Below are 113,184 nucleotides of genomic sequence, written 5' to 3'. Positions count from 1 at the left end.
TCGCCCTGGCCGAGCACCTTGATATCGGGCGGTGAGAGGCCGCGATCGACCAGCGCCTTGCCGATGGCAGCAGGCTGGGCGCCGCCAGGCACGAAAATGTATACAGCTTCGGGATCAGCATCGGCCACGCGCTGCACATAGGCGGAGAAATCAGGGTTGGCGACCGGGGTGCGGTCGGCGCCGACAATGGTGCCGCCGGCTTCGGTGAAGCCCTTGGCGAAGGAGGTTTCGGCGTCGATGCCAGGGCCGTAATCGGCAACCAGCGTATAGGCCTCGCGCACGCCCTGTTCATAGGCCCAGGTGCCGAAGGCGTAGTTGACCTGGGGAATGGTGACCGAGGTGCGTACGATATAGGGCGACTGTTCGGTAATGACCGAGGTGGCGGCGTTCATCACCACCATCAGTTTCTGCGCTTCAGTGGCGATTTCGGCAGCGCCGAGAGCCTCGGGCGTCAGGGCGAAACCGGCGAGAATGTCGACATTGTCGCGCACCACCAGTTCCTGCGCCAGGCGCCGGGCAACGTCGGGCGCCGGGCCGCCGGTGTCGCGCTTGATGAGTTCGATCTTGCGGCCGGCAACCTCGTCGCCATGCTCGGCGATATAGAGATCAATGCCGGCCTGGAGCTGGTTGGCGGCGTCGGCGAAAGGCCCCGAATAGGGCAGGATGACGCCGATCTTGAGCGTTTCCTGCGCCACGGCGCCTGATGACCAGGCCACACCAAGCCCAAGCACCATGGCCAAAGCTGTCGTTTTCAACATGAAGTCCTCCCTCTGCGTTGACGTGATGGCGCCGGGTCTTTGCGACCTCGTTGGGTGCCAACGTGTCCGGGAACTGTATACACGATGCACGGTTTCGCCAAGGGGAGGCGTGGGACAAACGGCGCGCCACCCATGCCGGCCGGAGCGCAGCGGCAATAGGCCAGCGCGGCGCTAAGCCATTGAAAAGCAATGGCGCGCTGACATGGGTGAATCAGGTCGCTTTTCGAGTGTTCGCGCTTGCTTCCCCGTCTGCGCCCGCTAGACCCGTTCGAGCGCGACGGCGATGCCCTGGCCGACGCCGATGCACATGGTGGCCAAAGCACGCTTGCCGGTGCCCAAAGCCAGTTCCAGCGCTGCGGTGCCGGCGATGCGGGCACCGCTCATGCCGAGCGGATGGCCCAGCGCGATGGCGCCACCGTTGGGATTCACCTGTGCGGCGTCTTCGGGGATGCCGAGATCGCGCAACACCGCGATGCCCTGGCTGGCAAAGGCTTCGTTGAGCTCGATGACGTCGAAATCGGCGGGGGACAGGCCGAGCCGGGCACAGAGCTTCTTGGTGGCGGGAGCCGGCCCCATGCCCATGATGCGCGGCGGCACGCCAGCCGTCGCCCCGCCGAGGATGCGGGCGATGGGAGTGAGGCCATATTTCCTGGCAGCGGCTTCGCTGGCGACGATCAGCGCCGCGGCGCCGTCATTGACGCCGGAGGCATTGCCGGCGGTCACCGTGCCATTGGGGAAGAGCGGGCGGAGCTTGGCCAGGGTTTCCACCGTGGTGCCGGCGCGCGGATGCTCGTCGGTATCGACGACAACAGGATCGCCCTTTTTCTGCGGGATGGTGACGGGCACGATTTCCCTGGCGAGGCGTCCGCTCTGTTGGGCCGCCACGGCCTTGTCCTGGCTGCGTACGGCAAAGGCGTCCTGCGCTTCGCGGCTCACGCCGAAGTCCTGGGCCACATTCTCGCCGGTCTCGGGCATGGAATCGACGCCATATTGCGCCTTCATCAGCGGATTGACGAAGCGCCAGCCGATGGTGGTGTCGTAAATCTCGGCATTGCGCGAAAAGGCCGACGCGGCCTTGGGCAGCACGAAGGGGGCGCGGCTCATGGATTCGGTGCCGCCGGCGATGAGCAGTTCGGCTTCACCGGACTTGATGGCGCGGGCGGCCGTGATCAGCGCGTCCATGCCGGAGCCGCAGAGGCGGTTGATGGTGGTGCCGGGCACGCCGACCGGCAGACCGGCCAGCAGCAAGCTCATGCGGGCGACATTTCTGTTATCCTCGCCGGCCTGGTTGGCATTGCCGAAGATCACGTCATCGACTGCCTCCCAATCGACGCCGCCATGCGCTTCCATCAAGGCCTTGAGCGGAATGGCGCCGAGATCGTCGGGGCGGACGGCAGACAGCGAGCCGCCGAAACGGCCGATGGGGGTGCGCTTATAGGCGCAGATAAAGGCTTCCGTCATTATGAGACCTCCGGCGCGACGAGATCGGCGATAGGGCCGGGAACGAGCAGTTCGCCGCCGGTCACCGCCTGCAATTGTTCGATTGTGAGGCTGGGCAATTTTTCGCGTAGTACGAAGCGGCCATTCTCGATGTCGATGACGGCGAGGCTGGTATAGACGCGGGTGACGCAGCCGACCCCGGTCAGCGGCAGAGTGCAGCGCTTCACCAGCTTGGGGCGACCATCCTTGGTGACATGGTCGGTGATAACGGCGACGCGCTTGGCGCCATGTACCAGATCCATGGCGCCGCCCACAGCCGGCACGCCTTTGGGGCCGGTCGACCAATTGGCCAGATCGCCATTTTCGGCCACTTCATAGGCGCCCAGGATCGCCACATCCAGATGCCCGCCGCGCACCATGGCGAAGCTGTCGGCATGATGAAAGAAGGCCGCGCCGGGGCGCAGGGTGATCGCCTTCTTGCCGGCGTTGATGAGGTCCCAGTCCTCTTCGCCTTCGGCCGGCGCTTCGCCGAAATTCAGCACGCCGTTCTCGGTGTGGAAAATGGCCTGCTTGCCCGGCGGCTGGAACTTCGCGACCATTTCGGGGAAGCCGATGCCGAGATTGACATAGGCGCCGTCGTCGATGTCCTGCGCGGCGCGCCAGGCGATCTGGGCGTTGGAGAGCTTGGTCGTCATGCGTATGCAACTCCTTCACGCATCAGGGCCTCTTCCTGTTTCGCGTCGGCCACTTCCACCACGCGATTGACGAAAATGCCGGGCGTGACGACGTTTTCCGGATCGATCTCGCCGGGTTCGACGACTTTCGTCGCCTGCACGATGGTGAGCGTGGCAGCGGCAGCCATGAGCGGGGAAAAATTGCGGGCTGCCTTGCGATAAGTGCAATTGCCCAGCCGGTCGGCCAGTTCGGCCTTGATCAGGGCCGCGTCGGCCTTGAGCCAGCGTTCCTGCACGTAATGCTTGCCATCGAATTCGGCCACCGGCTTGCCCTTGGCGACATCGGTGCCGTAGCTGGCCGGTGTATAGAAGGCCGGTATCCCGGCGCCGCCAGCGCGGATGCGCTCGGCCAGGGTGCCCTGCGGCACGATTTCGAGGCCGATCTGGCCGGCCAGGTATTTTTCGGTGAAGGCGCGCGGATCGGCCGAGCGGGGGAAGGAACAGATCATCCTGGCCACCATGCCGGCATCGATCATGGCGGCGATGCCGATGCGGCCATTGCCGGCATTGTTGTTAACGATCGTGAGGTTGCCGGGGCTGCCGGTGGCCTTGTAGCGATCGATCAGAGCGTGGATCAGCTCGATCGGCGCACCGGAGCCGCCGAAACCGCCAATCATCAGCACCATGCCATCTTCGATACCAGCTACCGCGGTAGCAAGATCGGCGACCGTCTTGTCCATGGGCAATTCCTCAGGTGAGTGGTGGGCTGAAATACGCATCGGCGGACGAGGCTCGCAAGGCATTTGTGCGATATGTTGCATTTGTTCGAATATCGCACAAATATGAGGGTGATTACTGGGGAGTTCTGGCGTGGTTGAGGGGAGCGAGCGGGCGTGAGAGATGCGCGCGGGGGAACGCCACTCGCTCGACCTCGTGGTTCGACAGGCTCACCATGAGGTCTCTGGAGGTGTAGCGGTTGGTGGGGCGTTTGGTATGCATGGCGCGGCGCTGGAGGCGCTTGGGCGAGCGCCGCTTGTTCGACCTTGTGGTTCTACGGGCTCCCCTGAGGTCTCCGGGAGCAGGTGTTTTGGCGGTGTGCGCTAGCCTTCCAGCCGGTTGCGGAAGGCGGCGGGGGTCACGCCCAGCACGCGTTTCAGCACGCGGGTGAAATAGGCCGGGTCCTCATAGCCCAGCCCGGCGCCGATCTGCTTGATGGTGAGGGTGGAGAACAGCAATTGCCGCCGCGCCTCGAGGGCGATGCGGCGCTCGATGAGCGTGAGGGCCGAAATGCCGAGCTCCTGCCGGCACACGCGGTTGAGATGGGTCTGGCTGAGGCCCAGTTCGGCGGCGTAATCGGCAATGCGGCGCGTTTCGCGGAATTTGCGGTCGACCAACCCGCGAAAGGCATTGGCATGCAGGCGGGCGCGGGCGGCGCCCCGGCTGCGCGGGGCCGGCAGATTGCGGGCGCGATGCAGGGCCACCTGCAGCAGGGTGATATGGGCGCGCATCGCCAGATCGTGCCAGCCGCCCGGCCGGTCGGCTTCGGCCAAGAGGGTTTCGAGCACCGCGTTTACCTCGGCTGTGCCAATGCCGATCACCCCTGACGGCGGCGCCTCGAGCTCTTCGGCCAGGTCGCGCTCCAGCAAGGTCACCACCACGCCTTCGACATCCTGGCTGAACACGTAGCCATGCACGGTCAGCGCCGGCACCACGACGATGACCGGTGGTTTGAGATCGAAGCCGGTGCCATCGAGCGTTACATGGCCCCAGCCGCCGGTGAGGCTCAGGAGCTGGAAGAAGCGCTCATGCCGGTGCGGGGCGATGCGATATCCATGCAGGCGACTGCGTGACTGGATGGTTTCCCAATGCAGCCAATCCTGCTGGCGGCCGCCATCCGCCTCGCCGTAAAGCGCATATGTCGGAACCTCGTTCATGTTCGGATAGTGCAAGAGATTGCGCACCCTGTCCATTCACCAACCTACCCCGATCCGCGCATGCTGGTGCCAGGAATGGGAGAACCAGGTGCGCAGTCAGGTTGTCATTGTGGGGGCGGGTCCGGCGGGGCTCATGCTGGGGCGGCTGCTCGAACTGGCCGGGATCGATACGGTTATTCTCGAGCGCAAGAGCGCCGACTATGTGCTGGGGCGCATCCGCGCCGGGGTGCTCGAACAGGGCAGCATGGCGCTGATGGATCGGGCGCAGGCCGGCGCGCGCATGCATGAAGAAGGGCTGATTCACCAGGGGGGTCGAGCTCAGCTTCGATGGCGACAGCCAGCGCGTGGATTTCGAGGCGCTGATCGGCCGCCATGTCATGGTCTATGGCCAGACCGAGGTGACGCGCGACCTGATGGCGGCGCGGCAGGCCACGACCATCTACGAAGCGGGGGACGTCGCCCTGCACGATTTCGACGGCAAGCCCTATGTCACCTATGTCAAGGACGGGGTGACGCAACGGATCGATTGCGATTTCATCGCCGGCTGCGACGGCTATCACGGCGTGGCGCGGGCCAGCGTTCCGGCTGCGGCGCTGACCACGTTCGAGCGGATATATCCCTTTGGCTGGCTTGGCGTGTTGGTCGATCAACCACCGGTGGCGCATGAGCTGATCTATGCCCATCACGAACGGGGTTTTGCGCTCTGCTCGCAGCGTTCACCCAGCCGCAGCCGCTATTACGTGCAGGTGCCGACGGACGAGAAAGTGGAGAACTGGTCCGACACCCGCTTCTGGGACGAGTTGCGGGCGCGGCTCAGTCCGGCCGCGGCCGAGGCGCTCAAGACCGGGCCGTCCATCGAGAAATCCATCGCGCCCTTGCGCAGCTTCGTGGCGGAGCCGCTGCGGTTCGGCCGGCTGTTCCTGGCCGGAGACGCCGCCCATATCGTGCCGCCCACCGGGGCCAAGGGGCTGAACCTGGCGATGAGCGACGTGGCTGCTTTGGCCGATGCGCTGATCAAGCATTTCGGCGAACAGTCGGATGCCGGGATCGATGGCTATTCGAGCAAGGTGCTTGATCGTATCTGGAAGGCCGAACGCTTCAGTTGGTGGATGACCAGCCTGCTCCATACCTTCCCGGAAACCGGGGCCTTCGGCCGGCGTATCCAGAGGGCGGAGTTCGACTATCTGGCCGGCTCGGTCGCGGCACAGCAGAGCCTAGCGGAGAATTATACCGGGCTACCGTTTTAGAGCGGCTTGGACGCATGAGGCCGGTTACCCCTCTCCCCTTGTGGGAGAGGGTGGAAATCCGCGTTCAGCGGATTTCCGGGTGAGGGGGCCCGCGCCATCCCATGCGTTAATGTTTGTGGATCGCTTGGTGCCCCCTCATCCGCCCTTCGGGCACCTTCTCCCACGAGGGGAGAAGGGGGAAGCCCCAGCCTCCTGATCAAAATAAACGCACCTCCTCAAGGGGAGGTGAGCCGGCATCCTGCGAAGAGCTTTATCCTTCCAGCAGGCGTCGGGCGATATCGGCGCATTGTTTGCGGATATCGGGCACGGCCTCGATCTCGAAGAAGCGACCGCGGGTGAGCGGGCCGACGGCCAGCAGGTGGTCCGAGGTCTTGCCGTCGGCGGCAATGACGAAGCAGTTTTCGTCGACATCGAGACCGATATGCAGCGGATCGGGCCGACCATCGCCCCTGGCGATGAGGTCGCGGATGATGGGATTGGAGCTGGTTTCCACATCGACCGTGACGCCGCCGCAATCATAGACGCGGGCGACGTCCATCGGTTGGCGATCCTGCTGTCCGCGCGGCCGGATCGTGGCGCGGACGTCGGCGCCATGGCGCTCGATGCCGACGAATTCGGCGGCGATGAGTTCGACCTGTCCGCCGGCAATGGCCGCGCTCAGGCGCTCATGCTGTTCGGGCGGCAAGCGGTGGCGATGGATGTTCCACCAGGGGCGGAGATGACGCAAAGCCTGGCGCTTGGTGCGCTCGGTCCAGCTCTGCCAGATGCGCTGGTTGAAGGGGCGCAGCCCGTCGATGACGCTACGCCAGTCGCCACCCTTGGCCTCGGTATCGGCGACCAGCGTGCGGAACCAGGTGAGGAAATGCGGCAGGCTGGTGCCGAAAGGCACGTCGGCTTCGTCGATCGGCAGCGGCGGGACATCGCGGTGGCCCTTGGGCAGGAAGCCATTGCGCGAGACGACGAGGATGGGGCCGCGATGCTCGATCTGGGCGAGCGACAGCCAGGTATCGACCATGCTGAGGCCGGAGCCCAGAATCATGACCGGCGCATCTGGATCGAGCGGGGTATCTTCCGCCGAACCGATGCGCACGGCGATGCCGCGTCCGCGGGCCGGCTGAGTCTCGTGACCCACCGCCAGCACAGCATGGGTGCTGGTAATAGTGGTGCCGTTGGCGAGCACGGTTTCGACACCGGCCGCGCCTTGCCGCACCGCCACGGCCTCGTCGGCCTGGACGGTGAGACGGCCGGGACGCAAACGCGCGGCTTCGCCCAGCACATGTTCGAGATAGGTGCCGTAGAGCCGGCGCGGCACGAAGACCCAGGAGCCGGTGGGGCTGGGATAGTTCTGCGCCTGCAGCCAGCGCCAGAAATGGTCGGGATCGTCGGCAAAGGCGCTCATGCCGCGGGCGGGCACATTGACCTTGTGGTCGCGCTGACTGGCCGAATAGGCCACGCCCTGACCGAACTCGCCGCGCCGTTCCAGCAGGGTCACGGCGATGTCGGCGTCGGGATCACGCAGGAGATGCGCCGCCAGCAATACGCCGCTGGCACCACCGCCAATGATGGTTACGGAGGATCTGCCTTGATCGGTCACTTGCGTCTTCCGGTGGTTGCCGCGTCAGGCGGTGAACTGGTCGTCATATAGAATGTTCATAATGTCCACCGGCTGCGTAGACAATGCGCTTTGCGATGATTTTGCGTCTGTCGCCTGTTTTGTAGTTTCCGTTTGCGCCATGCCGCGCGTTCGAAGCAGAGGATTTCGGCGCTCCGACCCGACATATTGGCCATGGAAGGGCGCCCTCCCCTATGCTCTAGTGTTCGGAGCGCATCGAGGATCGGAACAGTGAGCGACAAGCAGCCCCGCTACAAGACCTATAATCACCCCGCCGGCGGCTGGGGTGCAGCGGCGGCGACGGCCAAGGTGCTGATGGAGCAGAGCGTGGTCGGCAAGGGCTCGCGGGCGCTGCTGACCATGAACCAGCCCGGCGGCTTCAAATGCCCGAGTTGCGCCTATCCCGACCCGGAATGCAAGAAGACGCTGGAATTCTGCGAGAACGGCGCCAAGGCGCTGGCGCATGAGGCGACCAAATTCCGGGTGACGCGGGAATTCTTCGAACAGCATTCCGTCAGCGAACTCATGGCGCAGTCCGACTATGAGCTGGAAATGCACGGACGGCTCACCGAGCCGATGCGCTATGACGCGGCGAGCGACCATTATGTGCCCTGTTCGTGGGACGAGGCCTTTGCGCTGGTCGGCCAGCATTTGCGAGCGCTCGAGAGTCCCCAAGAGGCAGAATTCTATACGTCGGGCCGCACGCCCAACGAGGCTGCCTTTCTCTATTCCATCTTCGTGCGCGAGTTCGGCACCAACAATTTCCCCGACTGCTCGAATATGTGCCACGAGCCGACCAGCCGCGGGCTACCGCACTCCATCGGAGTGGGCAAGGGCACGGTGGTGATCGAGGATTTCGAGCATACCGACGCGATCTTCATCATCGGGCAGAATACCGGCACCAATGCGCCGCGGATGATGACCAACCTGGTGGAAGCCCGCAAACGCGGCGTGCCCATCGTGGTGGTCAATCCCATGCCGGAGCGGGCGCTGATCCGCTTCACCGAGCCGCAGGACGTGGTGCAGATGGCCACGATGGGCTCGACACCCATTGCCAGCGAATTCGTGCATATCCGCATCGGCGGCGATCTGGCGCTGCTCAAGGGCATGATGAAAGTGATCTTCGAGCGCGAGGCGGCGGGCGAGGCCATCATCGATCGCGACTTCATCGCCGAGCATACGCTGGGATTCGAGGCCATCCGCGACGATGCCATGGCGCAGGACTGGGCGGAGATATCAGCGGTCTCGGGTATTTCGGAAGAACAGATCAGGCGCTGCGCCGAAATCTACATTCGCTCCAAGGCGACCATGATCTGCTACGGCATGGGCATAACCCAGCACCAGCAGGGATCGCGCATGGTGCAGCAGATTGCCAACCTGCTGATGCTGCGCGGCAATTTCGGCCGGCCCGGCGCTGGCATTTCGCCCATTCGCGGCCATTCCAACGTGCAGGGCGACCGCACGGTGGGGATCGACGAGAAGCCGAGCCAGGCCTATCTCGACCGGGTGCGTGACGTGTTCGGGTTCGAGCCACCGCGCGAGCATGGCCACCATACGGTGGAATCGGTCGAGGCGATGAGAAACGGCCAGGCCAAGGTGTTCATCGGGCTGGGCGGCAACTTCGTCCGCGCGGTGCCCGATACCGAGCAGGCCTATGCGGCGATGCAGAAGCTGGCGCTGACGGTGGGCATCGCCACCAAGCTCAATCGCGGGCATCTGGTGCATGGGCGCGATGCGCTGATCCTGCCAGTGGTGGCGCGCTCGGAATATATCCGGACCAAAGCCGGCGAGCAGTTCATCACCATCGAGGACTCGATGTCCAATGTGACGGCATCGCGTGGCGTGCTGGAGCCGGCAAGTCCCGATTGCATGCCGGAGGTGGAGATCGTCTGCCGCATGGCGATGGCCACACTGCCCGACAGCAAGGTGGATTGGGCCAGCTATATCGACGACTATGACGCCATTCGCGACAGGATCGCCGATGTCTATCCGCAAATCTATGCCGATTTCTCCGAGCGCATCAAAGCGCCTAGGGGCTTTCATCTCGACATTCCGCCGCGCCGGCGCGTCTGGCCGACGCCCAGCGGCAAGGCCAATTTCCTGCTGTTCGAGGGCCTGCATGTCGATGCGGTGATCGAGGATGACACTATGCTGCGCCTGGCCACAGTGCGCTCGCATGACCAGTTCAACACCACGATCTACAGCTATAATGACCGCTATCGCGGGGTCTATAATGACCGCATGGTGCTGTTCATGAATGAAGAGGACCGCAAGGCGCGTGGGCTGGAATCGGGCCAGAAGATTGCGCTCGAAACCATCGCCACCGATGGCGTCGAGCGGCGGATCGCTGGGCTGACCGTGCTCGACTATCCGATGCCGCGCGGCGCGGTGGCCGGCTACTACCCCGAGCTCAATCCACTGCTGCCGCTCGACTATTACGACCGCATCAGCGGCACGCCGGCGGCCAAATCGGTACCGGTGCGCGTGGTGCAGGGCGGCTGATGGACAGGCCGCTGGAGGCAGAGGGGCGGCGGGCGGTCGAGACCGCGCTGGATCGGCTCGGGCTGGGGCTTGGGCCGCAGGGCGATGCGAGGATCATCCGCAATGTGCCGGTCGAGGCGCCGGTGGCCTTCGATGTGTGCGGCATCGGCTATGCCGTCATGATGGCGACGCCGGCGGACCTGGTGGACTATGCCACCGGCTTTGCACTGAGCGAGGGACTTGCGACGGGGCCGGCGGATATTCTCGACGTGCAGGCCCATGCGGTGAAGGGCGGGTTCGTGGTACGGCTGAACCTGCCGCCTGATGGCGCGCAGAAAGCGATGGCGCGAGCGCGGACGCGGGTCACCGAAAGCAGTTGTGGGCTCTGCGGCATCGACAATATCGAACAGGTGTTGCGCCCCCTGCCCCCAGTCGCCGCCCGCATCAGCGTAGATCGGCAGGCTATCACGCGGGCGCTAGAGGGGTTGTCGGAGCACCAGCCGCTCAGCCGGGAAACCGGTGCGGTGCATGGGGCGGCGTTCTGCCTGCCCGATGGCAGCATCGTGATGGCGCGCGAGGATGTGGGCCGGCACAATGCGCTCGACAAGCTCATCGGCGCCTTGGCGTGGCAGGCGATCGATCCGGGGACGGGGTTTTTCCTGCTGACGGCGCGGTGCAGCTATGAACTGGTGGAAAAGACCGTGCGGGCGGGCTGCCCGATGCTGGTGACCATTTCGGCGCCGACTACACTGGCGGCCGAGCGGGCCGCAGCGGCGGGGCTGACGCTGGTGACGCTGGCGCGTGCCGATGCGGCGCTGGTGCTGAGTGGGCGGGATAATATCGTGACGGCGCCCTGAAGCGTTTCTGCGATCCTTAAGGCCACCCCCCTCCCTAGCTCTGCTACGGCCCTTCGGGCCTAGCGACGCTACCCTCCCCTCAAGGGGGAGGGTGGGCATGGGGCTAGATCGAAGCGATAGCGCTCACGGCCGCGCGCACGGATTGCGGTGTGTTGCCGGTGACGATGGCGCCCAGCAGGGGTGCAGCTATGCCGGCCTGGCGCAGCTTGGCTGCATCTGTTGGCGTGAGGTTGAGCTGGCTGGGGACGATGACGGGGATGTCCACCGCTTCGGCGATCTGGCGGTAGCGGGCGAGATCGGCATCGGTCATGGCGGTGCGATAGCGCTCGAAGGGCATGATCGAGGCTTCGATGATGCAGCCGCGAATGGCGGCGATGCGGGCAATATCTTCCGGCGTGCTGTCGGAGGACAAAGCCGGCATGGGGCGGAGCCGCGATTGCAGCAGGTGCGGTTGCAGGTGGTCGATATAGACGTTGAAGCCTTCGAAGCCGAGGGTGGCCAGAGCCTCCATCTCCTCGGGTGAAGGCACGGTTTCCTGGCCGGCCATGACGAGGAGCGTGCAGCCGAGTTTGGCCAACTGCTCGAAGAAGGGGCGTTCCTCGGCGAAGCTGCCAAAGGTCGTGCCGGTGGCGCGATGATAGGCGTTGAGATGGGTCTTGAGCGCGAAGGCGCCGCCATCCAGCGCCGCCTTGGCCAGATCCAGATCGTGGCGGGCCAGCGAGACGATGACGGGAAAGGCGCCGCCGGTCAGAGCGCGGTAGAGCTTGGTTTCGGGATACATCAGCCGATCCGTGCGCCGGTTTCGGTGTCGAAGAGGTGGATAGCGGCGAGATCGGGCCGGACATGGATGATTTCGCCGGGGCGGGCGGACAGCCGCTCGCGGAAGACGCCGATGATCCTGTGTTCGCCCAGGGTCATGGTGACCTGGGTTTCGGAGCCCATGGGTTCGACCAGGGTAACGGTGGCGGGCACGCCGTCATCGGCCAGAATAAGGTGTTCCGGGCGAATGCCATAGGTGGCCTTGCCCCTTGCGGCGGTGCCTGATGGCAGCGGCAGGGTTACCCCGGCTGCCACGAAGCCCTGTTCGGTGATTTCGCCGCCGATCAGGTTCATGGCGGGGGAGCCGATGAAGCCGGCGACGAAAAGGTTGGCCGGGCGGTCATAGAGGTCGAGCGGGGCGCCGATCTGCTCGACCCGGCCGGCATTCATCACCACGATGCGGTCGGCCATGGTCATGGCTTCCACCTGATCGTGGGTGACATAGACGGTAGTGACGCCGAGGCGCTGGTGCAGGCCCTTGATCTCGCCGCGCATCACGACGCGCAGCTTGGCGTCGAGATTGCTGAGGGGTTCGTCGAACAGGAAGACCTGCGGATTGCGCACGATGGCGCGGCCCATGGCGACGCGCTGGCGCTGGCCTCCGGAAAGCTGGCGGGGATAGCGATCGAGCAGGGGCACCAGGCCAAGGATTTCGGCGGCCCATTTGACGCGCTCTGCTATCTCGGCCTTGGAGGCACCGCGATGCTCGAGCGAGAAGCCCATATTGGTGGCGACCGTCATATGCGGATAGAGCGCATAGTTCTGGAACACCATGGCGATGTCGCGGTCCTTGGGTTCGAGGTCGTTGACCACGCGGCCGCCGATTTCGACCGCACCGTCGGTGATGACTTCGAGACCGGCAATCATGCGCAGCAGGGTGGATTTGCCGCAGCCCGATGGGCCGACCAGCACGATGAATTCGCCATCGGCAATGGCGATGTCGACGCCATGCAGCACCTTGGCATCGCCATAGGCCTTGCGAACGGATTTGAGGGTAACGGGAGCCATGGTCAGCCTTTCAGCCCGGTATGGGCGAGCCCTTCGACGAACTGCTTCTGTGCCACGATGAAGACCAGCAGGACCGGGATGGCGGTCATGGTCGCGGCGGCGAGCTGGATGTTCCACATGGCCCCGCCATAGGCATCGGTGAACTGGGTCAGCGCCTGGGGCAGGGTGAACATCTGCGTCGAGGAGAGGAATACGATCGGTTCGAGATAGAGGTTCCAGGAATGGAGGAAGGTGAAGATGGCCACCGCGCCGAGGGCGGGCTTGGCGAGCGGCAGGGCGATGGTCCAGAAGATCTTGAACCGGCCCAGGCCATCGACGCGGGCAGCCTCTTCCAGCTCGACCGGCAAAGCGATGAAGAACTGGCGCATGACGAAGGTGGCAAAGACCGAGGGCGCGCCGAAGATCGGCACCAGGATCAGCGGCCAATGGGTGTTGATCATGCCCCATTTGAGGAACATCTGGAACAACGGGACGATGGTGACCTCGCTGGGGATCAGCAGGCCCAGCAGGACCACCATGAAGATGGCATTGCTGAAGGGAAACTTGATCCGCGCGAAGGCATAGCCGGCCATGGACGAGATGAGCATCGTGCCTGCGGTGACCAAAGCGGCGATATAGGCCGAGTTCCAGTATTGCCGGGCAAAGGGCTGCAGTTCGAAGACCTGGGCATAGGTCGAGAAATCGAAGCGGCGAGGCCAGAGATCGGGCGGGAAGGCGAAGATGTCGCTGATCGGCTTGACCGACGAGGTGACCATCCACCAGGTCGGGAAGACGAACGGGATGAGCAGCACGCACATCAGCCCGTAAAGCGCCACTTTCATGCGGGGGGAGAGATCAGTTTTCATAGAAGACGATCCGCTTGCGGAGCTGCCACTGGGCGAAGGTGAGCGCGGCGACGATGACGAAGAGCAGGATCGACAGGGTCGAGCCATAGCCGAAGAAGTGGAACTGGAAGGCCTGCTGATAGAGGTAGTAGACCAGAACCGTGGTCGACATGCCCGGTCCGCCCTGGGTGAGGACGGCAATCTGGGCGAATACCTGGAGCGAGCCGACGACGGTGATGATCGAGGTCAGCAGGATGGTGGGGGAGATCAGCGGCAGGGTGATGCGGCGGAACTGCTTGAAGCGCCCTGCCCCATCGACCCGCGCGGCTTCGTAAAGCTCCTTGGGTACGCCCTGGAGCGCGGCAAGAAACAGGACCATGTTGAGACCGACATTCTTGAAGACCTGCACCACCACCACCGAGATCAGGGCCGTGGTGGGCGTGCGCAGCCAGTTAGGCCCTTCGATACCGAGCATGGCCAGCATGCCATTGATGCCGCCATTGTTCTGCAGCAGGAAGCTCCAGACGATGGTCCAGGCGACAAGCGACACCACGACGGGCGAGAAGAACAGGGTGCGGAAGACCACGAGACCCCTGAGCTTCTGGTCCAGCAGCACGGCCAGCAGCAAAGCCAGCGACATGTTGAGGATCACCAGCCCGACCGAGAAAATGGCCGAGGCCAGCAGAACCGATGGCAGGTTGGGATCGGCCAGCAGCATCTGGTAATTGGCCGCGCCAACATAGTTGAAGGTGGAGGCCAGCACATTCCATTCGTGCAGCGAATACCAGAAGACCAGGCCGAGCGGCACGAGGACGAAGGTGATGATGCCGACCAACTGGGGGGCGATGAAAACATAGCCCGCGGCCGCGTCGCGACGGGCCATGGTCCAGAAGGGGCGTTTTTGCTGCATGGGCTCTGCCGGCAAGCTCATAAGGGTGGTTCCTTCGTCTCCCTCCCCTTGTGGGAGGGATCAAGGGTGGGGGTGTCACGAGCATCGGACTCGCGGAAGCATACCCCCACCCTGCTCGATTCAACGGACTTAGCTGACGCTAAGCCCTATCTCGCTTCCAGCCATTCGAGCATAGCTCTCATGGCCTTCTCGCCTAAGATCGCTCCACCGGAGCGATCTTGCCCTGCGGGCCGGCTCGCAGCCCCACAAGGGGGAGGGAGGGGTTCAGTGCCTAACCTCGCCTTAGCGGGCCAGCAGCGGGCTGACGCTGGAGCACACATTGCCGAGCACGGCGGCGACATCGGCATCGGCCACCCAGAGGCTGTCCAGCGAGGCGCGGATGGTCTGCTGGATTTGGGCGAAGTTGGTGTGACCCGGCAGCACGACACCGTTGGAAATGCCGGAGATCACCACATTGTCGATCTGTTCAGCCGAAAGCAGCGGATTGGTGGCGGCCAGGGTTTCGGCATTGAGCAGGCTGGCGCGGGCCGGCGGGAAGAACTGGGCCAGCTTCTGGCTGTTTTCCGGGTTGGTCATGTAGGCCAGGAACTCCACCGCCGTATCGACATTGGCTCCGGCAGCGAAGGCGCCGACACCGGCCTGACCGACCACGGCATATTCCCCGACCGGACCAGCCGGCAGCGGCACCAGATCCCAATCGAAGGGATTTTCCGTGGGCAGCAGCGAAGCGCGGCTGATCTGGGTGATGGTCATGCCGGTTTCCCCGGCGAAGAAGTCGATATCCTCACCGGGGCCGGGCATGGCCTTGTCGGTGAAGATGGCCTTGTGGATGGCGGTCATGGCATCAACCATGGGCTGGTCGGCGAAGGTACAGGTCTTGCCATCGGCCGACCACGGCGTGGCGCCCCAGCCATTCCAGATCGAGGCCATGTTCTGCCAGACCTGATACTTGAAATCGCGGACGACGAGACCCGTCTTGCCGGATTGGCCGACGGTGGCCGCGGTGGCGAAGGCATTGTCCCAGTTCCATTCGCCCGCAGCGATCAATTCGGCCGGGGTCTTGGCGCCGGCAGCCTTGATGACGTCGTTGTTGGCGAAGATGGCGAAGGGCGAGGTGGAGAAGGGATAGGCGAAGAGCTGGCCATCCTTGGTCCAGAGCGCGGTCGCCTGCTCGGTGACATCGGCCAGGTCATAGCCTTCGGTGGCGGCAAAGGCGTCGGTCAGCGGGGCCAGGGCGCCGGAATTGACGAAGTCGGCAGCCGTGGTTTCGAGAATCCAGGCCAGGTCCGGCGGATTGCCGCCGGCGATCTGGGTGGTCAGGGTCGTGGTGTAGCTGTCGAAGGGCAGCGGTTCGAAACTGACCGTGACATTGGGGTGGGTTGCCTTGAAGCCCTCGGCAATCTCGTTGAACGTGGCCAGATGCGCTTCGTTGGCGCTCCAGATGGTCATGCGCAGGTTGACTGCGTCCTGTGCCCAGGCCGTACCTGTCGCAGCGAGCCCGAGAACGATGCCGGCGATGGCCGCCGATGCCTTCAGATGATTGGTTTTCATTGGTTCCTCCTTGTGGTCGTCAATAGCCACGCACATCCGGCCAGCGGATCTCGATCCCCTGGGTGTAGAGATGGGCCTGGAATTCGGTGAGCAGGCCGTCATCCGCCTGCACCTGGTGCGGCGTCAGCCCGTTATTGAGGCAATGGGCGGCCAAAAGGCCGGCCACTTCGCCCACATTCCACTCCACCGGATGCAGGCGGTAGCAGCCGTTGGTGATGTGGGTGGTGCCCAGATTCTTGCCACCGGGCAGCAGGTTCTTCACCCGGCGCGGCAGCAGCGCGCCGAGCGGAATCTCGAAAGGCGAGGATTCTACGTCGACATAGTTGTCGCCCCCGGTCGAGGGGTGCAGGTCTATGCGGTACATGCCGATGCCGACGCTGTCGCGATAGTGCCGGGAGAGGGCATTGCCATGCACGGCCATGGACACGTCCTGCTCGACGATGCGGGTAACCGGCAGGATGCGGCGGCTTTCTCTGACATAGGGGGCCATGGCCAGGCCATGGTCGGTGCCGGTGATATCGCCGCGCAGGCGCAGGCCGGGGAAACCCTGACCGCCATCGACGCGGGGCGCCTCGGTCTGCAACCAGTAGAACATGGAATGGGAAAGTTCGGCCGCCGCTTTGAGGTGAGCCGCCTTCTCTTCCTCGGAAACGTCGATGATGGTGCCGAGCATATAGTCGATCATCGGCCAGTTCACGAGGCAGATGTCGGAGCCATAGGCACCGGGCACGAAATTGCGGCGCGCGGCGATGCGGCGGAAGGTCCAGAGATTGCCGTCACCCGGATTGCGGCGCTGGTCGGCATCGACCAGTAGCGGATCGTCATCAGGATTGGGGGTGAAACTGCGCTCGGTGATTTCGAGCGTGCGCGGATGGGGTGCCTTGAAGCTGAGCAGCGGGCCGCCCCAGAAATCGGGCTGGTACTGGCGCCAGAAATCGTAGTTGGCCGGCTTGTCACCCACCTGGTTGCCATCGACATGATCGACGGCAAAACAGATCGAGACGGCCTGCACATTGTCCGGCTGAGCCTCGGCCGGTGCGCTGGGCTCGCCCGTATCGGACTGGGCCTCGAAGCCCTTGGCATATTCGGTGCCCGTGAGCGGCAGGAGATCGCCCAGCTCGGTGGCGTCCACGACATAGGGCGCCGAGACCACGATGCGCTCACCGCTGTCGCGGTGCTGCAGGGTGATGGCGCGAACGGTGTCGCCGTCGACATCGGCCGCGACGGGCCGCCAGGGCTGGAGCACGCGCAACTGCCCGCCGCCGCGCCAGGGCGCCAGCATGGCTTCGATGACGGCGACACCGACGCGCGGTTCGGCGCAGAGACGGCTGACCCAGCCGGCGCCGGGATTGAGATCGCCCCAGGCGCGGCTTTCCGCCGTCAGCGGATAGTGGTCGCGGTAATACTGGCGGATGCCGTTGCGCAATTGGCGATAGGAGCGGGTGATGCCGAACTGCTCGACCCAGGAATGTTCGTCCGGCGGCACGGCCTGGCTCGTGAGCTGGCCGCCCAGCCAGTCATATTCCTCGGTGAGGATGACGGTGCGCCCGGAGCGCAGCGCGCCAAGCGCGGCGGCGACGCCGCCAAGGCCACCACCGACAACGAGCAGATCGGCTGAATATTCTTTGGTCATCTGGTCTTCTTGGTCTTGGGAGAAAGCGGACCGAGGGTATCGCCCTCGACGGGTTCGCAGGGCAGCAGGAGCTGTTCGACCGGCGCATCGTTCTCGACGCGCCGCACCAGCATTTCGGTTGCGGCCTTGGCCATCGCCTCGCGGGGAATGGCGAAGGAGGTGAAGCGACGGCCGGGTTCATCGGCGCGGATGTGATTGCCGAGCACGACGATGGAAAGGTCGCCGGGCACCGACAGGCCCCGCTCGCGCGCCACCGCTTCCACGCGCATCGCGTCGGCCAGTTCGGTGAAGAACACGCAACTGGCGCCGGCGCTGACCAATATGTCGAGCGTTTCGGCGGGGGGGCGATCGACGGCAAAGATGCTGGCGACCAGTTCGGCGTCGCCGATGGCGCGGCTGAAGCCGTACCAACGGTCGATGGTGGATTCGGCGCCTTCATTGAGGCCGACATAGGCGATGCGGCGGTGCCCCAGCGCCCTGGCGCGTTCGACCAGCGCCGAGGTGGCCGGGGCGTAATCGCCGCCGACATAGGGCACGGGGCCGCCGGCATCGTCGCGGCGACCGACGGCCACGAAGGGGAAATCACCAGCCACCAGCCGCGCCAGTTCGGTATTGTCGAATTTGCGACCGAGAATGACGCAGCCATCGGCCAGGCGCAGACGGACATTCTCGGCGAAAATCTTGCGCTGGGTGCCGGCGCCCGTCAGCAGGAGCAGGTCGTAGCCCAAAGCCTGGGCCGCCTCTTCGATGCCGAAGAGGAAGGGCGTGAAAAAATCGGCCTGTTCGGACGGGAAAGCGGGCTCGTAGGTGAAGACGCCCAGGATGCGGTTGAGGCCCTTGACCATGCGCCGCGCCACCGGGTCGGCGACGTAGCCGGTTTCGCGGATGACCTTTTCGACCCGTTCGCGGGTTTCCGCCGGGATGCGCGCCTGGGTGGCGGGCGCGGCATTCAGCACCAGCGAGACAGTCGCCTGGCTGACCCCGGCCAGCTGCGCAATATCCTTCTGTCTCAACCGTTTGGCCATTGCCGCACGCCTCTTTTTGCTAATACGTATTAGCTAGATAATGCGTATTAGCAATGCGGCGGATATTCTGTCAAGGCCGGACGGCGGTGATGGGGAAAACTTGCAGGCTGAGTTGTCGGCCTAGGCCGACAGGACCGTATCGGTGCCCAGTGGAATGCAGAGGGGGCGGCCGTGCACGGGGTCGGTGATGACCATGGAGCGGACATCGAACACAGTGCGAATGCCGGCTTCGGTCATGAGCTCTTCCGGGGTGCCGGAGGCGGCAATAGCGCCATCCCTGAGGAAAACCAGCTGATCGGCATAGCGCGCCGCCAGGTTGAGGTCATGCAGCACCAGGACGATGGTGCGACCGAACTCCCGGTTCAGCCGTCGGACGAGGTCGAGGCAATCGAGCTGGTGGGCCATGTCGAGGTGATTGACCGGCTCGTCGAGGCAGACGACGTCGGTTTCCTGCGCCAGGACCATGGCGATCCAGACCCGCTGCAATTGGCCGCCCGACAGCGAGCCCAGCCGCCGGCTGCGCAGGTGGGTCACGCCGGTGCCGGACATGGCCTTTTCCAGCGCCGCGCTGTCGCCGGGGCTCCAGGGCTGGAGCATGGACTGATGCGGATAACGGCCCAGCCGCACCAGTTCCTCGACCGTCATGTCGCCGGGGGCAGACGGGCTCTGCGCCAAAAGGCCGATCTGGCGGGCCAGTTGCTTGTCGTTGAGCCGGGCGATATCGAGTTCTTCGAGAAAGATCGCACCGGCTGCCGGCTTGTGCAGCCGGCGGATGGCGCGCAGCAGGGTGGATTTGCCACAACCATTGGGGCCGGCCAATACGGTGATCTTGCCACGCGCGATGGGCAGCGACAGGGCCTTGAGCACATTGACATTGCCATAGTCGAGGCTGAGGTCGCGAACCTGGATGCGGCTGTCCGAAAGATTATCCGTCATGGCGTTGCTTGCCCATCAGCAGGAACAGGAAATAGGGAGCGCCGATGACGGCTGTCACCGTGCCGGCCGGCACTTCGATCGGGGTGAACAGCACCCGCACGATCAGGTCTGCGCCGATCAGCATGATGGCGCCCAAAAGGAAGCTGCCCAGGATGCCGGCATAGACATTGCGCCCCACCAGAAGCCGCGCCAGATGCGGCGCCATCAACCCGATGAAGCCGACACCGCCGACAAAGGCCACGGCCAGGGCGGTCAGCCCGGCCGCCAAAGCGAAGATCAGGATGCGGAAGAGCGGCAGGTCGAGCCCCACGCCGCGCGCGGAGACTTCGTCGAGATCAGCCGGGGGCAGCTTGCGGGCCGCCAGCAGTACCAGCAGCATGACCGGCACCATGGCAATGGCGGTGATCTGGATTTCGCCCCAGTTGACCTCGTTGACGGCACCGGCAATCCAGCGCGCCGCCTGGCTGGTCTGGTAGATCGGGCCGATCAGCATCATCACCATGGTCACGGCCTTGGCGACGGCCGCTACGGCAATGCCGAACAGCAGCAGACGGATGGCCGAGGATGCCTGGCGACCGGAGAGAACGAATACCAGGGTGATGGCGATGATGGCGCCGGCCATGGCAGCGACCGGCTGATAGGCGATGGAGGTGACCAGCGAATTGGATTCGTCGGACAATACGGCAAGGAAGATCACCACGCCCAAAGCCGCCCCATCGACCACGCCCAACACGCCGGGCGAAGCCAACGAATTGCGGGTGATCTTCTGCAGCAGGAAGCCGGCCACCGCCATGCCGCCACCGGCCAGAGCCGCAATCACCACGCGCGGCAGGCGCAGTTGCAGCACGATGATGTTCTGCGTCTTCTCGCCGAAACCGGCTAGGACGCCGGCCACCTGATCGAGCGGAATCCAGGTCGAGCCGAAAGCGACGCCCGACAGCGCCAGCAGCACGAAGGCGGCGCTCATGATGGCCAGCGCCAGCGGCGCCCGGGCCACGGTCAGGGTGGAAGGCAGGTCGCTCATGCCGCTCTCCGCTTCAGCAGGACCAGCAGCACGACGCCACCGACCACGGCCGTGATGGCGCCGACGGGGGCTTCCACCGGATAGATGACGAAACGGGCTGCGATGTCGGCCACGGTGGCATAGATGGCCCCGATCAGGGCGGCAGCGGGGATCAGCCGGTCATGCCGCAACCCGACCAGCCAGCGGGCGGCATGGGGCACGACGAGGCCAACAAAGCCCACCGGGCCGGCCATGGCTACCGAGGCTCCGGTCAACAGCGATACAGAGAGGAAGCTGGCGCCTCGCACCACGACCAGCGGCACGCCGATGCTGGTGGCGGTGACGTCGTCGGCCTGCAGCGCATCGAGTGTACGCGCCAGTAGCACGGCGATGATGGCCCCGGCCAGCAGGATGGGTCCGCCGGACTGGGCCAGCGCCATCGGCCGGTCGACAAAGGCGCCCGACAGCCAGAACAGCAATTGCTGCAATTGGGCCTCGTTGGTGGTCAGGATCACCTCCACCAGCGAATGACCCAGCCCGGCGATAGTCACCCCGATGAGCACGATGCGGATCGGCGACAGCCCGCCGGCGCTGGCGGCAATAGCGAAGACAAGGAAGCTGGTGAGCAGGGCTCCCAGAGCGGCTGCCATGGAGAGGCCCAGCAGCGAGCCGATGCCGAAGGCCGAGCTGGCCAGCACCACAGCAAGCGAGGCCCCGGCATTGAGGCCCAGCGTATCGGGCGAGGCGATGCGATTGCGCGACAGGGTCTGCACCAGCACGCCGGCAATGCCCAGCCCTGCCCCGACCATCGGCGCGATGACCGCGCGCGGCAGGCGCAGATTGGCGATGACGACGGCTGTTTCGGAATTGTCGAAGGCGAACAAAGCCTGCCAGACCTGGTCCAGCCCATAGAGCCGATAGCCCAGCGTCAGGCTGCCCAGCATGGCTGCGAATAAAAGCACGACCAGCCCGCCATAGATCAACGGCAGGCGCCTGGTGACACCGACAGACGGGGCGGCAGCGAGGGCAGCGGTGGACAGGGCAGGCCCCAGATAAGTTGATGTTGACAGTCACAATAAATTCTGACTGTTTGCCCAAACCATTTTCTGACCCTTCCTGTCAAGTTACGAGGTTGCAATGTCCACTTTTCGTCAGTTGGCCGCGATAGCCATCGGCGTTACTGCCATGGCTATCGCCCCCGCGGTCCTGGCCCGCGAGATTACCCATGCCATGGGCGTTACCGACGTACCTGATAATCCGCAGCGCATCATCGTGCTGACCAATGAGGGCACCGAGGCATTGCTGGCTGTGGGCATCACACCGGTCGGCGCCGTCAAGTCGTTCCTCGGCGATCCCTGGTATGACCATATCGCCGCCGAGATGGCCGATGTCACCGTGGTCGGCGAGGAATCGGCGCTCAACCTGGAAGCCATCGCCGCCCTGCAGCCCGACCTGATCATCGGCAACAAGACGCGCCAGGAAAAGGTCTATGAGCAGCTCTCCGCCATTGCCCCGACGGTGATGGCCGAGCGCCTGCGCGGCGACTGGAAGATCAATATGGCGCTCTATACCGACGCCGCCGGCAAGGGCGCGGAAGGGGCGGCAGCGCTCGCCGCCTTCGACGCCCGCGCCGTCAAGCTGGGCGAGGAAGCCGGCCCGCTGCTGGACGAGCAGATCTCGCTTGTCCGCTTCATGTCCGGCCTGACGCGCATCTATTACAACGACACCTTTGCCGGGCTGATCCTCAATCAGATCGGCTTCCATCGCCCGCCGGCGCAGGACAACCCGACCTTTGCCGATGATGTCGGCAAGGAGCGCATCCCGGACTTTGCCGGCGATCGGCTGTTCTACTTCGTCTACGAAACCGGGGACGGTGCCGGCGACAGCCAGGCTGCGGACTGGACGGCCGACCCGCTGTGGCAGAATCTCGACGTGGTCAAAGCCGGCAAGGCCTACATGGTCTCCGACGCCATCTGGAATACGGCCGGTGGCATCATCGCCGCCAACCTGATGCTCGACGACGTTGAACGCTTCTACGAGCTGCCCTCGACCCGCTGAGCCCATGCTTCGGCGCCCTTTCTCCCAAGGGCGCCGAATTTCCCTACCCTTCCCGACCGAGACCCACCATGTTCAGAACCCTCCTTGCCGCAGCCCTGCTGGCCTTGGGCCTCGCCGCCCCGACAGCCGCCCGCGAAATCACCCATGTGATGGGCGTTACCGAAGTGCCCGACGCGCCGCAGCGCGTTGTCATCCTGACCAATGAAGGCACCGAAGCGCTGCTGCATCTGGGCGTGGTGCCGGTCGGCGCCGCCCAATCCTGGGATGGCGATCCCTGGTATGACCATATTGCCGGCCCGCTGGCCGATACGGTGCCGCTGGGCACCGAAAGCGGTATCAACCTCGAAATCCTCGCCGCGCTGGAGCCCGACCTGATCATCGGCAACAAGGTGCGCCAGGAGAAGATCTACGACCAGCTCAGCGCCATCGCCCCCACGGTCTATGCCGAGGACCTTTCGGGGGACTGGCAGAAGAACTACCAGTTCTATGCCGATGTGCTGGGCCTGCACGAGCAGGGCGCCGCCAATCTCGCCGCTTTCAATACCCGCGCCGCCGCCATCGGTGCATCGCTGGGCGACAGCATCAATGAGACGATCTCGCTGGTGCGCTTCTCGCCCGGTCGCACCCGCATCTACTACAAGGACACCTTTGCCGGCGTCATCCTCGACAAGGTCGGCCTCAAGCGCCCGGCGCCACAGGATCGCCAGGAGTTTGCCGAGGAAGTGCAGAAGGAACGCATTCCGGACATGGATGGCGACCGCATCTTCTATTTCTCGGCCGATGCCGATCCGGAAGAAGCCGTGGCCAACCTGGCCGAATGGACCAATGATCCGCTGTGGCTGAACCTTGAAGGCGTCAAGGCCGGCAAGGCGCAGCGGGTGAGCGAGCTGGTGTGGAATACCGGCGGCGGCATCTATTGCGCGCATATGATGCTGGACGAACTGGCCGCGATCTATGGCGTCGATCCCCAGGCGGTGACGGATTGATGCGCCTTCGGAAGCACAGGCCATGAGCCACCGCTTCTGCACCGACCTTGCCATCGCGCGCGGCGAGCCCCTCGAGGGTACCGGCGCGATGGCCGAGCGCCATCTGTTCCTGGCCTGGCCGAAGGGCAAATGGCGGCGGCCGCGCTATCAATCGGTCGACATGGACGAGGCACTGCAGGCAGCCATGCAGGGCGCCACCGGAAACGGGCGCTATGTCGGGCTGATCGACCGTGGCGAGGAGACCGAATTCCGGCTCTGGTCCTTCCCCGACATGCGCAGCGTGGTGGCCTCGTCGCAGGCCGAAGCGGCGGCGCTGATCGCAGCATGGGGCGATGGCACGCCGCTTGATGGAGAGGCCCTGCCCCGGCGCGTCATCCTCTGCTGCACCGACGCCAAGATCGATTCCTGCTGCGCCCGCTATGGCTTTCCGCTCTACAAGGCGCTGCGGGCCCAGGCTGCTGCCCATGGCTTCGACGTGCTGCAATGCACCCATATTGGCGGCTGCCACTTTGCCCCATCCGTCATCGTCATGCCGCAACGCCATCGCTATGGACGGCTGACCCCCGCCGAGGTACCGGCGCTGCTGGAAACGTTGGCCGACAATCGCATCTATCTGTCGGCCTTCAAGGGACGGCCGGACCTGCAGCCGGACGGGCAACTCGCCGAAATCGCAGCCATGCGCTGGGCCGAGGCCCGGGGCGTATCGCAGGCGCAGGTGCGGATCGTGGAGACGCTGGCGGTCGAACCGGGGCGCTGTTCGGTGCGGCTCAGGGTCGGCGACAGTGACTTGCTGGTCAGGTTGCGGCAGCAAGCCTTCGAGGTCCATGGCAATTGCCGCGACCTCGATGCCGGACCCGGCAAGATGGTGGACCGCTGGCTGCTGGAGCAGGTGCAGGCTCCGGGCGAAAGCGGCTAGGCCGCAGCGTCGGTATCCGCAGTCAGCCCAAGGAAGGCATTGCCGAGATCGGCGGGTTGGCTGCGGGCGGCCAGTTCGGCGGGAACACCCTCGAAAACGACGTTACCCCGGTTCAGCACCACGATGCGATCGCCCATGGCGGCCTCGTCGACCAGATGGGTGGTCCACAATATCCCCATGCCGGAGGCGCGCAGCGACAGGATATGGGTGAGGATGTCGCGACGGCTGGCCGGATCGAGCCCTACCGTGGCTTCATCCATCACCAGCAGGCGCGGTTCATGCAGCAAGGCGCGGGCCAGCTCGACCCGGCGGCGATTGCCGCCCGACAGTTCGCGGGCGGGGGAGCGCAGGCGCTCGGTCAATCCGAAACGCTCGGCGGCGGCGGCGATACGCGTCCGGACCTGACTGCCGGGCAATCCGTGCAATTCGGCATGAAAACGCAGATTGGCCTCGACCGACAATTCAAGATCCAGGGTGGGTTGCTGGAACACAACGCCGAGCTGGGCAAGCGCCCGGACGATTCCCGAACGCAGGTCATGACCGCAAATCGCGATGCTACCGCGATCGGGCGTGAAAAGGCCGGTAATCAGTTGCAGCAGGGTGGATTTTCCCGCCCCGTTCGGCCCCAGCAGCACGACGAGTTCGCCGGGGCGGACGGTGATATCCACCCCATCCAGCGCCGGCTTGCCATCATAGGCCTTGGCGACGCCGGTAGCTTGCAGCAAAGGGACGGTGGCGGGGTCGAATGCGACTTTTGGGTGGGTCGATATGGACATAATCACGTTGACGGAACTGGTATGGATGTCACTATACACAGGTCGAACCGAACGACACCATATCGTTGAGAGGATACTTTAAATGTTTGCCGCCAGAGCTTTTTTTGCCGCTTCCGCCCTTTGCCTCACCCTGTCGGCGGCCCAGGCGGAGGGTAATTTCGCCTCCCAGCCGACCGAGCTCGAACCGCTGGTGATGAGCGGGGCGGACCTCACCTTTTCGGTGACCGAATACACGCTCGAAACCGGCAAATATTACAAGTGGCGCATCGAGAGCGACGGGCTGGAAGAGTTCCGCGTGAACGCGCCCGAACTGTGGCGCGCGTCGTGGATCAACCAGGTGGTGATCAACGATATCGAGGTGAAGCCGCTAGGCGCCATCTATGGCGTGGAATTCGACGACGAGGGCGGGGCCGACATCTTCTTCGTGCCGCTGCTGCCCGGCAATTACGAATTCAGCGCCCCCGGCTTCGAGAGCCGCGGCATGACCGGCACCTTCGTGGTCCGCTAGGCCAGCGCCATGACACATTTGCACAAAATAGTGCCGGCCCTGTTCGGGGCGATGCTGGGCATTGCCGGTATCCTGCCGGCAGCGGCGGTCGATACCGGGCTCGTCTTCGTCAGCAACGAGCGCTCCAACAATATCGCGGTCATCGACCCGGCCAAGGACAATACCATCGTCAAGCTCATCGCGACGGCCGGCCGGCCGCGCGACATGAGCTTCAACCAGGGCCATACGCTGCTCTATGTGGCGTGCGGCGATGACGACGTCATTCAGGTCATCGACGTGGCCAAACTCGAAGTGGTGGACAATATCCCGACCGGGCGGAGCCCGGAAATGTTCCGACTCAGCCACGATGACGCGCTGATCTATGTGTCCAACGAGGAAACCTCGACGGTGCAGGTCATCGACGTGGCCAGCAAGGCCATCATGTTCGAGGTCCCCACCGGGGCCGAGCCCGAGGGCATCGCGCTCAGCTCCGACGGCAAGACGCTCTATGCCACGTCCGAAGTGGCGGACATGGTGCATGTGATCGATGCCGAGGAAGGCGTGGTGATGGAGAACGTGCTGGTGGAAACCCGCCCGCGCCGCTTCATCCAGCCCAGCGACGCCGAGATCTGGGTCTCCAACGAATTGTCGGGCACGGTCTCGATCATCGACCTCACCACGTTCGAGGTTGCCGAGACGCTGGAATTCCTGCCTCCCGGCTTCCGCGCGGTCGACGTGACGCCGGTCGGCATGTCGATGACCCATGACGGCAAGACGGCCATTGTGGGACTGGGCCGCGCCAACCACGTGGCTTTCGTCGATATCGCGACGCGCGAAATCGAGACCTATGTGCTGGTGGGCAGCCGCGCCTGGGGCACCGACATTTCGCGCGACGACAAGGTGCTCTACGTCGCCAACGGCCTCAGCGACGACCTGTCCATCATCGACATGGAATCGCGGACCAATGTGCTGACCCTGCCGGTCGGTCGCATCCCGCATTCGGTGGTGATCGATGACTAGGACCCTGCGCAAGGCGCTTGCCGGCATCGCTATGGCGATGCTGGCAAGCGCCGCCATGCCGGTTGTAGCGCAGCCGGCCCCGGCTGCGCAGGCGGAAGCGGCCGAGCACGTGAAGATCGGCTATGTCGAGCTCGACAACGATCCGCGCTACGCGGCCGCGGGCGCCTTTGCGGGCATCCAGTTCTACACCCTGGCCCGGCCCTTTACCGGCGCCGAGGTAGGGCTGGATGATGCGCAGGATATCGGCCGCCTGCTCGGCATCGACTTCGCGCTGGAAAAGGCCAGTGCCGATTCGACGGCGGCATTGACCGAAACCATTGCCGGCTGGGTCGATGATGGTATCAGCTTCGTCGTGGCCGACCTGCCGGCCGATGCGCTGGTGGAGCTGGCCGATGCGCTGGCCGGCCAGCCGGTGATGCTGATCAACGTTTCGGCGCCCGACGATGCTTTGCGGGGCGAGCAGTGCCGCGCCAATGTGCTGCATACCTATCCCAGCCAGGCCATGCTGACAGATGCGCTGGGGCAGTATCTGGCGGTGAAGAACTGGCGCCGCGCGCTGGTGTTGCAGGGGCCGCAGCCGGATGATGCGCTGATGGTGGAGGCCTTCCGCCGTACGGCACAGAAATTCGGGCTGACCATCGTGGAGGAGCGGCAAGCGCTGCTCACCAACGACCCCAATGCCCGCGAGCAGAGCAATGTGGCCCTGATGACCGAGGGCGTCGACTATGATGTCGTCTTCGTCGCCGACCACGGCTTCGAGATCGGCCGCTATGTGCCCTACCAGACCAGCCTGCCCCGTCCGGTCGTGGGCAGCGCGGGCCTGGTTCCGGAAGCCTGGACCTGGAGCTGGGACCAGGATGCGGGGGCGCAATTGCAGCATCGCTACGAGGACAAGGCCCTGCCCTATCGCATGAATAGTGGTGGCTGGGCGGCCTGGGTGGCGGTGGAAGCCATCGGTTCGGCGGTGGTGCGCACCAAGAACGGCGATTTCGACGCGCTGCGGGACTATCTGCTGCGCGAACGGCTCAACCTCGACACGGTCAAGGGCAATCCCGGCAGCTTCCGCAGCTGGGACCATCAGTTGCGCCAGCCGCTGCTGCTGGCGACGCCCGATGCGGTGATCGCGCGGGCGCCGTTCACCGAATTCCTGCACGAGGTCAACGATCTCGATACACTGGGTGTCGACGCGCCCGAAACCCAGTGCAGCTTCTAGGAGAGCAGGTCATGGCCTCCGCATTGCCGGTCGATAGCCCAGCCAGGCTGGGACCGGCCATGCATGCCCTGGTGGCCCTCAAGGCCATCGTGGCGCGCGAGCTGACCAAGTTCGTGCGGCAGTGGAGCCGGCTGGTCTCGGCGCTAGTGCGGCCGGCGCTGTGGCTCATCGTGGTGGCGGCCGGCTTCCAGAATGTGCTGGGCGTTTCGATCATCGCGCCCTACCGCACCTACATCACCTACCAGGAATACATGCTGCCCGGCCTGCTTGGGATGATGCTGCTGTTCAACGGCATGCAATCGTCGCTGTCGCTAGTCTATGACCGCGAAATGGGCATGATGCGCCTGCTGCTGACCGCGCCAATGCCGCGCTGGTATGTGCTGTTCGCCAAGCTGCTGGCGGGCACACTGCTGTCGCTGGCGCAGGCCTATGCGTTCCTGTTGGTCGCCCGCCTGTTCAATGTGCAGATTCCACTCGGTGGATGGCTGACCGTGCTGCCGGCGCTGCTGGTGGCCGGACTGATGCTGGGATCGATCGGGCTGGTGCTGTCGGTCTATATAAGGCAGCTGGAAAACTTCGCAGGCACGATGAATTTCGTGATCTTTCCCATGTTCTTCTGCTCGAGCGCGCTCTATCCGTTGTGGAAGCTGCGCGAGAGCGGCGCCAGCTTTCTATGGTGGGTGGCACAGGCCAATCCCTTCACCCATGCCGTCGAGCTTATCCGCTTTGCTGCCTATGGCCAGTTCAACGCAGTCGCGCTGCTGGTGGTGCTAGGCGTGGGGATTGTGTCCTTCCTGCTGGCAGTGTTCGGCTATGATCCGCAGCGCGGACAGATGATGCGGAAGGGGCGCGAGTGATGGAGCGCGGCAATCAGCCGATCTGGCTTTACCGGGTGCTGGTGGTGGTGGCGCTCGTCATCGTGTGGTGGCTGGCCTCGCTGGTTGCCGGGCGCAACCTGATCCCGGCGCCGCCGGCGGTATTCGAAGCTGCGGTAAGGCTGTTCGGCGACGGCACCATTTATGAAGCCACGGCCAGTTCGCTCGGCATCTATGTGACCGGCCTGCTGCTGGCCATCGCCATCGGCCTGCCGATGGGGCTGATAGCGGGGGTGTACCGGTGGTGGGGCGCACGCTCGATCCATTCTTCAACGCGCTGATGGCGACACCCCGCGTGGCCTTCATTCCGCTCATCATCGTGCTATTGGGGCTGGGTTTCTGGGCCAAGATCACAGTGGTGGCGCTGGGTGCGGTCATGCCCATCCTGATCAATACCTATGCCGGGGTGCGCAACGGGGATGCCGAACTGGTGGAAATGGCCCGGTCGGCCGGGGCCAGGCCGGGGCAGGTTTTCAGCAAGATCCTGCTGCCGGGGGCGGCGCCCTTCATCATGGTGGGCCTGCGGCTTGGCGCGACGATCGGGCTGATCAATACCGTGGTCGCCGAGCTCTATACGGCCGTGCAGGGCCTGGGTGGCCTGCTGGCCATCTACGGAAATACATTCCGCATGGCGCCCTATTTCGTGGTGGTGCTGATCCTGGCATGCCTGGGCATTGCGGTTGCCGAATTGTTGCGGCTGGTGGAGCGGCGGCTCGACCGCTGGCGCATCGGCACTGGAGGTTGACGATGAAACATCTGCTGGCCCTCGCGGCCGTATTCTGTCTGGCAGGTTCGGTGCATGCCGCCGAGCCACGCGCCGAAATCTGGGACATTCCGCTGGGCACGCCGGTGGGCGAGATCAATGCGGATTTCGCCGACCTGGCCTGTGGCAGCAATGGCGGCCCGCCCTCGCGGCGGCTGGCCAGCTTTGCCGACTTCGCCACCTGCCGGCCGGAGAAAAGCGGGCTGCATGAGGTCTATTTCCGCTATGACGACGAACAGGAATATATTGCCCGCTCGCTGGAGCAGCGGCGCGATGTGCTGCGGTTCGGCGGTACGGTGGTATTCGGCTTTCCGGTGGTGGCCTCGCTGCTGATCGATGGCGAGGGGCTGGTCCAGGGCCGGCGCCTGGTGACCGATCCGCGGCCGGCCAACCAAACCAGCCGTCCGCGCTATGAGTTCTGGACATTGGGCAACCTGCTGCGCAACCATTTCGGCAGCGACTGGGCCTGCACCGATATCGAACCAGCCGCCGGAGAAAATCCGGTCGGGACTTATTTCGTCAAGTCCGACTGCGCGCTCGACAGCGAGGCGGGCCGTTTCAGCGTGGGCCAGCATTACCTGCAAAAGCGTGGCCAGAGCTTTATCGACCCGGTGACGACGCGCTTCCAGCCCGACGCTTTCGACAGCATGACGCGGTTCGAGCAATTGGCACCGGGCTTCGAAGCGGCGGTCAGCCCCGGTTGAAGAAGGGCGAATTGGGGTCCTCGGTGATGAGGGCCCGGATGATGCCGGTCAGTTCATTGCGCAAGGCGATGAAAGCGGGGCTGGTGCGCACCTCGTCGCGGCGCGGGCGCGGCAGGTCGATGGGCACGATGTGGCGCAGGGAATTGGGGGCGGCGCCCATGACCACGACGCGGTCGGCCAGCAGGATCGCCTCTTCCACGCTATGGGTGACGAAGAGTGCGGTCGCCCGCCTTTCGCTCCACAATTGCAACAATTCGAGCTGCATGATCTCGCGGGTCTGTGCATCGAGGCTGGCAAAGGGCTCGTCGAGCAGCAGGATCGACGGCTCGGTCGCCAGCGCGCGGGCTAAAGCCACGCGCTGCTTCATGCCGCCCGAGAGTTCTGCGGGATAGGCGCCGGCATAGCGGCTGAGCCCGACCCGATCGAGCAGGCGAGTCACGGTCTCCTGCCGACGCGCCGGTTCGACCCCGGCCAGTTCGAGCCCGAAGCCGACATTGCGTGCCGCCGTGGCCCAGGGGATCAACCGGAACGACTGGAAGACGAAGCCCATATCGGGGCCTGGAACGGGCGTGCGCTCGCCGACCGTTACGCTGCCGCCGTCGGGCTTGAGCAAGCCGTTGACCAGCCGCAGCAAGGTGGTCTTGCCGCAGCCCGACGGCCCCAGAATGGTGACGAATTCGCCTGGCGCGATGTCGAGCGAAAAGTCGGCCACCGCAGTGGTGACTGTTCCACCCGGTCGGCCGAAGCTCTTTTCGACATGCTTGAGGACGATGCCCGGCTGGCCAGGGTTCGCGATCACCGGTCGGCAGGGTCCAGATCGGGAGCGGTGCCGAGGGCAGCCAGTACCTCGTCGGCCACGGTGAAATCCACCCAGGCATCAAGACCAACAGGTTCAAGACCGGCGAAATCTTCGCCCTTGAAATTCCAGTCGGCCGTGAAGGCCAGTTCCCTGGCGCTCAACCCGCCATTGACGCTCCAGCTCCTGGCATAGGCGGCGGCAAGGCTTTCGAAGTCCGCCCGGGCTAGGTCCGGCCGGGCTGTGGCCATGGCGTCGACCCAGATGGCGGGATCGGCGGCGATATCGCGGGACAGCTTGACCAGCGCGGTCACGACAGCCACGACGTCGCTCCGGCGCTCGGCGAGGACCTGGGGCGTCACGACATTGACCTTGCTGACGACAGGCGCGGCGGCGAAATAGGCGTCCGGGTCCACGAGGATGTGCATGCCGGCCTGGTCCGGCAGGGTGGTCCAGGTGCCCAATGACATGGTAGTGGCGTCGATCTGCCCGGCAGCGAGCGCCTGGGCGCGGGCGGCGGGTTGGCCGAGGGCAACCTGGTCGAGCGCGGCCATATCGACGCCCTGGGCGGCCAGCACCTGCTCGCTCAGCCCTTGATCGACACTGCCGACCCGGCCGATGCCGAAGCTGTGGCCAGGGAGTGCCGCCACGTCGCCGATCGCATCCTGCGCGGCGATCATGAAGAATAGCGACTTGCTCGGCGAGGTTACGGCGCGCAGGTCGAGCTGGCCGCTGGCCACCAGTTGCAGCGCGGTATCGACACCGACATTGGCCATCTCGCCTTCACCGGCCTGCAAAGCAACGACGGCCAGCGGGGTCTGCTGTACGCGCACCAGTTCGACATCGACGCCTTCGCGCTCGAAATAGCCGAGCGACAAAGCCAGATCCATGACCGAATTGGGCACAAGCGGCGGCTCAAGATCGGTAACGATGAGCCGGAACGGCGCCGCGGCAGCCGGGGCCGTCAGGACGGCGGCAATGGCGAGGCTGGCAATGAATTTGAACATTCGAACGCACTCCCTGTTATTCCGAACAATATAGCCGCGGGGCAGCGGCAGGACACCGAAAAAAATTGCCTTTCGGGCAGGGATGTTTGCTGCAGTTGCCTTGCCCCAAAACATTCTGGCGGTTAGAGTTTTTCCTCAAATCACGCTGCACCGCAAATCGGTCAGGCGGAAGGAGAAGCCATGATCGGCAAGCTGCGGCGGGGCGTATTCGGCGGCCTTGCACTATCACTCCTGGCCACGATGATGGCCAGTGCCGCGCCCATCACCCCAGAGCGCCTGTTGGCTACGGGAGACGAGCCGCAGAACTGGTTGATGGGAACCGGCGATTATCGCGCCCAGCGCTATTCGGGGCTGGACGCGCTCAGCGCCGAGAACGCAGCGCGCCTCAAGCTGCTGTTCACCGTGTCGCTTGGCCCGATCTCGGTCGGCGAAGGGTTTGAGCATACGCGGCTGTCGGCGCCTCTGGTCGAGGACGGCATGGCCTATATGGTCGATCCGTTCGGCGTGGTCTATCGGATCGATGTCACCAGCGGCGTCAATGGCCACATCATGTGGACGTCGCCCCGGCTGGAGCAGGAGATGGACCCGTGGCTGATCGGCCAGTGGAGCCTGACCCTGCATGGCAACTCCGTCATCCTGGCGGCCGGTGATGGACGGCTGTTCTGGATCGACCGGGAATCCGGCGCGGTGACGCGCACGGCCACAGCGGCGGACCCGGCGACCGGCTATGTGCTGTCGGCCCCACCGGTGCTGGTCGGCGACACGCTGGTGATCGGCGGCGCCGGTGGCGACCGGGGCGCAAGGCCGCAACTGACGGGGCTCGATGCCAATGACGGTTCCGTCAAATGGCGCAGCTTCCTCACCGGAGAGGATTTCACCGCCGGCGCCTCGATCCTGCGGACGGGCGCCTATGACGCCGAGTCGGGACTGGTGCTGTGGAGCACTGATGGTCCCGCATCGGCTTATGGCGAGACGTTGCGCGGCGGCGACAATGCGACCAATACCTTGCTGGCCATAGATCCGGACAGCGGCACCATTGCCTGGCAGCGACCACTGCTGGCCAGCGATGTGCTGGGATTCAACGACGCGGCAACGCCCGTACTGCTGCCCGAAGGCAATGCGGTGCAGGCGGGTGACGATGGCTTCGTACGCCGGTTCGACGTGACCAGCGGCACGCTCGATTATGCCGAACCCTATGTGACCGGCCTCGACTGGTATGGCGAACGCGACGCGGTCGGCGCGCCCATTTCGACCGGCAACGCCGTGAGCCCCCCGGGTTGTCCCAATATCCTGGCGGAAGACCATATGCCGGCCAGCTACAGCACGCGCACGGCTCTGCTCTATGCCGCGCAGAACAATGGCTGTCGCGCCGATCTGAGCGATATCGGCAACCTGGCCGGTGAGGACGAGGGCGGGCTTTATGCCCATAGCACGAGCACGACCGGCGCCCTGGCGGCGATCGATCCGGCCAATGGCGCTGTGGTGGCCGAGCATCTGTTCGACTATCCGCTGCAAAGCGGGTTGCTGACCACCGCGGGCGGATTGGTGATCGCGATGACCGCAGACGGCTCGCTGCATCTGCTCGACGATACCACGCTCGATACGGTCTGGAGCCAGCATGTTTCCTCGTTCATGGCAGCGCCACCGATGAGCTACAGCGTGGATGGGCGGCAATATATCGGCATGATCGTGGGCGGCGGACCGCTTTACAGCGAGATTTCGTTCCGCTCGCGCGATATGGCCGGGGTGCGGCACCTGGCAGTGTTCGCGGTATTTGGAGTGGAGCCATGAGACGTCTTGCAGCGCTGGCCATTGGCCTATTGCTGACCGGAGGGGTGCAGGCCCAGCCGGCGGATGTGGCGGCATTCCTCGATGGAACGAGCATCGACTGCCCCGGCTGCGACCTTGCCGGAGCCGATCTCAAGGGGCGGCCTCTGGCGGGCGCGAACCTTGCCGGCGCAGTGCTGACCGGCGCCAACCTGCATGCGGCGCAATTGGGCAAGGCCAATCTCGATGGGGCCGACCTTGGTGGCGCCACGCTGACGCGTGCCGATTTCAAGGGCGCGAGCCTGGTGGCGGCAAATCTGGAGGCGGTGCTGGCTTTCGGCGCAGACTTCTCCACCGCCAATCTCGCCGACGTCAACCTTGCAGCGGGACGGTTCCAGCATAGTCGGTTCACGCAGGTGCAGGCGCCGGGAGCGCAGGCGGAAGGGGCCGATTTCAAGAGGGCCAGTATGGCCGGTGTCAACTTCAAGCGGGCCGACCTGACCGAAGCCAATCTCAGCAATACCGATTTGCAAGGCGCCAATCTCTATGGTGTCACGGCAGAGCGGGCCGGGTTCGTGCAGGCCAATATGGTCGATATCGACATGCGTTTCGCCAAGGGGCAGCAGGTCGATTTCTGGTCCGCCGACATGACGCGCGGCCGGTTTTCGGGCGCCGACCTGCGCGGGGCCAACATGAGTCGCGCGAATTTCCGCTACGGCTTCTTCGAGGGCACCAAGCTGGGGCCGTTGCCGCAATGAAAACGGGCGCCTGCGCGGCGCCCGTTTGAACTCGCGTCAGTCGATTGCGGTCGCTATTCGATGGTGAAGGCCACCAGGGCGTTGGACTGGATCACCGGCACGACGACGACATTGCCGACATTGTCCTGATCGGCAGCGCCGGGACCGGCATTGCCGACCGTTTCGCTGGTGCCATCGGCCGAGACCTTGATGAGGTCGCCGGTAAAGTTATCGGTCACCAGCACGGCGCCGTCCGGCAGGCTCGACAGGCCATCGAGATTGCCGAGGGGTTCAGCAGAACCGAAATCGGTGATTTCCTTGGTTTCGAGATTCACGGACTTGATGTTGCCAGGCTTGATATTTTCGAAGCCGCCGGAGAGATCGCCGATCGAGGCGACGAGCACCTGGCCATCCACCAGCAGCAGTCCGTTGGCACCGGTCAGGGCCGGATCGGCAAGCCACTGGCTGAATTCGCCATTGTCTATGGCGTAGATCGAGCCGCTCATGGTTTCGGTGACCAGCACCCGCCCGTCGGGCAGGGCGAGAACGTCGTTGAAGAGGCCGTTTTCGACGGCATGGCGCTCGAGCACTTCGCCGCTGGTGGCGTCGATCTCGAGAACCTCGCCGTTCGAGGCCACGTAGAGCCGGCCATTGGCCATATCGATACCGCGCGGCGCGTTGAGGCCGTCGGTGAACTTTTCGGTGGCGATGGAACCGTCCGGATTGGCCTTGGTCACATAGCCCTGGCCGTTGGAGGACTGGTCCGGGCTGTTGATGTTGGTGACATAGATGGCGCCACCAGCCTCGTCATAGACCACCGATTCCGGCATGGCGTAGCCCTCGGCGCGCCAAGCTTCGGCGAGTTGGGCATGAGCCGGGGTGGACAGGACCGCCAGGACGGCGGTGGAGGCAGCGAGCAACCAGTGCGACGTATGGCGCATGTCGGTCTCCTATCAATGACTTTGAACAAAAGTTGCGCCCGCAGGCGCCTAGGGGTGCAATGCACCGGAAAAGAACTCCCCGGGAACCGGTCCCGGGGAGCGATGCGCGTTATTCCGCCGAAGCGACGGCGCCGTCCTTGACTTCGAAGACCCAGACCACGCCGCCCTGCGGCACGTCCGAGCTGATACCGAAGTGTTCGGCAATCACGGTGTTGTTGAACACCGCATCAACGCCGTAGCCGGCCTGCACGGCGACATACTGCTTGCCATCGACTTCGAAGGTCGAGGGCGTGCCGATGACGCCGGAGTTGAGCTTCTGTTCCCACAGCACATCACCGTTTTCCGCGTCATAGGCGCGGAACATGCGGTCATTGGTGCCGCCCGAGAAGATCAGGCCGCCGCCGGTCGCCAGGATCGGACCCCAGTTACCCGAGCGCGGGAACTTGTGCTCCCACTTCATCTCGCCGGTGGCTACGTCCCAGGCCTGGACCGAGCCGATATATTCGGCATCGTCGGTCACCTGGAATTCGAGCGAGTCGAAACCGATGAAGGGCTGGCCGGCTTCGTATTCAACTTCGGCGCCGGTCAGTTCGGTGCACATGTTGGCGTTGGCCGGGATGTAGAGCAGCCCGGTATCGGGGCTATAGGCCGTGGACGGCCAATCGCGACCGCCATGGACCGACGGGCAATAGGTCTTGGTCGTACCCGTGGACGGCTTCTTGCTCTCGTCATAGCTGAGGCGGCCCGTTTCCGGATCGATGGCGGTGACCACGTCGCCCGGAACGTATTTCTCGCCCCAGATGAAGTTGATCGGGCCTTCGGAGGTGCGCTCCAGCGCCCAGAGGATGCCGCTGCGGGTCGGATTGACCAGGCCCTTGACGGTTTCGCCATCCTTGTTGGGAAGGTCCACCAGGATCGGGGCCGTGACCTCGTCCCAGTCGAACGATTCATTGTGGTTGTACTGGAAGTGGCCCTTGATCTCACCGGTCTCGACATCCAGAGCGATGGTCGAGGCTGTATAGAGGTTGTCACCAGGACGCTGGTCACCCATCCAGGGACCGGCATTGCCGACGCCCCAATAGACCAGCTTGCTCTCGGGGTCGTAATTGCCCGTCGACCAGGTCGAGCCAGCACCGGTCACATAGGCACCCTCCGGCCAGGTATCGCCACCCGGCTCATCGGGGGCCGGGATGGTATAGGTCTTCCAGGCTTCTTCGCCGGTCTCGGCATCGTAAGCGGCCACGAAGCCGCGGATACCGTATTCACCGCCCGAGACGCCGATCAGCACCTTGCCGTCGGCAACCAGCGGCGCCAGTGTCATGTAATAGGCTTCATCGACATTGGCGACTTCGGTGGACCAAACTTCTTCGCCGGTCTTGGCGTCGAGCGCTACCAGCGTCGCGTCATGAGCGGCATAGAACACCTTGTCACCCAGCACGGCCACGCCACGATTGGTGGGGTGGGACGGGTTGGTGTTCTCGGTGATGTCGGCCGTGTATTTCCAGTAGAGCTGGCCGGTGGCCGCATTGAGCGCGAACACATGGTGCTCGGGCGTGGTGACGAACATCACGCCATTGACCACGACCGGTGGGGATTCGTGGCCTTCCACGACGCCGGTCGAATAGGACCAGGCCGGAACGAGCTGGGCCACGTTATCCTTGTTGATCTGGTCGAGCGGGCTATAGCCCTGACCATCATAGGTCCGGCGATACATGGGCCAGTCGCCCGGCGCCGGATTGATCAACTGGTCATCAGTGACCGGGGGGTAGTCAGTGATTCCAAAGGAATCCTGCGCGTAAACAGCGCCCAGCATCAGCACGGATGCCAGAGCTACAAAACCAAGATGCTTGGCTTGCATAATATCCTCCAACTAATATTTTTTTACGATTGGGCGCCGACTTCGGCGTCAAATCCTTCCTTGATGACGATCTGGTCGTTTTCGACCGCGATCACCAGGCTGGCCAGCCGATGCTTGGCCGGGCCCTTTTCCACGACGCCATTATTGGCCGGATCGAATTCCGACCCATGGCACGGGCAACGCATGACACCCCTATCGGGGAGGAAGGACTTCACCTCGCACCCGGCATGGGTGCAGATGGCCGAATAGGCCATCAGGCCATCCACGCCCCGGCCCTCGGATTCGCTACCGATATTGGAGGCATCGACCTTGACCACGGCGATCTTGTTCTTGTTACCCTTCTTGACGTTGCCGTCAGCATCCTGGGCATAGGCGATCACGACGGTCTTGGCCGTGGGATCGATATCGGCTGGCGTCAGCACGGCGCCGCCCTTGGAATTGACCAGGATGTCGCCAGGTGCCGGGCCATCGTCTTCCTGGGCCTGAACCGCGGCCCCAGTGGCGGCCAGGACACCCATACCAGCGATGGCTGAAAACAAGGTACGGCGGTTGATGACATTGTCCTCCGCCACGCAAACATCATCATTCTCGCGCTCAACACGCGAGTTGGACTTAGGCATACAAAATTCTCCTCAACAGAATCTCGGGGACCAACGCCGCTTTCTGCGCGGGCATCGGCGTCAACCTACGACTAGATCGGTTGGTGGGCAAGTATCTTCTGGACGGTTTTTTCGATTCCCGGGAAAGAGACTTCCCCAAAATCCCACTTTGTTTTCCAGTATATCCAAATATCGAAACTTTATTTTCTGCCAATTTCCAGACTATATCGGTGTTATTTAAATATTTCAGCTTGCCCGGAGGTTCTTGCCAGAGCCCTTTAGCTGCCCGCCAGCAAAGGAAAACGATACAGGTCCTTCAGCGTCAATTGACGATACATCGCACATTACAGCTAATACACGGAAGGTCAGTACAGCATCGCAGGTTTAGAAATAGACATAGATACCAGTGGTTTAATACGACACTTTCGTAGCATACAATCTCCCCGAGCAGTGCGGCAGGCTCGGTTTCTCGGGTCGGCCATCAGGCGTAATCTCTCTCTTCCATACCAGAGACTGGGGGAATGGCAGTAAGCGCCGCCACGTCGGCAATGAACCAGTGACAGACGGGTGTAACGCATTGCTGCACATCAGATTCTTGTCGGATCGGCAATGGCTCAACGTCTATCCGGAACTATGCGCTCAAGATCAGGTCTGCGGCTTTTTCTGCGACCATCACAGTAGCGGCGTGGATATTGGTGGAGGGGATTATCGGCATGACCGAGGCGTCGCAGACGCGCAGGTCGCGGATGCCCTTGACGCGCAGGTCGGGTGTCAGGGCCGCGTCCCCGCCCTGCCCCATGCGCACCGTGCCACATGGGTGGAAGACGGTGGCGGCGGTTTCCCGGACATAAGCGGCGAGGTCGGCGTCACTATCGGCATTGATGGGGGCCACGCGGCGGGTGGTTATGGCCTGGAGCGCAGGTTGCTTTGACAGAGTCATGCAGAGCCGCAACCCAGCCAGGGTGGCGGACATATCGCGTTCGTCGACAAGATAGTTCGCCTGGATTGCCGGCGGCGCTGCGGGATCAGGGCTCGTGAGCCGGATGGTGCCGCGGCTATGGGGGCGGCAGACGCAGACGCTATAGACGAAGCCCTGTGTCGGGCCGAGGCCACGCTGGTAATCCTCGATCAGGAAATTGGCGAACTGGATCTGCACATCGGGCGCATGACCGGGAGCGACCGCTTCGACGCGCGGCAGGATATCGGCGAAAAGGCAGGCCTCGGTGGCGGCGATGGCGAGCGGGCCGCGGCGGGCGAAGGCATATTCGAGTCCGGCCGCGACCTGGCGCAGCGGATTTTTCATGACGCCATTGAGGGTGAGGACATCGCGGCTGTGATAACCGGTGCGCGCCAGGACATGGTCCTGCAGGCCATCGCCGACCGGCAGATCGACCAGCGGCGCGATGTTCATATCGCGCAGATGCCCGGCCGGGCCGATTCCGGACAGCATAAGCAGTTGCGGCGTGTTGGTGACGCCGGCGGCGAGGATGGTCTCGCGCCCGGCGCGGATGACATGCCGGCTGCCATCGGCCAGGCGCAGCCTGACGCCGGCCGCCCTGCCCTCTTCCATGATGAGCGAGGTAACCGTGGCGCCGAGCACGGAAAATATCTTCGCTTGCCGGCGCAAGGCGGGCCGCAGATAGGCATCGGCCATGGAGACGCGGCGGCCGCGCACGATATTGGTGGGGGCAAAACCCGCACCATGCAGGCGCGCACCGTTGAAATCGGGATTGGCTGAGTGGCCAGCCTCCTGCGCGGCAGCGACGAAAGCGCGCGCGGCAGCCGACGGCCTGCCGGTAGAGACGGGCACCGGGCCTTCATAGCCATGCAGCGCCGTATCCTCGGAGGGCGCCAGCATGCGTTCGGAGCGGCGGAAATAGGGGAGGACGTCTTCGAAAGACCAGCCGGATGCGCCTGCTTCGGCCCAGTCGTCGAAATCCTGGCGGGCGCCGCGCAGCCAGACGAGGCCATTGACGCTGCTGGAGCCGCCAAGCACGCGGCCGCGCGGGAAGCTCAACTGCCGGCCATCCAGGGCGGGTTCGGGCTGGGTGCGATAGTCCCACAACACGGACGGATTGCGGACCAGCTTGCCGAAACCGAGGGGCACGCGAATCCAGGGATTGGAATCGGGGCCGCCGGCCTCGACCAGGGCAACGGTGACGCCGGGTTTTTCGGTCAGCCGGGCTGCCAGCACGCAGCCCGCTGAGCCAGCTCCGACAATGACATAGTCGACCTGATCCGGCGCGTTCAATTCGGCCATGACACAAGCTCCGGCACAGGCATAGGAATGGGATTTCGGGCAGGGAAAGGCGCCCGGAGCGAGGCCCCGGGCGCCGGGATGGCGTCAGTCGAACTGCGCTTCGATGCGCTGCTGCATGGCGGCGGCGGCGTCCTCGGGGGACTTGAAGCCGAGCACGGCCGACTGGAACTCTTCCATGAAGATCTGGCCGGTTTCGGCCGCGGCATCATAGTGCGAGGGCAGCATGACGGCGTTGGCGATAGCTTCGGCTTCGGCCTGCCAATAGGGCAGCATCTGCTGGACGCGTTCGTCGTCATAAGCGGATGGGTGGATAGGCCCGTTGCCGTTGACCGCGGCGCGGATGGTGGCGTCGGGACCCGACAGGGTGCGGACGAAGTCCCAGGCGAGCTCCTTATGGGGAGAATTGGCCGGGATCACCATGGCCCAGATTTCCGTCATGGCGACGACAGCCGGTTCGGCCCCTTCCCGTGCAGGAATGGCGGCAACCAGTACCTGGCCCGGATATTTGGCGGCATCGGCACTGTTGAACGTGCCGTAGCGGGCGAAGGGGTCGAAAGCCAGGCCCGTGCGGCCCTGCTGGACCAGGGTGATGACCTCGTCGATGCTGAGCGTGGCGAGGTTGGGCGGCAGGACGCCCTCCTCGAACAGGGCACGCATCGTGGTCAGGGCTTCGATCATTTCAGGCGAATTGGCCGTGACGTTCATGTCCTGATCGAACAATTCGACGCCGAAGCCGGCAAAGAGCGACAGGATGGCGAAGGGGCCGGAACCGGCGGGAACCGTCAGGCCGTAGACCTGGTTGCCATCTTCATCCTTGCGGGTGAGCGCGCGGGCATATTCAACCACCTGCTCGATCGAGGTAGGCGGACCTTCAAGCCCGGCCGCTTCGATATTGGCCATGTTGTAGTGCATGCCGGTGGTGGCGTGGCGGAAGGGGATACCGAAGACATGACCGTCGAGGGTCAGGCCGGACAGGAGCTTTGCCGGAATGCCGTCGGCCTCCTCGATGGGCTGGTCGGCCAGGTAGGCATCGAGCGGCTCAAGCATGCGGGTGAGGCGGGGCGTAGCGTATTTGTTGATGATGAAGGCCACGTCGATCGAGCCCTGGGGCAGGGTCAGTTCGCGCAGCAGACGATCATGCAGCGGATCGATGTCGGCGGTGATCCAGTTGAGATTGACGTTATGCTCCTGGGCCCATTCGCCCATGATGTCGCCACCGCCCGAGCCGGCACCCAGGCCACGCGCCACGTTTTCGTGCACGCGGTGGGAAATGATGGTGAGCGTTGTGGCGTCCTGCGCGGCACTCGGCCCGATCAGGGCTATACCCGCAAGCGCCGTAGCGGCGATAAGTCTGGCAAGTTTCATCAGAGGTTTCCTCCCATTGGATTCAGAAAATGCTGGCGTGATCCCCGGCCGCTGCGGCTGGGAGATTGAGGAAGCAGGCACGCGTGAAGGCGCCCGCAATAAAGGGGTTTGGGGTCGTGTCGAGCTTCAGGTGCTCTGGCGCTCGATGATGGAGAAACCGGTATCGAGCGGAACGGGACGGGCGCCCTGCCCCTCGATCCGATCGAGAATCATCTGCGCAGCATGGCTGCCGATCTCGCGGGCACCCACCTGAACGGTGGTCAAGGCCGGCACGGTGACCTCCGAGATATCGAGGTTGGAAAAGCCCATCACGGCGACGTCGCCCGGCACAGCCAGGCCGCGGCGCTGACATTCGAACAGCGCGCCGGCCGCCAGCAGGTCGTTGGTGCAAAAGACCGCATCCACCTTCTGGTCCTGACGCAGCATCCGCTCCATGGCGGCGCCACCTTCCATGAAGGATGAAGGCGCCGGCGACTTGATGCTGATCACCTGCGGAGCGGCGAGGCCAGCCTCGCTTACCGCCGTGCCGAAGCCCTCGAGACGCTGCATCGAGCGGCGATCCGTACCACCGATGAAACCCAGCCGGCGATAGCCCCTGTCGATGAGAAAGCGCGCCGAAGCCGCCGCCGCGTCGGGATTGGAAAAGCCCACCGCCATGTCGATTGGCTCGGCGATGAGTTCCCAGGTTTCCACCACGGGCGTGCCGGCATTGAGCAGCAATTCGCGGCTGGGCGGCGTGATCACCGCACCGGCCACCACGATCGCATCGACGCGGCGACCGAGAAAGGCCTGCAGGATGGAGAGCTCCTGCTCCGGGTCGTAGCCGCTCTGGCTGAGCATCAGTTCGTAGCGCGCTTCCCGCAACACGCTCGACAGGCCGCTGATGGTTTCGGAGAAGATGGGACTGGCAATGGCGGGAACCAGCGCGCCGACGATGCGCGAGCGCTTGCCGGCCATGCTGCCCGCCATCAGGTTGGGCAGATAGCGCAGCCGCGCGGCAGCCTCGTGCACACGCTGTCTGGTCTCTTCCGACACCAGATCGGGCTGGCTGAAGACACGGGAAACCGTGGCCAGGGACACCTTGGCCTCGACTGCCACATCCTCCATGCGATGCGACTTTCCATCCCGCATGGACGGTGCCTTCGAGCCTGACTTCATTGAACACTTCAACCATGCGCGGGGCGCTTCCTCAACCCTTGACAGCCCAAGTCCTAACAGATATCGACGCAATATGTAAGCGCTTTCATCGCGTTTGCAAGGAAAGATTTAGCTCAACTCAGCAGGTGCAGGATGGAAGACGAAATGGAGCGAGCGTTTACGAGGGCGCTGCGCAGCAGCGATACGACCCTCAGCCGGTTCAATCCACTGTCACGAATCCTGTTCGTCAACGACTTCGACAACGGCACCAATGGCTGGTGCGAGTTGAGCGGAAATCATGACAACAACCTGGACAATCTGCGCACCAAGGCCCGCGACCTGCGCCCGCCCCAGCTCAGCTCGATGACCTTCTTCGATACGGGCACGCATGGCTCGATCGACGGCACCTATGCCATGAAGCTGGCGACCCGCCCGACGCCCGGCCATATGAGCCAGGCGATCAAGCGCTTCACCTATGCCAAGCGTGGCGCCGTACAGTTCGAGATGTATTTCACATTCAAGGCGGAGACGGTGCTGAAGCCCAGCGGCGCCGATACGGGCAGTTGGGACGGCAACCAGGATGTGTCGGCGTCATCGTTCGGCGACTTCACGCTCAGCAATGATGTTGGCGAGGGCGAGAATGGCGAGCGCTACCACTGTGCGCTGCGCTACATGAACTCGGATGATACCGGCAAGCTGGTGCAGAAGTGGTACTACAAGACCTCGGTGCAGCCCACGACCAAGATGGAGCGCAACGGCACCGCCGCCTCGCCGGTCGACTATCACGTGATCAATCCGGAGGACTGGGAAGAGGTGCCAGGCGGCCACCAGCCGCTGTGCTACAATGAAATTCCCACCAAGGCGAACTGGCACTACCTGCGCTGGGTGTTCGACACCGAAACGCGCCGCAACCGCGAATTGCAGGTCAATGACCTGACGCTCGACCTGCGGGATATTCCCGTGCCGCTTTACGAACACCCCTATTGGGGCTGCGAGCGGCTGCTCAATTTCTGTCTCGACGTGCGCACCCACACCAATGTCAGGAATTTCCTGTGGGTGGATTCGGCCGTCGTATCGGTGGACTGGTGATGGTAATGCGCAGATTTTTTTCGGCTGTTCTGGAACAGAGCAACACCTATAGCGACGCCTTCTGCACCGAGCCCTTCGAGGCCGGGTGGGCGAGCGAGGCTCGCTGGTTCATCCGCATCCTCGATGCCAGCGGCAGCGGAGCGGGGATCGAGGCCATGCCGCAGATTTCACCCGACGGTCTGGTCTGGTGCGATGACGAAGAGCGACCCGATCCGGTCGTGCTTGCAGCCAGCGCCGCCGAGCCTGTCATGGTCAGCTTCAAGCAGCGCGAATTCGGCAACTGGCTGCGCCTTAAGGTGCGGTTGTCGGGTGATCAGCCCAAGGTCAAGGTACTCATCTACCTGGCTCTCAAGGAGTAGCACGGCCCCGCTGCGGGAGCGCCCTGCGCTCCCGACGCCCGGCCCAGGCATGATTGGAAACTTGCATGAAGACACCAGACAGAGGCGCGTTTCTGCTGGCCGCTCCGGCCCACCTGCTGCTCGCCCTAACCATCACCATTCCGGCCGTGTATATCCTGTGGCTGAGCCTCAACGACTCGACCTTCGGCACGCAGCTGACCTTTGTGGGCCTGAGCAATTATTTCGATGTCTTCGCCGATCCCAGCTTCTGGAATGCGGCCAAGAACACCTTCTTCGTGGTCAATGGCATCGTCTATGTGGAAATCCTGCTGGCGACGCTGATCGCCGCCGTCCTGGTTTCGGGCGTGCCGTTCCGGCCGGTGCTGATCGCCATCATCCTGGTGCCCTATGCTGCTTCGGAAGTGGTGACGGTGCTGGTGTGGAAATCGCTGATGAATCCCAGCTACGGCATGATCGGCCGGACGCTGATTGATCTGGGGATGGGGCTGAACTGGAGCGTATCGCCCTCCGACGCGCTGGTGCTGGTGGGCATTATCAGCGTGTGGCAGCACCTGCCCTTCTCGTTCCTGCTGATCTATGCCGGCATGATGGCGATCCCCAAATCGCTTTATGAAGCTGCGGCAATCGACGGGGCGGGGGCCATCCAGACCTTTTTCAAGGTCACCCTGCCCCTGCTGGTTCCGACCATCCTGGTGGCCATCATCTTCCGGTTCGTCTTCGCCTTCCGGCTGTTTTCGGAAGTGTGGCTGCTGACTGGCGGCGGACCGGCACGCATGACCGAGGTGCTGGCGGTCTATCTTTATCGGGATGCCTATCGCACCGGAGATTTCGGCGCGGCGGCAGCTACCGGCTGGCTGATGGTCGTCGGCACGCTGCTGTTTGCGTCCGTCTATCTGTGGTTCATGCATCGCGGCATGAGGAACGGCAATGTCTGATATCGTCGCCCGTACGCTCAAAATCCTGACCATCGTCGTGATTGCCGTCTGGTCGCTGTTCCCCATCGCCTTCGTGGTGGTGTCTTCGATCAAGCCGCCCGGCGACATCTTCGCCTATCCGCCGAAATGGTTGTTCACGCCGACGCTGCAGAACTATGTCGATCTGTGGCTGGAATTCGGCGAGTTCTTCCAGACGCTTGGCAACAGCATCATCGTATCGATCGGGGCTACCGTGTTCACGACGGCGGTGGGCTTCATGGCCGGCTATGTGTATTCGCGCTATTCGGGCCGGCTCATCGCGGCCAGTGCGCTCTACATGATCGCGATACGCCTGCTGCCACCCATCGTGGTCACGCTGCCGCTGTTCCCAATCGTCTCATGGCTGCGGCTGAGCGATACGCATATCGTGCTGATCCTGCTCTATTCGGCCTTCTGGGTGTCGCTGGTCACAGTCATCCTCAAGACCTTCATCGACGAAATTCCACGCGAACTGGACGAGGCGGCGGAAATCGACGGCGCCAGCCAGTGGCAGATCCTGATGCGGGTCATCCTGCCGCTGACGGCGCAGGGCCTGGCGGCAGGCGCGATCTTCGTCTTCATCTTCGCCTGGAATGAATTCCTGTTCGCGCTGATCTTCACCACATCCCAGGCCAAGACGGCGCCGCTGGTGCTGTCCGAGGTGATGGACGCCATCTATGGCACGAGCTGGGGTGTCCTCTTTGCGGGGGTTACCGTTCAACTGCTGCCGGTGCTGCTGCTGGTGATATTGGCCAACCGGCTGATCGTGGCCGGACTGACGGCTGGATCGGTGAAAGGGTAGGGCCATGGACGGGAACAAGACCATGACGGCGCCGGGACAATCGCATTATGCGGGCCTGGCCGGCAAAGTGGCGGTGGTGACCGGCGGCGCCAGTGGCATCGGGGCGGAAATCGTCACGCGGCTCACCCGCCATGCGGCGAAAGTGGCGATGGTCGATATCGATGATGCCAGCGCGTCATCACTGCAGGAGAGCGTGGCCCGGGAAGGCAAGGGTGAAAGCCGCTATTATCGCTGCGACCTGACCTCGGTAGACAGCATCGCCGAGACCTGCGCGCGGATCGAAAGCGAACTCGGGTCGGTGCAGGTACTGGTCAATAATGCGGCCAATGACGTGCGCCACGACATGGACAGCGTGGACGAGGCGCGGTTCGACGAGCTGATCGCGGTGAACCTGCGCCACCAGTTCTTCATGACCAAGCATCTGCGCAAGGGCATGGCCGCTTCGGGCGGCGGCGCCATCATCAATATGGGCTCGCATGCCGCCTATATCGGTGCGGCCGCCATGCCAGTTTATGGCGCGGCCAAGGCGGGTGTCTTCGGGCTGACACGGGCTTTTGCGCGCGAACTGGGGCGGGATCGCATCCGGGTGAACCAGGTGGTGCCCGGCTGGGTGCTGACCGAAAAGCAACGGCAGTTGTGGTGGTCGCCGGAGGCCGAACAGCGCCGGCGCGACGGCCAATGCATCCCCGATGAAATCCTGGCGGGCGATGTCGCCGAGATGGTGCTGTTCCTGGCGTCGGACAGCGCAAGGCTCTGCACCAACCAGAGCTGGTTCGTCGATGGGGGGCGCAATTGATCGCCGCACCACGCCGCATCATTACCGGGATGGTCGAGGGCCGGTCGCGTATCGTCAGTATCGACCAGGATGGCGGTTCCCTGGCCACTGGCGGGGGTGGCGGGATACACGAAATCTGGTCGAGCACGGCGCAAGTGCCGACCGGGGACGCGGCCGATGCAGACGCGGTGCCCTCGTTCGCCCCTGGACCGGGTGGCACCAGTTGCCGGCTGGTCCGCATTCCGCCCGATGCCGAAAGGTGGAGCGACCCTGAGGCCGCAGCGCGCGCCGCGGCGGCTATCGGCCAGGAGCGGCCGACGCATTGGATGACGCGCCATCCCGGCATGCATGTGACATCAAGCATCGACTATGTGCTGGTGCTCGAAGGCGAAGTCACCGCCGTGATGGAGGACGGGGAAATCGCCCTGACCCCAGGCGACGTGCTGGTGCAACGCGCCACGCCGCATGCGTGGAAAAATCCCGGCAAGGTCGCGGCCTTGCTCTTCGTGACCATGGTTGGATTGAACGCGCCAGTGCCGGCCTGAAGCCGCCTGCCGCTCACTAATAAGGGGGCCGCTATGGCCGATGTCGAGATCAGAAATGTCGAGAAGCTGTACGGTTCGGTCAAGGCCATCAAGGGGGTCTCGCTCTCCATCAGGGATGGCGAACTCACCATCCTGGTCGGGCCGTCCGGCTGCGGCAAATCCACCCTGCTGCGCATGATTGCGGGGCTGGAAAGCGTAGAAGCGGGCGAGATCGGGATCGACGGGCGCGTGGTCAATAAGGTCAAGCCCAAGGATCGTGACATCGCCATGGTGTTCCAGAATTATGCGCTCTATCCGCATATGAGCGTGCGGCAGAATATGGGATTCAGCCTGTCGCTGGGCCGGGTGAACAAGGCCGAGACCAATCGCCGCGTCGAGGAAGCCGCCGCCATTCTGGGGCTGACGGAATATCTGGAACGGTTCCCGCGCCAGCTCTCGGGCGGGCAGCGCCAGCGTGTCGCCATGGGCCGCGCCATCGTGCGTAGTCCCAAGGTGTTCCTGTTCGACGAACCGCTATCCAACCTCGATGCCAAGCTGCGGGTGCAGATGCGCATCGAGATCAAGGCGCTGCACCAGAAGCTGGGGGCGACCATGGTCTATGTCACGCATGACCAGATCGAGGCCATGACCATGGCCGACAAGATCGTGGTGATGCGGGACGGGCTGATCGAGCAGACGGGAACGCCGATCGAGCTTTACGAGCAGCCGGCCAATACGTTCGTGGCGCAATTCATCGGCAGCCCGTCGATGAACCTGCTGAGCGGCGAGATTGTCGATGGGAGCTTCAGGCTCGATGGCGGTATCGCGCTGCCAGTGCCGGCGAATGGAACCATAGGCCCCTGCTCCTACGGTATCCGGCCGGAGCATATGCGGCTGGACCCGGCAGGCGTTGCGGCGCAGGTGCTGGCCGTGGAGCCGACGGGGCCGGAAACCCATGTTCATGTGCAGGTGGGCAAGCAGATGCTGGTCTGCGCCTTGCGCGACCATGAGCCCATCCAGCCGGGATCGGTGATTTCGATCCTGCCTGATATCAATCGGGTGCACATTTTCGCGGCCGACGGGATGCGGGTCGGCTAGAAATAGCCGGCCTCGGCATGCGGCCCATGGTGATCGCAATAGACCAGCAGTGTGCGCTCGTAGCTGCATAATATGCGACCATCGGCGGTGGCACCGCTGGTGCTGACGCGCACGATGCCCTGGCTGGGGCGAGATGCGGAATCGCGTCGGGACAGGACTTCGGAGCGAGCGAGCACATAGTCGCTGTCGCGCGCGAGAGCGGGGAAGGCGACATTTTCCCAGGCCAGATTGGCCACGACGCGGCCGAAGGCGCGAGTGGTCGCGGCCACGAGGAGGCTGACCAACCAGGTTTCCGAGATGGCCGCCCTGCCCTCGCCGGCAAAGGCGGCGGCTTCGGGATCGACCAGGACCGGGGCATGGTCGCCGGCGATCAGCGCGCGGGCGCGCGCTTCGCGCCAATCGAGCAGGAAGCCGGGGCGATGCTCGATGACGAGGCCGGGCTGCAACTGGGCGAAGTCGATGCCGATGATCTCGCCAAGGGCGCCGTCGCTCTGTTGCTGGTGGGAGGGATAGCGCATGTCAGGCTCCGAAACTGGCCGGCAGTCCGCTGGCCGTGCCGTGGCGATAGATGGCGAAGGTGCACCCGATATCGGCAATGGTGGCACCATCGGGCCGAAGCAATGCGATGACGGCCTCGACTGCGCCGCAATCGGGATCGTCGGCCAGCGGCGCTGTCGCAATGATGCGGGAGCGGGCATAGAGCGTATCACCGCCACGAACCGGGGCGATGAGGCGGATGGACGAAAAGCCGAGAATGCGGCGGCGACGGCCGAAGGTTTTCCAGCCCAGGCCAATGGCATATTGCAGGGTCAGTGTGCTGACGACCAGCGGCACGCCGAATTCGGTGGCCTCTGCATAGTGGTGGTCGAAATGGATCATCGCCTGATTGAGGCTGGCCAGGGCCTCATTAGCATTAGCAGTTTGCGACACGGTGATGCCGGGGCGGTGATCGAAGACCTGGCCGGGCGCGAATTGCTCGAACCACAAGCCCATCGCTTCGCGGATACAGGTGTCACTCACCGGGTGGAAGGCGGCGAAGGTCGTGTCGCTCATGAGGCCAGCCCTGCGCGATGCAATGTATGACGCGCCATGGCGGCAACGGGTGCGTCGATCATCAGGCCGTCGAGGGTGGTGACGCCCTGCCCGGTCCAGGCGGAGAGTATGGCCCGAGCGTGGGTGATCTCGTCGGCATCAGGCGCGAAAGCGGCGTGGATGGGACCGACCTGGTCGGGGTGGATGGCGAGCTTGCCGGTATAACCGAGCGCCCGGACGCGGACGGCTTCTTCCGCAAGAGCCGAGCCCGGGTCCCGATTCAGCAGCGGTACGTCGAACAAAGCCAGCCGGCGCCGGGCCGCCAGGACCAGTGTGCTCCGCACCAGCAGCAGCGGCTCCCATGCAAGGGTGGCGCCGAGATCGGCGGCCAGATCGGCGCCGCCGAGGCCGAGTGCATCACCGGGGCGCAAGGCTTGGGCAATCGCGGTGGCGTGGTCGAGACCGGCGGCGGTCTCGACCAGGGCCAGGATGGGAAGATTTGCGCGCGCCAGATGTGCCCGCAACAGGGCCACATCACGCGGCGCCTCGACCTTGGGCAGCACGACGCTGTCAGCCGTGGCGAGACCTTCGCCGAGGCTCAGGAGGTCGTGCAATCCGGCCCGCGTATCGGGCGAGTTGATGCGTATGAGGATCGGCGGCCCGTCCTTTGCGGGGCGCTCAACGAGCAGGCGCAGCACGTTGGCGCGCGCGGTATCCTTGTCACCTGCGGTGACGGCATCCTCGAGATCGATGATGATGCCTTCGGGCGAGGCGCGCAAAGCCGACTCAAACCGGTCCGGCCGATTGCCCGGCACGAAGAGCAGGCAGCGCGCCGCCATCACATTTTCCCGCATCGTCTCCCTGCCTTTTCAACACATCCACAGCACCTGCTTGACAATGTCCGGACAACCGGACAATGTCAAGTTGAGAACGGACTTGGGAGATTTCACTTCATGGGCCTGCTGTCGGGCGTCAGGATCCTATCGGTCGAGCAATATGGCGCCGGGCCCTTCGGCACGCAGGCGCTGGCCGACCTGGGGGCCGAGGTCATAAAGATCGAAAATCCCCATGACGGCGGCGACGTCTCGCGCTCGCTCGGCCCCTATTTCCACCCCGACCTGCCGGAGACGGCAAAAAGCCTGTTCTTCCAGTCGATCAACCGGAACAAGAAGAGCCTGGCGCTGGACCTGTCCAAGCCCGAGGGCAAGGCGGTGTTCCGCGACCTGGTGCGCCATGCCGATGCCGTGGCCTGCAATCTGCGGGGCGACGTGCCCGACCGACTGGGCCTGACCTATGCGGCGCTGGCCGATATCAAGCCTGATATCGTGTGCTGCCACCTGACGGCCTATGGCCGGGATTCCTCGCGGGCCACCTGGCCGGGCTACGACTATCTGGTGCAGGCCGAGACCGGCTATTTCGCGCTCAATGGCGAGCCGGGCGCGGTGCCGACGCGGTTCGGCCTGTCCATCATCGATTTCATGACCGGCTATTGCCTGGCGCTTGCGCTGGCCGCCGGACTGTTCGACGCGCGGCGCAGCGGCAAGGGCCGCGATATCGACGTGAGCCTTTACGATGTGGGGCTGGCCAATCTCAACTATATGGCGGCCTGGGCGATGAATGGCGGCTATCAGCCGGAACGTTCCGAGCGCTCGGCCCACCCTTCTCTGGTACCGTGCCAGCTGTTCCCGACGCGCGACGGCTGGATCTACATCATGGCCAACAAGGAAAAGTTCTTCCCTCTGCTCTGCAAGCGGCTCGGCGTGCCCGAGCTGGCCAGTGATCCACGCTTTGCCGATTTCGCCGGACGGCTGGCGCATCGGGAACAGTTGACCGCATTGCTCGACCCACTGTTCCGCCAACGGAATACCGGCGAATGGATCGAAATGCTGTCGGGCGTCGTGCCCTGTGCGCCGATCCTGAGCATGACCGAGGCATTGAAGGCGCCCTTTACCGACGAGCGCGGCATGGTGGCCGAGCTGCGGCATCCTGGTGGCGGCAGCGCCAAGGTGGTGGGCTCGCCCTTCCGCACCGGGGACGCGGCAGACACCCTGCCGGCACCTGCGCTTGGTGACCATACCGACAGCATACTGGCCGACATCGGCTATGATGGACCGCGAATCGCCGCCTTGCGGTCGCTGGGTGTGCTCGCATGAGCGCGAAGGCACGCGAAAGCCTCGACCTGCTGCTCGAACGAGCCGGACTCGAGGCAGGCGCTGCTGATGATGTGGATTTCAGCGGCGACGATCCGCTGGTGCCCAGCCGGCTGCGCTATGGCGCGGCCACCGCGTCCGCTTTGGCGGCCAATGCGGCCGGCGTGGCCGTGCTCTGGGAGCATCGGACGGGACGGCGGCAGCGCGTTGCCGTGGATCTGGCGCGGGCCGTGCATGTCGGGCTGCGCACCACTTTTCATCTGCGCCAGAACGGACACGCCTTCCGGGTGGGCAGCTGGACGCGGGGCGAGAATTTCTTCCGAACAGCCGACGGGCGCGTGATCTACCTGTTGCGCAACAATGGGCGCGGGACCATTACCCAGGACCTGGTCGGGCTGCTGCGTGCCTCCAACGACACCGTGGGGATTGCCGAGGCGGTTGCCGGCTGGCAGGCCGATGAACTCGAAACCGCGCTGGCCGAGCGCAAACTGCCCGGCGTGATCGTGCGACAGCCGGAGGAATGGCTGGCCCATCCCCAGGGGCGCTGGCTGGCGGCGCGGCCTGGTTTTTCCATCGAGAAGATTGGCGATAGTCCCGCCGAACCCCTTGGGCCGGCAAAGCGTCCGCTGGATGGATTGCGCGTGCTCGACGCTTCCCATGTCATTGCCGGCCCCGCTTTGGGGCGGCTGCTGGCCGAACAGGGCGGCGATGTGTTGCATGTGGTCAATCCGGCCGAGCAGGAGACCATTCCGGTGCATATCGACACCGGTTTCGGCAAGCGTTCGGCCTTTATCGATCTCAACTGCGTGGAAGATACCGACCAATTGCGGCGCCTGGCGCAACAGGCCGATATCTTTATCCAGTCGTGGCGGCCGGGTGCCTTGCAGCGGCGCGGCTTTGGGCCCGAAGCACTGGCGGCCCTGCGGCCGGGCATCATCTATGTGTCGATCAGTTGCTACGGGTATGAAGGGCCATGGGCGGAGCGCGGCGGCTACGAGCCGATCGGGCAGGCCGTTTCGGGCCTCTGTGCAGTGGAAGGCACGCCGGACGAGCCGCGCAATGCGCCGACTGTCACGATGAACGACTTCCTCGCTGCCTACCTGGCGGGTGCCGGCATTATGGGCGCGCTGCTGCGACGCTGCCGCGAAGGCGGCAGCTATCATGTCAGCACCTCGCTGGCGCAGGCCTCGATGTGGGTGTTGCAGCAAGGTCTGTTGTCGGCACGCACCGACGGCAAAGACTACGTGCCCGGCACTGACGATCTCGACAGCCGCGACTGCGCCTTCGGCCGCGTGACCCATGCGCGGCCTATAGCCCGCTATTCCGACACGCCAGCTTATTGGGACCTGCCGCCGCAGCCGGCCGGCGCGTCCCAACCACAATGGCTTTCCCCAGTTGAAGGGATGACCCGATGACCGTGATGACAGGGAGGGCGGCATGATCGGCTATATAATGCGGCGCCTGGCAGCCGCTGTGCCCGTACTGCTGATGGTGAGCCTGCTGGCCTTCCTGCTGATGCAGATCGTGCCGGGCGATCCGGCCTATGCCATGGCCGGCTCCGATGCTTCCGTCACCGAAATCGAGGCCATCCGCCACGATCTCGGACTCGATCGCGCCTGGTATCTGCGCCTGGCCGACTGGTATCTGGCCCTGCTGCGGGGCGACCTCGGGCACAGCTATACGCTGCGGGCCGATGTTGCCGATCTCATCATCGAGCGCATCCCCGTGACCCTGTCGATCGCGCTCTATTCGCTGCTGATCGCGATACCCTGCAGCATCGCCATGGGCATCGTCGCCGCGCGCTTCCGGGGCAAGCTGATCGACCTGGGCATCATGACCACCGCTCTGCTGGGCGTGTCGTTGCCCAATTTCTGGATCGGCATCATGGGCATCCTGTTCTTCAGCGTGCATCTGGGCTGGCTGCCCAGCGGCGGCTATGTGCCGATGGGCGAGGATATCGGCGGCTGGATCCGCTCGATGACGCTGCCCGCGCTGGTGCTGGGCACGATGCAGATCGGGTTGCTGACCCGCATTACCCGTTCGGAAATGCTCGACATCATGCACAAGGACTATGTGCGCACGGCCCGCGCCAAGGGTGGCTCGGAACTGCGGGTATTGGTGCGGCATGCGCTGCGCAATGCGCTTGTGCCCATCGTCACTGTCATCGGCCTGCTGTTCGGCATGATCGTCACCGGAGCGGTGGTGGTCGAGCAGGTGTTTTCCATTCCCGGCGTCGGGCGGCTCATCGTCCAGGCGATCCTGACCCGCGACTATCCGCTGATCCAGGGCACGCTGCTTTTCGTGGCCGGCGCCTTCGTGCTGATCAACCTGCTGGTCGACATTTCCTACGCCTATCTCGATCCGCGCATCCGGCAGGCATGAGCATGACCAATATCTCCACCACAGATCATACCGACTTGCAGCCAGCACCGTGGCTAGCGCTGTTCGGCGAGGGCGCAATGTCCCGGCGCCTGTTCCGCAGCCCCACTTTCGCGGTCGGCTTTTCCATCGTGGCCCTGCTGGTGCTGGCGGCAACGATCGGCGTCTGGTTCAGCCCCTACCAGCCCAACAGCATGGACCTGACGGCGCGGCTCGCCGCACCGGGCCCACAGCACTGGTTCGGCACGGACAATTTCGGGCGCGATATCTTCACCCGCGTCGCCGTGGGGTCGCAGATGTCACTGCTGGTCGGGCTGCTGGTCGTGGTCATCACCGGCATTGGCGGGGCGCTGCTCGGGGCGCTGGCCGGCTATGTGCGCGCGCTCGACAATATCATCATGCGGGTCATGGATGCCTTCATGGCCTTTCCCGCCATGCTGCTGGCCATCGCCATCACGGCGGCGCTCGGCCCTTCGCTGATGAATGTCGTGGTGGCCCTGGCCGTATCCTATATTCCGCGCACGGCGCGCATCGTGCGCGGCACGGCCCTAGTGGTGCGCGAACAGCAATATGTCGAAGCCGCACTGGTGGCCGGTGCGCATACGCGGCGCGTATTGCTGGTCCATGTGCTGCCCAATTGCCTGGGCTCGCTCATCGTGCAGCTGACCTTCGTCTTCGCCTATGCCGTACTGGCCGAGGCGACGCTGAGCTATCTCGGCGTCGGCCTGCCGCCGCCGGCACCCACCTGGGGCAACGGCATTGCCAGCGGCCGCGAATATATCGTGGAAGCCTGGTGGATGAGCCTGTTCCCGGGCCTGGCGATCACCTTTGCCGTGCTGGGTTTCAACCTGCTCGGCGATGGCCTGCGCGACGTTCTTGATCCTCACCTGCGAGCCGAAACATGAGCGCCGCCGCTTCGACTGAAACCGTCGCTCCGCTGCTGTCGGTGGAACACCTGCGGATCGTCGCCGCCGCGCGCCGGCGCGAGGACCTGCTGGTGGAGGATGTGAGCTTTGCGGTTCATGCCGGCGAATTCCTCGGCATTGTCGGGGAATCGGGCTGCGGCAAGAGCATGACCGCGCTTTCCATGCTCGGCCTGCTGCCGGGTCCCAATGTGCGGGCCTCGGGCGGACGGGTGCTGTTCGACGGACAGGATATCCTGACCATGGGCGGTTCATCCCTGCGCCACCTGCGCGGCAATGACGTGGCCATGATCTTCCAGGATCCGATGAGCTCGCTCAATCCGGTGCAGACCATTGGCGAGCAGATCGTCGAGACTATTCTGCTGCATGAAAAGATCGGAAGGGAACGCGCCTGGGCGCGGGCGGTGGAACTGCTTGCCGAGGTCAATATTCCCGCCGCGGCGCAGCGCGCCCGCGACTATCCGCACCAGTTGTCGGGCGGCATGCGCCAGCGCGTGATGATCGCCATGGCCATAGCCTGCAAACCGCGGCTGCTGATCGCGGACGAGCCGACCACGGCGCTCGATGTCACCATCCAGGCGCAGATCCTGGAATTGCTGGACCGGCTGCGGCGCGAGCGTGGCATGGCAGTGATCCTCATCACCCACGATCTCGGTGTCATCGCCGAATATGCCGACCGGGTGCTGGTGATGTATTCCGGCCGGATCGTCGAGCGGGCCGAAGTGGCAAGCCTTTTTGCCCAGCCGCTCCATCCCTATACGCATGGTTTGCTCGGCTCGGTGCCGCCGCTGGAGGAAGAGGTAGACGAGCTGGTGGCCATCGAGGGCCAGCCGCCGTCACCCGGTGCATGGCCGTCAGGCTGCCGCTTCCAGCCGCGTTGTCCGCAGAGCCGGCCGGAATGCGCCAGTTGGTCCGTGCGGCTGATCGAGAGCGAACCCGACCATGCGGCCGCCTGCATTCTCCATGAACACGGGGAGACCAGCCATGCTGATTGAAGGGGCGGCGGGGCCTGACCTGATCCGGGTGGACAATCTCGCCAAGCATTTCCCGGTGACGCGCGGCGCGCTGTTGCGCCGGGTGGTCGGCACAGTGAAGGCGGTGGACGGGGTGAGCTTTGCCATCGGCCATGGGCGCACGCTGGGGCTGGTTGGAGAATCGGGTTGCGGCAAATCCACGGTAGGGCGGCTGCTGGTGCGGCTGATCGATCCCACGGCGGGCTCCATCATGCTTGATGGCACCGATATTTCACGGCTGGATGGCGAGGCCATGTTCCAGCACCGGCGCAACCTGCAATTCGTGTTCCAGGACCCGATGAGCTCGCTCAATCCGCGCATGACGGTAGAGCAGATCATCGCCGAACCGCTGGTGGTGCAGGGCGCGCCGGTGGCCGAACAGCGCGCGCGCGTCAGCGAGCTGCTGGCCCTGGTCGGCCTGGCGCCAGCGCATCGCACGCGCTATCCGCATGAATTTTCCGGCGGGCAGCGCCAGCGCATCGGCATTGCCCGGGCGCTGGCCACCAATCCGCGCTTCGTGGTGTGCGACGAGGCGGTGTCGGCGCTCGACGTGTCGGTGCAGGCGCAGATCGTCAACCTGCTCAAGCGTCTGCAGCGCGAGCTTGGCCTGTCCTATCTGTTTGTCGCGCATGACCTCAGCGTGGTGCGACACATGTCGGACGATGTGGCGGTGATGTATCTGGGGCGGATCGTCGAGATCGGCGACCGCCGGCGCATCTTTGCCGCGCCGGCCCATCCCTATACCAAGGCGCTGCTGTCGTCGGTGCCGGCGCCGAGGCAGAGTGCGCGGCGGGAAGCGCGGACGCTGCTGTCAGGGGAGCTGCCCAGCCCGCTCAACCCACCCAGTGGTTGCGCCTTCCATACCCGATGCCCCGTCGCCTTTGCCCGCTGCAAGGTCGAACGGCCGGAGCTGCGATCAGTCGAAACCGGACAGGCCGCCGCCTGCCACTTGCTGGATTGACGCCCATGCCGCATTACGACATCGACGCATCGCAGCTTCTGGGAGCACGGCATGGATAAGATCAATCTCGGCCTCGGCGCGCCGCGCTACCAGCAACTGGCCCAGGCCATTGCCGACAGCATCTCCCGCGGGGAATATCCGGTGGGCAGCCTGCTGCCGGGCGAGGAAGACCTGTGCCGCCAGTTCAACTTCAGCCGCTTCACGGTGCGCGAAGCGCTGCGGCATCTGCAGGAGACGGGCCTGGTGACCCGCCGCCAGGGCATCGGCACGACCGTCATTGCCAGCACGCCGACCCGCAAGTTCGGCCACATGATCGAATCCATCGACCAGTTGCAGCAATATGCCAGCGAAACCCGACTGATCGACCACGTGTTCGAGGATGTGGTGGCCGATGAGGAACTGGCCGCCGAACTGGGCACCACGCCGGGCATGAAATTCCTGCGCATCACCGCTTTGCGCGTGGGCGCAGATGAAAGCAAGCCCGTGGCCTGGACGCGTATCCATCTCGCGGCGATCTATGCCGGCGTGCGCTCGAGCCTGGCCGACCATAGCGGCGCTATCGGCTCGCTGGTAGAAAAGCTCTACGACCAAAAGATCACGGCCATTCGCCAGACGGTGTCGGCAACGGCCATAGACGAAGCGGTCGCCGAAATGCTCGACGTGCCCCCCGGCAGCCCCGGCCTGCGGATAGACCGCACCTATGCCGGTCATGACGGCATCCCGTTCGAATTCGCGACCTCAATCCATCCCGGACCCAGATTCAGCCTGTCGATGCAACTCGACTGGATGAGTCCCGGCTGACTATCCCGGCGCGGGTTGCGCCGGGCCGTATTTTGACTGACAAATGTCCGGACGACCGGACTAAGGAGGGAGACTATGAAGTCAATATGGCATGCATTTGCAGCCATCGTGCTCGGCACGATGCTGCTGGCGGCACCCGCCGCCGCTCAGACGCAGGGAGGAGACCTGATCGTGGGCCTTGGTTCGCGGCTCGCTTTCCCCGACCCGCACGTCACCACGGCGCAGCCCGACACCAATGTCGCGCTGCATATCTTCGAGGCGCTGACCTCGCTGGACGAGGACTACCTGCCCCAGCCGCAACTGGCCAGTTCGATCACGCTCAGCGATGACGGGCTGACCTATACGTTCGCGCTGCGCGAAGGCGTCAAGTTCCACAATGGCGACACCATGGATTCGGGCGACGTACTGGCCTCGTTCGAGCGTCATCGCCGCATCAGCCCCGGCAAGAGCGTCTTGTCAAACGTTGCCGAGATGACGGCGCCGGACGCCAATACATTTGTCATCCGGCTCAGCGAACCCCAGCCGCTGTTCCTGGAGCTGATCAGTTCGCCGCAATACCGGCTGGCCGTCATTCCGGCGGAAGATGCCGAGACCGAGGCGGGCGCCAATTCGGCGGTCGGCACCGGCCCCTACAAGTTCGTCGAACAGGTTGCCGATGCCTATGTGAAGCTGGCCCGTTTCGACGACTATGTACCCAACGAGGCCTATGCCAGCCCCGAAGGGTTCGGGGGCAGGCGCACGGCCTATTTCGACACCATCACCTTCCGCGTGGCCATCGAAGGCGCGGCGCGGGTAGCCGGCGTACAGACCGGGGAGATGCAGATCGCCGACAATATCCCGGTGCAGGCAGCCAACCGGCTGGCCGCCGAGGGCGAGTTGCAGGTGATCGACATCATCCCGTTCGCCAAGGTCTTCACCATCCTGCATGCCACGCGGGCACCGACCGACAATGTGCTGGTGCGCCGGGCCATCCAGGCGGCGATCAACGCCAAGGAAACGCTGGACGTGGCGATGGAGGGCTTCTACCAGCTCGACCATTCGTTCCTGTTCACCACCAGCCCCTACCATCCGGGCGATGTGGGCAGCGAATTCTACAATATCGGCGACATCGACAAGGCCAAGGCGCTGCTGGCCGAGGCCGGCTACAATGGCGAGCCGGTGCGGATCATGACCAATGCCAATTATCCCTTCATGGAGAATTCGGCGCTGGTGCTGCAGCAACAGTTGATGGCCGCCGGCATGAATGTCGAGATCGAAATGGTGGACTGGCCGACCAATGTGGCCCGCCGCACCGATGGCACCGGTGGCTGGAACGTCACCATTTCCAGCTCCACCGCCCAGGGCCCGCAGACCTATTTCTCGGTGTTCAAGGGCTATTCCCACTACGAGGAAGACGCGGTGCTCGACGAGGCCTTTGCCCGGCTGATCGCCTCGCCGGACCTTGCCGACCGCAAGGCGGCCTGGATCGATGTCGAGGCGCGGGTGGCCGATCAGGCCTATCTGATCCCCTCGGGCGACCGGGGCATGAAGGTTATCGCCTCCAGGGCGGTGCAGAACCTGACACCCTATGGCTATCTGCGCCTGTGGGACACCTGGCTGGCTCCCTGAGCCGGTTGAGCTATCATCCTGGCCGGCGGTCCTTCGCGACCGCCGGCCTTATCTTTGACAAGCGCCCGGAGCCTGAGTGATGAACAATGCGGAAGCGGTGTGGGATCTGGTCGACCATCATGGCGAGGATTTTGCTTCGCTCAGCGATACGATCTGGGGTCTGGCCGAGCTGGCTTATGGGGAATTCCAGTCATCCGCCGCACAAAGACAGGCGCTCGAAGCGCATGGCTTTGCCGTCACCACCGGCATTGGCGGCCTGCCCACCGCTGTGATGGGCGAGGCCGGAACGGGCGGACCGATTATCGCTTTTCTGGGCGAGTTCGACGCCCTGCCCGGCCTGTCGCAGGAAGCCGGCATTGCCAGCCCGCAACCCTTGCCGGGAAGCGGCAACGGGCATGGCTGCGGCCATAACCTGCTGGGCGCGGCGGCGCTGCTGGCCGCAACGGCGCTCAAGGGCTGGCTGGCCGCCACCGGCATACCGGGCCGCGTGCGCTATTATGGCTGTCCGGCCGAGGAAGGCGGGGCCGGCAAGGTGTTCATGACCCGGGCCGGGGCCTTTGCCGGGGTCGACGCCGCCATCACCTGGCACCCGGCGACCACAACGCGTGTCGACCCGGCGGAGTCGCTGGCCAATACCCGTATCGAATTTCATTTCACCGGCCGCGCCGCCCATGCCGCCGTCGCCCCGCATCTGGGGCGCAGTGCGCTCGACGCGGTCGAGCTGATGAATGTGGGCGCCAATTACATGCGCGAGCATATGCCGGCCGATGCGCGGCTGCATTATGCGCTGCTCGATGCCGGCGGAACGGCCCCCAACGTGGTACAGGCCAGCGCCAAGGTGATCTATGCCATCCGCGCCGCTGATCTGGGCAGCCTCGCCGACCTGACGCGGCGGGTGATCGACATTGCCCGTGGCGCAGCGCTGATGACCGAAACAAGCATGAGCCACCGCGTGGTCGCCGCCTATTCCAACATGCTGCCCAATCCGCCGCTGCGCGAAGCCATGCATGCCAATATGGTGCGGCTGGGGCCGGTGCCATTCGATGCGGCGGATCGGGATTTTGCCGCCGCTATCCAGGCAACGCTGACGCAGGAGCATATTGCCGGAGACTTCCGGCAGATCGGCCGGACGGTGGTGCCTGGACTGGCGCTGTTCGACGATGTGGTGGGTCTCAATGAACCGATTGCCAAGCGGATGAGCTCGACAGATGTCGCCGATGTGAGCTGGGTGGTGCCGACTGTCGAAGGGCGGGTGGCGACCCAAGCCATCGGCACGCCGCCGCATACCTGGCAGATCACCGCCCAGGGCAAGACGCCGGCCGCGCATAAGGGACTGATCCATGCCGCCAAGGTGATGGCGGGCACCGGTGCCGACCTGATCGCCGATGCCGGATTGCTGGGCCGTGTGCGCGAGGACCATCAGAGCCGCTTGGCTGCGACGCCGTACCATTGCCCCATTCCGGACGCGGTGCAGCCGCCGATAATGATGCGTCCGAAGGACGACGACCTTGGCTGAGATCGGGGCGCCGCTGGCGCGGTTTGCCGCCTGGGCGGTGGCGGCAGGCGATTTCGAGGCAGAGGCGCGCGGCCAGGCGGTCGATGCGATCATCGACACGATCGGCTGCATGCTGGCCGGAGCCGGTGACCCGGTGGTGACCGGACTGCGCGCCGCCTTCACCGCCGAAATCGGGACAGGCCCTGCCCCGGTGGTTGGTGGAGGACTGGCTGCGCCTAGCCGTGCCGCGCTGATCAATGGCACGGCTGCGCACGCACTCGACTTCGACGACAATTTTCGCCCGGCCCGAGCACATGCTTCGGCGGTGCTGGTGCCAGCGCTGCTGGCGGCGGCGGCTTTGCGCCCCGTAAGCGGGGCAGCACTAGTGGATGCCTATATCGTGGGGCTGGAGGCACAGGCCTTTGTGGGCCGGGGCGTCGACAATGCCCATAACCTGGCCGGGTGGCACCCGACGGGGACTGTGGCCGGCATCGGCGCGGCGGCGGGGGTGGGCCGGCTGATGGGCCTCGATGCGGGGACGTTGGCCGCGGCCATGGCCAACGCTGTCAGCACAGCGGCCGGCGCCAAGGCGCAGTTCGGCACGGCGATGAAGCCGGTTCACGCGGGGCTTGCCGCGCGCAATGCGGTGGAAGCAGCGCAGTTGGCTGCCGCCGGCATTCATGGCAATGCGGCGATATTGGACCACCCCCTGGGCTTCCGCGCGCTTTATGGCGGCAATGGAGGACCGGGCTGGGATGCGACGCCTATCGGCGCGCCGCTGGCCATTCTCGGCGAGGGCCTCGTGCCCAAGCTCCATCCCTGCTGCGGCTCGACCCATTATGCGCTCGACATGGTGTTTGCGCTCAAGCAGCAGCACGGCTTTGCTGCCGCGGACGTTGCAGCGGCACAGGTGGAACTCGGGCGGGCCAATCATGCCAACTTGCCCTATGGCGCGCCGCAGGACGCCATGCAGGCCCGCTTTTCCATGCCCTATTGCATTGCTCTGGCCCTGCTGCAGGACCATCTGGCGCTGCACGATTTCACGCCCGCCGCGATTGCACGGCCGGCGGTGCAGCAGTTGTTGCCGCTGACCACCATGACGGTCAACGACCTCGCCATTGATGGCACCGCCCTGTCAGGCATACCGCACCGGGTGAAACTGACATTGCGATCCGGTGCAGTTCTGCGCGCCGAACGCAGCGAGGTGCGCGGGAGCCTCATCGAGCCGTTCAGCGAAGCCGAGAAGCAGCGCAAATTCATGTCCTGCCTGGCCTGGGCCGGCACCACCCAGGCCGCCGCCAGCGCCCTTCATGCCGCGCTTCGCGATATTGATGCGGCGAGTGATATGACGACGCTATTCGCCGCGATCTTCAACCAGGAATTCTGGCAAACCCACTAGTTTGAAGCTGCGTTACGCCGCCGCCAGTGTGTGCCGGCGCGACATCAGCCAGATCGGCACTGTCACGGCATAGACGGCGGTGGGGAGCAACCAGGCCGCCCCCGGCAGGGCCGAGGAGGACGTGGCTGAATAGAGCGCACTGCAGGCGAGCGGGGATATGACGGTCGCGAGGGCGACGACGCTGCTCAGCGCGCCTTGCAGCCGGCCCTGTTGCGTGCTGTCGACCTTGCGGGACATCAGGGACTGGAGCGCAGGAATGGCGATGCTGCCGAAACTCAGCGGGGCCAGAAGCGGGAAGATCATCCAGCCGGCGGAGGTGAAGGCCAGCACGGCCATCGAGGTGGCATCGACGGCGAAACCGAGCAGCGCCATGCGGGCCGCCCCGATCCTCGCCGCGATGGGTCCGGCCAGGACGAGTTGGACGATGGCGTAGAACAATCCGGACATGGCCATCGTCAATCCGATGGTCGAGAATGTGAAGCCGAAGCGCTCGCTCGTATAGATGACCCACAGCACATTGGGACTCTCGAACGAGAATCGCACCGCGAAATAGACCAGGGCCGTGGGGACGAGCCCCATGGCGCTGATCCAGACCAGATGCCGCAACGGATTGACGATGAGGGGCGCCGCCTGACCGGGGCGCGGCTCGCCTTGCGCCTTGTCGCGCGCCGGCAGGCGCAGAGCGAGCGCGAGGCCGATCAGCGCAAGGGCGCTGGCCAGGATATAGGGCGCTTCCAGCCAGATTTCGGCGAGCATGCCGCCGGTAAGCGGGCCGATGAAGAATCCTATGCCGTAGCAGGCATTGAGGTAGCCGAAGCGACGTGTCCGGTTTTCAGTCGGCGTGATGTCGGCCAGCCACGCGGCGGCGGTCGCGGCGGTCGAGTTCGTCAGCCCCAGAATGGCGCGAAAAGCCAGGAGCACCGGCAGAACGGGCACATAGGCAATGACCAGGCTATCGATGGCCACAACCGTCAGGGACAGAACCAGGAGCGGCCGGCGGCCGAAACGATCCCCGAGCGAGCCGAGGATGGGCAAGGCCAGCATGTTGATGATCGCGTAAATCCCGAGAGCCAGGCCAAAGACCAGCACCAAATCACTGGTGCCTGCCGCCCTGCCATATAGGTCGGGAAGCGACGGAATGATCAGGCCCGTGGCGGTGCCTTCACAAAGGACAATCATGAAAAGGGTCGTGGGCCTGGCGACGGCCGCACGCGCGCGTTCTGGCATCGGTACGTCGCCCCCAACCATACGGACGACAAGGCTTCGCCTGTCATGCCGGAACGGTGCTCAACCTGGGAATACTGAGCACTGTCAATACATTAATGAACGCCACATCCTGCGACGAAATGGCAAGAACTGTCAAATCGATTTCGCGAACGCTGCTAAATGCCACGTCCTCAAGGCGGACCTAGAGGACTGAGATTTGACATGACGAAATCCATTGAAAAGAGGCAATTGCGCCATTCCGTATCTTTAATGGCACTGGCGTTGGCCGGGACATTATCCGTGCCCGGGCTGATCCTAATGCCGGCCCCTGCTTACGCTGCGGGCGGGCATGGTGGTGCTACCGACCATACTGATCCATCGGCGCCAGGGGGCGCCGGGGGCGTCAATGCGGGCGATGTTGGCGAGAAGGGCCAGACGAACACCGGCGTCAGCAATCCACTATTCGGGAACGGTTCTGGCGGCGGCGGCGGGGGCGCCGCGGCCGATGGCGGCGATGGCGGCGACGGCGGCAGGGGCCAGCCAGGTGGCGCCGGCGGCGCTGCGGGGGCGACTCCTGGCGCAGATGGCCAGAACGGTGCGGATGGCGTCGGCCAGATTGGTGCAGGCGGCGGCGGCGGCGGCGCCCACGGCATAACGGGCGCTTCGATCGAGATTCTGGGAGGCACTACCGTTGCGGGTGGCGCGGGTGGCGGCGGCGGCGAGGCTCACGGAAATTCCGTCGGTATTGGCGGCGGCGGTGGTGGCTCCGGAGGATATGGAACATACATAGATGCCGGCGAAGCCAGCAATGCCGGGATAGCCCAGGGCGGCAATGGCGGTGCGGGTGGGAGCCATGTTTCTGGTAGTGGCGGTGCCAATGCCGGAGGCGGAGGCGGGGGCGGCGCCGGCCTCGGATTGAGCGACGGTGTCTCGGTCTTCAATAGCGGAAGCGCCATTGGCGGCATTGGCGGCCAGGGTGGCGCATCGTCAGTGGGCGTCGCCGGTGCTGGCGGCCACGGTGGCGCGGGCATTTTGGGCGGCGCCGGCGTCATCATCGTCAATGAGGGCATGGCGACCGGCGGCCAGGGTGGTGCTAACCAGCATGGCAACTACGCAATCGGCGACAACGGCACTGGCGGCTATGGCATCTTCGCGGGCGAGAATGCGCACATTACCAATCAGGCAAATGGCACCATCGAGGGCGGCACGGGCGCCGATAGCGACGAATCAATCGGTGGCAATGGCGGGGCCGGCATTGGGACATTCGATACCGTAACAATCGTCAATCAGGGTTCGGCAACGATCACGGGCGGCGCCGGCGCCGTCGCGCGGACTTTCAATGCGGCCGGCAATGGCGGCGCGGGTGTCATGGCTTCCGGCCTGCTGGACAACAGCGCCACGATTACGGGCGGAGTTGGCGGTTTCGGCGGTATCGTCGGGGCCGGCGGTGGCGGCGCGGGCGTCAGCGGCACGGCCCTGACGATCCACAATAGCGGCGTCATTTCAGGCGGCGCCGGTGGATCAAGTGGCGGGTTGGCAGCGCCGACCGGCGGCGGCGGTGCGGGCGTTGAGGGTAGCAATCTGACCGTCCTCAATACCGGCACGATTTCAGGCGGTGACGGCGGGACGAATGCGGACCCACTTCCCGGTGCTGCCGGCGGTATGGGCGTTACCGGGTCCGACCTGACGGTCATCAATGCGGGGATGATTTCCGGCGGCGGTGAAGTCATGCTTGGAACGCGAAGTGCCGCCATCAATTTCACCGGCGGCAATAACCGGCTCGAACTACGCACCGGCTATGGTTTCAACGGTGCCATTATCGCCAATGGCGTGCTGGATACGCTGGCGCTTGGCGGCGCCACCGATGACACGTTCGACGTGACGCAAATACTGACGGGCCAGATCTTCCAGGACTTCGAGCAGCTCGAGAAAGTGGGGGCCAATATCTGGACGCTGACCGGCGATGGCTCGGGCTTCGGTGGGCAGACCAATGTGGTGGAAGGCACGCTGCTGGTGAACGGCTCATTGGGCGGCACGCTGGATGTGCTCGATGGCGGCCGGCTTGGCGGTTCGGGCACGCTCGGCGCCGGCGTGGGCTCGCTGGTAACAATTGCCAATGGCGGCACGCTCGCTCCCGGCAATTCGATCGGCACGATCGTGGTGGACGGCGATCTCGTGTTCGACGCCGGCTCGATCTTCGAGGCCGAAATCGACCCCGCTCTCGCCGCCGACCTGGTCGATGTCAGCGGCACTGTCACCATCAATGGCGGCACGGTCCATGCGCTGAAGGCGGGCGGAGTCTATACGCCCGACAGTCGCTGGACGATCATCGACGCCGCCGGCGGGGTCACGGGCACATTCGATGCACTCAGCCAGAACATGCCCTTCGTCGACCTGGCACTCGCTTATGACGCCAATGCCGTTTTCATCGATGCCACGCGCAATTCGACATCGTTCTGCGATGTGGCGGAAACGCTCAACCAGTGCGAGACCGGGAACGGACTGGAGCCGTCAGGCCCGGGTAACCCGGTCTATGATGCCGTTGCGGCCCTGCCGGACGAAGACAGCGCCCGTGACGCCCTCGATGCTCTTTCCGGCGAAATCCACGGCTCGGGACAGACGGCGCTGATCGAGGACAGCCGGTTCGTGCGCGAAGCCATGAACAACCGCCTCCGTTCCGCCTTCGGACAGCCGGGTGCGTCCTATGCACCAGTGCTGGCCTATGGTCCCGGCGGTACGCCGATGGCCGTGGCAGCCGATGATTCCGGGCCGGTGGTCTGGGGTCATGGCTTCGGCTCGTGGAGCTCCACCGATAGCGACGGCAATGCGGCAAGCTTCGGCCGGAGCATTGGCGGCCTGCTGATCGGGACGGACGGTCTCGTCGGCGACTGGCGCATCGGCCTGCTGGCCGGCTACAGCCGGTCCGGCTTCAATGTCGATGACCGTGCTTCGTCGGGCTCGAGCGACAGTTACCATGTCGGCCTCTACGGCGGCACCGAATGGGGCGACCTCGCCTTCCGTACCGGTGCGGCCTACACTTGGCACAATATCGAGACCGAGCGCTCGGTCGCCATGCCCGGCTTCAGCGACACCCTGCACGGGGTCTACAATGCCGGCACTTTCCAGGCGTTCGGGGAATTGGCCTATGGCTTCGAGCTTGGCAATGGCACCCGCTTCGAGCCCTTCGCCAACCTCGCCCATGTGTCCCTGCATACGGGCAGTTTCAGCGAAACGGGCGGCGCCGCGGCACTCTCGGGGCCGGGCAGCAATGCCGATGTGACCTTTACAACGCTGGGCCTGCGCGCCGAGCATACGCTTGCCCTGGGCACGGTCGATGCGACGCTTCGGGGCATGGTGGGCTGGAAGCATGCCTTTGGCGAGGTAACGCCGGACAGCACCCACGCCTTCGCTTCGGGTGACGCCTTCACCATTGCCGGCGCGCCGATCGCCAAGGATGCCGCCGTCATTGAGGCCGGGCTCGACCTCAACTTCACGCCCGAGGCCACCTTCGGCCTGTCCTATAGCGGCCAGATCGCCGGGTCCGCCCAGGACCACGGCTTCAAGGCAAACCTGACCGTGAAGTTCTGAACTCGCGGTGGGCGGCCCGTGCCGCCCGCCGCACATCAACATCGGCATGACGATAAAAGCGACAGCCGCTTCACCACCACAATTTCGACAGGGCCACTTTTACCGATGCGAATTTTGCAGAATCCAGGAATGGCGCGCGCGGTGCGCGATCAGCTCGAGCAGGCTCTCTACTCCCTGCCCCGCCATGACGACCGGGCTCGAGCAATTGCGCTGCAGATCGAAGAGTCGATCGAAATGGCGCTGGAAATCGAACTGACCCGCCGGAAGCCGGTCGCGCAAGACCCGGTCCCGCTCGCGGAACACAGCTGAGAGAGAAAACAGGAGGATCGTATGTCTCGAAAGTCATCGCGATGGTTGTTGGCGGGTGTGCTCATAGCAGCTCATGCGGGAGGCGCCTGCGGGGGAGGCACCGGCACGCTCATCTCAGGTGGCCCTGGCGTCCTCTCCGTCGTTCAACTGGCGGATGGTCGCTGGGCAAGGGGCTATATTGCGCCCTTCAAACCGAACAGCTCCTGGAACCTGCGGCCGAAGGACGGCGGCTATATGAACGGCAACGTGATTTCCGAATCCGAGGCCCAGTCCTATCTGAATCCGCCCTCGACCGTCGACGAGGACAACACCGGTTCCGGGGAGGCTCCACCGCCGCAGGGCGAAGAAAACACACCCGATCCCGATCCCGATCCGGACCCCGAGACGGGTTGCGGCGTCGATTACGAATGCTGACCCGATTGCCGGACCTGCGGTCCATCGTCGTGCTCTACCGCATCGCCGCCCTTGCGGCGGCAGGCCTGGTTTTCGGAACCATGCTGGGACAGGCGAGCGCGGCAGGCTGGATCGTGGCGGCGGCAGCGTTCTTTGCTGCGGTGCTGGCGGGCTCGTCCTATCGGTTTATCATTGCCGTGTGGACGGAACGCTATCGATTTGCTGCGGCTTCGTGGTCCGGCGGGGCGGCGGCTGCCGCATGGCTGAGCCTTGCACTATGTGCCACGGCCCCGGTGAGCGGCATCGATCCGCTCATGGTGGCAGCGGCCCATGGCACGGCGATCAATCTTGCCTATGCGCTGGCCCGCGGGGGCTGCCTGCTGACGGGGTGCTGCGCCACACCGATTGCCGTAAGGTCGATGGCAATCGATATCCGCTGGCTGGAAATCGTGCTGTGCGGCGCTGTCGCCGCGCTAACTGCCATGCTGGCGCAGGCCGAGCTGCGCTATGCCGGACTTGTGGGCATAGCGGGGTATCTCGCGCTGCGCCAGTTCGCACTTTCGGCGCGCGGCGGGCATCGTCTGTGGTGGCCGCCGCTCCGCCAACCCGGCATCGATCTCTTCCCGCATCTGCTGCTTGGCATCGCGGTCGCCAGTGCTTTTGTATGGCAGTAGGCGCGCCTGCCGTGACTGCAGGACTGCGCGACCTGGATCTGATGGGAATAAGCTGATGGAGACCGAAGATCATCCTTCGACGCATGCTGCGTGCGGACGGCGCCAGATTGCCAAACTATAGGGGGAGAGAACAATGACGACGACCAGACCGGAGGTCACGGCCTTCTATGACCGCCCGACAGGGTCGATCCAGTACATCGTCACCGATCCGGTGACGCGCCGTTGCGCGATCATCGATCCCGTTCTTGATTTCGACGAACGGTCCGGCGCCATATCGACGACGAATGCCGACGCGCTGGTGGACTATATCGCGCGGGAGCAACTCACGCTCGAGTGGATTCTCGACACGCATCCGCACGCCGATCACCTTTCGGCCGCAACCTATCTCAAGGCAAGGACCGGCGTGGCCATGGCCATCGGCAGGCATGTCATCGACGTGCAACTGCTCTGGAGGGACATTTACAACTGGCCGGACTTTGTCGCCGACGGGGCGCAATGGGACAGTTTGTTCGATGATGGCGATACGTTCTGGATTGGCATGCTGCCGGTCAAGGTGCTGTATTCGCCGGGTCATACGCTCGCTTCCATTACCTACCTGATCGGCGACAGCGCCTTCGTGCACGACACGCTGTTCATGCCCGATAGCGGGACCGCCCGGTGCGACTTCCCTGGCGGAAGCGCGACCAGCCTGTGGCACTCGATCCAGAAGATCATGACGCTTCCGGACGAGACCCGGGTGTTTGTCGGACATGATTATTGCCCAGGGGGGCGGGAGCCACTGTGGGAAAGCTCGGTTGCCGAACAGAGGGCGACGAATATCCATATGACAAAGTGTCGGACGGAAGACGATTTCGTAGCCCTGAGGGAGGCGCGGGACCGAACCTTGCCGATGCCGCGACTTATCCTCTTTGCCCTGCAGGTCAACATATGTGGCGGGCGATTGCCGGCGCCTGAGCCGAATGGAAAACGGTATCTCAAGTTTCCATTGGACGCATTGCCACGTCTGCCGGACGCAGCGCCCGATTGAGCGCAGGGCCTGCCCTTGAGCCGATCGTTATCTGTTGCGATGCCACGGCAAGAATGATCAAATCTGGTAGATGGTCGCTGCTATGACCGGGCCGGCATCCAGGTTTGAACAGATCGCGGCGAGAGCGGCCAGGCTGGATGGTGCAGGAGTTTGGGCGTCGGCAGGAAACTGCTGCCAAGGTGGGACCAGGCCAGTGGATATTCGGGTACTCGCGGCACTCAAATATATCGAGCAAAATATTTCAGAGCCTATCGATCTCGATGCGGCGGCAGCCAAGGTCAGGCTCAGCAAGTTCTATTTCGAGCGCTTGTTCCAGACCGAAGTGGGCGAGTCGTATTATGCCTATTTCAAGCGGGTGAGGATGCACAATGCGGCGTCCCGGCTGAAACACACGAACCAATCCATCTACGAGATCGCCATCGCCTACGGCTATGGCAGCAATGCCGCCTTCACCCGTGCGTTCCGCTCCTTCTGGGGTGTTTCGCCTACCGCATATCGGTCCGACAATGCATCATGGGATGCCGAGATTTTTTACCGGCAGCGAAACCGTGGCGTGTCCCTGGACGCGGCTCCCCAGATCCAGACACGCGATATAGGCAGCTACCGTTGCCTGTTCCGCCGGTATTACGGGCCCTATTCCAGGATGCAGGAAATCTGGCGGGACTTCCTCGACCGGCTGCCCGATGCGCTACGGGGCGGCGATGAAGCGGGCGCGCGGTTTCTCGGGCGCGTCTACGACGATCCTCGCGTCACCCCCTCCAACGAAATTCGTTATGACTGTTGCTATGTCTTTGCCGACGATCAGGACGCACGGCTGCAGCTGGATGAGATCAAGAACAATCTCGTGACCATCGATCCAGGGCTTTACGCGGTTATCGACAATACCCGCAATCCGCGCCCCCGCCCTGAAATCTACGCCTATATGCTCGACAAATGGATGCCCACGACGAACTACAATTATTCCGACGTGCCCGGCCTCGAATTCTTCACCGAATGTCCCATCACGGCAAACAGCACCTGGGCTCCCGTCTGCACCATGCTGGTGCCGCTCGAATAAGCGCATAGGTCATCGGCCGGCGCCTATTTCGTGCGAACCGGGGGCGATTGCCCCCGGGTCCGCACGATGGGATCAGTCGCCGAGCTCGGCAAAGATGGCGTCGAAGCGCTCCTTTGCCTTGGGCGGGTTTCGGACCGCCTTGGCTTCTTCGAGATTGGCGGCGGGATCGTCAACGACCACCAGCGCGACCATGCCCATGGCGAAGTGCGGCAGGCACTTCACGCCATAGACGCCCGGCACGGTGAACGTCACGTCGACTTCCTTGCCGATGGCGCCCTTGAACGGTTCGGACCCCTCGGGCGCCATGCCCCGGATGGTCTCGGCATTGTGGCCCGGATCGGTGGGAATGAATTTGACGGTGTCGCCGGCCGCAACCCGGATCAGCGCGGGCTCGAACACCATGGCGCCCGCCTCGCCCTTGTTGAGCATATGAACTTCGTGCTCGGCCGCGAAGGCTCGACCGGTCAATACGGCCGGAACGGCCAGTGCCGCGACCGATCCGGCAACGAACTTGCGCCTTGAAATTGCAGGCATGATCTTTCTCCTCTTATCGACGCGCAATGCGTCCCTGGTTGTTTCCGGCCCTGTCTTCGCGCAGCGAAGAGACGGGCAAATCTCCGATAGGCAGCATTACCGCTGGGGCAACGGCGCCCGCGCAAAATCCTCAGCGCGCTGAAAATTCCGGGCTTCGCCCAAAATCGACATGGAAACGTCTGCGTCGTGTTGACGTTCCCCACCGCATCGGCTTAGCTGATAGTAAGCTAGCGTACAAATTTGCGGCAAGGCAATTCCCTGGCAACGACCAGCCCGAGCGCTAGCAAAGCATTTTTGGAGGAGAGGAGACACTCATGAAGAGTAGTCCGAAACTAACTGCGCTCGTTGCGGTCGCAGTATCGTTGATGGCCGTCCACGCGGCGATCGCCCAGGATGCACCAATCGACTCGATCACGCCCGTCACGGACGAGATGCTGCTCAACCCGCCCGATGCCGACTGGTTGATGTGGCGCCGCACGTTCAACGGCTGGGGCTATAGCCCGCTCGAGCAGATCAACAAGGAAAACGTCGGTAAGCTGCAACTGGCCTGGTCCTGGGGCATGAGCCCTGGTCGAGCCACTCAGGAAACCCCGCTCGTCCACGACGGCGTCATGTTCCTCCAGAATTCCGACCATCGTATCCAGGCCCTGAACGCCGCAACCGGCGAACTCATCTGGGAATACCAGTATGAACTGCCCGATGGCGTAACCCCCGGCGGCGAACGCTCCAAAGCCATCTATGGCAACAACCTGATCGTCGCCACCCGTGACGCTCACATCATCGCGCTCGACATCAAGACCGGCGATCTGGTCTGGGACCAGCAGGTGGCGAACTACAAGAGCGGCTTTGGCTATTCTTCCGGTCCGCTGGTCGCCAATGGCGTCGTCATCCAGGGCATGACCAATTGCAGCAATGCCCAGCCAGGCGGCTGCTTCTTCACCGGCCACGATGCCGAGACCGGCGAGGAAATCTGGCGCGTCAACACCATCGCGCGTGGCGATACGCCCGAAGGCAACAGCTGGAACGGCATTCCGCTCGAAAGCCGCCACGGCGCTTCGGCCTGGATCACCGGCTCCTACGATCCCGAGCAGAACCTGATCTTTGCCGGCGTCGGCCAGCCTTATCCGTGGAACGTCGAGATCGCGGGCCTCACACCCAAGAGCTCGGACCCGAACGTCACCAACGAGGCGCTCTACACCAACTCGACGCTCGCTATCGATGCGACCAGCGGCGACCTCAAGTGGTACCACCAGTACCTGCCAACCGACTCGCTCGACCTCGACTATGTCTATGAACGCCTGATCATCGACGACATGGTGGTGACGACAGGCAAGCTGGGCATCATGGAAGCCATCGACCGCAATACCGGCGAATGGCTGTGGGCCAAGGAAACCGTGCCGCAGAATGTGGTGCTGTCGATCGACCCGGAAACCGGCGCCAAGGAGATCAACCCCGAAGTCATTCCGGTGATCGGGGAAACCACCTTCAACTGCCCCGCCGACCCGGGCAGCAAGGCCTGGCAGGCTACGTCCTATAGCCCCAAGACCGGCGCCATCTACCTGCCGACGGTGGAATTCTGCTCGAATACTACGGTCAACCCGCTCGATCCGGGCCAGATCTATACCGGCGGCGGCCTGCAGACCTATTCGCGCGTGGCCCGGCCCGACGGTGACGGCAATATCGGCCAGGTCCGCGCCTTCAAGGTGGATGACCAGTCCGAGATGTGGCAGTACCGGCAATATGCGCCGGTCACGTCCTCGACCCTGCCGACCGCCGGCGGTGTCGTGTTCGTCGGCACGCTGGATCGCAAGCTCATCGCATTCGACGACGAAACGGGCGATGTTCTCTGGACCAGCCCGACGCTCAGCAACTCGCTCGAGTCGTTCCCGATCAGCTACGAAGCCGATGGCAAGCAGTATATCGCCATTGTGGCAGCCTTCGGTAACGGCCTGGGCCGCCTCCAGTCGTTGACCCCGGACGTGAAGCTGCCACCGAACAACCCGGTGGCGCTCTATGTCTTCGCACTGCCCGACGCCGAATAACCGGCTGAGCGCATCCTGACACCGGCCCGGGCGGACCTGGAACTTCCAGTCCGCCCGGTGCCTTTCCGGTGAGGTCCGATCTTGCGGATTGGTTGGGTTTTCCTGCGCCTGACGGGCATCATGACGCTGGCATTTGCGCTGGCTGTACCTGCCTTTGCCCAGGAGGCGGATTTCGACGACGTCCCCTTTGCCGACGGCCAGTGGAATATCGGCCGGCGGCTGGATGAATCCCAGCTTCGCTACTGTATCGACAAGCGCGACCCCGATTGGGAAGTGGCCGGCGCCATTGCCGACGCCATCGCCGCCACCCTGCTGCTCGAACCGCAGCGCTATGTGGTGGAGCGCGAGATCGCCATCGAAGACATCACCAGGGTCTATTCGATCATGGTGGAACACTGCGATGTCCATATGGGCTTCAAGCTGATTCCCGAGGGATATGCCAACTGGATCGCGCTGACTCGGGCCTATTACGATACCCAATATGTCTTCGTCGCCTCCAACCCTGAACTGCACGCGCTTGCCGACCTGCCGCCGGGGCACCCCATCGGCGCCACGGTGGGCACCACGGCTCATCTCCGGCTCGTTTCCTACCTGTCGGCGCTGCCGACAGACAAGCGATGGCCGGCCTATCCCATGGGCACCAACGAGCAGGCACTTGAATCACTGCTCAGCGGCTCCGTCGATATCGCGCTGGTATGGGCGCCGAGCCTGTGGGGCAAGCAGCGCAGCGATCCCGCCTATGCGGAACTGCACATTGTCGCCCCCGATCCGCTGCCGCCGACCACGCTTGGCGTGGGTGCGGTGGTGCTGTCCGACCAGAAATTCCTGCGCAACGCCATCGACGAGGCCATTGCCGCGCTTGCCGCCGATGGTACTCTGGCGGGCATACTCGAAAGCTTCGATTTCCCCGCCACCGTTGCAGCCCCATGATGCCCGACGCTACCCCGCTTGCTTCTGCTGACGCGATAAGCCTCGACGCCATCTCCAAGCGCTACGGCCGCACATTGGCGCTCGACGCGGTGAGCTTTGCCGTGCGCGAGCAGGAACTGTTCGCGCTGCTGGGGCCGAACGGCGCCGGCAAGACAACGCTGCTCCATATCCTGAGCACCATTCTGCGGCCCGATAGCGGCACGGCGCTCATTGGCGGCATGGATGTCGCGAAGAACCCGCGGGCCGCACGGCAGCGTCTCGGCATCGTCTTCCAGGAGCCCAGCCTCGACGACCGGCTGACGGTGCGCGAGAATCTCGAACTGCATGGGCTGGTCTTCGGCGTGCCACGCAAGATCAGGCGGGCGCGGATCGAAGAAATGCTGGCGCTGGTCGAGCTGTCCGACTGGGCGGCCAAGCCGGTGCGGGCGCTGTCATCTGGCATGAAGCGGCGGCTCGAGATCGCGCGGGCGCTGATCCATGATTCCAAAATCCTGCTGCTCGACGAGCCGACCGTAGGGCTCGACGCGCAGACGCGGGAGCGCATCTGGGCCTATCTGCGCCGGCTGCGGACCGAGCGGGACATCACAGTGCTGGTGACCACCCACTATATCGAGGAGGTGGAGAACTGTGATCGGGTCTGCATCATCGATGGCGGCAAGGTGCTGGCGCTCGACACGCCGGAAGCGCTGAAGCAGGCGCACGGGCAATCCCTGGTGCGCGTGACGCCGCTGACCGAGGCCGACAGCGCGGCGATTTCGGCACAATATCCCGACCGCCTGACCGGCAGGCAGGGCACGGAACTGACGCTGGCCAGCGACGATGCCTTCATCGCCGCGTTCCTTGCCGAATTCGGCACGCGGATCAGCGCGCTCAAGGTGGAGGTGCCGAGCCTCGAAACAGTCTTCCTATCGTTGACCGGGCGCGAGCTGCGCGACCGGGCGGCCGGCGCACGCGAACAGACCTTTGCCTTCGGCAAGCGCGGAGGCGAGCACACGAGATGAGCGAGGTCCGGGCAATGGAATGGCATCGTGCGCTGATGGTGCAGCTTGGCGGGCTCTATGGGCTGTGGCTGCGTGAAGTGAAGCGTGCGTTTCGCGATCGGGGCCAACTCATTGGCGGGGTCAGCCGGCCGATCCTGTGGGTGCTGATCCTGGGGATCGGGCTCAATCCCTATTTCCGAGGCGAGGTCTATGGCGCGGTCACCTTCGTCGTACCCTTCACCTATCTGCAATTCATCTTTCCGGCCGTCATCGCCCTCAACATCATGTTCACTTCAGTGCAGTCGGCGGTGTCGGTGATATGGGATCGCGAATTCGGTTTCCTGCGCGAAGTGCTGGTGTCGCCACTGTCGCGAACGACAATCCTGCTGGCCAAGGTGCTGGGCGGCACGACTGTGGCGGTGCTGCATGGATGCCTGGTGCTGATCCTGGCCCGTTTTGCCGATATACCGCTTACCCCGGTCGACGTTCTCAGGGCGCTGGGTCTGATGGCGCTGCTTGCCTTCGCGCTGACCTCGCTGGGCGTGGTGATCGCCAATCGCATAGGCAGTTTCCAGGGATTTGGCGTCTTTTCCAACGCGGTGATCCTGCCGCTCTATTTCACCTCCAGCTCGATCTTTCCGCTCGATCCGGCGCTGAGCCGGGCGCAGACGCGCGTGGTCTATCCCGACTGGCTGGTGACCATCATCGAATGGAACCCGCTGACCTATGCGGTGGATGCGCTGCGCGGCGCCCTGATCAACTACAACCAGTTCGACCCCTGGATGGGGATTACCGTGATCGTCACCGCCTGCGTGGTGCTGTTCAGCATCGCGCTCTACGACTTCCACCGGATGTGAGGCTGCGGTGGCCGAGAACGGAGGGATGCGCGATCTGATCAGTTTCGGGGCGGTGCTGGCGCTGCTTGTCGGCATAAGCCTTTTGCCGCCGGATACATCTTTGCGCGAGATCGAGCGGGCCGGCGCATTGCGCGCCTGCGTACCACCGCTTTATCCGCCATTGGTGACCGGCGACCCGGATCGGCCCGGCGTCGATATCGAGCTGCTGCAGGTGCTGGCGCAGCGCATCGGGGTCTCGCTTGTCATCAATGAGAACGGCGCCATGGGACGCGATTTCAACCCGCGCAACTGGGGCCTCAACCGCGCTCAGTGCCAGGTGATTGCCGGCGGCGTGGTCAATTCGGCACAAACGCGTTCCTTTCTCGAGACCGGCCCAGCCTATGCCCAGACCGGCTGGGCGGTCGTCTCGCCGACCTCGGTTGAAAGCCTTGAGGGCAAGCAGGTCGGCGTGCTGACGCTGATATCGGGTCTCGACCGCATAGGGCTGGCGAGCTTCCTGCGCAACCAGGGGGCCACGGCACGCATTCTGACCAGCCCCGAGGCGCTGGCCGATGGCCTTGCCGACGGCACGCTGGACGCGGGGGTGACCGAGGCGATGCTGGCGAGCCGGCTGGCGGAAGAGCATGACTGGACCGTGGCCTGGGCCCCGCCGGAACTCGCCCGCTACAATATGGTCTTCGGCCTGTGGAAGGGCGACATCACGCTCAAACGCGTCATCGACCAAACCTTCGCCGAGTTGGCGGCGGACGGCACGATCGCCGCCATCATGGCGCGCTATGGCGTGCGTCCGATCGACTGATACCGCTCTATCGAGCGAAATCGGCGCCGAGCACGAGCGGGGCAAGGATCTGATAGGCCGGCGCCAACACCATTCTGGTGATGCCTAGGACGGAAAGCGCCAGCAGCAGGCAGCCGATGACCATGCCGGCAGCGGACGGCAGGCGGACGCCCAGCGCGGCAAGGATATGCGCGCCGGCGAGCGGCGGCACTGGCACGAGCGTAAACAGCGCCATCCAGACACAGAGCTGGGCCGCGCTGCGCAGAAAAGCGGCAACCACCAAGGCCGCCGTGTGCGGCAGCAGTGTCAGGGCCGGGATGACCAGCAAGGTGAGCAACCAGCCAGCGACGAGCAAGGCGAGACTGCCGGCCAAAGCGGCGAGCACCAGCCCCCAGCGGCCGATGCGCAGCTGGCCGGGGTCGATCGCCACCGACCGGCTCCAACCGAAGCCCGCCAGCATGAGCGAGCCGAGCCCCAGCAGGTCGATATGACTGGCGGGCGAGAGTGTCAGCCGCCCGTCATAGCGCGGCCCCCTGTCGCCCAGCAAAACGGCAATGGTGGCGATCGTCGCGCCCTGCACGGTGGCGATGATCACGCCCGCGAGGAAGCGCGTGACCACCAGTTGCAGGGTTAGATCCAGGCCGATCACCTGGGAAGGGAAGCGCCGGGCACCATCACTTGTCGATGGTGAGCTCGTAGAGCGCGTCGATATCGGAGGGCAGCTCGGTGCTTCCCGATCGGACCCCGTTGGTCTTGAGGATATGCGCCATCAGGTCGGCATAGACAGTGGGCGAATAGCTTCCCGGTGCGTTGGGCGGCATGGTCGAGCTCATGACCTCGTACAACACGCCAGCCGGGCTGCCGCCGCCATACTTCTGCAAAAAGCTCACGCCGCGCAGCGGCGGCCCGCCGAGCAGCCCGCCCCGCAGGTCCTGGCCGTGGCATTCCACGCACTCCTTGTTGAACTCGGTCTTGCCGCGCTCGGCTTGCTCAGCGGTGTAGGAGACCGACGTTGTCTCAGCCTGAGCGACCAGAACGTGGTTCTGGACCTGCGGCACGGGGGCCCTCGTCAATGCCTGACTTTCGAGGCCATAGGCGAAAAGGCCCGCTCCCGCCACGGTTATCGCCGCCGCGCCGCCTATTACCCAACTCACGTTCTTCTTGCTCATCAGAAAACCTTTCAATCAGACGGCAGCGCAGCTGTGCCTGGGCTTGAGCCCTGCGAACGCGCTCAAAATCATGGCGCCTTGCAAGACCAACCTGCCGCCTTGCCGCCGCAGAAGGCGTCGCCTCCTCCCTTACGTCGCCGGCAACTCAACGTTTGTAACGTAGCATACAGTTCTGAACTGGCAACATTGCTTCACCAACTTCCTCGATTGCTGGCGGATTTAGAATGCGCGGCAAAGATAGCGGAGTGAACAGGCCTGCGGAAACGGACGGCCAGATCTTACTCGATATTTGCTCAGAGGTCAGTCAACCCAGCCGCGCCACAGCATGTGAGCGTTCGATGTGTACACCGACATCGGTTCCCACGCCCAAATCACCGACCTCAAGCGCTGGGCGCTCGGCGCGGACCGTGCCCAATCCCTTGACGTCGAGATCGATCAGGACCGTGGTACCCTGATATATCTTGTCCATAACGCGTCCACCAAAATGACCGGCGCTGCTTTGGGGTCGCATGGCCACATGCTCCGGCCGCACACAGTACCAGATATCCATGCCGTCCTTCTCGACATTGTTGGAATGTGTCGACACTGGCTGAACTGTCTCCGGACCGATGCGGGCCTGGATGGCACCACTGCTCTTGTCGAGAGTCCCGGCAATAAGATTGTTGGCGCCGACGAAACGGGCGCCGAACTCAGTCGCGGGGGTGGCGTAGAGCTCGTAGGGAGTGCCGACCTGCTCCACTCCGCCCTTGTTCATCAGAACGATGCGGTCGCTCATCACCAAGGCCTCAACCTGATCATGGGTCACGAAAATCGTCGTCTGGTTGGCCCTGCGCTGGATATCGCGCAGGTCGAGCCGCACCTGCTCGCGCAGCTTGGCATCGAGATTGGAGAGCGGTTCATCGAGCAGCACCAGGTCCGGGTTGAAGGCCAGGGCGCGGGCCACGGCGACGCGCTGCTGCTGGCCGCCGCTGAGCTGTTCCGGCTTGCGATTGCCGAGACCTTCGAGCCGCACCAATTGCAGCAATTGCTCGACGCGCTTGTCCTTGTCGGCCCGGCTCCAGCCGCGCATGCGCAGGCCGAAGGCGATGTTCTCGGCGACGCTCATATGCGGGAAAAGCGCGTAATTCTGGAACACCAGACCGATATTGCGCTTGTTGGCCGGCAGCATGTCGATGCGCTTGTTGCCAAAACGGATCTCACCGCTGTCCTGGGGCAATAGTCCCGAAAGCATCTTGAGCGTCGTCGACTTTCCGCACCCACTGGGGCCCAGAAAGGTCACGAATTCGCCGGCCTCGATATCGAGGCTCAGTTCGCGCACCGCGACGAATTCGCCAAAGGTTTTTCGCACGCGGTCGATATGGACCGGCTGAGCGGCGTTGTTGGACATATTCATAGGGGTCAACCTTTGCGGCTCATGACCGAGCCGGCCATATATTTGGGACCGAGAGACACGGCGACCAGGGTGTAGAAGGCGATCGCCACGTAGACGAGGATACCGGCCATGGCGACGGCGTAGGGCACGATACCCCGGTCGATGATGTCGCTGAACAGGCGGATGGCGATGGGTGTAGCGCTCGGGCCAGAGATGAAGAACAGAAGCTCGAAAGTGATGAGATTCTGCATGAAGATGAAGAGGGCTGCGATGGCAACGCCCGGAGCAATCAGGGGCAGCACGACCAGCCTGAAGGTGGTGAACTTGTTGGCGCCGAGCGATTGCGCGGCCTGTTCATACTCGTCCGGCAGACCTTCCAGCAGCGCCTCGGTAAAGCGCAGTCCGGTCGAGAGGCTGAGTGCCACCAGGGCCAACATGACGCCGGCAAAGCTGTTGGACAGGCGCAGCGGGATGAACACGGTCAGCAGCGCGATACCCAGGATCAACTGCGGGACCACATCCGGGATGAGCACAAGATTGCTCATTATCCGGCGTCCAGCCAGCTTGCCGCGGACCATGGCCCAGGCGGCCGGAATGGCCACGAGAAGGGCGATGCCGGTGGCGAGCAGCGCAGCGCGGATGGTGAACCAGAAGGCCTCCCAATAGGAGGGCGGAATGGTCTTGTAGGCGTCGAAGCTGACCGGTGCCGGGAAGGAGACTTCCAGCGTGCCCTGGAACGAGGCGAGCAGCACCAGGACCACTGGGAAGGTCAGCCACAGCAGCATGATCAGGAGATAGACCGCCAGAGCGGCGCGGCCAAAGAAGATGGCAGGCGTCAGGCGCAAACGGGCGGCGCTCATTTGTCCCCTCCCCTTTGGCCGTAGCGGGACAGGACCACCTGCCCGATCGTGGTCACGCCAAGGGCCAGCACGGAAACGATGATGGCCTGGGCATAGGCGAGATTTTGTTGCTGAAGGGTCAGGAGATTGGCCGAGATCAGGAGGGAGACCATATAGGGTACGCGGCCGTTGAGCATGACCGGGATGGCATAGGCGGTAACAACCGAGGTGAAGATGAGAGCACTGGCGGCGATGATGCCGGGGGTAGCCAGTGGTACCGTAACAGCGAAGAAGGCGCGGGGCTTGCTGGCGCCCATGCTCACGGCGGCATCTTCGAGCTGGGTGTCGACCGACATCAGCACGCCCGTCAGCACGGCGGTCGCAACCACGATGCCGTTATAGGCAAAGGCGATAGCCTGGCCGGGCCAGTCAAAGAGGATGAAGGCGGGTTGCTGCAGGATGCCGAGACCCATCAGGACCTTGTTGGCGACACCGGTCATCGGGGCCAGGAGCAGGATCATCGCATAGCCGATGACCACGAAGGGCAGCATGCGCGGCACTGTGATGATCGGCATGACGATATTACGCAATAGCGTCCGGCGCGCCAGCAGATAGGCCAGCGGCAGGGCCATGAGAATGGAGATCGCCGTTACCCCGCCCGCCATGGCGATGGTGGTGGCGAGCGTGCGCATGAAGAAGCCGTTGCCCAGCGTATTGACGTAGTTGTCGAGGGTGAACAGGCCCGAACGCTGGTCCCGCAGGCTGCCGACGAAAAGCAGCAACAGCGGCACGATGGCAACCAGCCCGACAATAGTCAGGGCCGGCAGCGTGAGCAGACGGTAGAACGTCTTCTCACGCCTGAGGCGCCGGCGCGAAACGTGCCGTCCCTGATCTTGTGCATCCGGCGCGGAGAGGCCCGATGATGGAGTGTTGGTTATATCGGTCATCAGTGAAATTTGTCCGCGCCGGTTCTGGCCTTATTGGCCCTGGATAACGACCCGATTGTAGAAGTCGAGCACGGCCGAATTGTATTCCGGGTCAAGCATTGCACCCCTGAATTCATCGACGAACACGAAATTGGCCTTGGCCGCAAATGCCGTCCATTCGTCCGATGCCACTTCGTCCGAACGCGGCATGCGGCTGTGATAGTTCAGGGACTTTGCCGTTTCGGTAGCCACTGCGGAATGGAAGAACTTCACCCATTCGGTTGCCGCGACCGGGTTCTTGCTGGCCGAGGACACGACCGGCCCGGCCTGGACCACGGCGATCACGCCTTCGCTGGGCTCGACTACATGGATCGGGGTGCCTTCGGCTTCTTCGAGGATGACGTTATGCCACCACCAGGCCGAGGCCAGCGCTTCGCCGCGGCGCAGCAACGGCACGATCGAGCCGGAACCCTGGGTCAAGGTCAGGGCATTGTCCGCCCAGGAGGACACCAGCTCGAATGCGGGCCGGGCCGCCTCTTCATTGAAGGTGCCGTCGACGAACCAGGTGCGCCAGTCGTCGCCCCGGATCGTCACTGCGGCAGCAATGGCGTTGTAGCCGCTGGCCACTGAAAGCGCGGAATCGAAAGTGATGCGGCCGGCAAGTTCTGGCTTGGCCAGATCGGCCAGGGAGGTCACGACACCGTCTTCCAGCGAATCCTGAACCGCAAGCACCCAGGCGGCAATTTCCATCGGCGCGGCATAGCCGTCGAGATTCATCGCGGCCAGCGCGTCAGCATCGAAGGTTGCCCATTCCTCGGGCGTATACTGGTCTTCGAGCTTGTTCCAATAGCCGAGCTCGATGCCTTCCTGCACGTTCTGGTTATAGAGCAGATAGACGTCGCCGGTCGGGTTAGGCCATTCGGTCTGCAGCGTCAGCCAGGATTGCGGAATGGCGCCCGGAACGGTGCGCACATTGACCGGCACGCCGTATTTTTCATCCATGTAGTCAGCAAAGGGCTGGACCAGGGCGTCGGCCAGGTCGGTGGGCAGTCCGGTGCCGGTATAGACGATCAGTTCGGGACCGACTTCGACATCGGTGTTCTGTGCCACGGCCGGAGCGGCCAGGCCAAGGGCAAGGGCTGCCATGGCCAGAATGCGGGAATATCTCATTTGTCTCCTCCAGAGAGTTTGTCCGGCGCCAGGCTAGCTGGCGCCGGGTCTTGATCAGTCCTGAACGCGGAATTTTTCCAGCGCGGCGTGATTGAGGTCGAAGCCGAGACCCGGCCGGTTCGGCGCGGTGATGGAGCCGTCGGCATTGAGTTCAAGCTGCTGCTTGAACATGGCATCCTTGAGCGTATTGAGGCTGTTGTCATAATATTCGACCACCAGCCCATTCGGCACTGCCGCCACCAGGTGTACGTGGATTTCCTGGTCGCCGTGTGGCGCAACCGGAATGTGGTTGGCATCGGCGTAGTGGGCGCATTTCTGCCACTCGGTGATGCCGCCCAGAATCTGGGCGTCGGCATTGAGCACATCGGCGGCGCGGGCGGTGATCAGCTCGCGGAAGCCGGTGATCGTATATTCGTTCTCGCCCAGGGCGATCGGCACATCCGTGCGCTGTACCAGTTCGGCGGCGCCGGCATTGTCCTCGGGCGACAGCGGTTCCTCGAACCAGAAGATGTTCCGCTCTTCCAGCAGGCGCGCCATCTTGAGCGCGTCGAGGCGCGAATAGGCGTTGTTGGCATCGACCAGCACATCCACGCTTGGCCCGACCGCCTCGATCACGGCATCGACGCGGGCGATATCCTCGGCGATCGGGACCGCGCCGATCTTCATCTTGATGGCCTTGGCGCCGGTGGAGACCTTGCTGCTGACTTCCTTCTGCAGGCCGTCCAGCCCCTTGCCCTTGCCGTAATAGCCGCCGGCCACATAGGCCGGAACCTGCCCGCGGCAGCCCCCGAGCAACTGGTGCACGGAACGCCCGGTTTCCTTGCCGATCGCGTCCCATACAGCGATGTCAACGGCGCTGATGGCGCGGGTGGCCAGACCCCGGCGTCCGAAAATCTTCGGCCGGTAGATCATCTTCCAGATGCGCTCGGTATTGAGGGGCTGGCCGATCACGACCTGAGCGACCTCCTTGGCCGCTTCGTAAACGATGCGCCCGCCATGGGTCCAGCCGACACCGGTGACGCCGGACGCCATTTCCAGTTCGACGACCACGATTTCAGTGTGGGTATAGGTATAAAGCCCGTTGGTGATGGGCTCATCATAGGGTGCGCTATAGGCGGTGACGCGCGCCGACTTGATGGTCAATTGGAGCCTCTTTGCTTGGCTGGTCCTCGTTCGCTCGTCGGTCGCATGACTGGCCAAGATCGAAGCAAGAGGCGCAAAAGCACCGGCATGGTACCGCGCCTTGTTTCTCCTCCTGCCTCGCACCGTCGGCCTTGTCTTGCCACGTCTGCGACGGCTTCTTACTATTCGTGGACCCGCGGGCATGGCCAATGCCGATTGCCGATACAATTATGCAAGGTAGGCTCATTCCATGGACGTCACCTGGCTCTCGGACTTCGTAGTCCTGGCCAAGACCGGCAATTTCTCTCGCGCTGCCGAAGCCCGCAACGTCACCCAGCCCGCCTTCAGCCGCCGTATCCGGCTTCTGGAAGACTGGATCGGAACGCCCTTGGTCGACAGGCGCTCACACCCAGTGGTCCTGACCATGGCCGGCGTGGCGTTTCAGCCCTATGCGGAAGACATTCTCGCGCGCATCGATGAAGGTCGGCGGGTTGCCCGGGATACCGGCATCGAAGAAATTCAGACCCTGCGTTTCGCCACCACCCAGGTGCTCTCGCTGAGTTATTTCCCAATCTGGCTGCGCTCGATGGCCGGGCGCGCCTGGCTTGGCGCGGTCAATCTGGTCTCCAACAGCCTCGTCGCCTGCGAAAACATGATGCTCAATGGCGAAGCGCATTTCCTGCTCTGCCACTATCGGGAAGGCATGCCCTGGCAATTGGACGACGAGCGGTTTCTGTCGATCTCGGTGCGGCCCGACCGGCTCATTCCGGTGTCAATCCCCGACAAACATGGCCGGCCTGTCTACGATATGGACGGAGACCCCGACCAGATCATCCCCTTTCTCGCCTATGACGGCCCTGCAGGGCTCGGCCGGATCTTCCGCTCGGCTTTCGACACCGAAGCGATCCGCCCGGCACTCAAGCCCATCGCCGAGTCGCATCTGGCCCTGTTGCTCGGCCTCGCACTGGAGGGGCGCGGCATCGCCTGGGTGCCGGAAAACGTCGTGCGTTCGGAGCTCGACCAGAAGCTAATCTGCGAGGCGGGTGGGCCCAAATGGTCTATTCCGATGGAAATCAGGCTGTTCAGGTCGCGTAACGATTTGGGCCCCAGAGCCGAAGACTTCTGGAACCTGGTTTCGCCAGAATAGGGTTCTTGAGTGCCTTCGCGGCGACGAATGAAATGTAGCACCCATGCAGCTTGGTGCGGCGCCACCGCTTGCTGGCTCAGCCGTCGCTGCCAGCAGTGAGAAACTGAGCACATGTGGCGCGCTTATGCAGCAATATGGCTGCTCCAGGTGGATCGTCGGCGACAAGGCAACACCCTAATAGGGTCATTGCGGGTAATGCAGGAGTTCGCAGTTTGCACGGAGATTGGCGCACCGGTCAGAATATAACTGCGAACGCATACTACATTGTGATCAAAAGATAATTCTGATGTCTGAGCGGCAAACTGGCGCACAAAGGTGTGGAGCAACGTGAAAAAACGCGGCCTAGGCGATTTCGACAAGTGCCTTGATGACCCTGTTCGTCGGGTCAACAAGAGAAGGCATCGCCGCTGGCAGGTCCTCGAGCGCGACCGAATGCGTCTTCAGCGCAGCACTGGGGATATTTCCGGCCCGCATCGCCGCCACGACCGTTTCGAAATCGGCCGGAAGGGCATTGCGCGACGCTCGCAAGGTGAGCTCGCGGCGGTGGAATTCAGCATCCGAGAAAGCAATATCGCCCTTGACCACGCTGACGATGACATAGGTGCCGCCGCTGGCCACATGGGCAAACTGGGTCTCGATCGAGCGCGGGCTGCCCGTGGCATCGAACACCACTTCGTGGAAGACCCCATTGGTGCGGTCGCGCAGCGTCTCGGTCACGTCGGGCGTCACCACCAGCGTCTCGACGCCAAGCTGGTCGGTGCAGAAGGCGAGGCGTTCGGCTCGCATATCGGCCACCAGTACCCGGGCGCCCGCCAGCCTGGCAAAAAGGGCAACGCCCACGCCGATCGGTCCGCCGCCGGCGACCAGCACGGACTGTCCCGCAACGACACCGGAACGGGCGACGGCATGCGCGCCCACGGCGAGGAATTCGATCATCGCCGCCTGGTCGACATCGAGGCCGTCGGCCTTGATGACATTGGCGCGCGGCAGGCTGAGATAGTGGGTCAGCCCGCCATCGACATGCACGCCCAGCACCTTGAGCTGCATGCAGCAATTGGTCTTGCCGAGACGGCAGGCATGACAGGTGCCGCAGGCGAGATAGGGATTGATATAGACGATATCGCCCGCAGCGAGACCGGAACCGGCATCCGCCTCCGGCAACCTCCCCACTCAGCTCATGGCCGATGATGCGGGGATATTCGAAGAAGGGCTGGCGGCCGCCATAGATATGCATGTCCGTGCCACAGATTCCCATCCGGCGCATCTTCACCAGAACCTGGCCGGGCTGCCGGACGGGTTCTGCAATATCGGTGAATTCCAGCCGGCCGGGGGCGGCGCAGACAATGGCCCGCATCAGGGTCTCCTAGATTGCCGGCTTCCATTGTATCGAGGATTGCCGCGTCAGTTCCAGCAGGAGTTCCTGGCCGTAGCCGGCGCCGATCCCGCTGGCGCCAACCGGCTCGGACGTGCCGCCCGGCGCCTTGCGCGGGGGGGCATTGACCTTGATCATGCCGGCGCGGATTTCGTGCAGGAATTTCAGCGAACGCGGCGACGAGGTGCTGCACAGCACCGCGGCCAGTCCGTAGCGATGATCATTGGCGAGCGCGAGGGCTTCATCGAAATCGTCGAAGGGCATGCAGGGCGCGACCGGACCGAAGGTCTCGTCGGCCATGACCGGTTGATCCTTGCTGATGCCCGTCATGACGGTGGGCGGATAGAACCAGCCCTTGCGGTCGAGCCGCGCGCCGCCGCAATGGAGCACCGCACCGGCAGCGACCGAGCGATCGACCTGCTCGACGATCTTGTCGAGCTGGATGCGATCGACGATCGGTCCCATGCCGACATTGTCGAGCAGGCCATCATCCTGGACGATGGCACGTGACTGACGGGCCAGCGCCTCGACGAAGGGCTCGAAAATCTGGCGGGCCACATAGACGCGCTCGGTCGCCGTGCAGAGCTGGCCGGCATTGAAGTAGGCCGCGTCGATGGTGAAGGCGGCGGCCTTTTCGATGTCGACGGTTTCATCGATGATCAGGGGGTCCTTGCCGCCGAGTTCGAGGATGGCCTTCTTGAGGTTGCGACCGCAGGATTCGCCAATGCGGCGGCCCGTGGCTTCCGAACCGACGAAGAGGATGGCGTTGACATCGGGATGGTCGACGATCGGTTGGCCGGCACCGGGGCCGTTGCCCAGGACCAGGTTGACGACGCCGGGCGGGAGCTTGGCAAAAGCCAGTTCGGCGATGCGGCGGGAGGTCAGTGGGGTCTTTTCGGACGGCTTCCAGACCACGGTATTGCCGACGGCGATGGCGGCGCTGACATTCTCGACGCCGAGCGCCACCGGATAGTTCCACGGGACGATGACGCCAACCGTGCCGCGCGGAAAGCGCTGCTGGAAGTTGAGTTCGCCATAGGCCGCCTGCTGGCTGCCGGAGCGCATATGCACGGCCAGTTCGCCGAATTGCCGCGCTGCGCTTGCGGCACCGATGATTTCATTGCGCGACAGGAAAAGTGGCTTGCCCATCTCGATGGTGTTAAGGCGGGCCAACTCCTCCTGATGCTCGAGCAGGATGTTGGAAATCTCGTAAAGCGCGGCGCGGCGCGCGACGGGCGACAGGCCGGCCCAGCCGGATTGGGCCGCCTTGGCCGCGGCAACGGCCTGATCGACATCGCCGGCCGAGCCGCGCGGAATCTCGCCGAGCGTTTCTTCGGTGGCCGGATTGATGACTGCGATGGCGTCCTTCGACTCTGACGGCACCGAACGGTTGCCGATCCAGTTGCTTTGCATGCTCCCCTCCATAGCCGTCAGTTGTCCTGCAGCCTGATCTGCTGGCCCGAGCCACGCTCGGCCAGCCTCATGATCGATCCCATGAAATCTTCATCGCGGAACTCCGTCTCGCAGTTCTGCAGGATATCGAGAATGACCTTGCCGACCGGCAGTTCGATATCGAGGTCGCGTGCCAGCGTCATGGCGAGGCGATGGTCCTTGGCCGCGAGGCGCGAGGCGAAGCCGGGCGTGTAGTCGGCCTTGAACACTTTCCTGGGCAGGACGGTGTTGAGCACCTTGTTGGATGTGCCGGTCTGATCGGAAAGCGCGATGATCTGCTCCAGCGTCACGCCCGACTTGATGCCGAAGGAAATCGCCTCGGCAATGACCGCCACCATGCCGGCTGCCAGATAGTTATTGACCAGCTTGATGGTGGTGCCGGCGCCTAGGTCGCCGATATGCATGATTTCCGACGACATGGCCTCGAGGATGGGGCGAACCTCTTCGAGAGTCGCGGCATCGCCGCCGACCATGAAGGTCACGGTGCCGGCCTCGGCTTCGGGCACGCCGCGGCCGACGGGACTGTCGAGCATGCGGATACCCTTCTCCGCCAATGCGGCGCCGACGGTGCGGCTGGTGGTGGGATCGACCGTGCTGAAATCGACATAGATGAGGCCGGGATGGGCGCCGGCAATGATGCCGTCTTCGCCCAGCGCGACGCGCCGGACATCGGGGGCATCGGGCACCATCGAGCAGACCACGTCGACATCCCGGGCGAGTTCGGCGACGCTGCCGGCGCGGCTGGCGCCCTTTGCCACCAGGGCATCGACGGCCGCGGGAGACAGGTCCCATACGGCGACATCGTAACCCTTGCGCAGCAGATTGCCCGCCAGGCCGCGCCCCATGGCGCCCAATCCGACAAAACCGATCTTCTTGCCAGCCATCTGGCCTACTCCTTGAGCGAGAGCGTGAGGAGCGCCTTGAAACTGCTGCCCTCGGGCAGCACGGTCATGACGCGCAAATAGGTACCGAAATTCGAGAGCCGCACCGACGCGATTTCGTCGACACGCGGAATGGGGAGCATACTGCCCTCATCGATCCAGCGCATGCCATCGGGCGAAATCTGTATCCAGGCGCGGGCCTGCTCGGGATGGCCTTCGGCGCCGAGCGAGCGGAGGAAGACCACGGCTTCTGACGCCCAGGCGACGTCGTAGGGTTCGCTGGCGACGACGCCACTCCAGGTATCGCCGCGGGCGACGACGGCGGTGATGGATTCACGCATCTTCCCAGTCTCCGGAAACCAAAACCGAGTCGAGATAGAGGAAGGAGCGCTTGTGGCTGTCTGCCTCAACCGTCCAGCAGACATTGAACAGGCAATTGAGATTGGGCCAGGCCGGCATGCGCATCGGCTCGAGCGAGGACACGTCGAAGATGCGATCATTGCATTGCAGGGACGTGAAGCTCATCGTCCGCAAGTCGAAACCCATCTTGAAATAGTGCCAGTTGTACTTGGTCGGCACCTCGTTGTAGCAGAGCTGCTGGCTGCCGCCGGGAATGTCCTCCCAGCCATCGGCGCCAAAATGATGGTGCGAGCGCGTCTCGCCCAGCGACTGGTCGCCGCCCACATCCTTGGCGGGCTCCAGCGTGCGCTTGAACTGCCACTTCTCGATGCGCTCGCCATTGAGGGCGTTGAGATAACGGATGTGGGGCATGATGCGCCGCTCATTATCCTGCAGGTCGAGCACCAGGCCGAAGGCGCCGGCATCGCTGGCCGAAAGTGTGAGATCGGTCGCTTCGGGCTTGAGCGCGAAATAGGTCTCGATCTGGATCGGGCAGGCCTTGCGGAAGGTGAAGCGCTTCAGCGCCATATTGACCGAACGCGGGCGCGGGCGCGACGCGATCTTGAGCGAATAGGTGCCATCATGACCGCCATGGGAGCCGGTGTCCCAGTGGGTGCCATTGCTCAGCATTGGCTGGCTCATGTCGCGGAAGCCGGGCAGGACATTGTCGAGCGTATGCTCGTAATTGCCCACCAGCGCGGTATAGCCGCGAAAGCCTTTCGAGAACTGGTCGAAAGCGATGATCCGCGACAGCGGATTGAACTTGGACAGGTCCGGATCGCTCCAGAATGCCCGGTTGACGGCGGTCGCCATCAAAATCCTCCCAAATGGTTCAGTTGGTCTTTTTCGGCAGGGCTGCCGGTCGAGCGGCAACCCCATTGAGCGTTGGGCAGGGCCGAAGCCCGCGTCACTTCACCAGGTCTTCGGCGCGAGACTGCAGATCGGCGGCCGCCTGTTCGGACGACTTGAAGCCAAGCATCGCCGCCTGGAACTCCTCGATGAACAGGGTCGCGGCCTGCGCCGTCTTGTCGAAAGCCGGGATCGTCACTTCGAGATTGCCGAGCGCCGCGCCCTCGGCCGCGGCATAGGGCACGTAGTCGACGACGCGCGGATCGGCATAATCGGCGGGGCGCACCGAGCCGTTGCCGTTCAGCGCGGCGCGAATGGTATTTTCCGGCTTGGCCAGTTCCTGGATGAGGCTCAGGGCTAGGTCCTTGTTGGTCGAATTGCGCGGGATGGCCATCGACCAGAATTCGGTATTGGCGAAAGTGCCGCCCTCGGCCACCGCCGGGAATGGCGCGACCTTGATATTGCCCGCCTCCGCCGAGGCGGCAGGATCGTTGAGCGTTTCGTAGCGCGCGAAGGGATTGATCGCCATCGCGGCTTGGCCGCTGGACATCATGGCGATGAGGTCATCGAGGTTGCTCGACGTGATATTGGGCGGCAGCGCGCCGCTCTGGAACAGATCGGCCAGCGCGCTCAGGGCCGCAACCATTTCGGGCGAATTCGCCTTCACGCTGAGATCGTCGGCGATATAGGTCGCACCGAACCCACCCACGAAGTTGAGCGGCGTGGCCGACGCGGTGCCGAGGAAGGTCAGGCCATAAACCCGCGTGCCATCGTCGCGGGTGAAGGTGAGCCCCTTGACCATTTCGATGAGTTCATCGATCGATTGCGGCGGGCTGGTATAGCCGCGCTCGGCCAGGATGGCCTCATTATAGATGAGGGCATTGGTGGTGTGGCGATAGGGAATGCCGACAATGTCGTCATTGATCGTCACCGGCCGCCTCAGACCCTCGGCAATGCCCTCGATATCCTCCACCGCCGCGCCACCGGCCAGCGCGCCAAGCGGCTCGAGCCCTTCGAGCAGCAGGGGCGTGAACCGCGAATTGACGACGAAAGCGAGATCGATCGAGGTTTCGTTCAGGGCCAGTTCGCGCATCAGGCGCTCATGGATCGGATCGACATTCAGTGTGATCCAGTTGAGCGTGACATTGTTCCTGGCCGCCCATTCTCCGGCGATGTCTCCACCTTGCGACGCATCGCCTTCGCCATGCGCCACCCGCTTATGCACGGCGTGCGACAGGATATTGAGCGTGCGCTCCTGCGCGATGCTGCCGGTCAGAGCAAGCACCGACAGAGCGGCGGCTATGACAACGCGTCTGATCATGGATTCTTATCCTATAAGCAAATTACTTTCCTATATGATTGCAGATGCGATTGGAGGGGGCAAGTCCAAACCGATGGCGGCGAGCTCTTTTGCGAGCAATTCGACGGTCTGCTCGGGGAGCAGAATTCCGTGCCGATCAGCCTCCTGCCGGCGAGCGGAAGCACCGCCGCCCGGCAGCCGAACCGAGCTCACACCAGCAGCCGGACGGGAGCCGCGAACGAGGTCGCCGAGTTGTGCCGCGCGAGCCTCGAACCTGTCGCGCGACATGAAAGCCTCGGATCCAGAACGATGAAAGCGTGACCGACATTGGCGGGTTCGGCAGATGCGTCATTGGGATTGCCGACCGCGGGTCCGATCCCGGCACCGGTAAGCACGCCAGCCAGCATCTCGACCATCAGCGCCAGGGCAGACCCTTTGGCGCCACCAACGGGCAGAAGAGCACCGCGCATCGCCTCGGCCGGATCGGCGGTAGCCGAACCATCCGGAGCGACCGCCCAACCCGCCGGAATGGACTCGCCGGCGCGATGCGCCTGGCGAATGCGCCCGAAGGCCGCGACGCTGGTCGCCATGTCGAAACTCAAGGCATTTTGGGCCTCTGCCGCCGGGAAAGCGGCCGCCAGGGGATTGGTGCTCAGCAGCGGATCAGCCCCTCCCCATACCGCCATTATCGGCGACCCATTGGAGCAGGTGAGCGCGGCATAACCGGCCCTTGCGGCCCGCTGCAGCAGATAGCCCGCAGCGCCATAATGATTGCTGTGCCGCACGGCGGCCATGGCGATGCCGGTTGCCGATGCCGACGCCATGGCCCGATCGATAGCCACGGCGCCAACGACCGGCCCCATGCCATTATCCCCATCGACCAGCAGCACGCCCGGCCGCGATTGCTCGACGGCAATGACGGGTTGCGCGGCGATTTTTCCCCGCCGCAAAGCATCGAGATACATCGAAGCGCGGGCAATGCCGTGTGAGGTCACACCCGAGGCTTCCGCATCGGTCAGCCAGTCTCCGCAAAGGCGGGCATCGGCAGGCGGCAGGCCGACGGATTCAAAGAGGCGCGCGAGCGATTCCACGAGCGCCGCAGAGCTAAATCTCGACATGATGGTCCTTCACTAATTTATCCACTGGTACAATTTACTTTTCTATACGAAACTCAACGCGTTTTCGATATGACCTTGATGGTGATCGCAACCCGGGTCTCTGGAAGGGGAGCGGGGAAGCTGGTAAGCAAGCGAAACAGAGGGAGATTCCAAATGGCGCGTGCGCCCGAAGCGGAAGCGCTGGACATCGACGAATCCGCAGGGCGGCAGACACGTTACCGCGTTCCTGCCGTCGACAAGGCACTGGACATCCTCGAATTGCTGTCGACCGAAGCAAACGGACTGCCCATGGCCACGCTGGCCGAACGGCTGGGCCGCACCATCAGCGAAATCTACCGCACGGTGCAACTGCTCGAAGCGCGGGGCTACCTGGAGCGCAATGCGGATGGCGACCGCTATGCCGTTACCATGAAGCTGTTCCGCTTGGCCCATGCCATGCCGCGCGTCCACTCGCTGTCGGCGCTGGCGCTGCCCATCATGGAAGAGCTGGCGATCGAGATCGAGCAATCCTGCCATCTCGCGGTGCTGGATGGGCTCGACATTCTGATCATCGCGCAGGTGGATTCCCCCTGCCCCGCCAATATTCGGTGACGCTCGGCGCTCGCCTGCCGGTATGGGAGGCTAGTTCGGGCAATCTGCTGCTGGCCCAATTGCCCGAGGCCAAGCGCGAGGCGCTGTTCCGGTCGATGACGCGTATCGTGGCGCCGGAAATACTGCAGCAGTTCCGCGAGCGCGTTGCCGAGGTCGGCAATACCGGCCAGGAACAGCGGGAAAGCTACTTTGTCAGCGGACTGCTGACGATCAGCCGGCCGATCTACAACCATTTCAGCACGACCGTGGCAGCTCTCACCGTGCCGTTCCTCTATCACAAGCGCGTGGTGGTGACGCCGGCCGAAGCCAGCGAGCGGCTGGATCTGGCGGCGCGGAAACTGTCGCGCGAACTGGGTTATCGCGACCCCGGCGCCGACTAGGCCACGGCGACTGCACGCTCTTCCGCCGCAGAGCGATAGGCAGCAGCGATGATTGCGCAATGATGGGCGGCCGCGTCGATCCCGATACCCGAGGACACCCCACTGGCCAGTGCCGCAATGAAGGCGGCGACATCGCGCGAGCCTTCATCGGCGAGGGCAATGCCTGATATGGCGGGCTGCGGGCGGGGGCCAGAACGGGTGGACAGCCACATTTCCATGGGATCGAGCGCATTGCGCGCTGGGGCCGGAACGCCGCGGCCGGAGGTGGCGATGAGTTCGGCAGGTTCACTGTCGAAGACCAGCGTGTCCCGTTCGCCCACGATGATGACGCGCGACAGGAAAGGCCGGCGCCAGCTTTGCCAGCCGACGCGCCCGCAGGTGATGCTGGCCGTTGCGCCGTCTTCGAAATCGACAAGCATGGCACCGTAATCCTCGACATCGTGGCTCAGATGCTCGGCGAAGAAGTGGTTGGCGGTGACGGCCGTCACCGAGACGGCCCGCTGGTCGAGCAGCCAGGCCACCAGCGAGACAGGATAGATACCCATATCGGTGAGCTCGCGCTTGGCGACATCCTGCCGGAAATCGGCAATGGACCGCTCCTTGCGCGGCTTCGATGGCAGCGCGGAGGGCATGCCCTTGGCCATGAGCATATCGGCATGGATCGCGAGAATCCGGCCGAGCCGCCCTTCCCGGATGGCCGCCTGCGCCGCTTGGGCCCAGGGGGTGGTGGCATGGCTGAAGACCTGCGCGCCGACCCCGACCGCGCGGACGGCGGCGGCGATGGCTGTCGCATCGGCCGGACTGCCGGCCAGCGGCTTGTCGAGATAGAGGTGGAGGCCGGCCTGGGCGCAGAGCGTGGCGACACGGGCGCGGTGCATCATGTCCACGCTGATGCTGGCAATCGTCGCCTCGGGCAGCGCAACCGCCTGGTCGAGCGGCAACAGGGGCAGGCCGAGGCTGGCGGCCAGTTCGGCGTGGCGCCCCGTCTCGCTCTCGCCCAGGCCGGGCGCGGCGCCGACGGCCAGCAGGCGGCAGCCGGCCGACGCAAAGGCGCTGGCATAATTCTCCTGATGCGAGCGGATGCCGCCGGCCAGGATGACTCCGGGGCGATCCGGGCTCATGGCGACTGCTCGCAGAGATGCAGCGCGCCTTCGGAGCCGAGCAGGGTCAGCACAATGGTGGCGCGCGGCGCCGGCGCCGAACTGACCGTGGCCACCTGGCCGCCCTGCCACAGGCAGAGGGTCGCGCGGCCAGATTGTGCCTCGCGGACGCGCGGGCAAGCGAAGATGGCATCGCCCAGGCGCAGCAGTTGGCCCTGCTCCGGCAGGTCGTCGCCGGGGCCGCCGCCGACATGAAGACGAAGGGATCGGGCGGTGCCGATTTCGCCCGCCCGCACGGCTTTGCAGACCGCGGTATCGAGGCATGCCAGCAGATATGCCAGATCGCTCACCCCAGCCGCATCTGTGTCTTGCTGTCGAACAGATGCAGGCGCGCCGGATCGAAATGGAGGGTGAGGTTCTGGCCGGCCTGGAACTGGCCCTTGTCGGTGCAACGGGCGGTGAGGGTCGCTCCGCCTACCTGCATGGTGACGAGGATGTCGCTGCCCAGCGGCTCGAGCATGTCAATGACGCCCTCGATCCGCGCCGTGGCGCCGGGCGTGGGCGTGTCGCTCAGATGCTCGGGGCGGATGCCTGCAAGGACGTTGCCGTCATTGGTCAGCGACGGCAGAGCGGTGCCATCAGGGAGGCTGACCTCGCCGCCGCCGGCGAGGGTCAGCACCGTCCGGCCTTCGGCTTTGCTCGCAGTGATCGGCACGATGTTCATGGTCGGCGAGCCGATGAATTCCGCAACGAAGACATTGGCCGGGCGGTCGAACAGATCGTGCGGCGTGCCCATCTGCGCGATATGGCCATCGAACAAGCAAATGATGCGATCGGCCAGGGTCATCGCCTCGAGCTGATCGTGGGTGACATACATGCTGGTGGTCTTGAGCGTCTGGTGCAGGCGCTTGATCTGTCCGCGCATCTCGGCGCGCAGCTTGGCGTCGAGGTTGGAAAGCGGCTCGTCGAACAGGAAGAGCTGCGGCTTGCGCACCATGGCGCGGCCGATGGCGACGCGCTGGCGCTGGCCGCCCGACAGTTCGCGCGGGCGCCGCTCGAGCAGGTGACCGATCTGCAGGATGTCGGCGACGCGCTTGACCTGCGCCTCGCGCTCGGCTTTGGGCACACGCGCCAGCTCCAGCGAGAAGCCGATATTCTGCTCGACGCTCATATGCGGATAGAGCGCATAATCCTGGAACACCATGGCGACCTGTCGCTCCTTGGGCGAGAGCTCGTTGACCCGCACGCCCTGCATGCGCAGCTCCCCGCCCGAGATTTCCTCAAGCCCGGCAACCATGCGCAGGATCGTACTCTTGCCACAGCCGGAGGGTCCGACGAGGACGAGGAATTCCCCTTCCTCGATGTCGAAACTGATGTCGTGAACCACTTCGAGTGCGCCATAGCGCTTGACGAAGCGATCAATATTGATGGCGACCATCAGCAGGGCATCCTTTCAAATCAGCCCTTCACCGAACCGGCGGTGAGGCCGGCGATGAGGAATCTCTGGGCAAGCATAACGAGCAGCGTCACCGGCAGCAGTTGCACCGTGACGCCAGCGAAGAGCACGCCCCAATTGGTGCCGCTCACCGCGTCCATCACTTCGGAAATGATGAGCGGGGCGGTCTTGGCGTGCTGGGTCGTGAAGATCAGCGCGAACAGGTATTCGTTCCACGAGAAGACGAAGACGAAGATGGCGCAGGCGGCCACGCCCTGCAGGGCCAGGGGCATGATGACCCGAAAGAGCGTCTGCATCGTGGTGGCGCCATCGACCACCGCTGCCTCATCAAGGGTGCGGGGAATCTTGTCGATGAAGGTCTTCATGATCATGGTGCAGAGCGAAACCCAGAAGGTCGCGTAGAGTACGATGAGCACGATATGGGTGTCGCTGAGCTTGAGGGCATCGACCACCGGGAACAGCGGCAGCGTCACGACGATGGGCGGCAGCAGGCGGATGGCGATGAGGTAGAGCACCGAGCCAGCCAGGAATCTGTTGGCATAACGCGAATAGACGAAGCCGGACAGGATGCTGGCCGCGCAGGCCAGCAACGTGGCGCCGACGGCAACGATCAGGCTGTTGGCCATGGTGGGGAAGAAGCCCGTCCACTTGGTGGCCAGCGCCATGTAGTGCTCGAAAGTCGGCGTGAAGATGATGTCGGGCGGGTATTTGAAGATCTCCTTCTGCTGCTTGAAGGAGGAGAGCACGACATAGAGGATCGGGAAAGCCGACCATACGATGATGAGCACGAACAGGAGCGTACGCACAATGGCTCGCACAGTGCCGGCAACGCGGCGGGCCGCCATGTTCGGCAGGACGATGGAAGCGGCGTCAGTCATTGCCCTTGAGCATCCTTCGGTGCATGGCCCACAGATAGATGGAAGCGACGCCCAGCGAGCCGATCACCATCAGCCAGCCAGTGGCCGAAGCGGTGCCGAACTCACCGTATTTGAAGCCGCTCTGGTAGAGATAGACGGCCAGCACTTCGGTGAGCCGCGCCGGGCCGCCCGCGGTGAGCAACCAGACTTCGGAGAACAGGCGGAAAGCGAAGACAAAACGGAAGATCAGCGAGATCAGGATCGCCGGGATCGTCAATGGCAGCGTGATACGCCAGAATTCCTGCCAGGGCGTCGCGCCATCGATGCGCGCAGCTTCGTAAAGCGATTTGGGAATGGCCAGCATGCCCGCATAGATGAGAAGGAAGGTGAAGGGCAGGTGATGCCAGATCGAGATCAGAGTCACCACACTGAGCGCCAGCGGCGGCGACACACTCCAGTTGAACATGCCGAAGCCGAGGCTTTCAATGGTGCGGGCCAGCACGCCGCTGCCCGAATTGAGCATGATCTTCCACACCAGCACGCCCACGACCTCGGAAATGGCATAGGGCATGAGGACGATGGCGAACATGATCTTGGGGTAGCGCACGCCGCCCAGGAACAGGGCCGCCATGCCGATGGCGATCAGCAGCTCGATATAGACCACGGCATTGACGACGATCAGCGTATTGAGCGCAGCGCGCCAGAAATACGAGCTGGTCAGCACCGTCACATAATTGTCGAGACCGACAAAGGTCAGGTCCGAGCCATAGGTGGATTCATTGAGGCTCAGCCAGAATACATAGATCGACGGCAGGGCGATCACCACGAGCAGCAGCAGGTGCGTGGGCACCAGCATCAGGATGGCAGCCGGATTCAGTCGCCTCATCTCTCGCTCTTCCCAGTCCAGAATTTCATACCGCCGCGCAGGGACACCGCGCGGCGGTCACGATAGCAGTGTGCTGTTATTTTGACCTGGCGACCAGCTCTTCAGCACGCGTCTGCAGTGAAGCCGCGGCTTCCTCGGGGGTCTTGAGGCCAAGCACCGCCGCCTGCATTTCCTCGATGAAGACGGTCGTGGCTTCGACGGCATCGGCGAAGGCCGGGACGGCGACCGAGGCATCCCTGAGGCCGATCGACTCAGCGGCGGCATAGGGCAGTTTCTCGATGATGCGCGGGTCTTCATAGGCCGCCGGCCGCACCGGACCGTTGCCGTTGAGCGCAGCGCGAACCGTCGCATCCTTGCCCGACAGTTCACGGATCAGGTCGTAAGCGAGATCTTTCTGCGTCGAGTTGGCCGGGATGGCCCACGACCAGAACTCGGTATTGGCCGAAGCCACGCCCGGATCGTTAGTGGGGAAGGGCATGACGTCGATCTGGCCCGGATAGAGCGAAGCGGCCGGATCGTTGAGCGCGGTGTAGCGCGAGAACGGGTTGATGGCGAATACGCCACGGCCTTCGCGCATCGTGGCAATCAGTTCATCAAGGCCGAGCGCCGTGACGTTCGGAGGCAGAACGCCTTCCTTATAGAGGTTGGCAAGTTCGGTCAGGCCCGCGATCATCTCGGGCGAGTTGGCGTGAACGTTGAGGTCGGCGTCGATATAGACGGCGCCGAAGGCGCTGAGGAACTGCAGGGCCGTCACATGCGTATCGAGCGTTGTCACCAGGCCATAGACGCGCGTGCCATCGTCGCGGGTAAAGGTCGCGGCGCGGGCGGCCGCGAGCAGCTCGTCGAGCGTCGTCGGAACAGCGACGCCACGCTCCTCAAGCAGCGTCTCATTGTAGTGTAGTGCATTGGTCGCGTGCCGATACGGAACAGCGACCACGTTGCCGTTGATCACCGTGGCCTCGCGGAGGCCCTCGGAAATCCCCTCGAAATCCTCGATCGGATTGGCTTCCATATGCGGACCGAGCGGCTCCAGCAGCGTGGCAACGCTGGGAACGACCCGCGTATTCAGCACTGCGGCGAGATCGACACTGGTTTCGCCCAGGCTCATTTCGCGCAGCAGGCGATCATGCAGCGGTCCGATATCGAGCGTGACCCAATTGAGGGTTACATTGTTCCGTTCCGCCCACTCGCCAGCGATATTCTGCGCATCGGCGAGGTCGCCACCCGTGGCGGCCGTCTTGTGGACATTGTGAGATATGATGGTCAGGGTCCGCGGCTCCTGTGCCGAGACGCTTCCCGCAGCGGCGAGAAGGACGGCGGTAGCCAGTATCTTGCGTAGCATTGGCGTTTCCTCCCTTGCCGGCACGCTTTAAGGCCGGATATTTCATATACGATAGTTACTATCATGTATGTCAAGTGAAAGTTCGGCCCGGTGGATGGCCTTTCCGTCTAATGGGGCACCGTATCCAAACGTGCCACAACTCCCGCAAAGGCCCGTATTGTCGACACTCTATGTAGACAATGCAGGCCCCTGCATTGGCCTTTGGCTCTCCGCGCACCGCCCGCGGGCAGATGACGCAAGGGCAATGTCGCACCTGCCGACAGAATTGACTCTGGTTGACACCAACAAAACCCGCTTTTACATGTGACACAGACGAAAGGGCATTTTACCCGCCCCGGACGCGCAGCAGGTGCTCCGCGCCGATCGGTTTCATAGAGGCTCCAGCACTAGATGATCAGCACTTCACAAGCCGGGCAGCGACCGGATCTAAATCTCAGTCGCTTCGACCCCCTGCCCCGCATCATGTTTTACGACGATTTCAGCCAGGGCATGTCGGGCTGGACCGAGCTGCTGGGCAATTACACCGGCAGCCTGCGGGGGATGCATCCGGGCTACAAGCAATTTACCCCCCCATGCTGAGCAACCTGACCCAATGGGATGGCGGCACGCATGGCGGACTGACCGGGTCCTATGCGCTCAAGCTCGCCTCACGGCCCGGACGCGGCGCGCAGACGGTCAGCCTCAAGCGCATGACTTTTCCACGCGCCTGCACGATGCAGCTCGAATGCTTCTTCACCTACAAGCCCGAAGCAACCCAGCTCGAACTTTCCGACAGCGACGTGCGCTCCTGGGGCGTGGTGTTCGATATCCAGAACAGCGAGCATCGTGTGCTGCCGCAGATACGCTACCTGAACTCGCTCAACGGCGAGTTGCAGAACAAGTGGCAATACAAGGAGAACAGCATCGACTTCCGCGATGTCGGCGACCGGACCGTCACGATCTACCACTATGGCGAAGAGAACTGGAAGGACATCCCCGGCGGTCACCAGCTGATCTGCTACAATGAGATTCCGACCAAGGTGAACTGGCACTATTTCCGCCTTGGCTTCGACATCCGAACGCTCCGCTATACCGAATTGCAGTGCAACGACCTGGTGCTCGACCTGTCGGGCCTGGGCACGTTGAAATTCGACGCGATGCCAAACCTGCAGAACCTGTTCAACGTCATCCCCTTCGTGGACAGCGATTCGGACAAGCGTGCCTTCCTCTATTTCGATTCCATCCTGTTGTCGGGAGACTGGTAATGCTGGCGGAAAGCTATACGGCGGTCATTGCGCGCGGCGAAGACTGGGTCGATGGATCGACCACCGAGCCTTATGAGGCGAGCTGGGCGCGCGAAGCCATCATCGTAGTGCGCACCCTCGAAGTGGGTACGCTCAAAGCCGGCGCGAAAGCCCATGTGCAGGTTTCCCTCGATGGCATGCGCTGGATCGACGAAGGCACGAGCCTCGAGATTCGAGATCAGGTCGACGGCCTCAGCATGGCGCGGCTCAGCCATTTCGGCCACTATCTGCGGCTCAGGGCCGAGATGCCCGATGCCATGACGGGCTTCATGCTCGCAACACTCTCTCTCAAGGCCTGAGAACCATGCGCGACAATCACCTCAAGGACATCTGGGCAAGCGGCAGGCCGGTGCTCAATGGCTGGCTCGGCGTCCCGTCCTCGCATTCTGCCGAGGTGATGTCGCATATCGGCTTCGACTCGCTGACGGTGGATCTGCAGCATGGCGCCATCGACTATGCGGGTGCGCTCGCAATGCTCACCGCCATCTCGACGACCCCGGTCGTGCCCCTGGCACGGCCGGCATCGCTCGATCCGCCGCAGATCATGAAACTGCTCGATGCCGGCGCCTATGGCGTGGTGTGCCCGATGATCGACACGCCCGAGGATGCACGCCGGCTGGTGGAAGCCTGCCGCTATCCGCCCGTGGGCCAGCGCAGTTTCGGTCCGACGCGGTCGGCCATGTCACAGGGTCCGAACTACACGACCGACGAGGCCAATCAGCGGATCGTGGTGTTCGGCCAGGTGGAGACGCCGCTGAGTCTTTCCAATCTCGATGCGATCCTGGCCACCGAAGGCCTCGACGGAGTCTATGTCGGCCCGTCCGACCTGACATTGTCGATGGGCCTGGGCGCCAACGGCGACAGCACCGATCCGCGTTTCATCGAGACGCTGCGCCATGTGGTCGAGCGGAGCCGGGCCGCGGGGCGGCATGTGGGCATGCATTGCGCCAGCGGCCCGCAGGCCAGGCGCATGGTGGAGATGGGCTTCGACTTCGTTACCGTCGGCTCGGACACCGGATTGATGACGGAAGCCGGGCGGGGTCGGCTCGCGCTGGTGCGTGACGCGGCTGCCGCCGGCAACGGCCAGGGGAGCGGATATTGAGAACGCGCAAACTCGGGGGACTTGAAGTCTCGGCCATGGGGTTCGGTTGCATGGGGCTCAGCCATTCCTTTGGCCCCGAAACGCCGAAGGCCGAGGCGATCAAGGTGATCCGCCGCGCCTTCGAGCTCGGCGTAACACTGTTCGATACCGCGGTGGTCTACGGCAATAATGAGGAACTGGTCGGCGAAGCACTGGAGCCATTCCGCAACAAGGTGGCTATCGCCACCAAGTTCGGCCTGACCATTCCCAAGCCGGGCGAGCCGCAACTAACCGACAGCCGCCCCGAGGAAATCCGCAAATCGGTGGACGGCTCGCTGAGACGCCTCCGCACCGATGTGATCGACCTGCTCTATCAGCATCGCGTCGATCCGAATGTGCCGATAGAGGACGTGGCCGGAACGGTGAAGGACCTCATCGCCCTGGGCAAGGTGAGGCATTTCGGCCTTTCCGAGCCGGGCCTGCAGACGATCCGGCGCGCCCATGCGGTGCTGCCGCTGGCGGCGATCGAAAGCGAATATTCCATGTGGTGGCGCGAGCCGGAGGAGCACCTGCTGCCGCTGCTCGGCGAACTCGGCATCGGCTTCGTGCCGTTCAGCCCGCTCGGCAAGGGCTTCCTCACCGGCACGATCGACGAGTCAACGACCTTCGGCGCCGACGATGTGCGCAATATCGTGCCGCGCTTTACCGTCGATGCCCGCAAGGCCAACCAGGGCCTGATTGCAGTACTCAAGGATATTGCCGGACAGAAGGGCGCGACGCTGGCGCAGATCGCGCTCTCCTGGCTGCTCGCCCAGAAGCCGGGGATCGTACCCATTCCGGGCACTACGAAGCTGCACCGGCTCGAGGAGAATATGGGTGCTGAAGCGATCGTGCTGACCGCCGGCGAACAGGCCCAGATTGCCGCGGCGCTCGCCACCGCCACCATTGCCGGTCATCGCTATCCCCCGCATCTGCAGGCACGCGTGGGGCGGGAAGCGGTGAGCCGGCAATAACCATCAGGAGCCCGCTTGAGGCTGGGACCTATCTCGACACCGACACGTTTCAGGGTCTCATCACGTTGGGACCGGGCAGATCGCGGCGCTGGACGACGCGTTCGTAATAGTTCGATGGAGCAATCGGCAGCACTCTGCAGATCGACTCGACCTCGTAAGCATCCTGGTACTCATCAATAAAGACGATCCTCGCTTGAACGGCTGTCGAGCTCCGCCTGGGCAAAATATGCAGAAGACTTGTGCAGAATCTCATCGGCCTGCCGTGACCTACTGTTCCTACAATCTGCCGTGCCGGCGTCGATGTCGTGCGCGTCGCCAGCCAAGGCCCGCTATAGCGGTCTGCCACCCCGGCATTGCGGCACATGCGCGTACATGCCTGATACGGGCATCGCTGCAGACGGGATTGGGCATCCCGGAAGGCGAGCACGTGCGCTCGTTTGCGCTGATGGTGGCACGCCTATCCTTGTCCAGCGGAACAGAGAGCCAGTCTGCTGACTGGCCCAAACACGACGCCTTGGTCGTTCGCAGTTCTGTTCCGAATGGTGAATATTTTGGCGCACGCCGTTCAGAATAAATCTGCGAACACCTATTGCGTTGCGATCAATAGATAATTTCCTTCTTCCATGAAGAATTGCCCCTTAAGTTTCCCGACTGTCCTATGCGGCGGAAGCGCAATATAGAGACACCACCAGTGCCCGCTTGTCTGCCGCTTGGCTAAACCTTCTTCGAGCACTTAAGCGCCCTGGCACACCTAAGCTCCGCGCCGCGCTTCACGCGCTCGATCACCCAAGCGGTCCTCCTGCAAATCCAGAAGGCTAGGTTCCTCCGCGTAAACGGAGCGCGAGGCGATGGACCGCGTTCGCAAGCCAGCAGCGTCCTCTCGTCGAACAGGACAATGGCAGGCGACAGCATCGCGTTAGCTATATAGCGCTACTAGATCGATCTTCACACGGCGGCAGCGATGGTCTTGTCCTTGAGATAGGCACTCACCTGGTCCGCCGCGATGCTGGCGGCCCGGCGCGCCGTTTCCTGCGTGGCGCCGGCCAGATGGGGGGATAGCGTGACATTGGGCGCCTGGCGGATTTTCGCTCCCGATGGCAGTGGCTCTATATCGAATACGTCGAATGCCGCCCCCATCAGCTTTCCGGTTTCCAGCGCGGACGCCACCGCATTCATGTCGACCAGCCCGCCCCTTGCGGCGTTGACCAGGATGCCGCCATCCGGAATCACGGCCAGTTGGGCCGCTCCGATCATGTTGCGCGTTTCCGGCGTCAGTCGTGCATGCAGGCTGACAATCCTGGATCCCGCCAGCAGGGCATCCAGCGTACCCACCCGTTCGACGAAGTCGTCCACACTGGGTGCGAAAGGGTCGAATACCCGGACATGCGCGCCGAAACCATTGAATATCCGGGCGACATGTCGCCCCACCGCGCCATAGCCGACAATGCCCACTGGCGCGCCATGCAGTTCGAAGGCGACTTCGGGATAGGAATAGAGATCGCTGCGCCATTCCCCGGCGACCACGCCGTTGTGTATCTGGGGAATGCGCCGCAGCGCGGACAGGGCCAGGGCTATCGTGTGCTCGGCGGTGGCGATCGCATTGCGCCCCGGCGCCGACATCACCGAAATCCCCCTGGTCTGGGCCGCTTCCAGATTGACATTGATCGGGCCGCCGCGCGTCACGCAGACTAGCCGCAGATTCGCCGCCCGATCGAGCACGCGCCGCGTGATCGGCGCCATCTGGGTCACGCAGATCTCCACCCCTCCGATCAGGTCCATCATTTCCTGCTCGACATCGGATGCTTCATTTACCTCGGCTACCGGACCGAAGGGGACGACCGGCCAGGGCAAGGTGAGCTCTGCGAAGGAAACCGGCGCAGCGCCGATCCTGTCGAGAATGGCCGCCTTGAGGTGCTCGTTGAGCACGAAATGGTCGCCAGCCAGCAAAATCCTAGTCATGAGAAAGCCCATCCAGATATGTGGGAATGTTCAAAGTGATGAGGCCGGTGCCCCTGTTGGAAATGTCGATCTCGGTCAAAGTGCAATTGCCAAGTGCCGGGAAGACCTGCCGATAGCGCTGCAACGGAATATCGAGCAGATCGCAAAGCAGCAGGCGGATCAGAGTCGAATGCGCAACGATCAGCACTCTTTGCCCCTCGTGGGAGGTAGCGATCGTGTCGAGCGCCGCCCGCCCCCGCGCAACGGCCTCTCGTGGCGCTTCGGCGCCCTCGAAGACATTGTCGACCGGGTTTTCGAGATAAGCTGCAAGCTCGGCGGGGCGCTCCGCTTGCGCCTCCTTGCGCGTCTTGCCCTCGAGCCAGCCGAAATCCACTTCGCGCAGGCGCGCGTCGAAGGTCGGGGGAAACCCGCTCGCCTGTGCCGCCGGCGCCGCGGTGGCGCGCACGCGCTGCATCGGCGACGCCCATATGGCATCAAGATCGACTTTGGCAGCCCAGCGACCCAGCGCCTCCGCCTGCCGCAGCCCCTGTTCGGTCAGGCCAATTTCAGAGCGCCCCGCATAGCGGTTTTCTGCATGCCAGAGCGTTTCCGCGTGTCGGGTCAGAATGAGCCGGGTCATCTGTTGATCTTGCCTTTCGCATGAGCGGCCAGTCGGGGCGGCAGCCAGCCGCGCTGCTCCAACGCGATCACCAGGGCGCCGTATCGGTCGAAGCATTGCTGCTGCCGTGCAGGAGAGGGCTCCACCACCCTGCCCTGCCGGACCATGCTCGCTCCCGCCTGATGCAACCCCATCTGGCTGGCAGCGGCAAGCACCGCCATGCCGAGCGCTGGTTCGGCCACGCTGGGCACAGTCAGTTCACGCCCCAGCATGTCGGCCCTGAGCTGTGTCAAAAACCGGCTGCGAACTGCACCGCCACTCACGGCGATCTGCCCATGCGTGGGAAAGCCGAGCTGCTCGACATGGTCAAAGCACAGGCGCTCCATGGCCGCGATGCCCACTGCCAGCGCATGATAGCCGTCGACGGCGTCATCCTGCATTGCCGGCTCGAGAAAAAGGCTTCGGCCTCGGCCGCCGTGAAAGGAAAGCGCTCCCCCTTTCGCTGGCCAGGGGATAGGCCGGCAGCGGCAGAGGCCGTGCCGCCGCAGCAGCTTCAAGGGCAGCTGGGTCCAGGCCTGGCAAGAGGCGTGCAATCGCCCCGGCACCCGAGCTCGACGCGCCGCCCGGCAGCCATTCGCCGAGTGGCGAGCGATGCGAATAGACGGCGCCGCTACCGTCCGGAACCAACGCGGACGAAGTTCCCTTGAGAATAAGGGTGGTGCCCAGGACGCTGTTCCAGCTCCCCACGGTCACGGCACCGCTGCCGAGTTGCGCCGCGCAACCATCGGTCATGCCGGCCAGGATGGGTGTGCCGGGACGCAGCCCGCAATGGGCCGCGCTTTCAATGCAGACCCGGCCGATTTCGGTGCCTGGGCGCACCAGTCGCGGCAGGACGGCAGGATCGAGCCCCAAGGCTGCGATCAGCGCCCCATCCCAGTCCTCGGCCACCAGGTCGCAGCCCGATTTGAGAGCGTTGCTGGTATCGGCGGCGGTCCTCTGCCCGGCCATCAGGCTGGTGATGAAGTCGGCCTGATGAAACACCAACGCACCGGGTTCCGCTTCGGCCGTCAACCACAGGATTTTGGGCAAGGCCCAGACCGCTTGCATGCGGCCATAGCCCATCCGACGCCACAAAGCCGCGCCGATATCATTGACGGTCCCGACCTGGCCGGTTGCCCGGTGATCGTCATACATGATGCCGGCCGAGAGCGGCCGAAGCTGCCGGTCCGCCAGCAGCACCGTTCCAGACGTGCCGCAAACCGCAAGTCCCGCAACGCGATCCTGGTCGATATCGGCCATCGCCTGGCGACAAGCCGCGCCGACCGCTTTCCACCACTGGCGGGGGTCCTGTTCGTGGCGGCCAGCGCCCCGATGGCTCGCCAGCGGCGCCTGCCCGCTTCCCAGGATGGCTCCGTCGCCCGACGCGGCCAGCGCGCGGACGCTTTGTGTTCCGATATCGATGCCGAGCCAGGCCGTTTCCGCGCTCATGGCTGGACAGCCTTCCGCGGCATGGCTGTGCGTGCCGCCACAAATTCAGCGTGGAGCGCATCGTAACGCGCTTTCTGCGCTGAGTTCGGCTGCCAGACCCGCGCCGTATCCCGCCACCGCAGCGCCACGGTCCGCTCGTCCTCTCCATCGAGCACAGCCAGCGCAGAGAGCGCGGCACCACGCGCCGACAATTCCGAACTGGCCAGACGATGCACGTCCATACCCGTGGCATCGGCCAGCATCTGACACCAACCATCGCTATTGGCGCCACCGCCGCAAACGGCGATCCGCTGCCCACCACCCGATGCAAGCACGCAATCGAGCAGGGTCATGGTGAGCCCCTCCAGAACCGCGCGCATCAGATTTTCCGGTGCGTGATCCAGCGACAGTTGGACAAAACCGCCCTTTATGAGCGGATCGACAAAGGGAGAGCGCTCACCGGCAGGCGACAGATATGGCAGGAACACAGCGCCGCGCGCTTCAGCCTCCAGTGCAGCGGCGACCGCCGCTTCCACATTAGCAAATCCCAATATCCGTGCCGCCCAGGCCAACGTCTCCATACCCACCAGCGCCGGAAAAAACCGCAAAGCCGATCCGGTCCGACCCAGTGGCACGTCGGTGCCGCCAAAAGACGGAGGCGTTCCGCCAGACACCACGCTGCCGGTCAGGAAGGTCGTGCCCAGCACCATGAGCATATCGCCGGGTTCAACGCAGCCGGCCCCCAACGCGGCGGCGGGCACATCATAGGGCGCGAGCACAACCGGCAGATCGACCGGCAAGCCGGTCGTCGCTGAGACATGGGGCAACAGGCCATATACCGGCCGACCAGCCTGCGCGATAGGCGGCAACAATGCCGCTATATGCTTCACGCCACTCAAGTCCAGCAGCGTATCGTCATAAGCCTGGCGGGTCGCCGACATGAATGGCACGGCGGCATCGCTGGGATCGATCAGTGTCTGCCCGGTCAGCCGCCGATAGATCCAACTGCCGCAGGTAAAGACGGTCCTGGCGCGGGTCAGCGCTGTCGGCTCCATCTCGGCGAGCCAGGGCAGGATAGCGGCCGGGATGCCGGCAAAACCGGTAAAATGGCCGATATCGAGCATGCGGCCCAATGTGCCGTCGGCGAGCCAGCTGGCGACGCGCGGCCCGGCGCGGCCATCGTTCCACAGAATGGCCGGTCGTACCGGCACGCCCTCGGCATCGGACAACCAGCAGCCGTCGCCCTGCGCGGTAATGGCCAGCCCGGCAAGGGACGGCCCGGCCGCCTGCGCCAGTTCCGACAGCAATCCTATAACCTCCTGCCAGACCGCGCGCATGTCCTGCTCCGCCCAACCCGGCTGCGGCCGATCCACCCCCACCGAGGCACGCGCCACCACGCGCTCACGACCGGCCTGGTCAAACAGCACCGCCTTGATACTGGTCGTTCCCACGTCTATGGCGGCGTGGACCATATCCTGCTTGTCACGAGCCATGGTCACCACTCCGTCAGCCGGCTGTCGCGGAGCTGGCCCAGTTCGAGCAGCACCGGCTCGGTCACCGCCACGATGTGGGCATTGATGCGCTTGAGATCACGCAACATGTCGAGATGCAGGCCGCTGGTCTGGATGCTGTCGGCACGACCATCCTGCAGGCGCCGGAAATGCCGATCCTGCGAGCGGCGCACCATGGAGCGGATCTGCACCTTGGTTTCCATAAGCTGCCGCGCCATGGCTAGGTCGCGCGACAGAAAAACCGTCTGCGCGGCATGCAGGTTGGACAGAACGGCGTGGTAGATAGCGTCGATCTCGCTTATGCCTTCGGACGACAGCGGCGCTTGCCGCTCCGCCGATTTCACCAGCAGCCGATTGAGGCTTCGGTCGATAATGTCGCCCACATGCTCGAGGTTGAGCGCATAGGACATGATCTCGAGGGACCGCTCGCGCTGTGCGTCCGACAGCGGGTGGCGCATCAGCCGCGACATGAAGAGCTTCAATCGCCCCTGCGCCAGATCCACATTGTTCTCCAGCAGACCGATCACTTCCGACGGTACCACGCCCCCCGGCACGAGACCGGCCATGGCCTTTTCCAGCATCAATTCCACCATGTCGCCAATGCGCAGGGCCTCGCGGGTGGCGGCCGCCAGGGCCTCCACCGGCTCGTCTTCCGAAGCGGTGCCCAGATGGCTGCGCGGCTCGTCGGCGACACGCTCCGGCAGCAGCACGGCCATCAGCTTCGAGACCTGACCAACCAGCGGCAGAAACAGCAGGCAAAGGGCCAGGTTAAACAGAACATGCAGGTCGACGGCGAGCCGGCCGGAGTCGATATCGGGCAGCGAAATCCAGGACTGCAGCACCAGCACCGCCGCGACGCCAGCGGCGCGAACCAGCAAATTGCCGATCATCACCCGCCGGGCATGAATGCCTTCGTTGCGCGTGGCGAATATGGGAGGGATGGCACCGCCGAGATTAGCGCCGGCCACCATCATCAATGTCAGATCGGCCGATAGCTGCCCGGCCGCGCTGATCGCCATGACGAACAGGACGACCGCCATGCTCGAGGCCGAAAGCGTTGCGAGGACGGCGCCGGTCAACAAGGCCAGCAGAGGCACATCAGCCATGAGTTGCAGCACGAGGTCCATGGATTGACCGTGCTGCATCTGCACCGAGGCCCGCCCCACCATTTCGAGCCCCACCAGTACCAGCCCGAAACCGAAGAATACCCCACCCATATGGCCCAGTCGGCGCTCCGGATAGATCCGTTGCAGCGCAAAACCGAGCACCAGCGTCGCCGGCGACAGCCAATGCAGGTCGAGCGAGAGCAGTTGGGACACCAGGCTCGTGCCCAGATTGGCACCGAGCATGCCCGCCTGTGCCATGGCGGCAGTGACGAAGCCCTGCCCAACAAAGCCGGCCAGCATCAGGGCCGTCGCAGTGGAGGATTGCACAGCCACGGTCACGCCCAGGCCACTGGCGAAGGAGAGCGCCCGGTTCTTGGTAGCTGAAGCGAGCCACACGCGCAGCTTGGTGCCAAAGCCGGCCAGCATGCTTTTCTTGAGGACACTCAGTCCCCATAGAAGCAGCGTCGCAGCACCCAGAACTTCGAGAAGTATCGACATGTTAGCACCAGCCCGCCGTATGGTCGGCAAGTTTCAATCAGGTTGCGGGTGCCGGACACCCGCAGTAACGGCTATTTGACGGCGCCAGACGTGAGCCCGCGGACGATGCTCTTCTGGAACAGGTAAAAGATGACCAGCATGGGAGCGATGGCGATTGCGGCGCCGGCATAGATCAGGCTTGGCTGTGTCGATTCCGAGGAATTAAGGGCCTGCAGGCCGATCTGCAGCGTCTGCATGTCGGGCGTGTTGATCACCAGCAGGGGCCAGAAATACATGTTGTAGGCGCCGATGAAGGTATAGAGGCCCAGCACCCCCAGCGCCGGCCGGACGATCGGTACGAGGATGGTCAAAACGAAACGCAGGTGTCCGCAGCCATCGATCCGGGCCGCCTCGTAAATCTCCTTGGGAAACGACAGGAAGAACTGCCGCATCAGGAATATGCCGAAGCCGGAGGCTACGAAGGGCACGATGAGGCCGGGATAGGAATTGATCCATCTGAGGTCCACCAGGATGAGGTATTTGGGGACGATCAAGGATTCGGTCGGCACGAGGATCGTCAGCATGATGATGCCGAAGATCACGTTCTTGAAGGGAATGTTGAGGAAAACCAGCACATAGGCGGCCAGCACCGAGGTGACCAGCACGCCCAGCACGATGGCCGAGGCCACGAAGATGCTGTTGAAGAACTGCCGGATCAGCGGCATGGCATCGAGCACCTTGGCGAAGTTCTCGAAATGCAGCTCCTGCGGCACCAGCATGGGCGGGAAGCGCATGAGCTGGGCATCGGTCATCAGCGCACCCGCAATAGTGAAATAGAGCGGGAACAGCACGATGAGGGCGGCCAGGATCAGCACCGCATAGTGAGCGAAGAGACGAAAGGTTTTCACGAGTAGAACACCTTTCGCTGCAGGAAGCGGAACTGGATCACGGTGATGACCGTAACGACGAGAAGCAAGACCACACCCAGCGCCGAGGCCAGTCCGTAATCGCTGCTGCCATAGGCGAAGGCGGACTTGTAGAGACTGTAGACCAGCGTCGTCGTGGAATTGACGGGCCCGCCGGCCGTCATCAGCTTGATCTCGCCGAAGGTCTGGAGGGAGTGGATGGTCGAGACCACCAGCAGGAAGAACAGTGTCGGCGTCATTAGCGGCAGCGTGATGTAGCGGAAACGGTGCCAGCTGGACGCGCCGTCGATGCGGGCAGCCTCGTAGAGTTCGTCGGGAATGGATTGCAGGCCGGCCAGACAGACGATCAGTGTATAGCCCATATAGCGCCAGATCGACACGACGGCGACGCTGCCCAGCGCATAATTGGGGCTGGTCAGCCAGTCGATAGCCGGCAGGCCCATCTGTTGCAGCAGGCCGTTGAACAGCCCGATGCCCGGCCGGTAGAACACATTGAACACTACCGCCGCAGCGGCCACCGAGAAGGCGAAGGGTGTGGCCAGAAGCGCACGAAACACCCCGATAGCAGCGATCTTGGGTTGCAGCAGCAGTGCCAGGCCCAGCCCGATGATGATCCCCGGCAAGACCGTATAGGCGAGAAAGAGAGCCGTCGTGCCCATGACCCCCACCAGGTAGGGATCGCTGACGATGCGATGATATTGCTCCAGCCCCACGAAATGCACGGGACGCCCCAGCAGATCGTTGGAGAAGAAGCTCAGGTGGAAGGTCCTGCCCAGCGGATAGAGCACGAAGGCAGCGAAGATGATGAGACATGGCAACAGGAAGAGCGCCGCCACCGCCATGTCGCGTACCGAATAGCCGCGGATGTGCCGGGCAAGCAGGCTGCGGGCACTCATTGGTCCGCGCTCCACAGCTTGAGCAGCTTATCGGCAACGCCTGGCGTTGCGGCCATCACGCCATCGAGCGGCACCTCGCCTGTCGGGCCGCTGCGACCCGCGATGACGGCCCCGCCTTCGCGGGCGATGAGGGCGCCGGCATAGACATCCCAGGGATTGTAGAATCCTGGCAGCACGGTCCCCGTCGCCCGTCCCACGCCGACCAGGGCCAGCGCCAGGGCGCAGGACCCCATGATGCGGCTCGCCCCTGCCTCGGCGGAAATGGCATGCAGGTATTCGTCCATGCCGGACCAAGCCGCCTGCCGCGACCATTCGGTGAGGAAGACGCCACCGCCGATGCGGTCATGGGAGGCACAATTGACCCGTCTGGCGTCGATATAGGCGCCGCCGCCGCGGCTGGCGCTGTAGATTTCCCGCCGATAGACGTCGGCCACAACGCCGGCCACAATGCCCTGGCTATCAACGGCCGCAAGGCTGAAGGCCACCCATGGCACACCGTGAACGAAGTTCATCGTGCCGTCGATCGGATCGAGATACCAGGTGATTTCCGCGCCGCCGCCGGCATCCGCGTCGGCGCCGAACTCCTCGCCCACAACCCTGTGGCCGGGATATTGGGCGTGGATGCGGTCGCGTGTCTGCGTCTCGACCGCCTTGTCGAACGGGGTGACCCAATCGCCGGCATCGACCTTGGTGGCTGATTGGTCGGGCGAGGCATGCGCCCCTGCAATCGTCACCATGGCCTCCTCGGCCAGTTGCAGCGCGAAGGCGCGCAGTTCCTGGGGTGTCATGTTCACTTGCTCCCGGCCTCGGCATCGCGGAGCGCCACGCTGACCGCTTCGAAATTGTTGGAGATGACGGCTTCTATGCCGAGCGAGCGGGCACGCAAAGCCTCGGTGACATCGTCGACCGTGTAAGTCCAGATCGGATAGCCCAGGCTCGCAATACGCGCGACATAGGCCTCGTTTCCGGCTTCCCATTTGATGTTCAGCGTCGATGGCCTGATGGCATCGAGCATATCCGCCGGCGGTGCTTCGGGGCGCGACCACGACAGGATAATGTCGGCTTCCGGCATGGCCAGCCGGATATGGGAAAGGATTTCAGGCTCACCGATGAACCGTGCCCGCTGCCGTTGCCCGCGGTTCGCCAGCAGCTCGGCGATATCGGCAACGATGCTTGCAGCCTTGCAATCCACGATCAGCGTGAGGGAGGTGGCATCCACCACCTCCTCCAGCGTGGGAATGGCGATCTTCTGCCCGTCCCGCTCCGTGCCAAGGGCTCGTACCTCATGGAACGGGGCCTCGGCAACGGGGCGAGGATCGCCCCAGATACGCGCCAGGGTCTTGTCGTGCAGCAGCACGGCATGTCCGTCGCTGGTGGCCCGCACGTCGAATTCGACGGCCACCGCCCCGTGCCTTTCTGCCAGGAGAATGGACGGCAGGGTATTTTCGGGCAACCGAAGGGGCAGCCCGCGATGGGCAACAGCGAAGGTCATTTGGCGTTTCTCCGGGGCGCTCGGCTACTGACCGACAGAGCGATTGTAGTTGGCGATCAGGCCATTGACGGCATCCTGACCTTCGGTGATCGCCTGCTGAATGTCGCCACCCAGAAGCACGCTGTCGATCACCTCGTTGAGGCGCGGACGCGCCTGGGGCAGCACGCCGACCAGACAACCACTGCTGGCGACCGATTGTGCGGCGGTAGCCAATTGCTGCCGGGGCTTGTCGAAGTCGGGATAGGTGGCCACGATCTCCTTATAGGCATCGGTATCGGCCGCATGGATATTGGTCGGAATATAGCCCGTTCCCGAGGACCATTTGCCCTGTGCGTCGGCCGAGGCGAGGAACTTGATGAATTCCAGGGCCGCTGCCTGTTCGGATTCGGCATGGTCTTTCAGTAGCCAGATCGAGGCACCACCGTTGAACACCGAGCCCTGCGCATTTTCGATCGGTGCAGGGAAGTTGGCGACGCCGACTTCGAACTCGGACCGTTCGATGATGTCGCGCATGGGCGCCGATGTCAGAATCAGGGTTGCAGCGCGCCCGGAAACGAAGGCGGCAATCGCATCGCCCGAAACGCGGCCAGCATTCATGCCCACGCCGTCATCCATGATGTCGTGCCAGAAGGTCAGGATGTTATGGAGAACCGGATTGTCCCAGGTCACGTCATTCGCACGACCCTCGCGGCCATTGCCCGCACCGCAATAGGTCTGGTCGCCCCTGGCGAACCATTGTTCCACGAACCACCCATCGACCGAGCTGACATAGCCGTACTGAGAAACCTGATCGCCATTCTTGATCAGCAGGCTCTCGGCCATGTCGCGCACCTCGGCCAGCGTGGTGGGCGGCTGTTCGGGATCGAGCCCCGCGGCACGGAACGCATCCTTGTTGTAGTAGAACATGGGGGCCGAGGCGTTGAAGGGCAGTGAC

The 113,184-nt window shown here is 63.9% G+C and carries 108 protein-coding genes, 5 pseudogenes and 1 other annotated feature (2 of these 114 only partly in view); of the genes and pseudogenes, 50 read left to right on the top strand and 63 right to left on the bottom strand.

Annotated elements, in window-relative coordinates; genetic code table 11:
• The 5 genes from NVV79_RS02280 to NVV79_RS02260 all read right to left on the bottom strand — a co-directional run.
• Positions 1–758, bottom strand: partial view of an ABC transporter substrate-binding protein gene (locus NVV79_RS02280; RefSeq protein WP_303985857.1) — the 5' portion only. Its footprint begins 421 nt before the window's first position; 758 of the gene's 1,179 nt are visible here — the first part of the coding sequence; its start codon is at positions 756–758; the stop codon falls past the left edge of the window.
• A 258-nt stretch (positions 759–1,016) separates the two neighbouring features.
• Positions 1,017–2,219 (bottom strand): 3-oxoadipyl-CoA thiolase, encoded by a 1,203-nt coding sequence (gene pcaF, locus NVV79_RS02275; protein ID WP_303985855.1) that lies wholly within the window; start codon positions 2,217–2,219, stop codon positions 1,017–1,019.
• On the bottom strand, positions 2,219–2,893 hold the full coding sequence (locus NVV79_RS02270) for a 3-oxoacid CoA-transferase subunit B (protein ID WP_303985852.1): 675 nt from the start codon (positions 2,891–2,893) through the stop codon (positions 2,219–2,221). The genes pcaF and NVV79_RS02270 overlap by 1 nt, the downstream gene beginning before the upstream one ends.
• Entirely contained in the window at positions 2,890–3,612 is a 723-nt protein-coding gene (locus NVV79_RS02265) for a 3-oxoacid CoA-transferase subunit A (protein WP_303985849.1), read from the bottom strand. The genes NVV79_RS02270 and NVV79_RS02265 overlap by 4 nt, the downstream gene beginning before the upstream one ends.
• Before the next feature lie 360 nt (positions 3,613–3,972).
• A complete protein-coding gene (locus tag NVV79_RS02260) occupies positions 3,973–4,806 on the bottom strand; it encodes a helix-turn-helix domain-containing protein (RefSeq protein ID WP_303985846.1) in 834 nt (277 codons plus the stop codon).
• A gap of 88 nt (positions 4,807–4,894) precedes the next feature.
• Here NVV79_RS02260 and pobA point away from each other — a divergent pair.
• Positions 4,895–6,053 (top strand): annotated as a pseudogene (pobA, locus tag NVV79_RS02255) (4-hydroxybenzoate 3-monooxygenase).
• Positions 6,054–6,303: 250 nt separating this feature from the next.
• On the opposite strand, the gene NVV79_RS02250 reads toward pobA, so the two are convergent.
• Positions 6,304–7,647, bottom strand: coding sequence for an FAD/NAD(P)-binding protein (locus tag NVV79_RS02250; RefSeq protein ID WP_303985843.1), 1,344 nt, complete (start codon positions 7,645–7,647; stop codon positions 6,304–6,306).
• A gap of 249 nt (positions 7,648–7,896) precedes the next feature.
• Here NVV79_RS02250 and NVV79_RS02245 point away from each other — a divergent pair, with 249 nt between their 5' ends.
• Together NVV79_RS02245 and fdhD are read left to right on the top strand one after the other, a co-directional pair.
• On the top strand, positions 7,897–10,167 hold the full coding sequence (locus NVV79_RS02245) for an FdhF/YdeP family oxidoreductase (protein WP_303985840.1): 2,271 nt from the start codon (positions 7,897–7,899) through the stop codon (positions 10,165–10,167).
• Positions 10,167–11,003, top strand: a complete 837-nt coding sequence (gene fdhD / locus NVV79_RS02240; RefSeq protein WP_303985838.1) for a formate dehydrogenase accessory sulfurtransferase FdhD — start codon at positions 10,167–10,169, stop codon at positions 11,001–11,003. The genes NVV79_RS02245 and fdhD overlap by 1 nt, the downstream gene beginning before the upstream one ends.
• A gap of 103 nt (positions 11,004–11,106) precedes the next feature.
• Here fdhD and NVV79_RS02235 read toward each other — a convergent pair whose 3' ends face one another.
• The 10 genes from NVV79_RS02235 to NVV79_RS02190 all read right to left on the bottom strand — a co-directional run bounded on the left by NVV79_RS02235 (position 11,107) and on the right by NVV79_RS02190 (position 21,674).
• Complete coding sequence (locus NVV79_RS02235; RefSeq protein WP_303985835.1) at positions 11,107–11,784, bottom strand: hypothetical protein; 678 nt, start codon at positions 11,782–11,784, stop codon at positions 11,107–11,109.
• Positions 11,784–12,830 carry an ABC transporter ATP-binding protein gene (locus tag NVV79_RS02230; RefSeq protein WP_303985833.1) on the bottom strand — a complete coding sequence of 349 codons (1,047 nt, stop codon included), beginning with the start codon at positions 12,828–12,830 and terminating at the stop codon, positions 11,784–11,786. Before NVV79_RS02230 ends, NVV79_RS02235 begins: the two co-directional genes overlap by 1 nt.
• A gap of 2 nt (positions 12,831–12,832) precedes the next feature.
• Positions 12,833–13,675 carry a carbohydrate ABC transporter permease gene (locus NVV79_RS02225; RefSeq protein WP_303985831.1) on the bottom strand — a complete coding sequence of 281 codons (843 nt, stop codon included), beginning with the start codon at positions 13,673–13,675 and terminating at the stop codon, positions 12,833–12,835.
• Positions 13,665–14,585, bottom strand: coding sequence for a carbohydrate ABC transporter permease (locus NVV79_RS02220; RefSeq protein WP_303985830.1), 921 nt, complete (start codon positions 14,583–14,585; stop codon positions 13,665–13,667). Before NVV79_RS02220 ends, NVV79_RS02225 begins: the two co-directional genes overlap by 11 nt.
• A 261-nt stretch (positions 14,586–14,846) precedes the next feature.
• Positions 14,847–16,115, bottom strand: a complete 1,269-nt coding sequence (locus NVV79_RS02215) for an ABC transporter substrate-binding protein (RefSeq protein WP_303985827.1) — start codon at positions 16,113–16,115, stop codon at positions 14,847–14,849.
• Positions 16,116–16,134: 19 nt separating this feature from the next.
• Positions 16,135–17,748 carry an FAD-dependent oxidoreductase gene (locus NVV79_RS02210; protein WP_303985824.1) on the bottom strand — a complete coding sequence of 538 codons (1,614 nt, stop codon included), beginning with the start codon at positions 17,746–17,748 and terminating at the stop codon, positions 16,135–16,137.
• Positions 17,745–18,773 (bottom strand): LacI family DNA-binding transcriptional regulator, encoded by a 1,029-nt coding sequence (locus NVV79_RS02205; protein WP_303985821.1) that lies wholly within the window; start codon positions 18,771–18,773, stop codon positions 17,745–17,747. Before NVV79_RS02205 ends, NVV79_RS02210 begins: the two co-directional genes overlap by 4 nt.
• 120 nt (positions 18,774–18,893) lie before the next feature.
• Positions 18,894–19,709 (bottom strand): ABC transporter ATP-binding protein, encoded by an 816-nt coding sequence (locus NVV79_RS02200; RefSeq protein ID WP_303985818.1) that lies wholly within the window; start codon positions 19,707–19,709, stop codon positions 18,894–18,896.
• Positions 19,699–20,733, bottom strand: coding sequence for an iron ABC transporter permease (locus NVV79_RS02195; RefSeq protein ID WP_303985816.1), 1,035 nt, complete (start codon positions 20,731–20,733; stop codon positions 19,699–19,701). The genes NVV79_RS02200 and NVV79_RS02195 overlap by 11 nt, the downstream gene beginning before the upstream one ends.
• The gene (locus NVV79_RS02190; RefSeq protein ID WP_303985814.1) at positions 20,730–21,674 is read right to left on the bottom strand and encodes an iron ABC transporter permease; all 945 of its coding nucleotides are present in this window, start codon (positions 21,672–21,674) and stop codon (positions 20,730–20,732) included. Before NVV79_RS02190 ends, NVV79_RS02195 begins: the two co-directional genes overlap by 4 nt.
• Before the next feature lie 175 nt (positions 21,675–21,849).
• Here NVV79_RS02190 and NVV79_RS02185 point away from each other — a divergent pair, with 175 nt between their 5' ends.
• The 3 genes from NVV79_RS02185 to NVV79_RS02175 all read left to right on the top strand — a co-directional run bounded on the left by NVV79_RS02185 (position 21,850) and on the right by NVV79_RS02175 (position 24,672).
• On the top strand, positions 21,850–22,770 hold the full coding sequence (locus tag NVV79_RS02185) for an ABC transporter substrate-binding protein (RefSeq protein WP_303985811.1): 921 nt from the start codon (positions 21,850–21,852) through the stop codon (positions 22,768–22,770).
• 68 nt (positions 22,771–22,838) lie between these two features.
• Positions 22,839–23,756: an ABC transporter substrate-binding protein gene (locus NVV79_RS02180; RefSeq protein WP_303985809.1), complete on the top strand. Its 918-nt coding sequence runs from the start codon at positions 22,839–22,841 to the stop codon at positions 23,754–23,756.
• A gap of 22 nt (positions 23,757–23,778) precedes the next feature.
• Positions 23,779–24,672, top strand: a complete 894-nt coding sequence (locus NVV79_RS02175) for a sucrase ferredoxin (protein WP_303985807.1) — start codon at positions 23,779–23,781, stop codon at positions 24,670–24,672.
• Here the strand turns inward: NVV79_RS02175 and NVV79_RS02170 are convergent.
• A complete protein-coding gene (locus NVV79_RS02170) occupies positions 24,669–25,448 on the bottom strand; it encodes an ABC transporter ATP-binding protein (RefSeq protein WP_303985804.1) in 780 nt (259 codons plus the stop codon). The genes NVV79_RS02175 and NVV79_RS02170 overlap by 4 nt on opposite strands.
• An 82-nt stretch (positions 25,449–25,530) precedes the next feature.
• Between NVV79_RS02170 and NVV79_RS02165 the strand changes: the two genes are divergently transcribed.
• The 7 genes from NVV79_RS02165 to NVV79_RS02135 are packed head-to-tail and all read left to right on the top strand — an operon-like array spanning position 25,531 to position 30,510.
• On the top strand, positions 25,531–25,956 hold the full coding sequence (locus tag NVV79_RS02165; protein WP_146292367.1) for a hypothetical protein: 426 nt from the start codon (positions 25,531–25,533) through the stop codon (positions 25,954–25,956).
• A 9-nt stretch (positions 25,957–25,965) separates the two neighbouring features.
• On the top strand, positions 25,966–26,955 hold the full coding sequence (locus tag NVV79_RS02160) for a PQQ-dependent catabolism-associated beta-propeller protein (RefSeq protein ID WP_303985798.1): 990 nt from the start codon (positions 25,966–25,968) through the stop codon (positions 26,953–26,955).
• Positions 26,948–28,168 carry an ABC transporter substrate-binding protein gene (locus NVV79_RS02155; RefSeq protein ID WP_303985795.1) on the top strand — a complete coding sequence of 407 codons (1,221 nt, stop codon included), beginning with the start codon at positions 26,948–26,950 and terminating at the stop codon, positions 28,166–28,168. Before NVV79_RS02160 ends, NVV79_RS02155 begins: the two co-directional genes overlap by 8 nt.
• Positions 28,169–28,179: 11 nt before the next feature.
• The gene (locus NVV79_RS02150) at positions 28,180–29,025 is read left to right on the top strand and encodes an ABC transporter permease (RefSeq protein ID WP_303985792.1); all 846 of its coding nucleotides are present in this window, start codon (positions 28,180–28,182) and stop codon (positions 29,023–29,025) included.
• Positions 29,025–29,324 carry a hypothetical protein gene (locus tag NVV79_RS02145; protein WP_303985789.1) on the top strand — a complete coding sequence of 100 codons (300 nt, stop codon included), beginning with the start codon at positions 29,025–29,027 and terminating at the stop codon, positions 29,322–29,324. The genes NVV79_RS02150 and NVV79_RS02145 overlap by 1 nt, the downstream gene beginning before the upstream one ends.
• Complete coding sequence (locus NVV79_RS02140) at positions 29,285–29,788, top strand: ABC transporter permease (protein WP_303985787.1); 504 nt, start codon at positions 29,285–29,287, stop codon at positions 29,786–29,788. The genes NVV79_RS02145 and NVV79_RS02140 overlap by 40 nt, the downstream gene beginning before the upstream one ends.
• A gap of 2 nt (positions 29,789–29,790) precedes the next feature.
• Positions 29,791–30,510 carry a hypothetical protein gene (locus NVV79_RS02135; RefSeq protein ID WP_303985785.1) on the top strand — a complete coding sequence of 240 codons (720 nt, stop codon included), beginning with the start codon at positions 29,791–29,793 and terminating at the stop codon, positions 30,508–30,510.
• On the opposite strand, the gene NVV79_RS02130 is transcribed toward NVV79_RS02135, so the two are convergent.
• Entirely contained in the window at positions 30,497–31,309 is an 813-nt protein-coding gene (locus NVV79_RS02130; RefSeq protein WP_303985784.1) for an ABC transporter ATP-binding protein, read from the bottom strand. The two genes, NVV79_RS02135 and NVV79_RS02130, sit on opposite strands and share 14 nt — an antisense overlap.
• On the bottom strand, positions 31,306–32,313 hold the full coding sequence (locus NVV79_RS02125; RefSeq protein WP_303985782.1) for an ABC transporter substrate-binding protein: 1,008 nt from the start codon (positions 32,311–32,313) through the stop codon (positions 31,306–31,308). The genes NVV79_RS02130 and NVV79_RS02125 overlap by 4 nt, the downstream gene beginning before the upstream one ends.
• Positions 32,314–32,493: 180 nt before the next feature.
• On the opposite strand from NVV79_RS02125, the gene NVV79_RS02120 reads away from it, so the two are divergent.
• Entirely contained in the window at positions 32,494–34,104 is a 1,611-nt protein-coding gene (locus tag NVV79_RS02120) for a PQQ-binding-like beta-propeller repeat protein (RefSeq protein ID WP_303985780.1), read from the top strand.
• Complete coding sequence (locus NVV79_RS02115; protein WP_303985778.1) at positions 34,101–34,838, top strand: pentapeptide repeat-containing protein; 738 nt, start codon at positions 34,101–34,103, stop codon at positions 34,836–34,838. Before NVV79_RS02120 ends, NVV79_RS02115 begins: the two co-directional genes overlap by 4 nt.
• 53 nt (positions 34,839–34,891) lie before the next feature.
• Here the strand turns inward: NVV79_RS02115 and NVV79_RS02110 are convergent, their stop codons facing one another.
• From NVV79_RS02110 to NVV79_RS02085, 6 genes are all read right to left on the bottom strand, one after another.
• The gene (locus NVV79_RS02110; protein WP_303985776.1) at positions 34,892–35,758 is read right to left on the bottom strand and encodes an SMP-30/gluconolactonase/LRE family protein; all 867 of its coding nucleotides are present in this window, start codon (positions 35,756–35,758) and stop codon (positions 34,892–34,894) included.
• Positions 35,759–35,867: 109 nt separating this feature from the next.
• Positions 35,868–37,616 (bottom strand): PQQ-dependent dehydrogenase, methanol/ethanol family, encoded by a 1,749-nt coding sequence (locus tag NVV79_RS02105; RefSeq protein ID WP_303985774.1) that lies wholly within the window; start codon positions 37,614–37,616, stop codon positions 35,868–35,870.
• Positions 37,617–37,639: 23 nt separating this feature from the next.
• Positions 37,640–38,236 (bottom strand): ubiquinol-cytochrome c reductase iron-sulfur subunit, encoded by a 597-nt coding sequence (locus NVV79_RS02100; RefSeq protein ID WP_303985771.1) that lies wholly within the window; start codon positions 38,234–38,236, stop codon positions 37,640–37,642.
• Positions 38,237–38,846: 610 nt separating this feature from the next.
• On the bottom strand, positions 38,847–40,475 hold the full coding sequence (locus NVV79_RS02095) for a GMC family oxidoreductase (RefSeq protein ID WP_303985769.1): 1,629 nt from the start codon (positions 40,473–40,475) through the stop codon (positions 38,847–38,849).
• Positions 40,476–40,559: 84 nt separating this feature from the next.
• Positions 40,560–41,840, bottom strand: a complete 1,281-nt coding sequence (locus tag NVV79_RS02090; RefSeq protein WP_303985767.1) for an ABC transporter substrate-binding protein — start codon at positions 41,838–41,840, stop codon at positions 40,560–40,562.
• A gap of 126 nt (positions 41,841–41,966) precedes the next feature.
• A complete protein-coding gene (locus tag NVV79_RS02085) occupies positions 41,967–42,947 on the bottom strand; it encodes a LacI family DNA-binding transcriptional regulator (RefSeq protein ID WP_303985764.1) in 981 nt (326 codons plus the stop codon).
• A gap of 195 nt (positions 42,948–43,142) precedes the next feature.
• Between NVV79_RS02085 and NVV79_RS02080 the strand changes: the two genes are divergently transcribed.
• The 7 genes from NVV79_RS02080 to NVV79_RS02050 all read left to right on the top strand — a co-directional run bounded on the left by NVV79_RS02080 (position 43,143) and on the right by NVV79_RS02050 (position 48,577).
• Positions 43,143–44,066 (top strand): DUF6772 family protein, encoded by a 924-nt coding sequence (locus tag NVV79_RS02080; RefSeq protein WP_303985761.1) that lies wholly within the window; start codon positions 43,143–43,145, stop codon positions 44,064–44,066.
• 5 nt (positions 44,067–44,071) lie between these two features.
• A complete protein-coding gene (locus NVV79_RS02075; RefSeq protein WP_303985758.1) occupies positions 44,072–44,425 on the top strand; it encodes a hypothetical protein in 354 nt (117 codons plus the stop codon).
• Between the two features lie 65 nt (positions 44,426–44,490).
• Positions 44,491–45,360 carry a carbohydrate ABC transporter permease gene (locus NVV79_RS02070; protein ID WP_303985755.1) on the top strand — a complete coding sequence of 290 codons (870 nt, stop codon included), beginning with the start codon at positions 44,491–44,493 and terminating at the stop codon, positions 45,358–45,360.
• Complete coding sequence (locus NVV79_RS02065; protein WP_303985752.1) at positions 45,353–46,180, top strand: carbohydrate ABC transporter permease; 828 nt, start codon at positions 45,353–45,355, stop codon at positions 46,178–46,180. The genes NVV79_RS02070 and NVV79_RS02065 overlap by 8 nt, the downstream gene beginning before the upstream one ends.
• 4 nt (positions 46,181–46,184) lie before the next feature.
• Positions 46,185–46,976 carry an SDR family NAD(P)-dependent oxidoreductase gene (locus tag NVV79_RS02060; protein WP_303985749.1) on the top strand — a complete coding sequence of 264 codons (792 nt, stop codon included), beginning with the start codon at positions 46,185–46,187 and terminating at the stop codon, positions 46,974–46,976.
• Positions 46,973–47,500 (top strand): cupin domain-containing protein, encoded by a 528-nt coding sequence (locus tag NVV79_RS02055; RefSeq protein WP_303985745.1) that lies wholly within the window; start codon positions 46,973–46,975, stop codon positions 47,498–47,500. The genes NVV79_RS02060 and NVV79_RS02055 overlap by 4 nt, the downstream gene beginning before the upstream one ends.
• A gap of 33 nt (positions 47,501–47,533) precedes the next feature.
• The gene (locus NVV79_RS02050; protein WP_303985743.1) at positions 47,534–48,577 is read left to right on the top strand and encodes an ABC transporter ATP-binding protein; all 1,044 of its coding nucleotides are present in this window, start codon (positions 47,534–47,536) and stop codon (positions 48,575–48,577) included.
• Here the strand turns inward: NVV79_RS02050 and NVV79_RS02045 are convergent.
• From NVV79_RS02045 to NVV79_RS02035, 3 genes are read right to left on the bottom strand one after another with little or no spacing between them, the layout of a single operon-like run.
• On the bottom strand, positions 48,574–49,095 hold the full coding sequence (locus tag NVV79_RS02045) for a MaoC/PaaZ C-terminal domain-containing protein (protein WP_303985740.1): 522 nt from the start codon (positions 49,093–49,095) through the stop codon (positions 48,574–48,576). The genes NVV79_RS02050 and NVV79_RS02045 overlap by 4 nt on opposite strands.
• Before the next feature lies 1 nt (position 49,096).
• Positions 49,097–49,630, bottom strand: a complete 534-nt coding sequence (locus NVV79_RS02040; RefSeq protein ID WP_303985738.1) for a MaoC/PaaZ C-terminal domain-containing protein — start codon at positions 49,628–49,630, stop codon at positions 49,097–49,099.
• Positions 49,627–50,448: a CoA ester lyase gene (locus NVV79_RS02035; RefSeq protein ID WP_303985736.1), complete on the bottom strand. Its 822-nt coding sequence runs from the start codon at positions 50,446–50,448 to the stop codon at positions 49,627–49,629. The genes NVV79_RS02040 and NVV79_RS02035 overlap by 4 nt, the downstream gene beginning before the upstream one ends.
• A 114-nt stretch (positions 50,449–50,562) precedes the next feature.
• Here NVV79_RS02035 and NVV79_RS02030 point away from each other — a divergent pair, with 114 nt between their 5' ends.
• From NVV79_RS02030 to NVV79_RS01985, 10 genes are all read left to right on the top strand, one after another.
• Positions 50,563–51,762: a CaiB/BaiF CoA-transferase family protein gene (locus NVV79_RS02030; RefSeq protein ID WP_303985734.1), complete on the top strand. Its 1,200-nt coding sequence runs from the start codon at positions 50,563–50,565 to the stop codon at positions 51,760–51,762.
• Positions 51,759–53,174 (top strand): CoA transferase, encoded by a 1,416-nt coding sequence (locus NVV79_RS02025; RefSeq protein WP_303985732.1) that lies wholly within the window; start codon positions 51,759–51,761, stop codon positions 53,172–53,174. Before NVV79_RS02030 ends, NVV79_RS02025 begins: the two co-directional genes overlap by 4 nt.
• A gap of 22 nt (positions 53,175–53,196) precedes the next feature.
• Entirely contained in the window at positions 53,197–54,141 is a 945-nt protein-coding gene (locus tag NVV79_RS02020; protein WP_303985730.1) for an ABC transporter permease, read from the top strand.
• A gap of 2 nt (positions 54,142–54,143) precedes the next feature.
• Positions 54,144–55,043, top strand: a complete 900-nt coding sequence (locus NVV79_RS02015; protein WP_246132736.1) for an ABC transporter permease — start codon at positions 54,144–54,146, stop codon at positions 55,041–55,043.
• A complete protein-coding gene (locus NVV79_RS02010) occupies positions 55,040–56,056 on the top strand; it encodes an ABC transporter ATP-binding protein (RefSeq protein ID WP_303985727.1) in 1,017 nt (338 codons plus the stop codon). The genes NVV79_RS02015 and NVV79_RS02010 overlap by 4 nt, the downstream gene beginning before the upstream one ends.
• Positions 56,046–57,035, top strand: coding sequence for an ABC transporter ATP-binding protein (locus tag NVV79_RS02005; RefSeq protein WP_303985725.1), 990 nt, complete (start codon positions 56,046–56,048; stop codon positions 57,033–57,035). Before NVV79_RS02010 ends, NVV79_RS02005 begins: the two co-directional genes overlap by 11 nt.
• Before the next feature lie 51 nt (positions 57,036–57,086).
• Entirely contained in the window at positions 57,087–57,836 is a 750-nt protein-coding gene (locus NVV79_RS02000) for a GntR family transcriptional regulator (RefSeq protein ID WP_303985723.1), read from the top strand.
• A 75-nt stretch (positions 57,837–57,911) separates the two neighbouring features.
• Positions 57,912–59,444: an ABC transporter substrate-binding protein gene (locus tag NVV79_RS01995; protein WP_303985720.1), complete on the top strand. Its 1,533-nt coding sequence runs from the start codon at positions 57,912–57,914 to the stop codon at positions 59,442–59,444.
• A 79-nt stretch (positions 59,445–59,523) separates the two neighbouring features.
• Positions 59,524–60,960, top strand: coding sequence for an amidohydrolase (locus NVV79_RS01990; RefSeq protein WP_303985718.1), 1,437 nt, complete (start codon positions 59,524–59,526; stop codon positions 60,958–60,960).
• Positions 60,953–62,338 carry an MmgE/PrpD family protein gene (locus tag NVV79_RS01985; RefSeq protein ID WP_303985716.1) on the top strand — a complete coding sequence of 462 codons (1,386 nt, stop codon included), beginning with the start codon at positions 60,953–60,955 and terminating at the stop codon, positions 62,336–62,338. The genes NVV79_RS01990 and NVV79_RS01985 overlap by 8 nt, the downstream gene beginning before the upstream one ends.
• Positions 62,339–62,350: 12 nt before the next feature.
• On the opposite strand, the gene NVV79_RS01980 is transcribed toward NVV79_RS01985, so the two are convergent.
• Together NVV79_RS01980 and NVV79_RS01975 are read right to left on the bottom strand one after the other, a co-directional pair.
• Positions 62,351–63,517: an MFS transporter gene (locus NVV79_RS01980; protein ID WP_303985714.1), complete on the bottom strand. Its 1,167-nt coding sequence runs from the start codon at positions 63,515–63,517 to the stop codon at positions 62,351–62,353.
• 486 nt (positions 63,518–64,003) lie between these two features.
• Positions 64,004–64,399, bottom strand: coding sequence for a hypothetical protein (locus tag NVV79_RS01975; protein ID WP_303985712.1), 396 nt, complete (start codon positions 64,397–64,399; stop codon positions 64,004–64,006).
• Positions 64,400–64,459: 60 nt separating this feature from the next.
• On the opposite strand from NVV79_RS01975, the gene NVV79_RS01970 reads away from it, so the two are divergent.
• The 6 genes from NVV79_RS01970 to NVV79_RS01945 all read left to right on the top strand — a co-directional run bounded on the left by NVV79_RS01970 (position 64,460) and on the right by NVV79_RS01945 (position 70,592).
• Positions 64,460–67,132: an autotransporter domain-containing protein gene (locus NVV79_RS01970; RefSeq protein ID WP_303985710.1), complete on the top strand. Its 2,673-nt coding sequence runs from the start codon at positions 64,460–64,462 to the stop codon at positions 67,130–67,132.
• Positions 67,133–67,150: 18 nt separating this feature from the next.
• Positions 67,151–67,441: a hypothetical protein gene (locus tag NVV79_RS01965; RefSeq protein ID WP_303985708.1), complete on the top strand. Its 291-nt coding sequence runs from the start codon at positions 67,151–67,153 to the stop codon at positions 67,439–67,441.
• Positions 67,442–67,462: 21 nt separating this feature from the next.
• On the top strand, positions 67,463–67,855 hold the full coding sequence (locus NVV79_RS01960) for a hypothetical protein (protein ID WP_303985706.1): 393 nt from the start codon (positions 67,463–67,465) through the stop codon (positions 67,853–67,855).
• The gene (locus NVV79_RS01955) at positions 67,849–68,508 is read left to right on the top strand and encodes a hypothetical protein (protein WP_303985704.1); all 660 of its coding nucleotides are present in this window, start codon (positions 67,849–67,851) and stop codon (positions 68,506–68,508) included. The genes NVV79_RS01960 and NVV79_RS01955 overlap by 7 nt, the downstream gene beginning before the upstream one ends.
• Before the next feature lie 133 nt (positions 68,509–68,641).
• Entirely contained in the window at positions 68,642–69,535 is an 894-nt protein-coding gene (locus NVV79_RS01950) for an MBL fold metallo-hydrolase (protein ID WP_303985702.1), read from the top strand.
• Positions 69,536–69,617: 82 nt separating this feature from the next.
• A complete protein-coding gene (locus NVV79_RS01945) occupies positions 69,618–70,592 on the top strand; it encodes a GyrI-like domain-containing protein (RefSeq protein WP_303985701.1) in 975 nt (324 codons plus the stop codon).
• 72 nt (positions 70,593–70,664) lie between these two features.
• Here the strand turns inward: NVV79_RS01945 and NVV79_RS01940 are convergent, their stop codons facing one another.
• A complete protein-coding gene (locus NVV79_RS01940) occupies positions 70,665–71,126 on the bottom strand; it encodes a pseudoazurin (protein ID WP_303985700.1) in 462 nt (153 codons plus the stop codon).
• Between the two features lie 314 nt (positions 71,127–71,440).
• Here NVV79_RS01940 and NVV79_RS01935 point away from each other — a divergent pair, with 314 nt between their 5' ends.
• The 5 genes from NVV79_RS01935 (at position 71,441) to NVV79_RS01915 (ending at position 76,734) form a co-directional block, all read left to right on the top strand.
• Positions 71,441–73,168, top strand: a complete 1,728-nt coding sequence (locus NVV79_RS01935) for a PQQ-binding-like beta-propeller repeat protein (RefSeq protein ID WP_303985698.1) — start codon at positions 71,441–71,443, stop codon at positions 73,166–73,168.
• A gap of 81 nt (positions 73,169–73,249) precedes the next feature.
• A complete protein-coding gene (locus tag NVV79_RS01930) occupies positions 73,250–74,098 on the top strand; it encodes an ABC transporter substrate-binding protein (protein ID WP_303985696.1) in 849 nt (282 codons plus the stop codon).
• On the top strand, positions 74,098–75,099 hold the full coding sequence (locus NVV79_RS01925; RefSeq protein ID WP_303985694.1) for an ABC transporter ATP-binding protein: 1,002 nt from the start codon (positions 74,098–74,100) through the stop codon (positions 75,097–75,099). Before NVV79_RS01930 ends, NVV79_RS01925 begins: the two co-directional genes overlap by 1 nt.
• A 14-nt stretch (positions 75,100–75,113) precedes the next feature.
• Positions 75,114–75,935, top strand: a complete 822-nt coding sequence (locus NVV79_RS01920) for an ABC transporter permease (protein ID WP_303985692.1) — start codon at positions 75,114–75,116, stop codon at positions 75,933–75,935.
• Positions 75,936–75,960: 25 nt separating this feature from the next.
• On the top strand, positions 75,961–76,734 hold the full coding sequence (locus tag NVV79_RS01915) for an ABC transporter substrate-binding protein (RefSeq protein ID WP_303985690.1): 774 nt from the start codon (positions 75,961–75,963) through the stop codon (positions 76,732–76,734).
• A gap of 7 nt (positions 76,735–76,741) precedes the next feature.
• Here the strand turns inward: NVV79_RS01915 and NVV79_RS01910 are convergent, their stop codons facing one another.
• From NVV79_RS01910 to NVV79_RS01880, 7 genes are all read right to left on the bottom strand, one after another.
• Positions 76,742–77,362, bottom strand: a complete 621-nt coding sequence (locus NVV79_RS01910; RefSeq protein ID WP_303985688.1) for a hypothetical protein — start codon at positions 77,360–77,362, stop codon at positions 76,742–76,744.
• A 25-nt stretch (positions 77,363–77,387) separates the two neighbouring features.
• A complete protein-coding gene (locus NVV79_RS01905; protein WP_303985687.1) occupies positions 77,388–77,882 on the bottom strand; it encodes a c-type cytochrome in 495 nt (164 codons plus the stop codon).
• Positions 77,883–78,186: 304 nt separating this feature from the next.
• Positions 78,187–79,275, bottom strand: a complete 1,089-nt coding sequence (locus tag NVV79_RS01900) for an ABC transporter ATP-binding protein (RefSeq protein ID WP_303985685.1) — start codon at positions 79,273–79,275, stop codon at positions 78,187–78,189.
• 5 nt (positions 79,276–79,280) lie between these two features.
• The gene (locus NVV79_RS01895; RefSeq protein WP_303985683.1) at positions 79,281–80,114 is read right to left on the bottom strand and encodes an ABC transporter permease; all 834 of its coding nucleotides are present in this window, start codon (positions 80,112–80,114) and stop codon (positions 79,281–79,283) included.
• Positions 80,111–81,040, bottom strand: a complete 930-nt coding sequence (locus NVV79_RS01890) for an ABC transporter permease (protein WP_303985681.1) — start codon at positions 81,038–81,040, stop codon at positions 80,111–80,113. The genes NVV79_RS01895 and NVV79_RS01890 overlap by 4 nt, the downstream gene beginning before the upstream one ends.
• Before the next feature lie 30 nt (positions 81,041–81,070).
• Positions 81,071–82,189 (bottom strand): ABC transporter substrate-binding protein, encoded by a 1,119-nt coding sequence (locus NVV79_RS01885; protein WP_303985679.1) that lies wholly within the window; start codon positions 82,187–82,189, stop codon positions 81,071–81,073.
• A 54-nt stretch (positions 82,190–82,243) separates the two neighbouring features.
• Positions 82,244–83,332 carry a mandelate racemase/muconate lactonizing enzyme family protein gene (locus NVV79_RS01880; protein WP_303985676.1) on the bottom strand — a complete coding sequence of 363 codons (1,089 nt, stop codon included), beginning with the start codon at positions 83,330–83,332 and terminating at the stop codon, positions 82,244–82,246.
• 229 nt (positions 83,333–83,561) lie between these two features.
• Between NVV79_RS01880 and NVV79_RS01875 the strand changes: the two genes are divergently transcribed.
• Positions 83,562–84,458, top strand: coding sequence for a LysR family transcriptional regulator (locus tag NVV79_RS01875; protein ID WP_303985674.1), 897 nt, complete (start codon positions 83,562–83,564; stop codon positions 84,456–84,458).
• A gap of 342 nt (positions 84,459–84,800) precedes the next feature.
• Here NVV79_RS01875 and NVV79_RS01870 read toward each other — a convergent pair.
• The 7 genes and pseudogenes from NVV79_RS01870 to NVV79_RS01835 all read right to left on the bottom strand — a co-directional run bounded on the left by NVV79_RS01870 (position 84,801) and on the right by NVV79_RS01835 (position 91,829).
• Positions 84,801–85,812: pseudogene (locus NVV79_RS01870) on the bottom strand (zinc-binding alcohol dehydrogenase family protein).
• A gap of 9 nt (positions 85,813–85,821) precedes the next feature.
• Positions 85,822–87,243: an aldehyde dehydrogenase gene (locus NVV79_RS01865; protein ID WP_303985672.1), complete on the bottom strand. Its 1,422-nt coding sequence runs from the start codon at positions 87,241–87,243 to the stop codon at positions 85,822–85,824.
• A 17-nt stretch (positions 87,244–87,260) separates the two neighbouring features.
• Positions 87,261–88,184 (bottom strand): annotated as a pseudogene (locus NVV79_RS22490) (NAD(P)-dependent oxidoreductase); the annotation flags it as partial.
• Positions 88,172–88,504 (bottom strand): hypothetical protein, encoded by a 333-nt coding sequence (locus NVV79_RS01850; protein WP_303985670.1) that lies wholly within the window; start codon positions 88,502–88,504, stop codon positions 88,172–88,174. The pseudogene NVV79_RS22490 and the gene NVV79_RS01850, both read right to left, overlap by 13 nt.
• Entirely contained in the window at positions 88,497–89,375 is an 879-nt protein-coding gene (locus NVV79_RS01845; RefSeq protein WP_303985667.1) for a DUF6772 family protein, read from the bottom strand. The genes NVV79_RS01850 and NVV79_RS01845 overlap by 8 nt, the downstream gene beginning before the upstream one ends.
• A gap of 94 nt (positions 89,376–89,469) precedes the next feature.
• Positions 89,470–90,732 carry an ABC transporter substrate-binding protein gene (locus tag NVV79_RS01840; protein ID WP_303985665.1) on the bottom strand — a complete coding sequence of 421 codons (1,263 nt, stop codon included), beginning with the start codon at positions 90,730–90,732 and terminating at the stop codon, positions 89,470–89,472.
• Between the two features lie 188 nt (positions 90,733–90,920).
• Positions 90,921–91,829 (bottom strand): Ldh family oxidoreductase, encoded by a 909-nt coding sequence (locus NVV79_RS01835; RefSeq protein WP_303985663.1) that lies wholly within the window; start codon positions 91,827–91,829, stop codon positions 90,921–90,923.
• 153 nt (positions 91,830–91,982) lie between these two features.
• Between NVV79_RS01835 and NVV79_RS01830 the strand changes: the two genes are divergently transcribed.
• A complete protein-coding gene (locus NVV79_RS01830) occupies positions 91,983–92,420 on the top strand; it encodes an IclR family transcriptional regulator (RefSeq protein WP_303985661.1) in 438 nt (145 codons plus the stop codon).
• Entirely contained in the window at positions 92,417–92,800 is a 384-nt protein-coding gene (locus tag NVV79_RS01825; protein ID WP_303985659.1) for an IclR family transcriptional regulator C-terminal domain-containing protein, read from the top strand. Before NVV79_RS01830 ends, NVV79_RS01825 begins: the two co-directional genes overlap by 4 nt.
• Here the strand turns inward: NVV79_RS01825 and NVV79_RS01820 are convergent.
• The 6 genes from NVV79_RS01820 to NVV79_RS01795 all read right to left on the bottom strand — a co-directional run bounded on the left by NVV79_RS01820 (position 92,797) and on the right by NVV79_RS01795 (position 98,441).
• Positions 92,797–93,921 carry a Gfo/Idh/MocA family protein gene (locus NVV79_RS01820; protein WP_303985657.1) on the bottom strand — a complete coding sequence of 375 codons (1,125 nt, stop codon included), beginning with the start codon at positions 93,919–93,921 and terminating at the stop codon, positions 92,797–92,799. The genes NVV79_RS01825 and NVV79_RS01820 overlap by 4 nt on opposite strands.
• Entirely contained in the window at positions 93,918–94,250 is a 333-nt protein-coding gene (locus tag NVV79_RS01815) for a hypothetical protein (RefSeq protein ID WP_303985655.1), read from the bottom strand. Before NVV79_RS01815 ends, NVV79_RS01820 begins: the two co-directional genes overlap by 4 nt.
• Positions 94,247–95,338 (bottom strand): ABC transporter ATP-binding protein, encoded by a 1,092-nt coding sequence (locus tag NVV79_RS01810; protein ID WP_303985653.1) that lies wholly within the window; start codon positions 95,336–95,338, stop codon positions 94,247–94,249. The genes NVV79_RS01815 and NVV79_RS01810 overlap by 4 nt, the downstream gene beginning before the upstream one ends.
• 20 nt (positions 95,339–95,358) lie before the next feature.
• The gene (locus NVV79_RS01805; RefSeq protein ID WP_303985651.1) at positions 95,359–96,234 is read right to left on the bottom strand and encodes a carbohydrate ABC transporter permease; all 876 of its coding nucleotides are present in this window, start codon (positions 96,232–96,234) and stop codon (positions 95,359–95,361) included.
• Entirely contained in the window at positions 96,227–97,099 is an 873-nt protein-coding gene (locus NVV79_RS01800; protein ID WP_303985649.1) for a carbohydrate ABC transporter permease, read from the bottom strand. The genes NVV79_RS01805 and NVV79_RS01800 overlap by 8 nt, the downstream gene beginning before the upstream one ends.
• A gap of 76 nt (positions 97,100–97,175) precedes the next feature.
• Entirely contained in the window at positions 97,176–98,441 is a 1,266-nt protein-coding gene (locus NVV79_RS01795) for an ABC transporter substrate-binding protein (protein ID WP_303985647.1), read from the bottom strand.
• Between the two features lie 390 nt (positions 98,442–98,831).
• Here NVV79_RS01795 and NVV79_RS01785 point away from each other — a divergent pair.
• From NVV79_RS01785 to NVV79_RS01770, 4 genes and pseudogenes are all read left to right on the top strand, one after another.
• Positions 98,832–99,685, top strand: a pseudogene (locus NVV79_RS01785) (DUF6772 family protein).
• A complete protein-coding gene (locus tag NVV79_RS01780) occupies positions 99,685–100,023 on the top strand; it encodes a hypothetical protein (RefSeq protein ID WP_303985641.1) in 339 nt (112 codons plus the stop codon). The pseudogene NVV79_RS01785 and the gene NVV79_RS01780 overlap by 1 nt, the downstream one beginning before the upstream one ends.
• A 5-nt stretch (positions 100,024–100,028) precedes the next feature.
• A complete protein-coding gene (locus NVV79_RS01775) occupies positions 100,029–100,826 on the top strand; it encodes an HpcH/HpaI aldolase/citrate lyase family protein (RefSeq protein ID WP_303985639.1) in 798 nt (265 codons plus the stop codon).
• Positions 100,823–101,818 carry an aldo/keto reductase gene (locus NVV79_RS01770; RefSeq protein ID WP_303985637.1) on the top strand — a complete coding sequence of 332 codons (996 nt, stop codon included), beginning with the start codon at positions 100,823–100,825 and terminating at the stop codon, positions 101,816–101,818. The genes NVV79_RS01775 and NVV79_RS01770 overlap by 4 nt, the downstream gene beginning before the upstream one ends.
• Before the next feature lie 50 nt (positions 101,819–101,868).
• Here NVV79_RS01770 and NVV79_RS01765 read toward each other — a convergent pair.
• The 12 genes and pseudogenes from NVV79_RS01765 to NVV79_RS01710 form a co-directional block, all read right to left on the bottom strand.
• Positions 101,869–102,081 (bottom strand): annotated as a pseudogene (locus tag NVV79_RS01765) (IS3 family transposase); the annotation flags it as partial.
• Positions 101,934–102,049: a sequence feature (AL1L pseudoknot), on the bottom strand. Its footprint overlaps the pseudogene before it by 116 nt.
• 682 nt (positions 102,082–102,763) lie before the next feature.
• Positions 102,764–103,777, bottom strand: coding sequence for a 2-hydroxyacid dehydrogenase (locus tag NVV79_RS01760; RefSeq protein ID WP_303985635.1), 1,014 nt, complete (start codon positions 103,775–103,777; stop codon positions 102,764–102,766).
• Complete coding sequence (locus NVV79_RS01755; protein ID WP_303985633.1) at positions 103,770–104,396, bottom strand: histidine phosphatase family protein; 627 nt, start codon at positions 104,394–104,396, stop codon at positions 103,770–103,772. Before NVV79_RS01755 ends, NVV79_RS01760 begins: the two co-directional genes overlap by 8 nt.
• Positions 104,393–104,815 carry an FGGY-family carbohydrate kinase gene (locus NVV79_RS01750; protein WP_303985632.1) on the bottom strand — a complete coding sequence of 141 codons (423 nt, stop codon included), beginning with the start codon at positions 104,813–104,815 and terminating at the stop codon, positions 104,393–104,395. Before NVV79_RS01750 ends, NVV79_RS01755 begins: the two co-directional genes overlap by 4 nt.
• On the bottom strand, positions 104,805–105,863 hold the full coding sequence (locus NVV79_RS01745) for an FGGY family carbohydrate kinase (RefSeq protein WP_303985630.1): 1,059 nt from the start codon (positions 105,861–105,863) through the stop codon (positions 104,805–104,807). Before NVV79_RS01745 ends, NVV79_RS01750 begins: the two co-directional genes overlap by 11 nt.
• Positions 105,860–107,335 (bottom strand): FGGY family carbohydrate kinase, encoded by a 1,476-nt coding sequence (locus NVV79_RS01740; protein WP_303985628.1) that lies wholly within the window; start codon positions 107,333–107,335, stop codon positions 105,860–105,862. The genes NVV79_RS01745 and NVV79_RS01740 overlap by 4 nt, the downstream gene beginning before the upstream one ends.
• A gap of 2 nt (positions 107,336–107,337) precedes the next feature.
• Positions 107,338–108,957, bottom strand: a complete 1,620-nt coding sequence (locus NVV79_RS01735) for a Na/Pi cotransporter family protein (protein ID WP_303985626.1) — start codon at positions 108,955–108,957, stop codon at positions 107,338–107,340.
• A gap of 71 nt (positions 108,958–109,028) precedes the next feature.
• Entirely contained in the window at positions 109,029–109,844 is an 816-nt protein-coding gene (locus NVV79_RS01730) for a carbohydrate ABC transporter permease (RefSeq protein WP_303985624.1), read from the bottom strand.
• Positions 109,841–110,758 carry a carbohydrate ABC transporter permease gene (locus tag NVV79_RS01725; protein ID WP_303985622.1) on the bottom strand — a complete coding sequence of 306 codons (918 nt, stop codon included), beginning with the start codon at positions 110,756–110,758 and terminating at the stop codon, positions 109,841–109,843. Before NVV79_RS01725 ends, NVV79_RS01730 begins: the two co-directional genes overlap by 4 nt.
• Entirely contained in the window at positions 110,755–111,546 is a 792-nt protein-coding gene (locus NVV79_RS01720) for an inositol monophosphatase (RefSeq protein ID WP_303985620.1), read from the bottom strand. The genes NVV79_RS01725 and NVV79_RS01720 overlap by 4 nt, the downstream gene beginning before the upstream one ends.
• Before the next feature lie 2 nt (positions 111,547–111,548).
• On the bottom strand, positions 111,549–112,250 hold the full coding sequence (locus NVV79_RS01715; RefSeq protein WP_303985618.1) for a glycerophosphodiester phosphodiesterase: 702 nt from the start codon (positions 112,248–112,250) through the stop codon (positions 111,549–111,551).
• Between the two features lie 24 nt (positions 112,251–112,274).
• A protein-coding gene (locus NVV79_RS01710; RefSeq protein WP_303985616.1) for an ABC transporter substrate-binding protein crosses the window boundary here: on the bottom strand, positions 112,275–113,184 show its 3' portion. It continues 434 nt past the right edge of the window; the window shows 910 of its 1,344 coding nt (coding positions 435–1,344); its start codon lies off the right edge, out of view; it ends in the stop codon at positions 112,275–112,277.

Source organism: Devosia ginsengisoli, from assembly GCF_024707105.1.
GTDB classification, from domain to species: Bacteria; Pseudomonadota; Alphaproteobacteria; order Rhizobiales; family Devosiaceae; genus Devosia; species Devosia ginsengisoli_A.
Note: the sequence above shows the minus strand (reverse complement) of the source record. Positions and strands in the feature narration are given on the sequence as shown.

What these genes read in the sequence shown, in the direction of transcription:
- pcaF (WP_303985855.1), bottom strand. Translation starts at nt 2,219, where the DNA reads ATGACGGAAGCCTTTATCTGCGCCTATAAGCGCACCCCCATCGGCCGT.
- NVV79_RS02270 (WP_303985852.1), bottom strand. Translation starts at nt 2,893, where the DNA reads ATGACGACCAAGCTCTCCAACGCCCAGATCGCCTGGCGCGCCGCGCAG.
- NVV79_RS02265 (WP_303985849.1), bottom strand. Translation starts at nt 3,612, where the DNA reads ATGGACAAGACGGTCGCCGATCTTGCTACCGCGGTAGCTGGTATCGAA.
- NVV79_RS02260 (WP_303985846.1), bottom strand. Translation starts at nt 4,806, where the DNA reads ATGAACGAGGTTCCGACATATGCGCTTTACGGCGAGGCGGATGGCGGC.
- fdhD (WP_303985838.1), top strand. Translation starts at nt 10,167, where the DNA reads ATGGACAGGCCGCTGGAGGCAGAGGGGCGGCGGGCGGTCGAGACCGCG.
- NVV79_RS02235 (WP_303985835.1), bottom strand. Translation starts at nt 11,784, where the DNA reads ATGTATCCCGAAACCAAGCTCTACCGCGCTCTGACCGGCGGCGCCTTT.
- NVV79_RS02230 (WP_303985833.1), bottom strand. Translation starts at nt 12,830, where the DNA reads ATGGCTCCCGTTACCCTCAAATCCGTTCGCAAGGCCTATGGCGATGCC.
- NVV79_RS02225 (WP_303985831.1), bottom strand. Translation starts at nt 13,675, where the DNA reads ATGAAAACTGATCTCTCCCCCCGCATGAAAGTGGCGCTTTACGGGCTG.
- NVV79_RS02220 (WP_303985830.1), bottom strand. Translation starts at nt 14,585, where the DNA reads ATGAGCTTGCCGGCAGAGCCCATGCAGCAAAAACGCCCCTTCTGGACC.
- NVV79_RS02215 (WP_303985827.1), bottom strand. Translation starts at nt 16,115, where the DNA reads ATGAAAACCAATCATCTGAAGGCATCGGCGGCCATCGCCGGCATCGTT.
- NVV79_RS02210 (WP_303985824.1), bottom strand. Translation starts at nt 17,748, where the DNA reads ATGACCAAAGAATATTCAGCCGATCTGCTCGTTGTCGGTGGTGGCCTT.
- NVV79_RS02205 (WP_303985821.1), bottom strand. Translation starts at nt 18,773, where the DNA reads ATGGCCAAACGGTTGAGACAGAAGGATATTGCGCAGCTGGCCGGGGTC.
- NVV79_RS02200 (WP_303985818.1), bottom strand. Translation starts at nt 19,709, where the DNA reads ATGACGGATAATCTTTCGGACAGCCGCATCCAGGTTCGCGACCTCAGC.
- NVV79_RS02195 (WP_303985816.1), bottom strand. Translation starts at nt 20,733, where the DNA reads ATGAGCGACCTGCCTTCCACCCTGACCGTGGCCCGGGCGCCGCTGGCG.
- NVV79_RS02185 (WP_303985811.1), top strand. Translation starts at nt 21,850, where the DNA reads ATGTCCACTTTTCGTCAGTTGGCCGCGATAGCCATCGGCGTTACTGCC.
- NVV79_RS02180 (WP_303985809.1), top strand. Translation starts at nt 22,839, where the DNA reads ATGTTCAGAACCCTCCTTGCCGCAGCCCTGCTGGCCTTGGGCCTCGCC.
- NVV79_RS02175 (WP_303985807.1), top strand. Translation starts at nt 23,779, where the DNA reads ATGAGCCACCGCTTCTGCACCGACCTTGCCATCGCGCGCGGCGAGCCC.
- NVV79_RS02170 (WP_303985804.1), bottom strand. Translation starts at nt 25,448, where the DNA reads ATGTCCATATCGACCCACCCAAAAGTCGCATTCGACCCCGCCACCGTC.
- NVV79_RS02165 (WP_146292367.1), top strand. Translation starts at nt 25,531, where the DNA reads ATGTTTGCCGCCAGAGCTTTTTTTGCCGCTTCCGCCCTTTGCCTCACC.
- NVV79_RS02160 (WP_303985798.1), top strand. Translation starts at nt 25,966, where the DNA reads ATGACACATTTGCACAAAATAGTGCCGGCCCTGTTCGGGGCGATGCTG.
- NVV79_RS02155 (WP_303985795.1), top strand. Translation starts at nt 26,948, where the DNA reads ATGACTAGGACCCTGCGCAAGGCGCTTGCCGGCATCGCTATGGCGATG.
- NVV79_RS02150 (WP_303985792.1), top strand. Translation starts at nt 28,180, where the DNA reads ATGGCCTCCGCATTGCCGGTCGATAGCCCAGCCAGGCTGGGACCGGCC.
- NVV79_RS02145 (WP_303985789.1), top strand. Translation starts at nt 29,025, where the DNA reads ATGGAGCGCGGCAATCAGCCGATCTGGCTTTACCGGGTGCTGGTGGTG.
- NVV79_RS02135 (WP_303985785.1), top strand. Translation starts at nt 29,791, where the DNA reads ATGAAACATCTGCTGGCCCTCGCGGCCGTATTCTGTCTGGCAGGTTCG.
- NVV79_RS02125 (WP_303985782.1), bottom strand. Translation starts at nt 32,313, where the DNA reads ATGTTCAAATTCATTGCCAGCCTCGCCATTGCCGCCGTCCTGACGGCC.
- NVV79_RS02120 (WP_303985780.1), top strand. Translation starts at nt 32,494, where the DNA reads ATGATCGGCAAGCTGCGGCGGGGCGTATTCGGCGGCCTTGCACTATCA.
- NVV79_RS02115 (WP_303985778.1), top strand. Translation starts at nt 34,101, where the DNA reads ATGAGACGTCTTGCAGCGCTGGCCATTGGCCTATTGCTGACCGGAGGG.
- NVV79_RS02110 (WP_303985776.1), bottom strand. Translation starts at nt 35,758, where the DNA reads ATGCGCCATACGTCGCACTGGTTGCTCGCTGCCTCCACCGCCGTCCTG.
- NVV79_RS02105 (WP_303985774.1), bottom strand. Translation starts at nt 37,616, where the DNA reads ATGCAAGCCAAGCATCTTGGTTTTGTAGCTCTGGCATCCGTGCTGATG.
- NVV79_RS02100 (WP_303985771.1), bottom strand. Translation starts at nt 38,236, where the DNA reads ATGCCTAAGTCCAACTCGCGTGTTGAGCGCGAGAATGATGATGTTTGC.
- NVV79_RS02095 (WP_303985769.1), bottom strand. Translation starts at nt 40,475, where the DNA reads ATGGCCGAATTGAACGCGCCGGATCAGGTCGACTATGTCATTGTCGGA.
- NVV79_RS02090 (WP_303985767.1), bottom strand. Translation starts at nt 41,840, where the DNA reads ATGAAACTTGCCAGACTTATCGCCGCTACGGCGCTTGCGGGTATAGCC.
- NVV79_RS02085 (WP_303985764.1), bottom strand. Translation starts at nt 42,947, where the DNA reads ATGGAGGATGTGGCAGTCGAGGCCAAGGTGTCCCTGGCCACGGTTTCC.
- NVV79_RS02080 (WP_303985761.1), top strand. Translation starts at nt 43,143, where the DNA reads ATGGAGCGAGCGTTTACGAGGGCGCTGCGCAGCAGCGATACGACCCTC.
- NVV79_RS02075 (WP_303985758.1), top strand. Translation starts at nt 44,072, where the DNA reads ATGCGCAGATTTTTTTCGGCTGTTCTGGAACAGAGCAACACCTATAGC.
- NVV79_RS02070 (WP_303985755.1), top strand. Translation starts at nt 44,491, where the DNA reads ATGAAGACACCAGACAGAGGCGCGTTTCTGCTGGCCGCTCCGGCCCAC.
- NVV79_RS02065 (WP_303985752.1), top strand. Translation starts at nt 45,353, where the DNA reads ATGTCTGATATCGTCGCCCGTACGCTCAAAATCCTGACCATCGTCGTG.
- NVV79_RS02060 (WP_303985749.1), top strand. Translation starts at nt 46,185, where the DNA reads ATGGACGGGAACAAGACCATGACGGCGCCGGGACAATCGCATTATGCG.
- NVV79_RS02050 (WP_303985743.1), top strand. Translation starts at nt 47,534, where the DNA reads ATGGCCGATGTCGAGATCAGAAATGTCGAGAAGCTGTACGGTTCGGTC.
- NVV79_RS02045 (WP_303985740.1), bottom strand. Translation starts at nt 49,095, where the DNA reads ATGCGCTATCCCTCCCACCAGCAACAGAGCGACGGCGCCCTTGGCGAG.
- NVV79_RS02040 (WP_303985738.1), bottom strand. Translation starts at nt 49,630, where the DNA reads ATGAGCGACACGACCTTCGCCGCCTTCCACCCGGTGAGTGACACCTGT.
- NVV79_RS02035 (WP_303985736.1), bottom strand. Translation starts at nt 50,448, where the DNA reads ATGGCGGCGCGCTGCCTGCTCTTCGTGCCGGGCAATCGGCCGGACCGG.
- NVV79_RS02030 (WP_303985734.1), top strand. Translation starts at nt 50,563, where the DNA reads ATGGGCCTGCTGTCGGGCGTCAGGATCCTATCGGTCGAGCAATATGGC.
- NVV79_RS02025 (WP_303985732.1), top strand. Translation starts at nt 51,759, where the DNA reads ATGAGCGCGAAGGCACGCGAAAGCCTCGACCTGCTGCTCGAACGAGCC.
- NVV79_RS02020 (WP_303985730.1), top strand. Translation starts at nt 53,197, where the DNA reads ATGATCGGCTATATAATGCGGCGCCTGGCAGCCGCTGTGCCCGTACTG.
- NVV79_RS02015 (WP_246132736.1), top strand. Translation starts at nt 54,144, where the DNA reads ATGACCAATATCTCCACCACAGATCATACCGACTTGCAGCCAGCACCG.
- NVV79_RS02010 (WP_303985727.1), top strand. Translation starts at nt 55,040, where the DNA reads ATGAGCGCCGCCGCTTCGACTGAAACCGTCGCTCCGCTGCTGTCGGTG.
- NVV79_RS02005 (WP_303985725.1), top strand. Translation starts at nt 56,046, where the DNA reads ATGCTGATTGAAGGGGCGGCGGGGCCTGACCTGATCCGGGTGGACAAT.
- NVV79_RS02000 (WP_303985723.1), top strand. Translation starts at nt 57,087, where the DNA reads ATGGATAAGATCAATCTCGGCCTCGGCGCGCCGCGCTACCAGCAACTG.
- NVV79_RS01995 (WP_303985720.1), top strand. Translation starts at nt 57,912, where the DNA reads ATGAAGTCAATATGGCATGCATTTGCAGCCATCGTGCTCGGCACGATG.
- NVV79_RS01990 (WP_303985718.1), top strand. Translation starts at nt 59,524, where the DNA reads ATGAACAATGCGGAAGCGGTGTGGGATCTGGTCGACCATCATGGCGAG.
- NVV79_RS01980 (WP_303985714.1), bottom strand. Translation starts at nt 63,517, where the DNA reads ATGATTGTCCTTTGTGAAGGCACCGCCACGGGCCTGATCATTCCGTCG.
- NVV79_RS01975 (WP_303985712.1), bottom strand. Translation starts at nt 64,399, where the DNA reads ATGGCTCCCACCCGCACCGCCATTGCCGCCCTGGGCTATCCCGGCATT.
- NVV79_RS01960 (WP_303985706.1), top strand. Translation starts at nt 67,463, where the DNA reads ATGTCTCGAAAGTCATCGCGATGGTTGTTGGCGGGTGTGCTCATAGCA.
- NVV79_RS01955 (WP_303985704.1), top strand. Translation starts at nt 67,849, where the DNA reads ATGCTGACCCGATTGCCGGACCTGCGGTCCATCGTCGTGCTCTACCGC.
- NVV79_RS01950 (WP_303985702.1), top strand. Translation starts at nt 68,642, where the DNA reads ATGACGACGACCAGACCGGAGGTCACGGCCTTCTATGACCGCCCGACA.
- NVV79_RS01945 (WP_303985701.1), top strand. Translation starts at nt 69,618, where the DNA reads ATGACCGGGCCGGCATCCAGGTTTGAACAGATCGCGGCGAGAGCGGCC.
- NVV79_RS01940 (WP_303985700.1), bottom strand. Translation starts at nt 71,126, where the DNA reads ATGCCTGCAATTTCAAGGCGCAAGTTCGTTGCCGGATCGGTCGCGGCA.
- NVV79_RS01935 (WP_303985698.1), top strand. Translation starts at nt 71,441, where the DNA reads ATGAAGAGTAGTCCGAAACTAACTGCGCTCGTTGCGGTCGCAGTATCG.
- NVV79_RS01925 (WP_303985694.1), top strand. Translation starts at nt 74,098, where the DNA reads ATGCCCGACGCTACCCCGCTTGCTTCTGCTGACGCGATAAGCCTCGAC.
- NVV79_RS01920 (WP_303985692.1), top strand. Translation starts at nt 75,114, where the DNA reads ATGGAATGGCATCGTGCGCTGATGGTGCAGCTTGGCGGGCTCTATGGG.
- NVV79_RS01915 (WP_303985690.1), top strand. Translation starts at nt 75,961, where the DNA reads ATGCGCGATCTGATCAGTTTCGGGGCGGTGCTGGCGCTGCTTGTCGGC.
- NVV79_RS01905 (WP_303985687.1), bottom strand. Translation starts at nt 77,882, where the DNA reads ATGAGCAAGAAGAACGTGAGTTGGGTAATAGGCGGCGCGGCGGCGATA.
- NVV79_RS01900 (WP_303985685.1), bottom strand. Translation starts at nt 79,275, where the DNA reads ATGAATATGTCCAACAACGCCGCTCAGCCGGTCCATATCGACCGCGTG.
- NVV79_RS01895 (WP_303985683.1), bottom strand. Translation starts at nt 80,114, where the DNA reads ATGAGCGCCGCCCGTTTGCGCCTGACGCCTGCCATCTTCTTTGGCCGC.
- NVV79_RS01890 (WP_303985681.1), bottom strand. Translation starts at nt 81,040, where the DNA reads ATGACCGATATAACCAACACTCCATCATCGGGCCTCTCCGCGCCGGAT.
- NVV79_RS01885 (WP_303985679.1), bottom strand. Translation starts at nt 82,189, where the DNA reads ATGAGATATTCCCGCATTCTGGCCATGGCAGCCCTTGCCCTTGGCCTG.
- NVV79_RS01875 (WP_303985674.1), top strand. Translation starts at nt 83,562, where the DNA reads ATGGACGTCACCTGGCTCTCGGACTTCGTAGTCCTGGCCAAGACCGGC.
- NVV79_RS01865 (WP_303985672.1), bottom strand. Translation starts at nt 87,243, where the DNA reads ATGCAAAGCAACTGGATCGGCAACCGTTCGGTGCCGTCAGAGTCGAAG.
- NVV79_RS01850 (WP_303985670.1), bottom strand. Translation starts at nt 88,504, where the DNA reads ATGCGTGAATCCATCACCGCCGTCGTCGCCCGCGGCGATACCTGGAGT.
- NVV79_RS01845 (WP_303985667.1), bottom strand. Translation starts at nt 89,375, where the DNA reads ATGGCGACCGCCGTCAACCGGGCATTCTGGAGCGATCCGGACCTGTCC.
- NVV79_RS01840 (WP_303985665.1), bottom strand. Translation starts at nt 90,732, where the DNA reads ATGATCAGACGCGTTGTCATAGCCGCCGCTCTGTCGGTGCTTGCTCTG.
- NVV79_RS01835 (WP_303985663.1), bottom strand. Translation starts at nt 91,829, where the DNA reads ATGTCGAGATTTAGCTCTGCGGCGCTCGTGGAATCGCTCGCGCGCCTC.
- NVV79_RS01830 (WP_303985661.1), top strand. Translation starts at nt 91,983, where the DNA reads ATGGCGCGTGCGCCCGAAGCGGAAGCGCTGGACATCGACGAATCCGCA.
- NVV79_RS01820 (WP_303985657.1), bottom strand. Translation starts at nt 93,921, where the DNA reads ATGAGCCCGGATCGCCCCGGAGTCATCCTGGCCGGCGGCATCCGCTCG.
- NVV79_RS01810 (WP_303985653.1), bottom strand. Translation starts at nt 95,338, where the DNA reads ATGGTCGCCATCAATATTGATCGCTTCGTCAAGCGCTATGGCGCACTC.
- NVV79_RS01805 (WP_303985651.1), bottom strand. Translation starts at nt 96,234, where the DNA reads ATGACTGACGCCGCTTCCATCGTCCTGCCGAACATGGCGGCCCGCCGC.
- NVV79_RS01800 (WP_303985649.1), bottom strand. Translation starts at nt 97,099, where the DNA reads ATGAGGCGACTGAATCCGGCTGCCATCCTGATGCTGGTGCCCACGCAC.
- NVV79_RS01795 (WP_303985647.1), bottom strand. Translation starts at nt 98,441, where the DNA reads ATGCTACGCAAGATACTGGCTACCGCCGTCCTTCTCGCCGCTGCGGGA.
- NVV79_RS01780 (WP_303985641.1), top strand. Translation starts at nt 99,685, where the DNA reads ATGCTGGCGGAAAGCTATACGGCGGTCATTGCGCGCGGCGAAGACTGG.
- NVV79_RS01775 (WP_303985639.1), top strand. Translation starts at nt 100,029, where the DNA reads ATGCGCGACAATCACCTCAAGGACATCTGGGCAAGCGGCAGGCCGGTG.
- NVV79_RS01760 (WP_303985635.1), bottom strand. Translation starts at nt 103,777, where the DNA reads ATGACTAGGATTTTGCTGGCTGGCGACCATTTCGTGCTCAACGAGCAC.
- NVV79_RS01755 (WP_303985633.1), bottom strand. Translation starts at nt 104,396, where the DNA reads ATGACCCGGCTCATTCTGACCCGACACGCGGAAACGCTCTGGCATGCA.
- NVV79_RS01750 (WP_303985632.1), bottom strand. Translation starts at nt 104,815, where the DNA reads ATGCAGGATGACGCCGTCGACGGCTATCATGCGCTGGCAGTGGGCATC.
- NVV79_RS01745 (WP_303985630.1), bottom strand. Translation starts at nt 105,863, where the DNA reads ATGAGCGCGGAAACGGCCTGGCTCGGCATCGATATCGGAACACAAAGC.
- NVV79_RS01740 (WP_303985628.1), bottom strand. Translation starts at nt 107,335, where the DNA reads ATGGCTCGTGACAAGCAGGATATGGTCCACGCCGCCATAGACGTGGGA.
- NVV79_RS01735 (WP_303985626.1), bottom strand. Translation starts at nt 108,957, where the DNA reads ATGTCGATACTTCTCGAAGTTCTGGGTGCTGCGACGCTGCTTCTATGG.
- NVV79_RS01725 (WP_303985622.1), bottom strand. Translation starts at nt 110,758, where the DNA reads ATGAGTGCCCGCAGCCTGCTTGCCCGGCACATCCGCGGCTATTCGGTA.
- NVV79_RS01720 (WP_303985620.1), bottom strand. Translation starts at nt 111,546, where the DNA reads ATGACACCCCAGGAACTGCGCGCCTTCGCGCTGCAACTGGCCGAGGAG.
- NVV79_RS01715 (WP_303985618.1), bottom strand. Translation starts at nt 112,250, where the DNA reads ATGACCTTCGCTGTTGCCCATCGCGGGCTGCCCCTTCGGTTGCCCGAA.